Origin of the sequence: Mesorhizobium argentiipisi (SeqCode) (assembly GCF_037179585.1) — a bacterium.
GTDB classification, from domain to species: Bacteria; Pseudomonadota; Alphaproteobacteria; order Rhizobiales; family Rhizobiaceae; genus Mesorhizobium; species Mesorhizobium argentiipisi.
In genome coordinates this window covers 285891-401233 of record NZ_JAPYKO010000003.1, presented here as the reverse complement: position 1 = coordinate 401233, position 115343 = coordinate 285891, and the positions used below count along the sequence as shown (strand labels likewise).

Here is a 115343-nt window from a genome sequence, read left to right as displayed (position 1 = left end):
TTACCAAGAACCGGGATCGGCTGCTGGAAGGTGAGATTGCAGCAAAGTTTCTGCGCGCGGTGCTTGCTCAGCCACGGGTGAAGCGGCTTTTGTCGTCGGATCACTTCTCGGTGGACGGGACGCTGATCGAGGCCTGGGCTTCGATCAAGAGCTTCCGTGGTAAGGACGGAAACGACAACGACCCGGATGGAGCGGGTCGCAACGCCGAGCGCGGCTTTCATAAGGAGAAGCGCTCCAATGACACACATCAGAGCACGAGCGACCCGCAGGCGCGGCTCTATAAGAAGGGCGACGGGCAGCCGGCGAAGCTGTGCTATATGGGGCATGCGCTGATGGAGAACCGTCATGGGCTTGCGGTCGATGGCGGCATTACCCAAGCCACGGGCACAGGCGAGCGTGATGCCGCTCTCGCCATGTTGGATCGCAGACCATCGCGACGGCGCATCACATTTGGCGCCGACAAAGCCTATGACGTGCGCCAGTTCATCAAGGACCTGCGCGAGCGCAAAGTCATGGCGCATTTCGCCGTCGACGGCCATCTGAGCAAAACCGGCAAGCCTCGCGTGACGGCGATCGATGGCCGCACACGCTGCCACGCCAGCTATGCGGTCAGCACGGCATCCCGAAGGGACAGATCGCGCAAGCCATCGAGCTTCCCGGCGGTTCTTCGCGTTACCGCAGTCGGTAAGCAACGCTTCGGTCACGCAGCTCAGGCATGTATCACACTATCACCCGTGGATACAGTCCGCACGGCGAAGTTCTACATCCCGAGGCCGGCCGGGACGAGTGAGACACGTCTGGTGTGTTACCGTAAAGACCGTAGAGGCTATATTGCCGACCGGGGGCGATCCTGGCTCAGCTAAGAGGCTCCCCTGTTCTCGGCGCGAACTTCCTGCACCATGGCCCAAATCGTTTAGGCGGTGCGCTTCTTCTGCCGGACAAGCTCAAGAACTTTCATTTCAAGAACATGCCCCCGGTGCGAACTTAGCTTGTCCCCAAGCTCATAACACCTACCAATACGTGTGGGTGCGTTAGCTGCGGAGAAGGCATTATGCTTCTGACTAGTGCCACTAGGTACGGCGCAGCCTGGCTCATGTTAGTCAGATGACCAGCCCTTCCGTGGAGCTATCGGCTTGGGTTGCTGCTCTGACTAAGAGGAAAAAGAGGGATCGTGCACACGGCGCGGTGTAACGGACGGTTGATTCCGCAGGCACTACAGACTGGCGCGTTTTTTGTGAGGTTTTGAGATGCAAAAACTTCCTTCCCATGTGGAGTACGTGATCATCGGCGGCGGCATCATCGGCCTTTCGATTGCCTATCACCTCACACAGCTGGGACATAGTGACGTCCTCCTGCTCGAACGCGATCAGCTTACTAGCGGCACTACATGGCATGCCGCAGGATTGGTTACGCAGCTTCGAGCAAACGAGAACATGGCTAAGCTCGCCCAGTACTCGGCCGAGTTGTTCCAGGATCTGGAGAAGTTAACTGGGCAGGCGACGGGGTTCAGGCAAAGTGGTTCGGTCACCGTCGCGGCCACACCCACACGGCTGGAGGAGCTAAAGCGCAGCGCTTCGATGGGACGTTCCTTCAGACTGGATGTAGAGATGATCGAGGCGGCCGAGGTCAAGCGACGAATCCCATTGCTGGACGTCAGCGACATTTTAGGGGCTGCATGGATCGCCTCTGACGGTATGACAAATCCCATCGATACTGCGCGCGCCTTCGCCGTCGGCGCCCGACATGGTGGAGCGACGATACTCGAGCAAACCCCGGTCACCCGGATTATCATCGGGAATGGCCAGTTTACCGGGATCGAAACAGCAAGAGGGACCCTGCGGGCCGAAAAGGCAGTGATCTGCACCGGAATTTGGAGTCGAGGGATCGGTGCGGACCTAAACTGGACGATTCCGGTCCACGCGGCAGAGCATTTTTACGTCGTTACGGAGTCGATTCCAAACTTGCCTGAGGCGCTACCTACAGTCCGCGACATGGACGCTCGGTTTTACGTCAAGGCAGACGCGGGCAAATTGCTGGTGGGTTTCTTTGAATCGGACGCCAAGCCGTGGGGAATGGAGGGGATCGCCAGTGACTTCAGCTTTCACTTCCTACCTGAAGATTTCGATCACATCGAACCTTATCTCTCCGCGGCCATCGAGCGCATGCCGGCTCTGGCAGACGTTGGACTGCAACTGAATTTCAACGGTCCGGAGAGTTTTACGCCGGACAATCGCTTTCTGCTCGGGCCGGCGCCGGAAATCACCGGTCTCTACACGGCCACAGGGTTTAACTCCTGCGGTATCGAGTCATCCGGCGGCGCCGGGAGAGTTATCGCCGAGTGGATGTCGACAGGCGAACCCGCGAACGATTTCTGGGGAATGGATGTTCGTCGAGCCATGCCATTCCAGCGAAATCGTAGGTACCTGCACGACCGGACTGTTGAAGCGGTCGGCAGTCTCTGGGAGCTCAAATATCCGCACAAGGCCGCAAAGACGGCGAGAAACGTGCGTTTGTCGCCGCTTCACAATCGGCTGGCTCAAGCTGGCGCGAATTTTGGTGAGGTCGCCGGGTGGGAGCGTGCACAATGGTTTGGTGTGCCAGGGTCGCCAAAAAGTTCGCATGGCACGTTTGGTCGTGACGACTGGTTTAAGTTGAGCGGCGAGGAACACCGAGCTACCCGGTCTGGGGTGACGCTGTTCGACCAGACCTCCTTCGCGCACCTGCTGGTGCAGGGTAAAGATGCCCTTGCATTCCTCCAGCGCCTGTCGACCAATGATGTGGACGCTCCGCTGGGTCGAATCGTCCATACCCCATGGCTGAACAAGCGGGGGGGCATCGAGTCGGACGTCACGATCGCCCGAACAGGCGAAGAGGAGTTTCTGGTTGTCACATCTGCCTCGCAGTGTATCCGCGATCTTGCCTGGCTAAAAATGCATGCGCGGGGCGCTGGGCACGTCTCCATTGCAGATGTCTCGTCAGGTTATGCGACCCTGTCAGTGATGGGACCACGTTCAAGGGACCTCCTAAAACGCTTAAGTCCAGCTGACTTCTCCAACGAAGCATTTCCATTCGCGACATCCCGCGAAATTGAGGTAGGCTATGGCCTGGCCTTAGCGTTCCGCATGACTCTTGTCGGGGAACTTGGTTGGGAGCTACATACTCCTGTCGAGCAAGCTCTCGGGATTTACGATGCCCTCGTCGTGGCTGGGCAGGATTTTGATTTGCGTCACGCTGGCTACGTAGCGTTGGAATCCTTGCGCCTTGAAGGGGGCTATCGTAAGTGGGGCTCGGACCTGGGAGACGAAGACACGCCACCCCAGTCAGGTCTGGGTTTCAGGATTGCCTGGAACAAGGGATCAGACTTCATTGGGCGGGCGGCCCTAGAGACCCAGCGTGGGCGAGCGCCGCGCCGGCGTCTTGTCCAACTGGCTGCTCCCTTAGCTGCACCGCTGATGTTCGGCACAGAGCCTGTCTGGCGAAATGGGACCTTAGTGGGCTATCTGCGCTCTGCTGCCTTCGGGCACACCGTCGGTTGCGGTATCGGCATGGGATTCCTTCACTCGGATACGGGGGTGAGTGCCGAATGGCTGTCGACAGGAGAGTTTGAAATTGAAATTGCCGGCGAACGGTACGCCGCGATGGGGACGCTGGGCAGTCTGTTTGATGCGAATCGGACTCGCGTAAAGGGCGAATATCAAAACATTGACGACCTGATTCATCCGACACTACGCGCTGCGATCGCGAAAACATGACTAAACCGTTAGGAGAGCGGCGATACCAAATTCCAGCCGTCAAAACCCAGATCCGACGCGACACTCTCCCTTGTCGAAAAACCCCCTCAATGGCTGTACTGGCTTGCCGAGGTCTCGACGTGGCGCAGACCTTGTTGGTGGCGATCCGCAGGTAATGGCGGAGGTCGCGAGGCTGCCGTGACCGAGCAAGAGTGAATGGTGCGCACGTCCCGCCGGCCTCCAAGGCGTGTCTGGACAAGCCGGAGCGTTCGCCCGCTTTTGCGTAGGCGTGTCCCACCGCATCCCTGGAAATCGGCTGGTCGGCACGATCGCCGGGGAACAGCCACGCCTTTGGCCGGTGCACCTTCCAATAGTTGCGCAGGATCTCTAGCAGCTTGGGCGACAGGATCACGTAGCGGTCCTTCTGGCCTTTGGCCTGCTCGACGCGGATGACCATTCTCTGGCTGTCATCGCCCGGAGGCTTCAGCCGAACCGCTTCCCAGATGCGCAAGTCGCCGGCATAGCAAGTGGTCAGGATGGCGTGGTGTTTGACGTCGAGGGCGCAACCGAGGACCGAGGAACTTCCTCGGGACTGAGGATGATCGGCAGCCGGGAGGACCTCTTCAAGCGCCCAGTCACTTTCCAGCGTCACCTTGTAGAGAAGGCGCAGCGCAGCAAGTCGCGCTGGGTGCCAGATTCTTCTCGTTGACCAGATAGATCCGATAGGTTCGAATGTCCTCGCGCCCGAGCAAGTCCGGCGACTTGCCAAAATAGCGGGCGAACAGCGACACCTGTTGCAGATAAAGAATCACAGATCAACACGCCAGTCTCCAGACGCTCGCGCACTGGTCTCATCAGATCCAGCTAGGTGCAATACATCACATAGGTCAAAAAATTACCCATCTGTATTGGTAGGTGGCACCGAGATTGTGCACGCCGTATATTCGGCTCGGGTCGAGTTTCATAGAGGTTAAGACCCTTCGCTTCCGGTAGAAAGTGGACGAATTTCAACCCTTTTTCGGCATCTGTGAGGGGCCACACTGTCGGGTAGACCATAATGGAGCAATGCCGGTACCGGTTTTCGATAGCAGTTCCGCGAAGGAGGTTACGATTAGACAGCTGGCGTCGTATGGGGAGATTGATGGGCCGCCGACTCCGCCATTGAATGCTTGAGAGCTATTTCCGGATATGGCTGGGAAGATCAATCGGCGCGCCGCTCCCTAGTGTAAACGGTCAGGCCTGAGAGCTAACAAGGACAAAACATGAGAGACAAGTTATTCGATAGAGATAACTCAGTTTATATTAAGCAGGTGGAAGGAAAAGGTCGGGGTTTATTCGCGGGTGTTCCTTTCAAGGCCGGAGATCTCATTGATCGCGCGCCAACATGGGGGTTCGACTATGAAGCGGTAAATCTGTTAAAACAAACTGGACTATTGGAGTTCTACTTTGTCCGCCATAATCAACGACAAGGGGCGGAGCTTGTAGCGGGGTACGTTGTGTTCGGCTTTATGTCGATAGCCAATCATTCTCTGAACCCAAACGCAAAAACAATTTGGAATGATGGCAACGTCGGGGCCGGGGCCAGCATGATGGCAGTAAAAGACATAAAGGTCGACGAGGAAATTACACAGCGCTATAACAATATAGTGGATTATCCTCGAACTATCAAATTCATCGAATGAATGGCAAATCATGCGTAGAGATGCCAATCTATAGCCATCAGCAGGGAAGCCGCTTGGCAGGAGGAAAAGCTTCTACGCGACGGCCGTCTGACACGCGTCTCTGGCCATTTCGCCGCGACCGCCCGCGCGTTGCGGCAAGCGAAGGGCCAATCCTTATCCTGCTGGACACGACCGAATTTTGTCTACAGGTGCGCGAGTCGACCAGGTTGTTTCGCAGAATCACCGCTGCATAGTGGAACGCTCGCCGGAGCAAAATACGGGGCGAGTTGTAGCTGTTGGGGAAGAAGAAGGTTAAGGCGATGAGTATGCTGAACGATCGGCAGTCGCACGGGCTCTGGGAGAGAACCGCTCCGCCGCCCCCGCAGACAAAGAAGCTTGCAGGCGATGTCGCCGCCGATGTGGCTATCGTGGGCGCCGGTTACACTGGATTGGCGGCCGCTTTGCATCTGGCCGAGCGGGGGCTGGCAACCGTTGTGCTTGAGGCAGCCCAGGTCGGTTCCGGAGCAGCGGGGCGAAGCACCGGTATGGTCAACGCGGGCCTTTGGATGATGCCGGCCGTGCTAAAGGAGACGCTGGGGCCGATTTACGGCGACCGGATGCTTGAATTGTTGCGGGATTCGCCTCGCAGGGTCTTTCACATTATCGACAAGCACAACATCCTCTGTGAGGTGAAGCGTGTAGGCACGATCCATTGTGGGACCGGCAAAAAGGGCATTGCGGAGATCGCGGAGCGGGCTCGGCAATGGCAGGCCCTCGGGGCTCCAGTGCACATTCTCAGCGCGGATGAGACCCATCTCAGGACAGGTACTACGGCTTTCCCCACGAGCCTTCTTGATCTGCGCGCCGGAACGATACAACCGCTTGCCTATGTCCGCGGCCTCGCCAGAGTTGCGATCGCGTCCGGAGCTCGCATCTTCACGGCGAGCCCAGTCGAGCACATCGTTCGCGAGGGTAACGATTGGCGTCTCGCCACGGAAGGTGGCAGCGCGCGGGCCAAATGGGTTTTCCTCTCGACCAATGTTTATACGTCCCAGATTTTTCCCGAATTGCGCGGCGGGCAAGTGGTGCTACCTTTCTTCCATTTCGCGACTATGCCCATGGCGCCAAGTATTCACCGCACGATCTTGCCCGAAGGCCACGGCGCGTGGGATACCCGCACTCCAATGACCGCTTTTCGCAGAGACGATGCCGGCCGCCTCATCATCGGTAGCGTCGGCGCCCTCCGCGGCACCGGAACAAGGATCCACCGCAACTGGGCGCGGCGACGCATACGAGCGCTTTTCCCGCAGCTTGGCGATATTGAATTTGAGCACGAGTGGTACGGTCGAATCGGCATGACAAGCGACCATCTGCCCCGCCTTCACGCGCCGGCCGAAAACATGATTGCGGTGACGGGTTTCAACGGCCGGGGCATCGCACCGGGCACAGTGTTCGCGGGCGAGATTGCCCGCTATATTAGTGGCGAGGTGCCACTCGACGCGATGTTCCTACCCGTCTCATCGGTGCGGAATACCTTTCTTAGGGCTCTCAGGGAGGGATATTACGAACTTGGAGCGCAGATCGCGCATTTGCCTCCAGCGCGCTGAGCCTCAAGGTGCTAGCGGGAACTGACGCGAGGGGGGTCGGATGTGGAGCAAACGTCGAAGTAAGGCAAGAGTTAGTACTTGGGCCGATCCGCGCCATTTCCCCCCGCCAAGGGTGATCCTACGCTGCCGCCGACGGGCTTTGTAATCTATTCGAAGCAAGTCTATCATGGCCCGTTTCGACGAGGCGATGGTATTCTCAAACGGTGGCGTTCTCGCTGGCCAGTTGCAAAACCGGCTACGTTTCGGCTTCATCAGAATTAGTAAAGCCGGGCACTACAGGCCGGGCAGCCCAATGTGTTGACCTTGTGGGGTGCTGATGCATTCGAGCGTGGCCCTCACCCTCACCAGCCCCTCACCGGGAACACCTCGGTCTGACGGGCCGGCGTGGACACGAACGGAGGTCATGAATGGAACGCTCGCGCTCGAGCGGCACCTCAATGCCACGCGCGCGCCGATCAAGACGAAGGAGAGCTATCGCTGGCTGGAGAACCTGCGCCGGCCCATCGCACTCGGGAGAGCCAGATCTACCTTACCCATCGGGTGAAGACCGCAGGCGTGCGTATCCGGCGGCCATCAGCACCTGAGAACCGGTGCTGGGTCAAGCTTTCGACGGTGAGACGCGATGATATTTTTCGAGGAGGAGTTTGACCTCCTCGATGCCTTCATCGGTGAAGGCCAGGATCCCGTCGTCATCGTTGGCGCCGTAGACCCAGATGACGCCGTCCTCGGGCTCGAGACCGAGGGTCAGGTCCTGGATGAGCGCTTCGCCGACGCCGAGGTCGCTGGCGACACGTTCGACGGTGGAGACGTGATGCACCTTATTGCGCTGCATGATCAGGCCGCCGCTGGTTGGGTCCGCAGTTTTGCGGATCGCCAATTCCATGGCAGCAAATCATCGATCCGCTGTGCTGGGTGGGGCGCGATACGCGCCAGGATATCGGCGAGCCAGGCCTGAGGGTCGAGGCCATTCAACTTGGCGCTGGCGATCAGGCTGTAGAGAACGGCAGCGCGCTGTCCGCCGCGATCGGAACCGCAGAGCAGCCAGGACTTTCTGCCGAGAGCCATCACAGGTTCATTCTGCCCATGTCGGGCAGATGGTAGAGTTTCATTATCGTTGGCATCCATATTATGGCGGCCGTTTTCGGCATGAAGGTCGCGAGGACCGAGCTAATGGCTCGATCATCCGGGTAGAGATCAGGCCGGGTGAGATCATTCAGGTTGCAGAGTGGATGCTGGATCGGGCGTTGTGCTCCGGCATGGACATGGGCGAACCGCGGGTTGCGGTGGCTGGCCTGATGGAGCTTCATAGTCTGCTTACCCAGCGCGGTTTCAGGCAGACTTCGACGGATGGACTCACTGCCATCCAGGAGGCGCGCCATGAAGGCCCTACCACCATCCTCAACGCTACCGATGCTGACCCAGCAGCTGAGCATGCCGTTCGATACGCCGCAGATGCGAGGTCTGAGCGATGCGGAACGGAGCGCCGTGGTCGCCAGGCTGACAAGCCTTCTGATTGCTGCGGCCGGCGTCGCTGCGAAGGAGACGAGCGATGACGAGCAATAATCTCCTTCCAGCCACGGTGCTGAAGCGCAAGGCTGTGGTCTATGTTCGACAGTCGACCCCGGGGCAGGTCCAGAACAACCTGGAGAGCCAGCGGCGACAATATGAACTTGTCGATGTTGCGCGCCGCTGGGGTTTCCGTGATGTGATCGACGATGACCTTGGTCGTAGCGCCAGCGGCGCTGTCGACCGCCCTGGTTTCGAACGATTGGTGAGCGGCCTGTGCACGGGCAAAATTGGCGCTGTGCTCTGCCTCGACGCATCGCGCCTTTCCCGTAACGGCCGGGATTGGCACCATCTCTTGGAACTGTGCGGCCTGGTTGAGGCGCGCGTCATTGATCTCGACGGAGTGTACGATCCTTGTCGGCCTAACGATCGATTGTTGTTGGGCATGAAGGGCAGCATCAGCGAGTTTGAGCTCGGCATTTTGCGAACGCGCATGCTTGACGCGGCTCGCGCCAAAGCGCGGCGGGGGGAGCTGCGTCTCAGTGTTCCGATTGGCTATATCTGGCACCGCGACTATGGGCTTGGGCTTGATCCCGATTTGCGGGTGCAGGAGGCGATCCGGCTCATCTTTTCGCGCTTTCGCGAGCTCGGCAGCGCTCGCCAGGTGCTGATTTCGCTCACGGCTGATAGTTTCCATTTTCCCCGCCCTTCTGACGGGCGCAAAACTGTGTCGTTCGACTGGGTACCGGTTCGCTATCGAAGCATCATTTCGATCCTGAAGAACCCGTTCTACGCTGGGGTCTATGTCTATGGTAAAAGCGAGAAGCGAACCGAGATTGTCGATGGCAGGGCTCGCAAAAGCTATGGCCACAGCAAGCCTTTTGGAACGTGGGAAGTGCTGCTCCAGGATCATCATGAAGGTTATATCGGCTGGAGTGAGTTTGAGAGAAACCAGAGCAATATCGCCGTCAATGCCTTTGGACAGAAAGGCGGCATCAAGTCGGGTCGGGGCGGCCGTGCGTTGCTCGCGGGCCTGCTCACCTGCGGCCGATGTGGAAGGCGGTTGGGCGTTGTCTATTCGGGGCGGCCTCCGGGTCATCCCTATTACCGCTGCGAACGCATCAACCAGATGCTGGCCAAGCCACGATGCATGACTTTTGGCGCATCTCGCATAGATCCGGCTGTCGGCAAGGAGATATTGAGGGCAGTGACGCCAATGGCGATCGAGGCCGCCATGGAAGCTGATCGGACGCATCGGGATAGTCTGGAAGAGCGACACCGCATGGTGGAACTGGACTTGCAGCAAGCGCGATACGAGGCATCTCTCGCTGAACGTCGCTATGCTGCTTGCGATCCTGACAACCGGCTGATCGCTGCCCAACTTGAGAAGAGCTGGGAGGCAGCGCTCAGGCGCGTGGAAGCCTACGAAGCGGCATTGGTCCAAGCGCGACAAATCGATCTTGTCACCCCAGTTCCCGATTTTGCCAGCATTGCCACCGACCTGGAGGCCGCTTGGCGCGCCCCTAACGTTGACATGCGTTGCCGTCAGCAGCTCCTCCGCACCCTTGTGTCTGATATCATCGCTGACGTCGATGAAGAGCAACGTGAAGTCATTCTGACGATTCATTGGAAAGGTGGCCAACACTCCCAGCTGCGTATCCGCAAACCCAAAGCTGGTGAACATGGCCAGAGCACGCCGGAGGCCGCCCTTGCGGTCATGCGCTCTATGGCCACTCGGTGGTCCGACGCAGACATTGCCGCCACTCTCAACCGGATGGGAATGCAGACCGGACAGGGAAAAACCTGGACAGGGCGCCGTGTCGGGGCACTGCGCACGGTCCATAAAATCCACGGGTACCGATCCGCCGAAAAAAATGGCGAGTGGCTTACGCTGACCGAAGCCGCCAAAAAGCTTGGAGTTACTGCCCATCGTGTCCGCCGACTGATCAAGGAGGGCGTGCTTCCTACCGAGCAAGTGGTGCCGGATGCGCCGCACCAAATACGAGCTACGGACCTGGAAAAGGATGAAGTGACCCAGTTTCCGCGTCACAGAGGCCCGTGTCGCATCAAAATGGAAACCCAAAAGTCCCTGTTTCCGGACGTTTGAAGAGGAGGTGCAGTATGAATCGGTCACTGCGATGCCACGCAGGGCTCGCTCGGCTGCATTGTTCGATAGGCAAATCCGCCCATCGACCAGGCCTTTTTCCTCAACTCTCGTGGCAATCGGCTCTCGGCGACGGGCCTGCAAAACGGCTTTGCCGACGCCCGCAAGCTTGCTGGTCTCGATTGAAGCCGTGAAGCGCATCGATGCCCTGTTCTATCGAGCGCGAGATCAAACGGCCTGTCGCCGGCCCAACGCACGCCGTGCGCCAGGAGCGGAGCGTGCCGCTGGTCACCGAGCTCGAGCGCTGGATGATCGAGACGCGCGACAAGCTCTCGCGCGGACACGATCTGAGCAAGGCCTTCAACTACATGCTGCGCCGCTGGTCATCCTTCACCCGGTTCCTCGACGTCTGTTTCTGGCACGGACCGGCGCCCGTGTCTCGGAAGCCATCGGCGTCAACGCAAACGACCTTCAGCTAGAACGGCAGCATCCACAAGTGCTGTTGCACGGCAAGGGGCGCAGAGATCGCGTCATCCCCATTGCTCGCGACCTGGCGCGAGCGCTGACCACCTTGCCTAACGCGTTTCGGAGCGACCCATATCGTGCGGCGAGCGGCCGCCAACGCGGCGGCCATTATTCCGGTCCTGCGCGATAAGCCCATATCGCCACACATTTTCCGATACTCCCTCGCCATAAAGCTCCTTCAGTCCGGTGTGGATCTCTTGACGATTCAAACCTGGCTCGGGCACGCGCAAGTCGCCACCACCCATCGCTATGCCGCCGCGGATGTCGAGATGCGGAAGATTCCGGATTGGGCAGGCTAAGGCTGGCGCCAAAACGGCTCCGCCACATAATCTCGGCCGACACATAAGTGCGGATCCAGGCCCAATGTCTCCTGAACCTGCAGGGGCAAGGCGTTTCATCCGCGACGCATATCGGTCCGGCCGACCGCCAACCAGATCCGCACCTGGCTCGGAACCGGGATCATGAAACGCCCAGCGCCTTCACCATCGCCGCCGCCAGTGTCGGTCGCGTGGTCAGCGGAATCCGCAGCCGCACCTTGCCGGCGATCTCCAGCTCGATCACCGCTGATGGCGCCGCCGGCCTCGACGCGGCGACAGGTTCATCGGGAACCACGACAACTTCGGCAAAGCCCGTCCCGCGGGCTCTCATCGTGCGGCGCCACTTATAGATCAGGCTGGTCGCGACATCGTACTGACGCGCTACCGCCGCCACCGTGGACCCGGGCGCGAATGCCGCGGCCAGTATCCGCCACTGATCCTCTTCACTCCAACGACGACGCTCAGGCCCGTTCAATAACGTCACATGGCTCATGATGTACTGCTAACTACGCTCGTAAGGACGACCTTAGGAGCGCAGCCTCCCTACCGTGCCATGCTCGCGCAAGGCGGCCCTCGCCGGAGGCGTACGATCTACGAGCTCTATTGCACCGCGCAAGACACTCGGACCATGTTCCTCGTGCGGGCGCGAACAGGCTCGCCGAGCGGCCCGCCGATGCTGCCCGACTCGATCTTGCTCATCGAGTCGTTGCCCAACTTGCGACGGCGCCCAAGCTCCGGACGGACTGGTATTGCGGTCCATCAGACGAGACGACCTGATTGGAGGTGAAGTCCGCCGCTGGCGAGGGCTCGAGACAGCCGAGAGGCCTGCGAAGTACCTCGCCCTTGGCGCCCGCCAAGCCGGACACTCGCCACCCAAGTCATCCGGCATAATGCGGACTTTCTCAGCCGCCATACTGCTTGCGTCTGACGGGCTGATCGGCACGCCACGACTGGCGGGCCGACCTTGGGTCACATATCTGGCAACAGCAGCGTTCGTTCGGAGATGCAGTTTGAAGAAGATCATTGCCGCGAATGCACACTCTTCACGTTGACGCGTCGGAAGTCACATGCGTCGGGAGGCGCTGTGCGTCGGAGCGTTATGAGGCAAGACGATTTGCCCAATGTCGCCGATTTAGCTCGGGTGAGATCAGCTACCAATGGAGGTAGGTGCGGTTCGCACCCGAAACATGTAGCGCTACCCATCTAGCGACGAGGATGCACCCAACATAATGACGCAAGCCACCAAGGATAAGCACGAGCAATTCTCTGTGGATGAAGGGGTAGAGAAGTCAGTCGTGATTGTCGGTGGCCGGCTCGGAGCAAAGCGGAGACGTTTGTGTACAGCATCGGGAGAGTGTCACTGATCAAGAACTTTGGCTCCGATGTTCGAGCCTCGGAGTGACATTCTGTAAGAGGCTCAAGAGCTACAGGAAAACGATAGCAGAAGTATATGAAGACAACAGGTTACAAATGCCATGACTGTCGCTACACAGTAAAATATCTGTGTATGACGAGAAAAGTGCAACGTAGGAGAATTCAGCGATGAGTATAGAATTGATTGACAATCTCATCCCGCATACGGATATAGTAAAATCCACGCCGCGCATCGGCGCTGAAGTCAGGAACATCAAGCTGTCGGCCGATTTGCCGGACCGGACCATCGCCGCGATAAACGGTTTGGTGCTTGAACACAAGGTCATCTTCTTCCGTGACCAGAGTCATCTCGACGATCCCGAGCAGGAACGCTTTGCTCTTCGTTTCGGGAAGCCTTCTCCATATCCGGAGGGAACGACGTCGATTTTCGACATTGATTCGGCACGGGGAGATCTCCCGTCTGATATGTGGCACATAGATTGGTCCTGCATGGATGCCTATCCCAAAATTTCGGTGCTGCGCGGCGTCGTAATCCCCCCAATCGGCGGCGACACGGTGTGGTCAAACACGGCGACCGCATATCTCGACTTGCCGCAGTCGCTGCAACGGCTCGCCGACGACCTCTGGGCAGTTCACAGCTTCCCCTCAGCTTCCAAGAAGTTTCATACCGAGGGCCTTACCGGACCGAGGATCGAGACGGAGCATCCCGTCGTACGCGTCCACCCCGAAACCGGTGAGCGCACACTGGTGCTAGGCTCCTATGTAGCAGGATTTGCTGGGTTCTCGAAATATGACAGCCAGAGGCTATTCGACCTATTTGAGTCTCATATTGCCGCGCAGGAAAACACCGTCCGTTGGAAGTGGAACCAGGGCGATGTCGCTATCTGGGACAACCGAGCCACGATGCATTGTGCAACCAAGGATTACGGCGACCAGCGCCGCGTCGTTCGCCGCGCAACCGTCGAGGGCGAGGTGCCCGTCGGTGTTGACGGCCGGCAGAGTGTCGCGCGTTTCAAATTCGTCCAGCCGCTGCCGTCCATAAAAGCCGTCTAGCTCACGACCTATTTGATTTGGAAATGTGATGATTACAGGTGGCTCGCACGGCATTGACCGCGCCATGGCACGCGTGTTTTCGGCCAAGGCGTCAAGGTGATGATCGCGACCCGTGGGAAGGATGACGCGCAAGCGGTTGTCGACGAACTGTCGAAGCCGGGTGCTATCCTGGCAACCGTGCTATGAGATCTCGGGACTGGCATTCGGTTTAGATTGCCGCTGCAAAGATCGGCTGAAGTCTTCGGCGGCATCGACATTCTCTGTGCCAATGCCGGCATCTTTCCACAGACTAGCTGGTCGACTTCGATCCCGCCGAATGGGACGGTGTCATGGTGTCCAATCTCAAGAGCGCCTTTCTTTTGGTCACGGCCTGCATCTCTTATTTCGAGAAGGCGGAAAAGGGACGCGTCCTCCACCGGCAACACGCGCCGCCGCCAAAGCGTATTGGCGGCGGCGACGCGGCAGGTGCGGGCGGCTTGATGTGGACTGCACTATCGCAATATCGTCACCGATTTCCGTGCTGTGTCACTAAAGATCGGCCTGCGACCGCGCGGCGCTCGCACAGGACCCCGCCTGCACGACCTGAGGCACGGTTTTGCCGTTGCTACGCTGCTGCGCTGGTATCGGGCCGACAAGGACGTAGATCAACTTCTTCCGGTCCTTTCCACCTACCTGGGGCATGGCCGTGTTCGCGACACATATTGGTACCTGTCGGCCTGCCCCGAACTCATGGGGGAAGCTGCCCGAAGACTCGAAGCGCGATGGGAGACACTGTCATGACGCAGGATCTCCAACTCGCGCCGCTGATCGAACGGTTCTTTACACACCGCCTTGTCCATCAGCGCAACGTCAGTCCCACGTGGCCGCCGCGTTCGCCGGTGAAAAATGGCCGGCCGGCGGACCTCAAGGGTTGGCTATCACGCCGTGCTGCATAATCCTTAAGCACGGTCAGCGTCGACGAATGAATGGGGACGATGCGAGACTTGCCGAATTTGCTGTCGCGAATGACCAGTATCCCTTGGTCGAGATCGACATCACCTCTATGAAGCCGCAGGGCCTCGCCAATCTTCATGCCGGTCACGGCGAGGAGGCCGACGATGCAATAATAGGTCCATCGACGCAGGTTGCCTGCGGGTGGAAGGGCCAGCATCGCAGCAAGAAGCTGTTGAACTTCAGCCTTGGAATAGAGGTAGGGTGCGGGCCGCCGTTGCTCCGGAAACGCGCTCGTCGGAGGGACCTGTGTCCGCGGGTCGGTAATCGCCACGTACCGGGCGAACCCGCGAACTGCGGACAGGCGCCCGGGCCAGGACGCTGGACCGGCATCTTTGCTCACCCATTCGATGGCGAGCTTGCTGGTTATGATCGCGTTTCCATGCTGATCCATGTGCGCGACGAAGCGGCGTAGCATCTGTCCCTGAGACGAAAGCTTGAAGCCAAGCGTGCGGCGCATGCCCATGTAGCGCTCGAGGGCGATGTACAGCGGGCTCATTGCACGGCTCCCGGCCATGGCGTTGCCAGGCGCCGCAGGCTTGCCAGGTCAACCTTGGCATAGATGCGTGTCGTATCGTGGTTTTGGTGACGTAAGACCTGGCCGATCTCGGTCAGCGTGGCCCCCGAACCAAGGAGTCCAGTGGCCAGGCTATGTCGAAACAGGTGGGATCCGCGATTCGCGACGCCAGTTATATTGGCTGCATTGATCGCGGAGCGTGCGATATGGATCACCGCGTATGATGAGGTAAAGCCGATGTGCGGAGCGTGCGAGCGAAGGAAAACCCGGCGACTCCCGGATATCGGACGACCGTCGCGCAGGTAAGCCGCGATGGCCTCGCCGACTTCGGGTGGGAGCGGCATGGTCGCCCGTTTGCGTCCCTTGCCCTGCACGTGGAGTTGCCCGGCTCGCCAGTCAATATCGTCTAGCGTGAGAAGCGCCACTTCGTTAGCGCGCAGACCGAGCCGGGCGAGAAGCAGCAGTACGGCATAGTCCCGCCGCTCCTTGGCCGTGGCTCGTCCGCAACCTTGTAGCACCTGCTGAACCTGGGCTTTTCACAGGTAAGCGGGCAGCCCGACCTGCCCCCGCGCCTTGACCAAAGGAACGTAGGCAGAGAGGTCTTTGGCGACCAGGCCTTCGGCGCTGAGATACCGCAGAAACGAACGGAGCCGCGAACAGAAGGCCACGGCCGTAGCAGGGCTGCCGTCGCCTGCATGGCTCTTCGATATATCGGATGAAATTGAGGGCCGTTATCCGCGCGATGTCGTCGATGCAGTTGAGCGCTAGCGAGCGCAGAAACGGGCGCAAGTAGCTGGAATAGGCTACTGTCGTGGCTGGACTGACACCAAGCTTGCGCTGCAGGTAGCTTACCGCATAGGCGGTCATTAGAGCGACCCGGCAGGCCCTGCCACAGCCCTTCCCCTAGGCATAGGCGGAAGCATCCGTAGCCAGCCATTTGCGGCGATCCATCAAGACGTGGTTCTGGTAACCAAGGGCAGGAATGGCGATATCGACCTGCGGGGCCTTGCCGCCCCAGTGTGCCTCACCACCCTTCTGCACCGTCTCGGGGGTTGTCCTAAATTACAACAAGGCTGATTTGCCAAGGTTAACAGGGCCCAAAGATCATCCATCACGCAGACAAGTTGATGAATGCGATTCAGCGTAATTTCTTCCACAGCCATACGTCGTTGTGCCATTCATTGTGTATACGCACGGCCTCGTGAAGAACGACGACCCGCCGAAAGAAATGTTCAGAACTTCTTAGGCTCATAGCATTGCGTTCCCCAACACGCGAAACAAGTATCCTAAAACCAAGAATTGTTGCAACTTCAATCAATTTGGCGTGCATCAACTTTCCAATTCCCTTCCCGCGATGACTTTCATCAATGTAACGCGATGTCTCGGCGATATCCATATATTCGGCTCGCACAGAAAATCTGCTCAATGAGCACCAGCCGATCATTGTACGATCGATCTCATAGACGAACGCAGGATATGAATCTTGATGTTCCTTCAGCCAGGCGACTCGTTCGTTGTGAGTGTCGGGAGCAATTTGACTTATAGCAAAGATGCCGGGCTTCATCGCCTGATTGTAGATCTTTGCCATGCCGTTGGCATCTGTGTAAGTTGCACGTCGAAACATTGGTGTAACTCGTTTGTTCGTGTTAAGGGCGTGTGCTCGGTGTTTTAGTTGTTTCCGATGAGGAACGGGTCTCGAACAGGTATTCCGTTTCAGTTATGGGCGTCCGAGTCTCGAACGAGCTACGAGGAACGTTTCGCCGAGAAAGGCTTCGAAAGGCTCTTGCGCGGCAAGGTGCCGCCATTCGCGCATTCCCCCGCTCGGCTGGCTCGTCAGCGCCCGCAAGTCGACACGACGCACTGGAAAGCCGACATGATGGCGAAGGCGGCTGATATCGGCACTAACCCGGTGCGGCGCATTTGGAGGGCACGGGCGCAGCCGCACCGTTGGTGCCAGGTTCACGCTCTACAGCCAACCGAAATTGGTCGACAAACTCAAGGACATGTTCGATCTGTATGTCGACCCACCGGCCAAGGGGGGCTCGACCGCACCCGAACCCGCCTGCCAATTAAGAACGGCCGCGTCGGCGCCTTGACGCATGACTTCAATCAGCACGGCATCATTACCCTGTTTACCGCCCTCAACGTGCTCGACGTCACGGTCGGCGGTCTCGTCCATCCAGCGCCACATCCGCCTCACCAATGTCTCAAAAGGCATAGGTGCCGACCGGCAAGTCTGTCCACCTTCTCCTCGACGACTGTCGCCAAAAGCACGCTTACGTCTCCACACATGTCTACCGATGGTGACTGGGCACCCAGCGACATTGCCCGCTAACCTCTAGAAGGCGGATGCCCGCTGTCCGCCTGTTTAGGCGGTTAGCTTTGTCCACCCAACTACCAGCTCTGGTAGGTTGCAGCGCGCTCCGGAGAACGTCACTCTCAGATGGCTGATCGACCCCACCCACTATGCAAAAGAGGTCGGAGGACATCTGATGTTGTACCAAGTGCGGCCGTTGCGAGCAGGCGACCTGCCAAGCGTGACAGAGATCCATAACCTCGCATGTTGCGCCAGGGAATCAACAGAAGGAAAGCGCCCTTGGAGCATCAGGAAAATGAGAGAATTTCTATTCGAAGCGCATCCGTCGCTCGAGTCCTACACGTGCGTGGCCAATGGAGTCGTGGTCGGCTGGACAGCGTTCACGCCGTTCCGCGTCAAAGAAGATGCTGACCACACAGCCGAGATGTCGCTTTATGTTCACCAGTCATTTCGTCGCAAGGGAATTGGAACGGCTCTCGCGCAAACCCTTTTGAATCGCGCAGCTATGCTTGATCTACATTGCATTTTCGCAATCGTGTTTAAGGATATGCCTGGTGTCATATCCTTCGCAGAAAGGAAATGTGGATTTTCAGTCGCCGGTTGCCTTCCAGAGGTCTTTTCTGACGGTAAAAAATATTACGACCTCTTGGTTCTTGAAAGGCCGATAGAAGGGTGAACCCGGTCCATCGCCTGAGGTCGTGATCGAGTGGCTCAGCCATTCGGCATAGTACCGTTCGCTCGCGCGATCACCGACGCTAAAGCGCGCTGGACGGATCGCCAGCCTGTCGGTGTTCGCCACACAAGCTTGTCTAGCCAGTCTTCTGTCTGGCTCAGGCTAAACAGCTGCCAAATCGGCACGAATTTTGAAGCTTTCATGACGAGGCGGCGAGGGCTGCCGACCGGCCTTGATGTTGCGGGCGTTCGATGGATGAAAGGAGGAAGAAAGGCAAATTTCAGGGTCGCCGTCACATTGCCTTAGCGGCAAGGGGCGTCGGCAAGTCCGCCGCCCAAACGGCATCAAATGAACTAAATAGGTACCCCGCAGTCACAGTGCCGTTAGGCAAAAAGGTGGGAACCCTAAGCACCGACCCCGAACATCAAGTATTACGCGTTATCTAGCACTATGGAAGGAATTTGGCCATGCCGACCTCACACATTGACAAACGAACGACAATCTTGACAGACGATGTCCTCTGTGCTCGGCGACTCAATGCCCGTAACGTAAGTGTCCTTGAGACCGGTGACGATAGGGGCCGCGGCGTATTCGCTGCTCGGGATTTCCTGCCGGGCGAGGTCGTCATCATTGGGCTTCTTGACCGCCTGGAAGGGATTCGGACGACAAACTCGATCCAACTGAATTGGGATGTCCATGCTCTCTTTGAGAAGCCGGCTGTAATTGTGAATCATTCTTGTAATCCGAATTTGGCGATCGTGCCCAATCGGTTCGGAGCCTACGATTTTATAGCTATTCGGGAAATTTATTCTGGTGTCGAAGTGACGTGGGACTATGCAACCTCGGAGCTCGAATGCATCGGGATCTCAGTCTGTCTTTGTTCGGCGGCAAATTGCCGAGGTTCAGCCGGAGGCTTTTCTAAGTTACCTCCCGATCATCCGATGGTCGTGGCTCGGTTCTACGCACCATATCTTGAGGTAACCATGAGAAGTCCCGAAAAAGAAATGTCGCCACTTGGAATCATTCCGCCATGAGCACCTCGAAGGCGTGACTTGGCGACGTGATGTCGAAGGCCTACATGAAGTCTTGAAGCTTTGATATTGCCTGTTTCGTGAATCGGATCGGCGGTGTGCCAGGGCTTCAGACGAACACCGAACCATTCGAGAGGCTTCGGCTGATAATGGCGTAGATGATTATTGAAGCTCTCGATAACCCGTTATCCGGCATGTTGTCTAGCTGCCCTCGTTCGTTCTGTCGTAAGATCATGGGACACTGGGAGCGAGTAAATGCGGGCAAGGAGCGTCCTATACAACCGGAAATTCGAGCACGCTAGCCGCCCTTACGACTCGCCCGATGCCCTTGAGCGCGGATCCGTATAGCGCGGGATGACTTGGAGAGTGAATAGAAAAGGATTCCCCATGGCGAGCAAACAAAACCGCTGCCGCGGTAGCTGATGCGGGGTCTGGCGTGGGCAGGTCCCTTCTGACAAGACATGTGTCGAGCCAACGTTCCAGAGCGGAAAACCCTGATGGCCCAGATAAGCCCTCTGCGTCAATGGATGATTGAAGATCTGACGATCCGCAATTTGTCACCGGAGACCCAGCGATCCTACGTGCATCACGTGGCGAAGTTTCAATCGATTTTGGACGATCACCCGATCAACTGGGATACGTAGAAGGGCGCGCCTATCAGGCCCGCTTGGAGGGCAGCCGAAGGTCTCGTGGGGCGCGTTGAACCAGACCGTTTGCGCCTTGCGTTTCTTCTGCAGCGTGAGGCTGGGTCGATCTGAATTGCCCGAGTTGACCTGATGTCATGGACGGCCTCCGCTCCCGGCATCGCAATGTTCCAAAGTGTGGCTGGCGAAAGTCACATAAGGGGGAGCCGTCCCATGGAGAAGGTTAGAACAGTCGGTTTGGATATCACCAAGCACGTCTTTCAGACTCGCGGTGTAAACGCGTTTGGCGCGGTAGGCCTCCGCCGAAAGCTGCGTCGTGACGATGTCGCTGGTTATTTCAAGGGCGTTGCCGCGTGCCTGATCGCAATCGACGGGTGTGCGACCGCACACCACTGGGCTCTGGTGTCCTTAGAGTGCTGGATCACGAGGTTAGGCTCGCCGGCGTAGCACGTCAAGATTCCGTGAGGAGGAGACGCGCGCGCCCAGCTTTGGAAGAGTTGGGTCACTACTTTCTCGATGGAGACCTTTGCCATGCAGACTGCCAGAATGACCTCCGCACATACGATTGCGACCGTTGAGTGCGGCGCGATTTACGTTCTCTGGAGCTCAGCTGCTCAACGTGGCTGGTGATCACACTTGCGGCCCCCGTAGGGCCCAAGCTGTCGAGGCATTAGGTGCGGGGTGAGGATATGCCGGGGCTGCTGGAGTGGTTTTCGGATCTGCAACGCCATGTCCGCCGCCGGACCGGCCGGATTGTCCCAGTGATCGTTGTCCAGGAAGCCGGACTGGCCGGGTTCTGGATTCACCGCGCCTTGATCGCGGAAGGGATCGAGAGCCACGTTGTTCGCACACTCATGGCATGAAAAAGGGGCGAACCGCCGGAGTGCGTATCCGCATGTAAACCGGTTGAACGGTCTGTTCTTCGCGCAACGGATAGGCGGGTACGAGCCTCGGACCGCCGGGAGCACCTGAAGGCTCTGCGCACCGAAGAGGGGCGGTCGCTTCCAAAACATCTCAAGTCGCGGCCCTGCGCGAGCTAGAAGTCATCGAACTGCTGAACCGGCAGATCGAGGCCGTGAAGGCGGAGCGTGATGGGCTCTTGGAGGAGGCTCCGCCGGCCGGTTCCGTACTGGAGTCGGTTCGGATGTTGCTCAAGCTCAAGAGCATTGGCTCCGGTTTGCCGGTGCCTTGTGGTCCGAAGGCCTGGTTCCGGAAATTCGCAAACAGGCGCCAGGTCGCGGCCTATGCCGGTCTTGCGCCCACGCATTGGAAGAGTGGCACGATCGGCCAGCGCTTCTCGGCCATGCGGCGGTTCGGGGCAAACAGGCGACCCTTAAACATCGCAAGTCTGTAAATCATCGAGACGCTTCGAGCCGCACCGCCGGTAGCCAAAACATTGCAACACATCCTTCCATCAAATTCACACAATTTTCGCAACCACGAGGCGCTGACAATGGTATCTTCACGGGAACTCTCAGTGAGGGAACGGCCAAGAAAGCTGATGCCTACATACTTTGAGCCCCACAGCTTGCAACAGAGGATCAACGGCAATGGGAAGAAGAGCGCTCATCTTGGTTGAAGGCTGTGCATGGGGTTGTGGTCTGCTATACGTCCAAGCGGCCCAGCGTCTTGGCCTTCATCCAATAATCCTGTCAGCAGATCCAACTCAGTTCGACTATCTTGCGGCGGAAGGGATTGAGGCAATCCGCGTGGATACAAGCGATCTCGATGCGGTGATCCGCGAATGTTCCCGGGTAGGTGCGGCCTACGATATTGCTGGTATTACGGGCAGACCTTTGGTTTATGCGACAGTTGGCCACCTTTGCCAGCACTTCGATCTATCGGGACCGAACCCAGCAGCTATTGAGCGATGCCGCGACAAATTCACTCAACGCCAGCTCCTTGCGGGAGCCGGCGTTCCAATGCCTGCCTATCGGTTGGCAACGAATGCGAAGGACGTTGAAAGGTCTGCCGCAGAGATCGGTCTGCCGGTGATCCTTAAGCCAACTGTAAGCGGCGGAAGTACTGGAGTTCGACTGTGCCGAAACTTCGAAGAGGTAGCCGAACATACGACCTATCTGTTGGGCGGGAAGTACACATGGCTGTCGTCGCCGAGGATACTTGTCGAAGAATGCGCAGAAGGCCCCTACTATGGCGCTGACATAATGGGAAATGAGGTCGTTGGGATTGGGTCTGGTGAATTTGGCCCTCCGCCGCATTTTGTCTATCGTCAGTTCACCTATCCGGCCCTTCTGACTGATGAGGATTATAACCGTATCGCCGATATTTCGTTGAGCTGTTTGCGAGCTCTCGACCTTGGCTGGGGGCCAACGAACATTGAATTCCGGTGGACGAAAGATGGCCCAGTCGTCATTGAAGTCAATCCGCGTATGGGCGGCACGCCCGATCCCCAACTAGTTCGGCTGGCTTATGGTATCGATCTAATCACAGAACACATTAAGCTAGCAATCGGCGACAAATGCGATTTGCGTAGAAGGCATTCGCACACTGCGGCCGCGCGGTTTCTTGTTGCTGATCGCGATGGCACCCTCGATTGGATCGGCGGCGACAGCCAAGCAGGCGCTGTGTCGGGTGTCTCCGAGGTCAAATTCTATGTTCCGCCCAGAACGCCGATCGTCAGGAAAGGCGATTATCGAGACACAATCGGACATGTTATCGTCGCTTCCACTAGCTACGCTCAGACCGAGGCAACACTGAATCGTGCCGTTGACTTCATCGATTGGGTGATCACAGCGTTTCCGACCTCTGGTGAATAGGACTGGCCAAGCATTGGTGCTTTGTCTGCATCGCCGCCTCTGGGCGACATCCTCGAGAGCAGGAGGTCTGCCGGTGCTTTTCCAATACATCTCAGCTACTCCTGTTTCCGCTATCATTGATGGAGTCGCGAACTTTCTCGTTCCGCGGATCGTAGAAGACCGATAGCTTGGCATCGGCCGGATAACGTTTTCCAGCTACCTCCACCTCAAAACTGGTTTCTTCGAGAAACTCCGTGTCGATACCGCCCTCGCGGGTCAGGTATGCCAGCCCCAGTGAAGCGCCAACACGATGCCCGAACGCGCCGGAGGTTACATGACCGACGACCGATCCGCCAACCCAAAGTGGCTCCTGGTGATAAAGCAAGGGCCCATCGGGATCGTTCATCCTCAGATGAACAAGACGTCTGGAAATGGGCCCTTTGTCCTTCTGACGAAGAAGGGCGTCACGGCCTATGAAATCCGATTTGTCCAGATTGACCGCGAAACCAAGTCCCGCTTGATAGGGCGTATCATCCGGCCCGATGTCGTGACCCCAGTGGCGGTAGCCTTTTTCGACCCGCATCGATCCCATCGCGAAATAGCCGCCATGCCTAAAGCCGTGGCGTACGCCGGTTTCCGCTAAGCGGTCGAAGACATGGCAAGCGAACTCGGCGGGGACGTAGAGTTCCCATCCCAGTTCGCCCACGTAGGTGACCCTGCTTGCCCTCACTTTGGCGTAACCGATCTCTATCTCCCGGCTCGTGCCGAACGGGAATGAGGAGTTGGAAAAATCGCCCCCCGCAATTTCCGAAAGGACCGCACGGGATTTCGGTCCCATAAGTCCGAACATCGGAAGTCCAGAGATCACGTCTGTTATAAAGACGTGTGCTTCGTCGGGGGCATGCCGACGCAACCATGTCATGTCCTTTATCTGTGACGTCGCTGCTGTCACATAGAGGAAGGCGGTTTCGGAAAGCGCGTTATCGTGACGTCAGCTTCGATCCCTCCGCGTTCGTTCAGACACTGGGTGTAAACAAGCCGGCCCACGGGCACATCGATATCGTTCGCGCAGATCCTGTTGAGGAACGAGCACGCATCCCTACCCTCGATGTTGAACTTGACAAAACAGGACTGGTCGAAAAGCGTGACGTGCTCGGCAGTGTTACGGCACTCCTGACCGCCACAACCGCTAAGGCCTGTCTTTGTTCATGACCAGCCACGCCAACACGTGCGGCATGAGTTGGCTGAAGTTATGCCCGACGTGGGGAAATAGCTCTAAGCTCGAATTCGGAATCTGGGTCTGCAGCCAATCGGAGTGGCGCCGCGCCGCGAAGAGATCCTCAAGGCCCCAAAAGAGCCGTGTAGGTACCGTTATCGATCCGAGTTCGAAACCCCATGGCGACACCCACGCTTGGGTGTCATCAACGTACGCATCCTCCTCCGAATAAGGGGAGGCAGATAATGCGAGCTGTCGTGCGATCTTGTCCTTCAACGGCGCTAGCAAGCGCTCTATGCGAAGGTCATTCTCCGGATACAACTGATGCTCAATTTCCGGATCATGCCAGTTGGCGGCCACCCGCCTGTAGAATTCGCGTGACCCCTCTGGGCCCTTCCGTGCCTCTATGATCTCGTCACGCATGAGGGGGGACGGCCCGTCGGCATAGTCGAACCCCCCTGGACCAAAGTTCGGACCATTACCGCCAAGGAACGCTGCCCTTGAAATGCGCTTGGGCAGCAGCGCTGCGGTGGCAAGCGCGAGCATCCCGCCCCCAGAATGGCCGAATACCGATGCGATGTCGACAGACAGATGATCGAGGATGGCCTCCACAACCGGGGCGATGTCGCGCACTTTGCGCCCGGGCTGCGGGGTTGAGCCCCCGTAGCCCTGGCGATCGAACGTAACGAGGCGACAGAAGATTGCGCCGCTGGCCACGTAATTCACAATGTGGCCCAAGCCGATGCTGGGCGTCCCATGGATCCCGATCACGACCGGGACGTCGGGCGGCCCAACCTCATAGGCGCGAATGGTGCTGCCGCCAGGCATTTGGACGTCGAACACGCGTGGGGTTAGGTACTTCTCAATGGGCGAAGATTCCTGCATCTCTATTTCCTTATGTGATAGTGCGATTTTGGAGCCAAGCATCCGCCTTCACTTGCCAGCCGGCAGGCGGATGTGGTGTGGTCTCACTTCGATAGCTCGCGGCTCCTCTTGCGGGCAGCGATCCAAGGCTATTGAGCAACGCGGATGAGAGCGTACCCCCACGAAAAAACCGTTTATGGTCGCCGACGAGGCAAAAGCTCTTGACTTACCCAGCGTGGAGCTGATCCCACTAGCGCCTTCACAACCGCACGGCGACTAATGGCCACTTGTTCATGGTATTCTCCCATTATTATTTGTGGTTCCATTCGAAGCAGGCCGGCGACGCTTGGTATCCCCTAAACCCTCCGGTCCGTTCCCAATTATGGCGTTCATTTGGGTTGCGGATGATCGATCCCACAAGCATATATTTCATATCGCCCCTATCTTGAAGCGAGATAGGTAAAGCGAGATCACGTTTTGATGTGCTTGCGCACTCAGACGAAGGCGAAGCCCTGGTGAACTACAAGTCCTGGACGCCCTTCTGTTTGTCAACGGTGACGCTGTTCTGGTTGATCTCCCGGTGGCACTTGGTGATGATATGGAAGACCTCGCGCACGATGTAACGCTTGTACTTCGGCAAGGCGCTTGGCCGCCACACCCCAACCAGTCTTCGGCTATCTCGCCCGCGGCTGGATCGAGGCACGCTAACTCACGAAGGGAGCCGCCGCGGCAAAGCGAACTCTCAGACGACCAGTCAATAGGCAGGGCGCGGACCGCTCGCACAGGCGATCAAGGAAGAAGGCATCATGAAAACTTCGCTGCAACCGTGCTTCTTGATCTCTTGCTTCACCTCACCATCGTTATCCTGATCGAGGAATCAAGCTACCGCCTTCGACAGCACGCCGATCTCGTCCCGACACGTTCGATCAAATGCGCATATCAACCCGCGCCGCGGAAAAAGCGCCGCCAGGAGTGAAATCCGACGATCAAGAGGCCCGCGACCACCGAGCCCCTTGTGTGTCTAGAATCGTGCATTGTTGTTGAGGGTGCCACGGATCAGGTTCTTGCCTGATCCGTGGAGAGCCCGTCGCCCCTAAGGTGGCCTAAGCCGTAGGTGAGCCGGTGCCTGACCGTCTTCTTTGAACAGTTGCAAGGAGCAAGCCCCCGCACACAAGGAAGGGATCGAGGAGATGGCTGAAGAGACGTCTCAGGACGTCGGTATTGACGTCGCCAAGCGGTGGCTCGACGTGTCAGTGTTTCAGACGCAAGAGCACGCACGTTTCGACAACGACCAAGATGGTTGGACCAAGCTGATCAAGTGGCTGACGGGCCGCACCGTGCGCGCCATCGGCATGGAACCGAGCGGTGGCTATGAACGCGGCGTGGCCAAGGCGCTCCGCAAGGCAGGCCCGCTGGCCAGGAATGTCAATCCGCACAAGCCGCGCCACTATGCCCGCGCCCTTGGCCGCATGGCCAAGAACGATCGCAATGATGCTCTTCTAGAACTCGGCCCTGGCAAGCACAGTTGCTCACCCCTGTCGGGCAGGGAGAATTGGACGCCCACATTCGCCGAGACTTCGCTGCCCGTTGGCAACCGCCAATCCAACACCTTCCCGCCAGTCGGAATCATGCCGACCGAACCGCCCAAATGACCGACGCCACCGAGCTCGATCTCCACCACCGCAGACGCTGTCGGCGTGTCTCGGCAAGCCGAGCCGAGCCGCGTCTCGCTGCGACGTGGGCGCACCGCTCTCGATTGCCTTGCGCCGCCAGCCAGACAGCTGCGAGGCGCCAGCCCAACCTCGCGCGCGATCGCCGACACGTTCGCAATCCGGCTTGAGACTCTTCAATCAGCCGTGCCTTCGCTTGCGCCGACCAGCGCCGTCGCGGACGCTGCGGGGGTGCTCCCAGCTGGTTTGGAACCGCTTCAAGGACTTGGAAACCTCTATCATCAGACATAGGCGCAGACATGGGGATTGACACTGCAAGCTCCTTGGCTCTCTCAGTGTCATCGTCTGTCGTCCACCATCTCATGTAGTTCATGTCGCGCCAGATGGGGTCAGCTTCACGCTTACCACTGATGTGTTCGACATTCTGTTGCTTGTAGACGGCTGCCGCTTTGTTCGAGTCCCAGCCCGAGGACTGTCCGACGGGCATTTGACGCCACATTAGCCTTGAGCTTCGGCCGTTTAGTCCGTAGTCGGTCCTACGGGCGTTCCTCCAAGCACGCCCGCGTTGCCGTCTGTTTCGCGCGTCGGGGTTCTCTCGCTCAAGGGCGAACGAATGCCTTTCGACCATAGGCGCTCGCGCCGTAGGAACTGCCACACAGTGTCAGGCGACACCTTCACGCCACGCGCTGCAAGTTCAGCCTTCAGTTTGTGAACAGTCAAACACGGCGTCTGACGGATCCGTTCCCTGATGAATTCCCCATGAGGTTCCAGGACTCGTTTGCGGTATCCGCCCATCTTGCGGGGGGCAACAGAACCGCTGGAGCGGTAGCGCTGGGACCATTTGATCGTAGATGAGACGGCGATCCCCAACCGAGCCGCGACCGAGCGACAGCTCTCGCCCGCCTCAATAGCGTAGACGATTTGCTCACGCACAGCCTTGGGAAGAGGTGCTGTCATCCGATGGTGGTCTTCCGACTATTCGTATGTGGCACCATTGGTCCTCTGCCTGCGACATGTGTCAAATCCAATTTTAGTATCGTGCTCATCTTACGATTAGATGGTCTTGAAGTGCAGGTTACAATTAGATGGTCTTGAAGTGCAGGCCTTTGAAGTGGTTGGCTGGCGGCCAACTGGCGCCGCTGTTCCAGATTTCTGAGAGTCGCGTCAGCTCTTTTCAGATCAGACTTGCGGCCGGTTGGGCGCCAGACGACCGTGTGAGGGCAGGATCGCTATTTGGGCCTCGTCCTTGAGAAGCCATCTGAATGATTGACGGTACAAATCTACAAGCAACGACTCGCCCACTTTGTTCGGCAAGGTCACGGCCTCGAACTAACCAGGTCCTCCCAATCCCATTCCGCATCCCAACATCGGCAGCATACCTGCCGGCGGCCCGTCCATAAATGGGTTTATCACTCGGAGAGATATCCTTCTAGAATTCCACTCCCCGTTCTTCCGGGCGCAGTGGCCCAAGCACCCGCGCCTGCATGTGGCATGCAGCGGGGGTCGGCCTTGTCGAAAGAGGAACTGAATTTGTGCCTGGGGGACTGCCGATCCGGTAACCTTGTTCCGGATTGAAACAGGACGGGATGAGCTTTGAACGACCTTACCTGGAGCAATGTCTTGACGGCGACATCCAGGCAGAGGCGAGCTAAGGGTACGACTGGGTGTCAGCTTATCTCGAAGCCAGATGATGCTAATATCGACAATGAATTTGACGCGTCTGGCTTTTCTGGCCGACCTTCAACCTAAGAGCTGGGATCTGAGGTAACCAGTCTCCCATTGTCCAGCGTCGAGCATGGACCATGGCTCCATCAGAGTTTGGCAAGCTCAGAGTGGCAAATCGCTTAACAGAATCGGGAGGAAGAATCATGAACGATATCGTAGGCAATGTGAGCCGCCGGGCTTTTCTCAAAACGGGCGCCGCCCTTGGCGGGGGTATCCTCGCTGCAGGCATGCCCTTGTCCCAAGTCATCTGGGCAGCCGAGGGCAAAGTGCTTAAGGCACGCGGCACTGGGGACCCCACTACGCTCGATCCGGGTTTCTACGCGGGTAGCAACGAAATCGACCTTATGTACTGCATCTATTCAAAGCTCACGCGTTATAAGCCAGGCTCCGAATGGGGTTGGGAATTGGAGGCGGCCGAAAAAATGGAGCAGGTCGATCCCACCCATATCCGCTTCCATCTTAAGAAGGGTATCAAATTTACCGGCCATGGCGAGATGACCGCCAGGGACGTCAAATTTTCCTTCGAGCGCGTAATCAAGCACAATTCGCCAGTGAAGCTGGATTGGGGGCCGCTCGATCATGTCGAGATCGAGGATGACTATACTGGCGTGATCGTATTCAAGACGCCGTACGTGGCGGCCTGGAACATTGCATTCCCCTATGGGGTTGGCCATATCGTTTCCGAGGATGCGGTGATGAAGGCGACCGGTGTTGGCGGCAGTTTCGGCATGCAGCCGCCGGCTTTCTCTGGGCCATATGTGCTCGCCGACTTCAAACAAAACCAGCATGTGATTTTGACGCGCAATCCAGAGTGGGCGGGGCCAAAGCCGGGCTTCGACGAAATCCAAATCATTTCGATTAACGACGTCAAGACGGCGGAACGCGCCTATCAGGCCGGCGGCATTGATTTCACCCGTATCAGTCTGGATTCGCTTGCAACGTTTAAGAGCAATCCGCCCGCCGACACCAAGATCGAAGAGCATCCCTCGCTCTACCGCCACTGGATCGGCATGAATATGGACCACCCGAAGCTGAAGGACATCAATGTCCGCAAGGCAATCCAGTGGGCGATCAATGTGCCGCAAATCCTGGATGCGGCGTATGCGGGACAGGCGCAGGTTGCGACGGGCACCGTTCCTCCAGGCATTGTGGGACATCGTGAAAAAGCGCTCGTCCCGCCGGAAGGCGATCTCGCGAAGGCCAAGGAGTTCTTGGAAAAGGCCGGTGTGGGCGATCTGACCTTGACCATCGATTGCCTCAACGAGAGCACTTATACGACCATAGCCCAGACTGTGCAGGCGCAATTGTCGCAGATAGGCATCACGACTGAGATCAAGGTCCAGGATGCCGGCTCGTTCTGGACGCTCGGCATGGAATCGGAGGGCGATCGCTGGAAGGAGATGCAGATCACCGTCATGTACTACACGACTGTTCCTGATCCCCAATACGCAACATGGGAGTTTACGCAAGGGCAAGTGGGTATCTGGAACTGGGAACGGTTCCGCAGTGAGCGTTTTGATGAGCTCTTCGCCAAGGGAGCCACCATCAGCGACCCGAACGATCGGGCGAAGGTATATCAAGAGATGCAGGATCTAATGGAGGAATCCGGCGCCTACCGGTTCCTGACCCATGGCGGGAACCCGGTCATGTATCGCACCACACAAACGCAGGCCGTAACTCGTCCGGACGGCTACCCGCTGTTCCTAGATTTCAAGCCAGTTTAGCTCCAGGTGGCGCAGGAAATATGTGGCTGTATTTCGTCAAGCGTATCATCCTCGCGATCGCAATCATTGCGATCGCGGTGACGCTTCTGTTCCTGGTGATCAGGGTGGTGCCCGGCGATCCTGCCGCGATTTTGCTCGGACCACGCTCCACGCCTGAAATGAGAGCGTTGCTTCATGAGCAGATGGGGCTCGACAAGCCGCTTGTTGTGCAGATCATCACGTTCTTCGGCGGATTGCTTCATGGCAATCTCGGCTTTGATGTGTTCAGCCAGAGGCCTGTTGCCGACATTGTCTTCGAGCAACTGCCCTATACAATCGAACTGATTTCGGTCTCGATCTTATGGGCGGTCGTACTAGCCGTGCCGCTTGGCTGCTACTCCGCGGTGCGGCGAAACTCCTTCGTCGACCAGGTGGCGGGGGTCCTGACGGTCGCCACAATCGCAATTCCTTCCTTCGTCGTGGCGGTCTACGCGCTGCTGATTTTTGCGGTCACCCTGCGCTGGTTGCCGGCGATCGGAGCAGGCGACGGTTTCCGAGATGGACTTATCCATCTCATCCTCCCAGCCTTTGCCATAGGCATTGGCTGGATCGGCTACATTTCCCGACTGGTACGTGCATCCATGCTTGAAATCCTGGGAGAAAACCACGTGCGCATGGCCCGCTCCTTCGGGATCTCGGAATGGCGCATCGTTGCGCGTTACGCGCTGCCGCTCGCGATCCTGCCGACCGTGACCATACTCGGCGTAGGCATAGCGTGGCTGCTTTCGTCCGCTGTCTTTATCGAAGTGGTCTTTGCGAGACCTGGTATCGGTGCGTTGATCGTGAATGCGGTCAATACGCGGAACTATCCGATTGTGATGGGCGTCGTCCTCGTCACCACGTTCCTTATCGTTGCCGCCACGACGCTCTCCGATGTGGTCAACGCATTCCTCGATCCGCGAACCCGGGAAAAACTCTGACATGGTGAGTGTGGAAGTCATCCGTCCCGAACCCAACGATGCAATGGCTAGCGGCGCCTTTCGCAACTTTTTGCAGCAATTTCGCAAAAGCCGCGTGGGCGTGCTCGGAGCTGTGCTTGTAATACTCATAGCAGCAACTGCGATCTTCGCTCCGCTGTTGATCACACACGATCCGATCCGGATCATGGTCGGGCCGCGTCTGGCCGCACCTTCACTGGATTTTCTGCTGGGTACCGACCACCTTGGTCGCGACACGTTTTCTCGCGCTATCGTGGGCGGTCGCATCCCGCTCCTCGTTGCTTTCGCGTCGCTCGGTAGTTCGCTGGCAGTCGGCCTAGTCCTTGGTTTGATCGCGGGCTTTGGTCCTCGCTGGCTCGACAATCTGCTTCTGCTCGTCTTCGATACGATCCGGTCGTTTCCCAGTATCATTTTCGCTCTGGCCATGATTGCGCTTCTGGGACCAAGCCTGGCGAGTGTCATCCTAGTCATCGCAATAACGTCCATGCCCATTTACGCTCGTGTCGTGCGCACCCAGACAGAGGCGCTGCGCAGCAGCGAGTACGTCGCTGCGGAGCGCAGTATGGGGGCTGGAACAACACGTATCCTCGCAGTGCACATACTGCCTAATGTCCTGGGCCCGCTTCTCATTCTGGTGAGCATGGACGTGCCGGCTGTGATTGCGGTTGAGGCGGGTCTCAGCTTCCTCGGCATGGGCGTGCGACCACCGACGCCTGATTGGGGAGCGATCCTCAATGATGGCTATAGCTATATCAATCAGACGCCCTGGCTCGTCATCGCCGGCGGCATTCCCATCGTTCTCGCAACGCTCGGATTCACATTTTTGGGTGAGTCGCTGCGCGACATCTTCGATCCCAAATTGCGGAAAGACCTATGAGACTGACACAGCATATGTCCGTCCGACCGCTTCTTGAGATCCGCGGGCTCAATCTCGATTTCGGTACGCCGCGTGGGCGCATCCATGCCCTGCGGAACATTTCGCTCGATGTGCCAACCGGTCAGGTGGTTGGCATCGTCGGGGAAAGCGGATCTGGAAAATCGACGCTTGCCTATACAGTAATGGGCCTGCTTTCCGAAAACGCAGATGTGACAGCCGGCAGCATCGTGTTCGAAGGTAAAGACCTGCTCAAAATGCCCGCTCAAGGGCGTCGGAACCTGCTCGGCGATCGTCTCTCCATGATCTTTCAGGATCCGATGACCGCACTCAATCCGGTGCGGACCATCGAGAGCCAGATGATCGATATCCAGCACCACAAACAAGGAAGCCGCAGCGAAAAGCGCGCTCGTGCGGTCGAGATGCTTCACCGGGTCGGTATTCCCGATCCCAAAAATCGGCTAGGTGCCTATCCGCATCAGTTCTCCGGCGGCATGCGCCAGCGCGTCTGTATCGCCATGGCGCTTCTTGTGAAACCCGCGCTCCTCGTCGCCGACGAGCCAACCACCGCGCTTGATGCAACCCTGGAAGTTCAGATCATTCATTTGCTCAAGGATCTACAAAAAGAAATTGGTTGCTCGATTCTCTTCGTCTCCCACCATCTCGGCGCGGTGGCTGAGTTGTGCGACCGGGTCGCCGTCATGTACGCGGGGGAAGTTGTGGAGCAGGGCGCCGTTCGAGACATCTTCCACAATCCTGCTCACCCCTACACGCGCGCGTTGCTTGAGTGCGACCCGGGGCGGATCAGGAAAAGCACACGCACTTTGCCAACCATTGCCGGTGAGGTGCCCAGTCTTGTGGGCAATAAGCAGGGATGTATCTTTCGTACGCGGTGCCCTCAGGCATTCGATCGCTGTGTGCAAGAGAACCCGGTCGAGTACCGCATCGGCGTGGACCAAGTCGCCCGATGCCATCTCCTGGACAAAGAACGGCTGGTTTTGGCATGAGCGCGCTGCTTCGGGTTGAGGACCTGCGCGTCCGCTTCCGCACCATGGGTCCGCTGAAGGCGCTGGCAACCGGGACAAAAGCCCCTTTCATCGACGCAGTATGCGGCGTATCCTTTGAAATCCGGAAGGGCGAGACACTCGCCCTTGTCGGCGAAAGCGGCTCAGGTAAATCCACCATTGGACGCACGATCATTGGACTGCAGCGGGCCGTGAGTGGCAGCATCCGCTTCGACGGACGGGAAATCGAGGAGCTCAGCGGGGCTGAACGCAAGCCCTACTTGCGACGCATGGCGATGATGTTCCAGGACCCCGTCGGGTCACTCTCGCCGAGGCTGACTGTTCGGTCGCTGCTGACAGAGCCATTTCGTATCCATGGATTGAAGCGACGCGATACCGGAGGCGAAGCAGAGCGCCTGCTTCGGATGGTCGGCTTGCCGGCGGACTTTGCTCGCCGTTATCCTCATCAGCTTTCCGGAGGTCAGGCCAGGCGCGTTGGCATCGCGCGAGCCCTTGCGCTCAAACCGGATTTGATCATTGCCGATGAGCCGACCGCAGGCCTCGATGTCTCGGTGCAGGGCGAGGTGCTCAATCTTCTCGCGCGGCTTCAGGACGAACTCGGCATGGCGATCCTGATCATCTCGCACAATCTCAATGTCGTGCGCCACATGACCGATCGCATGGCAATCATGTATCTCGGCCGCTTTATTGAGGTCGGCTCCACCGCGCGCATCTTTGAGCACCCGCGTCATCCCTACACCGAGGCGCTGCTTGCGGCCAATCCGGAGCCCGACCCGGATGCAGTGCTCAACAGAATCGAGCTCAAGGGAGAGGTGCCGAGCTTGATGAGGCGGCCATCCGGCTGTGAATTCCACACCCGGTGTCGCTACGCGCAGGATATCTGTAGCCGCGTCTTCCCCGAACCTTCAACAAACCCGGATGACACGGACCACAGCTTCAGATGCCATTTCCCGCTAGAGCGCCAAACAGGGCTGTTGGGGTAGCAAGGGCTGTCTCCAATTGGACCAATTCTGACGAATCACACGGTCATTGTCGCGTCTGGCCTTTCGTACCCAGCCGCTTCCGTCTTACCGACCTTTACCGATCAGCCGATCATTCAGCGGCATCGATACTGTCTATTCCGTAAGACCGTCGTCTAATAGCGAGATTTGCAAGCGCCTTTTTAGGTGTGAGAGGCTGTTTACCGAGAGCATGGTCGTCTACGCGGTCGACATGGGTCGCCGCATTATGGTGCTTCGCGGGACGGTCCTTCCAATGTATGAATGTATGTCTCGCACGCGCCGAGCAAACTCGTGGTGCAACGGTCTTAACGGAATGGACCAGCCTCGGTCCCGGCGGGGACGCCTCTTCACGCCATGGGCGTTACAGAGCTCGAGAGTTAGGTGGCTATCGCTCCGTTGAAGAGCTCACCGGAGCGAAGCATCGCATGCATGATGACGGCGAGTTTGCGGGCGACAGCGACTGCGGAGCGTTTGAAGCCAATCTTCTCGCGTAGTTTTATACCCCATCTACGCAAATCGCTGTCGGCCCGGCTGCGGGTCAGGATCACCACCGCCGCTTCATAGAGAAGCGAACGGACATGGGTGTCTCCACGTCGGGAGATATGGCCGTCATAGTCTACTTCGCCTGACTGATAGCGCCGCGTCGTCAACCCCAGCCATGCGCCCACGGAGCGCGATCGCTTGAAGTTCGCGGGATCCTCGACGGCAGTTAGGTAGGCAGTAGCTGTGATCGCGCCAACGCCGGGGATCGACATCAGCAACTGACATTGCTGGTTTCTACGTGCTTCGGCGAGGAGCTGCTTCCCCAACCTAGCCGCCTGGAGGCGCAGGCTGCGCCACGGTTCGAGTAAGGGCAGGATTATCCTCGAGAGGCCGGCCTTGTCGGCCAGGAGGGAGCGAACATGCACCTCAAACTTGCCACCCATACTGCACGGAACGATAAGGCCGAACGTTTTCATCAATCCCCGAATCTGGTTCGCAACGTCCAGTGTCGTTCGCATGAGTTTCGTGCGAGCCGCGACCAATGTCCGAGAAAGCATGCTGTCGAAGGCCTTTACTCGGACTTCGCGGAAGAAACTGACCTCCGCCAGGTGCGCGAGCCCATCGGCGTTGTTGGCATCGGTTTTGTTGGCGGCCATGTCGAGCGCCGCCTTGGCATGACGGGCATCGACGCAAATGGCCGGCAGTCCCTCGGCGCGCAGTGCATGATAGAACCATACTGACAGAGGGCCTGTCTCGAACACCACGCGTTCTGCATTTGACGCTCGCATGCGGATAAGTTCGGCTATGGCGGCGGGATCAGAGGCGCACTTCCCGCGCCAGATCCGCTTGCCCGCGCGACGGATCGAAATTGCTGTCTCTTTCATTGACACGTCGAGACCGATATACTCTGTCATGGCTGTTCTCCATTGATGCTGGGCCCGGCGTCCAGTCGAGAGCCCGTATCTCATCATATCGGGGAGCAGCCACCTTCCAAGATCATGATCTGATCCGGAGGGGCCTCGTGCCCGCGATTACACCATGTATGTCCTTTCTGGTTGCCGGCTGTGAGGTGGTTCGCCCTACACTGGCAGTGTTGAAGCGAGGGTTGCTGGTCGAGCCTATCCTCATGCCAGGAGGACGAACCACCTCACAGCCGGCAACCAGAAAGGACATACAGTCTTACCTTCAAACGAATGCTGAAATTACTTCGCCGAGGCTGGATAGCTGGATATGACCCAACTTAAAATCATCCCGCTCTAGGTCGCTTGTTGGTCGGCACGCCCGCGCCGATCACTCCGAGTCGTAGTGGAGTTCGTGGAAGGCGGGGATGACGACGGAGATGTCTTTGTTGGCTTCACGTTCCATGAACTGCGCGGTCTCGGGCCCCGGCCTAGATAGGTGTGTTAGAGGTACCCTCTCGACGCGCCTACCCATGGAGGAAGGACACAGGGGCCTCTGCCGGCTGCGAGCCCGCCGGGATCGCAACCGACGTCCTACTGACAGCATCGAGAGCTTGAGAGCTTCCAGAGTCACGAGCGTGCAGCCTCAACTACAACGAGCAAATCCTTCGCATCGATCTGGTCGCCGGCCTTGACCAGCACCTCGGCGATCTCGCCGTCGCGTTCGGCATGCAGCGCGGTTTCCATCTTCATCGCCTCGATCGACAACAGCACGTCGCCCGCCTTGACCGCCTGGCCGGCAGCCACGGCAAGCGCCGAGACGACACCCGGCATCGGCGCGCCGACATGCGCCTCATTGCCGGGCTCGGCCTTGCGGCGCGCCTTGGCGGCGGATGCGCCATGCGCGCGGTCCGGCACCTTGATGCGGCGCGGCTGGCCGTTGAGCTCGAAGAAGACCGTGACCATGCCCTTGTCATCGACATCGCCGAACGCCTGGCAGCGAACCACCAGCGTCTTGCCCTTCTCGATGTCGAGGAAGATCTCGTCTTCCGACTTCATGCCGTAGAAATAAGTCGGCGTCGGCAGAACGCTGACCGGGCCGTAGGTTTCCTGCGCGGCGACGAAGTCGGAAAACACTTTCGGATACATCAGCCACGAGGCGAACTCGTACTCCGACAGCTTGCGCTCGAGCTTGTCCTCGATCTCCTTGCGGCTCTTCTCGAGGTCAGCCGGCTTCAGCAACGAACCAGGCCGCGCCGTGATCGGCTTGTCGCCTTTCAGTGCCTTCTTCTGCAGCACCCGCGGCCAACCGCCCGGGGACTGGCCGAGGTCGCCGCGCAGCATCGAGACGACCGAGTCCGGGAAGGCGATGTCGCGGGCCGGGTTCTCGACATCGGCAACGGTCAGGTCCTGGCTCACCATCATCAGCGCCATGTCGCCGACGACCTTCGAGGACGGCGTCACCTTGACGATGTCGCCGAACATCAGATTGACGTCATGATAGGTCTGCGCCACTTCGTGCCAGCGTGTCTCCAGCCCCAGCGAACGGGCCTGTTCCTTCAAATTGGTGAACTGCCCGCCGGGCATTTCGTGCAGGTAGACTTCCGAGGCCGGCCCTTTCAGGTCGCTCTCGAAGGCGGCGTACTGGTTGCGAACGGCTTCCCAGTAGAACGAGATCTTGCGGATCCATTGCGGGTCGAGGCCCGGATCGCGTTCGGTGCCCTTCAGCGCCTCGACGATCGAACCCAGACATGGCTGCGACGTGTTGCCGGAGAAGGCGTCCATCGCCGCGTCGATGGCGTCGACGCCGCTTTCCACCGCCGCCAGCACGGTTGCCGCCGACAGGCCCGATGTGTCGTGGGTGTGAAAATGGATCGGCAGATCGGTCGCCTCGCGCAGCGCCTTGAACAGCACGCGGGCGGCACTCGGCTTCAACAGGCCGGCCATGTCCTTGACCGCGATGATATGGGCGCCGGCTGCCTGCAATTCGCTGGCGAGCCCAACATAATATTTGAGGTCGTACTTGGCCCGCGCCGGATCGAGGATGTCGCCGGTATAGCACATCGCCGCTTCGATCAGCTTGCCCTCGGCGCCCACGGCGTCCATGGCGACGCGCATGTTCTCGACCCAGTTCAGGCAGTCGAAGACGCGGAACAGGTCGATACCGCCGCTTGCCGCCTGCTTGACGAAATGCTGCACGACATTGTCGGGATAATTGGTGTAGCCGACGCCGTTGGCGCCGCGCAGCAGCATCTGCAGCAACAGGTTGGGGGCTGCTTCCCGCACCAGCGACAGCCGCTCCCACGGATCCTCGGTGAGGAAGCGCATGGCGACGTCGAAAGTGGCGCCGCCCCAGCATTCGAGCGACAGAAGCTGCGGCAGGGCGCGCGCATAGGTGCCGGCGATCCCGGCAATGTCATGCGTGCGCACGCGGGTGGCGAGCAGCGACTGGTGGCCGTCGCGCATCGTCGTGTCGGTGACCAGCACTTCCTTCTGCTCACGCATCCAGGCGGCGAACTTCTCCGGCCCGAGCACGTCGAGCTTCTGCTTGCTGCCGCTCGGCACATTGCCGTTGAGATAGGGCACCACGGGCGGCGCCGCGTCGGCCTTTGGCGTCGGCCGCCCGCGCGTCTCGGGATGACCGTTGACGCTGACGTCGGCCAGATAGTTGAGCAGCTTGGTGGCGCGGTCCTGGCGCTTGACCTGCTGGAACAGCTCCGGCGTCGTGTCGATGAACCTCGTCGTATAGGAATTGTCGGCGAAGCTTGGATGATTGATGATCGCTTCGAGGAAGGTGAGGTTGGTGGCGACGCCGCGGATGCGGAACTCGCGCAAGGCGCGGTTCATGCGGGCGATCGTCTCTGCCGGCGTCGGCGCCCAGGCCGTGACCTTCTCCAGCAGCGGATCGTAGAAGCGGGTGATGACCGCGCCGGAATAGGCCGTGCCGCCGTCGAGGCGGATGCCGAAGCCGGTGGCGCCGCGATAGGCGGTGATGCGGCCGTAGTCCGGAATGAAATTATGTTCGGGGTCTTCGGTGGTGATGCGGCACTGCAAGGCATGGCCGTTCAGCCGGATGTCCCTTTGCGCCGGCACGCCCGATTCCGGCGTGCCTATGGCGAAGCCGTCGAGGATATGGATCTGCGCCTTCACGATGTCGATGCCGGTCACCATCTCGGTGACGGTGTGCTCGACCTGGATGCGCGGATTGACCTCGATGAAGTAGAACTTGCCGGTATCGGCGTCCTGCAGGAATTCGACGGTGCCGGCGCCGATATAGCTGGTCTCGCGCGCGATCTTCAGCGCGTAGCCGCAAAGCTCCTGGCGCAGGTCCTCGCTGAGATAGGGCGCCGGCGCCCGCTCGACGACCTTCTGGTTGCGGCGCTGGATCGAGCAGTCGCGCTCGAACAGGTGCACGGCATTGCCGTGTGTGTCGCCAAGCACCTGCACTTCGACATGGCGAGCGCGCTCGATCAGCTTTTCGAGATAGACCTCGTCCTTGCCGAAGGCGGCTTTCGCCTCGCGCTTGCCTTCCATGACCTCGCGAGCGAGATCGGCCTCGGAACGAATGGCGCGCATGCCACGGCCACCGCCACCCCACGAAGCCTTCAGCATGACTGGATAACCGACCGTCTTGGCGAGCTCCTTGACAGCCTCCAAATCATCCGGCAACGGATCGGTGGCCGGCACCACGGGCACGCCGACCTCGATGGCGAGATTGCGCGCCGCGACCTTGTTGCCCAGCCGGCGCATCGTATCGGGCTTCGGGCCGATGAAGGTGATGCCTGCTTGCGCGCAGGCCTCGGCGAATTCGGGGCTTTCCGACAGCAGTCCGTAGCCGGGGTGGATGGCATCGGCGCCCGAAAGCCTGGCGACGCGAATCACCTCCTCGATCGACAGATAGCTCTCGATCGGCCCCATGTCCTTGCTGAGATGCGGTCCGCGCCCGACCTGGTAACTTTCATCGGCCTTGAAGCGGTGCAGCGAATATTTGTCCTCCTCGGCCCAGATCGCCACGGTTTTGAGGCCGAGCTCATTGGCCGCGCGAAAGACGCGGATGGCGATTTCGGACCGGTTGGCGACGAGGATCTTTGAGATCGGCATTCGACTTCTCCAAAGGATGCGGGTCAAGATGCCGTCTGCGTGGTCAGTGCAGGCATCGAGCATGGATTGAGCTGCTTGTGCATGCGATTCAGAGCGCCAAAAGAACTGACATGCGCTGACTTTGCGACGTCGGTTCCCATTGACCAACGGCAAAAGCACGTTGCGAACGCTGCTGAGGGCGATCATGTGCTCGGGCACCTAGCCGCGCCGGCTCACAGTCGCCTCCGCTTGTCGGGTCGTTTCGCGAGCGGCGTGGAATGTAGTTTCGCAAAGAAGCGTTGGCTTGGACTGCAAGCAGCAGGCTATCGCCTGGACCGACTTTCCCTGCACCAACGACAACCCGCGTATCTTTGTATCTTTGCCATCGCTTCCACGACCAACATCCGAAACACAAATGCCTCCGATCAAACCGGAGGCACTTTGAAGCCCCCCACTTTAAGGGGCCCGTTTGGACGAAAATCCCCTCAAATGGGTGCTCTTTCTGTCAAAACTGGCAAATGATCCCTGGCGCGGAATCGCGCAACGACGTCATCCAGTGGTACTGCCATGGCCCGCTCTAGGTTCGCCCAGTAATACTCGGCACTAGCGAGTAGCTCCTCGCTCTGGTCAGGTGCGCGCTCTGCCTTCCAGTACCTGATCAACGCGAGCATGGTGAGCCGCGCGAGGGCCGCAACTGGCAAAAGTGGAAGTTCTGACTCGTTTATCGGCCGGCTCTGCTCGTACCCGGAGACAAAGGCAAAGGCATCCTGCCACGGGTGTTCCTGAGCCCGGCCGATCAAGTGCGCGACCGTATTGGCAGGGTCAAAAATCACCGCGCTATGGACAGTGTCACCAAAGTCAAGGATGGCCGCCACGAAGTCATCGCTGTCCAGGTCCACTACAACATTGTTGGGAGCGTAGTCACCGTGGATCACTTGCATTTGAAGACTGGACAGCCTAGGCAGCACGATTTCTTCGAAGAGCCTGAAGACCCGCTGAGCCAGCGCCCGGTGCCGGGGGTTTGGCGCGTACTCAACAAGTCCCGACCAATGGGGAAAGTGCCTGATGTCGTAAACTAAGCTGCGCGCGGCAGCTGGATGCTCAAATGATCGCAGCGCAACGTTTGTTCGTCCGAGCATGTCTCCCACTTTGGTCAACTGCTCAACGTTGGCATCCATTTGCTCCCATAACTGCCCTTCGACAAAGCAGAAGACGCTAAGCGTCCGATAGGTGCCATCGCCCAAGTCGATTGGAACGCTATCTCTTTGATCAAGGGTAGGCTTGATCCGCTGGATCGGCAAGGCGTTAGCGGCATCATCAAGATAACGCATCGCCGCAATCTGCAACGCCGTAACTGATTCAGGCTCGTCAGATGGCGACACCTTTACGAGATATTCACTGCCATCAGATTTCAGCCTAAACGTGTGGCCCTTTTCACTGCCCAATCGCTCAAACTGTCCGCTGAGTCCATAGTGACTCGCAAGCGTGTTTTTCAACAGCGAGGGATCGATCGGATGGGTTGATGAGAGCAGGCTGCTCTCCTCCAGGAGTCGTTGCAAGACAGCGTCGAGTGATTTGCTCATGTTATTAAAGCCTTCTAAAGCAGCTGTTTCGCTACCATGGCGAAGGTCTCAAGGAATCGAGACACATCGGCCGCTGTAAAAGCGACTGGGGGACGAACTTTCAACACGTTACCCGCGGGCCCGGTTCGGCTGATCAGAACTCGACGATCACGAAGATCTTTGATGATGCTTTCGCAACGAATGGCATCGGGCTCGAGCGTCTCTCTGTCCTTGACGATCTCGACACCAAGGTAAAGTCCGCTTCCCCGGATCTCCGAAACGTAAGGAGAATTCCGAGTTAGCGTTCCAAGCCCTGCCAGCAAGGTCGCTCCGTTCATTGCGACGCGTTCACGCACATTATCTTGTTCGAATACATCGAGCACTGCAGACGCCGCGGCTACCGAAAGCGATCGGCCGCCCAGTGTGTTGAAGTAGCTGACCTTCTGTCCGAACTCATCAGATACTTCCGGGCGGAAGGCGACGCCGGAGATAGGAAAACCGTTCCCAATTGCCTTGCCCATCGTGACGATATCTGGAACCACGCCGTGTCGGCTGAATCCCCACATCGAATCTCCAAGCTGAGCGAACCCCGATTGAACCTCGTCAGCAATGTGGAGGCCGCCCGCGGCATGGACCTCCTCGACCATTGCCTGCATAAAGCCCACAGGATGGGTAAAAATGCCATCGGAGGTGAAAGCGGAATCGGCGATCAAGGCTGCCAGCCTGTAACCGTGCCGATTGAGGTCATGAATCGCGAAGCGCACCTGGTCCCGCATCAAATTCTCAAGTGATTGTCCAGATGCGCAGAGCCTAGGGTCAGGAGCGGCAATAAGTCGGACGTTTGGTCCGAGTGGGGAACCTGCGCCCAGCATTGGGGAAAAACTTGCAACTTCACGAGTACGACCGTGAAATGCCCATCGAGTAACTATGATACCCTCTCCGCCCGTATGGAATCTAGCGACCCGAACGGCGAGATCATTCGCTTCGGATCCAGTGCAGGGCAAACTTAGCTTCGACAACTCAGCGGGTAATGTTGCAAGTAGTCGCTCAGCATACGCCACCAGTGCCTCTTGGGGATAGCGTGTATCAGTGTTGACTGTGGCGATCTGGCGAGACACGGCGTCTGCAACATGCCTGTGCGAATGGCCGACGCCCTGAACGTTGTTAAATGCGTCGAGATAATCATTGCCTTCGCTGTCTACCAGGTGGGCGCCAAAACCCGAGACAAACTCAACCGGAATGGTTTCTGAAAACTGGTAGCCAGGCCCGAGTACGGTATTCCGGCGTCGGATAATATCCTGGAGTCGCTCTGGCAGGTCGCTGACACCACTCGCGTCGATCAGCTTGGGGTGGCGCCCTATCATCTCAGCCCACCAGTGAATGAGCGAAGAAAACCACCAGAGCTTTCGCTGGGTCAGCTTCCATCCGGCGAATAAGAACAACACTTCGCATAATGGTGGCGGGGTCAACCTCTACGCGAGGTGTTGCAATCGGTACGTTAACTGCTGGCAAAAAACATGCGTTCATTCGGAATGTCCTACCGCCTACAATCAGTGCCCTGTCCTCAATCGGCAGTAGACAGCCCGCGGCCACGGGCGTCCAATTCAGTTTGCAGATTGTTGTCTTCTAGCGACGAGATGACGGCCTGCGGAGCCAGAGCAGCCCCTGAACCGGCAGAGCGAACGGGCCGTGAGGCGTCGATCTCGGCTTGTCAACGCTTCCGACCAGTCGGCGCGCATGGCAGCGCTGCATCCGCTCTATGGGCTGGTCGCAGATCATCTGCTCTCGGCAGACGGTTCTTCACGGCGAAAGAAGATCCGCGATCAATATTACAAAGTCGCCAGATTTTACTAACCCTGGAAAATGCCTGCCTAGTACGATGCCAGATCGACGCGATAAGATTTCAACTGGGTCCAAGCCGGTGCGGCCAATCGGCCAAATGCGGGCGACAGCGTCATCTTTCGCAACGCAGTCCCCAAGGTCAACGCAGAACTCGATGAGACCCGCATCTTCAGCGAAAGTGAAGCAATCTTGGTCCGGCATGTCCACCCACTGCGTGGCCTGCGGTTGCATGGTACCGTTTGAAATTCCCGCTGCTATTAATACATTGCGCAGCCCCCGCTTGGTGCGACCGACACTGGCAGCAGTTGCTGTTCCGCCCCCTCCAAGTTCAGGGCTTACAAACACTTTACCGAGTTCTTCTGCTGCGGTATCGTAGAGACCAACTGTATCAATTTCGAGCATTTTAACCGAGTAGGGTGCCCCGAAAGCTTCAACCAGCCTAAATGCTTCTGCTTGTTGCACCTTATCGGGGACAATGTGAGCCGCCGAAAAAGGCAAGAATTCCATAGTCTTACCTCCTGCATGGCAATCAACAACAACATCGGCGATAGGCAGTAGAACACGCTGGAAATAGTCAGCTATCTTTTCTGTGACCGTTCCATCCGGGCGCCCAGGAAACGTCCGATTAAGATTACGAAGATCAATCGGAGATGTTCGCGTTCCTGATTTAAGTGCGGGATAATTCATGCCAGGAATGATGATTACACGCCCCGAAATTTCGTCCGGCTTTAGGCTGTGCGCCAAGTCAAAGAGCGCAATTGGCCCTTCATACTCATCTCCATGGTTCCCACCTGTAAAAAGTGCTGTTGGTCCAGGTCCGTTGCGTACCACCGTGATCGGGATCATCACAAATCCCCATGCAGAGTCATCCCTGCTATAGGGCAGCCGAAGGAAGCCGTGATGAGAGCCATCGGCGTCGAAATCTACTGTGGAAGTAATAGGCGATGGCGGTAAATTGTTCATACCGTGTTCTTCCTAAATGACAGCAATTTTGGCAACGCCGGCACACAGCCATCCACGGTAGCAAAAGGCACCAGCGCGCAGCTGAAAGGTGGCCCGGTTCGATCGCGAGCGTCAAATGCTGTTTTAAGATACGAACCATCTGCCATTCAGATGGCTTTTGTCGTCGGCACCAGCGAATTTTGGATGGCGGGTACAGGCTTTTCATAACCGGCCAGCCCTTACGCAGCATGCTGACGAAAATCTAGCGCTACTCGAGCAGTTGGCGGGTGGGCCCTTGTGACGAGACCCGCAAAGGCGCGGTACTCCAGCCGTCCTGCCCGGTTCCTCCAATCACGAAATTTCATCCCGGTGCCACGTGCAAACAAGAGCAGAAAGCAATCTGAATGCTAGATGGGTCAGATCTAAAAACGACGTTTGACGCTTCCGTTCGTTCCGGGGAGTTTCTCAGCCTATCTCTTTGGTATCAAGGCAGGGGGAATGGAATCCGAAAGGTAAAGAAGGGCGAAATTCTCAGTTTGACTTGGGAGGAGTGCGATCAGCTTTTGCAGGACGAGCGCTGCTTTGAAAGCCGCCGTATCGAAGTGGCAGGGCCAACGAGCCGCGGATGCTGTTCAAGAAATGAAGTCCGCCCCCCGGACGATAAGATTTTTCATGCTTTCTGCGAGAAGAGTGGGCATCGCATGAAGGTATTTTCCAGGCCCACTCCGCAAATGGGAGCGATGCAATGAATAAATCATTCTTATCCGCCGTGGCTCTAACCGCACTCGTTGGCTTCAGCAATAGTGCGCGCGCTGACATCTTGATCGGTGTCGCCGGCCCAATCACCGGTCCGGGCGCATCCTTCGGGGCGCAGTTGCAGAAGGGTGCGGAACAGGCGGCCGCTGACATCAACGCGGCGGGCGGCATCGACGGCCAGAAGATCAAACTTGAAATCGGCGACGACGTTTCCGACCCCAAGCAAGGGGTCTCAGTTGCGAACAAGTTCGTCGCTGACGGTGTTAGGTACGTTATCGGCCATTTCAATTCGGGTGTGTCCATCCCGGCATCAGAGGTCTACGCAGAGAACGGTATCCTCATGGTCACTCCGTCGTCGACCAACCCTAAGCTAACGGAGCGCGGTCTATGGAACACATTCCGCGTCTGCAGCCGCGATGACCAGCAGGGTAAGTTGGCCGGCGACTATATTGCCAAGAACTTCAAGGACGCCAAGATCGCCATAATTAACGACAAGACACCTTACGGGCAGGGGCTTGCCGACGAGACCAAGAGAAACCTGAACGCCAATGGCGTCAGGGAAGTCATGTTTGAAGGCGTGAACGTCGGCGACAAAGACTTTTCGGCCCTCATCGCCAAGATGAAGGAAAATGGTGCCACCCTGGTCTACTATGGCGGTGTGTATACCGAAGCCGGTTTGATCATGCGCCAGCTGGCCGACCAGGGCCTGAAGGCGATTTTCATGTCGGGCGACGGCATCGTGTCGAGCGAGCTCGCCTCGATCGCGGGCGACGCGGTCAATGGCACACTGATGACGTTCGCTCCCGATCCGCGCAAGAACCCCGCCGCGAAGGAAGTCGTAGCGAAGTTCCGCTCTGCGGGTTTCGAGCCTGAAGCCTACACGCTCTACGCCTATGCCGCTTTGCAGATCGTTGCCGCAGCTGCCAACAAGGCCGGGTCGGCTGACGATGCGAATAAGGTGGCAGAGATGATCAAGGCCGGAGGGCCGTGGAAGACGGTTATTGGCGAGATCGGCTACGACTCCAAGGGCGACATCACCCGTCCAGACTATACCATCTACGAGTGGAGGAAGGGCGATGATGGCAAGTACAGCTACTTCGAGAAATAAGCCGGAAGGCGAATAACTTTGGGATTGCCATGTGCCGGCATCCTGTAAATTGACGCATCGATGCCGGCTAGTTTTGCACAATAGCACTTTCACCCTAAAGGCTGCATTTCTCAGCTTCGGAGTGATCGCCCGTTCGACGCCGGGTCGGCGGCGCGCAGAGGCGATACGATGAAAGTTGGATCGTGGCCAAACAAGAGTGCTCAAATCGGTAGGTGGGCTCCCGTCGGTCGATGCTGATTTGGCATCGGCTAGGTGGAGAAACCGGAAAATACGAAAAGGAATGCGTCCACAAAGGCGACATTCCAGGGGAGCCGCATAAATATGCAGTACTTCGTCCAGCAGCTTATCAACGGGCTGACGCTGGGATCTATCTATGGGCTGATCGCGATCGGCTATACGATGGTCTACGGCATCATCGGCATGATCAATTTCGCCCATGGCGACATCTTCATGGTCGGCGCCTTCACCGCGCTCATCGTCTTCCTGATCCTCGGCGCGATGTTTTACTCGGTGCCGGTCGTGGTGGCGCTTCTGATCATGATGATCGTGGCGATGCTGTTGACCGGCCTCTACAATTGGACGATCGAGAAGGTGGCCTACCGGCCGCTGCGCGGTTCGTTCCGGCTGGCGCCGCTGATCACCGCCATTGGCATGTCGATCGCGCTCTCCAACTTCGTGCAGGTCACGCAAGGTCCGCGCAACAAACCGATCCCGCCGCTGGTCAGCCAGGTCTACACCATCGACGGCATCAGCGTCTCGCTGAAGCAGATCATCATCGTGATCGTCACCATCGCGCTGCTGGCGATCTTCTGGTACCTCGTCAACCGAACCGCGCTCGGGCGGGCGCAGCGCGCCTGCGAGCAGGACCGCAAGATGGCGGCGCTGCTCGGCATCGACGTCGACCGCACCATCTCCATCACCTTCATCATGGGCGCGGCCCTTGCCGCCGTCGCGGGCACGCTGTTCCTGATGTATTACGGCGTCGTGGTGTTCTCGGACGGCTTCGTGCCGGGCGTGAAAGCCTTCACGGCGGCCGTTCTTGGCGGCATCGGCTCGTTGCCCGGCGCCGTGCTCGGCGGATTGCTCATCGGCTTCATCGAGAGCATGTGGTCGGCCTATTTCTCGATCGACTACAAGGACGTCGCCGCGTTCTCGATCTTGGCGATCGTGCTCATCTTCCTGCCCTCCGGCATCCTCGGCCGGCCTGAAGTCGAAAAGGTCTGATCCTCATGGCCGTTACCGTGTCCTCGGAGCGCGACGCCGTCGCCACTCCCATGCAGCGCGCTGTTCGCGAAGCGCTCTATGCAGGCGCCATTTCGCTTGGCCTGTTCGTGCTGTTCATCGGCCTCAGGACAGACCAGAATATCAGCAACGAACTGATCCTGGTGCAGCGCTGGGGCTTGCTGGCTATCGTGGTCATTGCCGTCGCCCTGGGTCGCTTTGTCTACGTGGCGTATGCGATTCCGGCGATGGAGCGGTCGAAGGCCGAGAAGGCGACGGCGCCCGCCGTCGTTGCCGAACCTGGGTTCCTGAAGCGGAACTTCAACAGGATCGGCCTTGTCGTCCTGCTGCTCTATCCAATCGCGATGGTGCTGCTGTTCGGCTTCCAGGGCTCGCTCAAATGGGTCGACAATTTCGGTATTCAGATCCTGATCTATGTGATGCTGGCCTGGGGCCTGAACATCGTCATCGGGCTCGCCGGTCTGCTCGATCTCGGCTACGTCGCCTTCTATGCCGTCGGCGCCTATGCTTACGCCTTGCTCGGCACGCATTTCGGCCTGTCCTTCTGGATCCTTTTGCCTGCCGCGGGCTGCATGGCCGCCTTCTGGGGCGTCATGCTCGGCTTCCCGGTTCTGAGGTTGCGCGGCGATTATCTGGCCATCGTGACCCTTGCCTTCGGGGAGATCATCCGCCTTGTGCTTATCAACTGGCGCGAGGTGACCAACGGCTCCGCCGGTATCTCGGGCATTCCGAAGGTCTCGTTCTTCGGGTTGATGTCGTTCAACGTCTCGGACCCTAACTACATCGCCAAGGTTCTGCACATTGCCCAATCAGGGGCCTACTACAAGATCTTCCTCTACTATCTCGCCCTGGCGCTCTGCCTGCTCACCGCCTTCGTCACCATAAGGCTTCGCCGCCTGCCGGTGGGACGCGCCTGGGAAGCGTTGCGCGAAGACGAGATCGCCTGCCGGTCTCTCGGCATCAACACCACAACCACCAAGCTGACGGCCTTCGCTACGGGCGCCATGTTCGGCGGCTTCGCCGGTTCGTTCTTCGCCGCACGGCAGGGCTTCGTCAGTCCGGAATCCTTCGTCTTCCTCGAATCGGCGATCATCCTTGCCATCGTCGTCCTCGGCGGCATGGGTTCGCTGGGCGGCATTGCCGTGGCGGCGCTGGTCATGATCGGGGGCACCGAGATCCTGCGCGAGCTCGACTTCCTCAAGGCCGTGTTCGGGCCAGACTTCACTCCTGAACTCTACCGCATGCTGCTGTTCGGCATGGCCATGGTCATCGTCATGCTGTGGAAGCCGCGCGGCTTCGTTAGCAGTCGAGAACCGACAGCCTTCCTGAAAGAGCGAAGAGCGGTCTCAGCGTCCTTCACCAAGGAGGGGCACGGCTGATGAACGCGCAAGCTTCCGCAAACGATATCATCCTGCAGGTCGAACATCTTTCCATGAAGTTCGGAGGCCTGGTCGCTATCGGCGACCTGTCCTTCACCGCCAGGCGCGGCGAAATCACCGCGCTGATCGGCCCCAACGGCGCCGGCAAGACGACGGTGTTCAACTGCATCACCGGCTTCTACAAGCCGTCGGAAGGCATGCTGACGATGAACCGGCGCGACGGCTCGACCTACCTGCTCGAGCGCCTGCCCAACCACGAGATCCCGGCGCGCGCCAAGGTGGCGCGCACCTTCCAGAACATCCGGCTGTTCTCGGGCATGACGCTGCTGGAGAACCTGCTCGTCGCCCAGCACAACAAGCTGATGAAGGCGTCGGGCTACACCTTTCTTGGCCTGTTCGGCTTCCCGAGCTATCGCCAGGCGTCCGCCGAGTCGATCGACCTCGCCAGGCACTGGCTGGAAAAGGCCGACCTTATCGAGCGCGCCGACGATCCCGCCGGCGATCTGCCCTATGGCGCGCAGCGGCGCCTGGAAATCGCGCGCGCCATGTGCACGGGGCCGGAGCTTTTGTGCCTGGACGAGCCGGCTGCCGGCCTCAACCCAAAGGAATCGGCCGCTCTCAACGACCTGCTGATGGACATCAAGAACAATACCGGCACGTCGATCCTGCTTATCGAGCACGACATGTCGGTGGTCATGCAGATTTCCGATCACGTCGTGGTGCTCGAATACGGCCGCAAGATTTCCGACGGCAATCCGCAGTCGGTCCGTACGGATCCGCGCGTCATTGCCGCCTATCTTGGCGTCGACGACGAAGAGGTCGAGACGGTGCTTAGCGAAGTCGGCGACGAGGATGTCATCGAGCAGCTCGATACGGGTCCCGACTCCACGCATGGCCCCGGCAACTCCGCTTCGATGATGGCGGGGCCGGTTTCCGACAGTGTCGAACATGCGGACGAGGGCGAGCGGGTCACCGTGTCCAAGGGCGCGTCGAAAGCGGCGCAGGTCGACGCGCGCGCCGCCTCGATCGCCAGCAAGCCGGCAGCCAAGCCGACAGCGAAAGCAGCCCCTAAAAAGCCGGCCGCCACGGCTTCGGCCGCGGAAGCCGGCAGCGCTTCGAAGGGCAAGGAAACCGCGGCCAAGCCCACATCGGCCAAGCCTGGAGGGCGCAAGTGATGGCCGGCACAACGCTGCTCGACATCAAGGGAGTCGAGACCTACTACGGCAACATCCGGGCGCTCAACGGCGTCGATGTCAGCGTCAGCCAGGGTGAGATCGTGGCGCTGATCGGCGCCAACGGCGCCGGCAAGTCGACGCTGATGATGACCATCTTCGGGGCGCCGCGCGCCCGCACCGGCACCATCACCTTCGCCGGCACAGACATCACCCAGATGCCGACGCACGAGATTGCGCGCCTCCGCATCGCCCAGTCGCCGGAAGGACGCCGCATCTTCCCGCGCATGACGGTGATGGAAAACCTGCAGATGGGCGCCAGCCTCGACAACCTCCAGCACTATGCCGAGGACGTCGAGAAGGTGTTCGCGCTGTTCCCGCGGCTCAAGGAGCGCATCGCCCAGCGCGGCGGCACGCTGTCAGGCGGCGAGCAGCAGATGCTGTCGATCGGGCGCGCGTTGATGGCGCGGCCGAAGCTTTTGCTGCTCGACGAGCCCTCGCTGGGCTTGGCGCCCTTGATCGTCAAGCAGATCTTCGACGCCATCCGCGAGCTCAACAAGACGCAGGGGCTGACCGTGTTCCTGGTCGAGCAGAACGCCTTCGGCGCGCTTAAGCTCGCCACGCGCGGCTATGTCATGGTCAACGGCAATGTAACGATGAGCGGCACCGGCAAGGAACTGCTCGCCAATCCGGAAGTGCGCGCAGCCTATCTCGAAGGCGGACATCACTGAGATCGGGGGAGATCAATCATGGGTATTCTCTACGAAGAAGCCTCGATCTGGCAGTTCCTGTTCGTCACCTGCCTGCTCGGCGGCTGGGCGGCGTGGATGACCGGCAAGGCCGCCGCTCAGACCTGGAGCAGCCACTTGCAGCTGTTCTTCTACATGCTCGGCCTCGGCGTCGGCGTCAGGTTCATCCATCACGCGCTGTTCGACGAAACGATGTTCTCGCTGGATTACTATATCGTCGACACCATCGTGCTGATGATATTGGGCTTCCTCGGCTATCAATACACGCGTACCAACCAAATGGTGACACAGTACAACTGGCTCTATGAAAGAGCGTCGCTTTTGAGCTGGAAGCTGAAGGCTTAACGTTCATGATTTAGCCTTCAAGGCAAACTCACGATTTTGGTTGGAATGATAACGTCGCCGGCGGTTCGGATTCCCTTCAAGACCACCAATGGCAGTACGGCTTTCCGCCCTCGGCGGCTCGGGTCGATCGCGTAGGCACCCGTACACCGGCAGTGCCGTCGAAACGCTAGTCTCTCATGTTCCCTGTCAAGCAGAGGGCGAGAGGAGATCGGCTGCTTGGCAGGTTTTGCGAAGCAGTCGGATCGTGAAGCTGCACAGGGCTGGGGGTGGAGCTCAGAGACGACGGTTGATCAGACTCTCATCCGCGGGTTGGGTACCGGCCTTCCGTGTCTTCGTCTCGGGGCTGTCCTCGGTCTAGAGGGCGGGCGTCGGGCGCATCGGCTCGGCCACATAACTAGCGACGGGAGTTCCCCACCGTGGCCCCACCCCCAGCACTGCGCAGCAGGTTGGGTCGAGACCGGCTATGACGGCGCGACCTCACGGCCGATGGCCCACAAGAAGGCGGCCATCTCGCGTGCGATCGCAGCCACGACCACCGGCGGCTTCTTGCCGGCGGCGCTGAGGCGACGATAGCGGGCGCAGAGCCGCACTTGCCCCTTCCAGGCAATATCGCGGACAGCCTTGGGCAGCCCCTCAAGCCGGGCCCTCAGGGCCTCGCTGACCCTGGCAGGATAGCGATAAGTCCATGCTGCTTCGACCAGGGCGCGGCGGGCGCGTCGATTGCCGGCGAGCGTAAGGCTCGACCGGCGAACCGTGTCACCGGTCGAGCGCTCCCCCGGGACGAGGCCGAGAAAGGCCATCAACTGCGGCGGCGTATCGAAGCGACGCACATCCCCAATCTCGGCCGCGAAGATCACTGCGACCAGGAACGAAGCGCCGCGCATGGCCTGATAGGCCTCGACGACCCGCGCCATGGACCAGGTTGGCACGACGGCGCGCAACTGCTCGTCCAGGCGGTGTAGTCGCTGAGCCGCGTCCTCGATCGCGTCGATCTTCTCCTGGAACACGATCTGCTGCGCGGTATGCTCGAAGCTCTGGCGGGCAAGCCAGCGCCGGTGCGCCAACGTCCAATGACCGCCGTTCTCGTAGATCCGCCCGTGGCGCAGGAGGAAGGAAAGTAGCTGCTGGCGTTTGCGGCGCAGGTCGTCGGCTGCGGCTTCGCGGGCTCGCACCAAGTCGCGGACAGCTTCGTGGACCACGTCCGGCACCCATACCCCGATCAGCTCGCCCGCCCGATGCAGCCGCGCCAGCGTGACCGCGTCCCGCCGGTTGGTCTTGACGCGCTCGCCCGGCCGCTTCGGGATCAGGGCCGGCGCAACCACCATGCAGTCGTGACCAAGATCGCGGACCTGCCGGCACAACCCATAACCCGTCGGCCCGGCCTCGAAGCAGACGTGCAGTCGATCATACTTTTTTCCCAGCTTCTTGATCGTCCGCGCTATCGCCGCAGGACTATTCTCGACCTCGCCGACAAACCGGACCTCGCCGTTGCGGCCGCCCTCCGCGATCGCAACCGCGTGCTTCTTCTTGGCTACATCAAACGCAACAAATGCTTCGCTATACTCTCCCATGGCTCGCCCTCCGTGCGTGAGGATCGGCTCGGCCCATCCGAGCAACCCTCGTCTTTTAATCGCACGAAAGGGCGGGCCACCGATCTCAGCCCCGGAACATGACGTCTAGATGTTGGTTGACGTCTGCATCGCATCATGAAGACGGCTCAAGTCGAGGCCATCTATCCGATGGAATTCGAGACGTTCGTGGAGGTCATCGAACACCTTCCACATTCCCTTGAGGAGGTCTTAGATTAGCAGGCCGTTGAAGAAGTCAGGATCTTTCGCAAACGAAGCCTGAATCGTCGGCATTGTGGATATAGAAGTGGCCGACGAGGCGGCCTGCAGTGCCAAAGACAACCCAGCCGCGGCCACAGGCTGAGTCGTTCTCATCATGCCCCTCCCAGGAGAATTCCGCGCAGGCTGAGCCATCGCGGGTGCCATATCGCTTCCTGATGCGCTGGCTCACACATAGCCGCCGTGCCGGGTGGTGCGCCCGTCGATCGCGGAACTGCGGCCGCTCATATTCTGCGCCACGTGCGGCGTCACCCTCATCGAGCGCAGCTCATTGACGAAGTCTGCCGCGTCGTAGGCCTTGTCGGCGCCAAGCGTGATCGCCTGTGGCCGCTCGGCGCGAGGTTCGATCATGTGCAGTGCCGCTACCCGTTCGGCATGCCCGTCAGCCAGCGTCAGGCAGGCGTCGACCAGCAGGCCATGGCGGTTCTCCATCAAGCCATGACCCATGAAGCACAACTTGGTCTCCTTGCCTTTGCCCTTGCGATAGAGCCGGGCATCCGGATCGCTAGTCGAGGCACGTTTGGTGTCTAGGCAGGGCTGGTTTTGTTCCCTTGGGTGCGTGAGCACATAAAGAGGTGATCACGCGAGGGCACCCTTCTGGATTCCAGATAGGTTCATATGAAATATATATTTGTGGGATCAAGCAACCGCGACTCAAATGGAGCCATAATCGGGAGGTCTGGTTGGGTTTAGGGTGAACCAAGCGTCGCCGACCTGTTTCGAAGGCACCCACAAATAAATAATGGGAGAACACTATGAACGAGTGGCCACTTAGTCGCCGTGCCCTCATGAAAACAATGCTTTTGGGATCGGCTGCACCTTGGGTGATGTCCTCGGCGGGGATCGCCGCCTCCTCTTGTGACGATCACATCGTCCGCCTCGGTGCAATCGTCGCCCCCGACTCGATGAACCCCTTCGCGACCTGGAGTTCGTACTGGCCGACATTCTTCACCTACGACACTCTGGTCGGAGTGGACGCCCAGCGTCACTCTGACCGCAAAGGATTTGCCAAGGAATGGTCGGTTTCCGATGACAAGCTCACCTGGACATTCAAGATTTGGCCGGGCATGAAATGGTCTGACGGCCAGCCTGCCACAGCCAAAGATGCCGCGTTCACCTATAACTATCTGCGCGGCTCTATAGGCAAGCCAGAGGAGCTGAACGTTGGCTGGAACAACACTGACGGCTTGCAAAACGTCGAGTCCATCAAGGCGCTGGATGACGAGACTTTGCAGATCGTGACCAAGGCTCCAACCCGTTGGCCAATCGACAACTTCATGATGATGGTCCCGGAGCACATCTGGAAGGACATCAGCTACGTCGATGCGCGTAGTACCTTTCGCAACGACCCGCCTCTTGTTGGAACCGGGCCGATGATCGTTACGGAATTTCAGCAGGGCCAATTTGTCCGGCTCATCCCGAACGAATATTTCCGGACAGGGAAGCCGGCAACAGCCGGTATGGTCATCAATTTCTTCACTACAGCAGACCCGATGGCCCAAGGCCTTAAGAGCGGAAATCTCGAGTACGGTTTCAATCTAACCACTGCGCAGTGGGATGAGCTTTCGAAGGACCCCAACATAGTGGTCGGCCAACAGCGTATCGAGCAGCGGAATTATTTAGCGTTCAACACGGCCGCCGGAAAAGGGGCGGGCAGCACCAAGGCCCTGCAGGATCCGACATTTCGCGATGCGGTTGGCTACGCGATCGACCAGCGGGTCATCGTCGATCGCGCCTTCCGCGGGCACGCTGAGCCCGGCGTGGGACTGGGCATGCCGTCGGCCGTTCAATACTACTCGGACTTGAACGACACCAGGCGCCACTTCGATCTCGCCGAGGCCGGCCGCCGGCTCGATGCCGCAGGGTATCGGGACGCGAACGGCGACGGCGTCCGAGAGGACAAGGAGGGGAAAAACTTCCAGCTGGAGCTGATCACAGGGACCCGTTCCGGCACCCTCGAAATGCCCATCGCAGTCGTGCAGCTTATCGCTGGCTGGTTGGGACAAATTGGCGTCCCCGTCTCAGTCACCCAGCTCGAATCCGGCGCGCTCATCGACCGCACTGCAGCCCCGACGAATGGCGGGGGAGGTTGGGATCTCCTTGTTGATGCGAGTTGGTTGTCGCCCTCGGCGCACGATGTGCTCATCATTGGCAAAAGTGGCGCTCGCGACAACACCTCGTACTGGCAAAATGACAAATTCGATGAGTTCTTATCTGAGGTCGACAAAACCGCCGACCTTAAGAAGAGCAAGGAACTGGTCGACGAGGCCGTGCGCCTCATTTACATTGACGCGCCCTACATCATGCTGTGTTACCCAACCCTGCTCGATGCTCGTCGGAAGGACTGTTTCGAGGGGTGGGGTCGGGACGATCAGGTGTCGCAGTGGGGCTACTTCCCGTTTGATCGCCTGAAGCCGGTGCCAGCCTCGTGAACGGAGGCAGGACGAGCCGGCACATCGGGCGCATTGTCGGGAGGGCCTTTGTAACCCTGATGATGGTAGCGAGTTTGAACTTCATCCTGTTTAGAGTCATTCCCGGCGACCCTGCAGCGCTTCTGCTGGGCGGCGCGCGCAGTACCGTGACAGCCGAGCAGATCGAGGCCCAGCGCCAGAATTGGGGTCTTGACCGGCCGCTGTTCCCGGACCAAGCGGTCGACTACCTGTTGGCAACTCTTCGGGGCGATTTGGGTTACAGCTTCAAGTTCAGGGGTAGGCATGTCGCTGACCTGATTTTGGAGCGCTTGCCGGCTACCATCGCCCTAGTCGGTCTAGCCCAATTCGTCGCCATCCTATGCGGGGTCATGCTTGGCCTATATGCGGGTTGGCGCCGTGGAGGAGCCGTCGACCATATGGCTACGGGAACCTCGCTGGCGCTCTATTCTACGCCCTCTTTCTGGCTGGGCATGCTCCTGGTTGTGATCTTCAGCACTGCCTTGGGGTGGTTTCCGGGCTACGGTGCATACTCGCACGGCGCGATCATGGGCTCCCTTGATTCGTTGCTCGACTATCTGCAGCATCTCGCGCTCCCGGTTACCGCGGTGGCCCTTGGACTTATCGGCCAATATGTCGTAGTCGCTCGTGCCGCAATGAGTGACGTAGTCACCGAGGACTACATGGTGACTGCACGGGCCAAGGGACTGACCGGCGGTCAGATGCTGATGCGTCATGCATTTCGCAATGCAACGCTACCGGTCGTAACGCTGATTACCCTTAATCTCGGCTACGTGGTCGCCGGTGCCATCACCGTCGAAGACGTATTCGCCTGGCCGGGGATCGGCGGCCTGACGGTGGAAGCGCTCAACGCACGGGACTACCCTGTCCTACAAGGCATATTCCTGTTGCTTGGTGCCTCAATTGTTCTCGCAAACCTCGTAGCCGATCTTGCCTACGGGCTGCTTGATCCGAGGGTTCGACAATGAGTGAAAGTACAGTTCGTTATTCCCCCCGAGGCCGGGCGCGCGCGATAAAAGGCTTTCTGCGTCAATTTCTCAGCTACGGTGGTGCTCGGGTCGGCCTCGTATGTCTAATGTTTTTTCTGACAGTGGCAGCGGTGCCCGATATTCTGGTGGGACCGCTTCAGACCGCGATCAATGCAACTGGCGATTTCCTCGCGCCACCATCGGTTGAACATCTGCTGGGTACCGATGAGGTGGGTCGGGACGTGCTCAATCTGGTCGTCCATGGTGCCCGGATCTCGCTTACGATCGCGCTACTGGCGACTCTGATCAGTCTTGTTGTCGGGACTGCCGTTGGGATGACGGCTGGCTACTACGGTGGCAGGATAGACGTCTGGCTGATGCGCCTGACGGACTTTTTTTTCGTCATGCCGTCCTTCGTGCTGGCGCTGGTCATCACACCTGTGGTTCTCGAGGTGATGGGGCACGGTGGAGAAATCCTAGGCTTTCGTCCTTCCCTTTTCGTGATACTTGTCGTTATCGGCATGACAAGCTGGGCGTTCGTCGCGCGTATCGTTCGCAGTCAGACGCTGTCGCTCAAAGAGCGAACATTCATTGATCGCGCGCGCGTTGTGGGCAGCAGCAATTTCAGCATCATGGTGCGGCATATCCTCCCCAATCTCGTGCCGCAAATCGCGGCCAATGGTGCTCTGGTCGTCGCCGGCGCAATTTATGTCGAGACGTCGCTTTCATTCCTCGGGCTTGGCGACCCCTTGCAGCCCTCATGGGGGACTTTGCTTTCACAGGCCCAGCGCGCCGGCGCCGCGAGTGCTGGAGCCTGGTGGTACCTCGGTGCACCCGGACTGTGCGTCCTCACGGTTTCGCTTAGCTTCGTTCTGATTGGCAATGCCCTCGACGACACATTCAATCCACGGCGGAGGGTGATCCCATGACAAACTCCTCCCATGACATGGCACCGCTTCTGGAAATCGACCGGCTCTCTGTCGACTATGGGCTCAAGGGCGTTTCATCGCGTGCGATCGACTGCGTAAGCTTCGCGCTCCGGGCCGGGGAGGCCGTTGGCCTCGTCGGTGAATCGGGCAGTGGGAAGACCACGACTGCTATGGCGATTGCGGGTCTGCTATCACCCAACGCGCGGATCAGCGGCGGCCAAGTGCGCTATCGAAGTAACCGACTGCCGATCGATGATGATGCGGCGATGCGGCCACATCGCTGGAGCGAAACGTCAGTTGTCTTTCAGGGCGCGATGAATGCGCTCAATCCCGTTCACCGCATCATCAAGCAAATCGCCGAGCCATGTATACTGAAGCTCGGCATGTCGCGAGGCGAGGCGACCACGCGGGCCAGGGAGCTGCTCGAGCTCGTCGGCATTCCGGCGGATCGCGGCACTGCCTATCCCCACGAGTTGTCGGGCGGTATGCGCCAAAGGGTGATGATTGCGATGGCACTCGCATGTCGCCCCTCAATCATCATCGGCGACGAGGCGACTACGGCGCTCGACGTCATGACACAGGCGCAAATTCTGAAGCTGCTGGGTGAGTTGCGATCGAGGCTTAGCCTTGCCCTCATTTTGATCACCCACGACCTTTCTGTCGTGGCTGAGTGTTGTGATCGCGTCATGATCATGTACGCGGGCCGGATCGTCGAGGACAGCACTGTCGATGAGATCTTCGCCCAGCCCAAACATCCCTATACACGCCTGCTGATCGAATCGATCCCGAACCTAGCGAGCGGCAAACGGGTTATTCGGCCCATCCCCGGTGATCCCCCCAACTTGATGAACCGGCCGTCAGGCTGCGCCTTTCATCCGCGTTGCCCGTCGGCCATGGGAGTTTGCGCGACCGAAGTCCCCAGCCTCGACAAGGTCGGGCCGGGACGCGTCGCCTGTCACCTTCACCGGTCCTCGCAAGAAGACAAGGTTGCAGCTCATGCCTGACACCGCCGATATCCTGAGTCTTGAGAGCGTGCAGGTCCATTTTCCTATCCAGGGCGGGTTGTTCGACCGTGTCCTGGGCCGACCTGCCGGCGCCGTGCGCGCAGTGGACGGGATCGACCTCAACGTCCGACGGGGTGAGATCGTCGCGCTGGTCGGCGAATCGGGAAGCGGCAAGACCACTGTGGGCCGCGTCATCACCAAGCTTGCCCAGCCGACAGCCGGCAGAATGCTGTTCGAAGGCCGCGACATGACCTCCGTTCAAGGCTTGTCGGCTTTGCGCCCTTACCGGCATCGCGTACAGATGATCTTTCAGGACGCCTATCAGGCGCTGAATCCGCGACACACCGTCTTCGACATTGTGGCAGAGCCGCTGCGCTCCCTGCGGCTAGTCGAGAACCATGCCCAACTCACGGAGCGGGTCAGCGAAGCTCTAGCGTCGGCCGGCCTCAATCCTCCCAATGATTTCTTCTCCCGCTTTCCACATGAGCTGTCCGGCGGGCAGCGCCAGCGGGTCGTGATTGCCGGAGCGCTTGCCGTCAGGCCGGAACTCATCGTCGCCGACGAGCCTGTCTCGATGCTCGATGTCTCGATTCGCGCACAAATTCTTCAGGTCCTGGTTGACCTGCGCGACAAGCACGACATGGCGCTGCTGTTCATCACCCACGATCTGCCGCTCGCCTGGTTGATCGCCGACAGGATTGCCGTCTTGTATCTTGGAAAATTGGTCGAGATCGGCAGCGCCGACGAGATCACATTCCGCCCCTGCCATCCCTATACTGTCGCCTTGCGCAACGCCACCCCGCAGATTGGCACGAATGCAGGTCGCGCCGAGCTGCCGACTCTGCAAGGTGAGGTTCCAAGTGCCGCGCGCGTGCCGAAGGGCTGTCGATTCCATCCGCGTTGCCCACTGGCCGTCGATCGCTGCCGGCAAGAAGAACCCCCGGCGATCGAAGTGGGGCCGCAGCACCTGTCAGCTTGCTGGCTGTCGTGAGGTTAGCAGCGCCCTTTCGGCACATCTGCCGACACGCGTCAGAATACGCGCCCGGCCTTTATGATTCGGAACTAGAATTTCACGGAGTTTAGAATGCCGCTTGATGCAGAGTTTACTGAAGCTGGTGTGGTTCGCAAAATCAGTTACGTGCCCATGAAGGACGGAACACGCATTGCGTATATTTCATACCACCTGAAGTCTGGGCCTGCTCCGGCCGTGTTTTTGTATTCACCGTATACAGCAAGTGCCGCAGCTTTCGAGATTGCGAAGCCGTTTCTTGAAGCCGGGTACGCCTTCGTTGGTGCCAACTTTCCCGCGACGGGTTGCTCGGAAGGTATCATCGACTATTGGATGGACCGCAAGGAGGGGATCTATGGTGCCGAAGTGGTCGAATGGATTGCCCAACAGCCTTGGAGCGATGGCAATGTTGGAATGATTGGCAATTCATCTGCCGGTACGGTTCTATTCTGGGTCGCAGCAGAGCAGCCCTCTCATTTGAGGGCAATCGTGGGAACTGGCGTCGAGGACGGCTATGAGGATTGTTGGCACCTGGGCGGAATGCACCAACACGACATAACTGCAGGATGGTCGCTCAACGCTGAGTTCGTCAGTCAGGTTAGCGGAGCGGAGGACCGCATCCGCGCAGGCGATACTGAGTGTGCTGCAATTCGTGGGAGCGACAGGCAAGTGGTCAAGCGTCAATTCTTTGACGAAGCTCGCAAGCACCCACTGAAGAATGAATGGTGGGAGTCAATCTATCTGGCCCGGGATGAGGTCGCCGGTAAAGTCAATATACCCACCATGCTTATTGCCTCGTGGCAGGATGATTATGGCAGCGGTGCGGTTAGGGAAAGTGCTCGGGTATTTACACAATTGATGCCGAACGTGGAGCACAAGAAGCTGGTCCTGATGAACGGCGATCATTTTATTGGCGGACCTGGGCCGACCAGCTACAGCCTGGTAGACGATGAGCGGATGAGATTCCTGGACCGATGGGTGAAGGGCGTTGAGAATGGAATAGAGCATGAATTACCAGTGGCTGTTTATTGGGATGTCACCCAGCCCGATGGCGATCCTAAGAAGTCGGTTGCGGGCTGGGTTACAAGGCACGAGACTTGGCCAGAACCAAAAGTCGAGCGCTGTCCTTATTATCTCACGGCCGATGCCAGGATCTGGCCTGCCAAGCTGGGTGCTAGCCCGAATGATGGCTCTCGCCCCTACCTCTACCCGGCGGGATCAGAACTCTACGGAAGCAATCAGCAATTCGCGATCCAGCCGTATGAAGAAGGTGTGTTAAACTATCGGACGGCCGCCGCCGTCTCGGATATGACGCTGCTAGGAAACCCAGAAATAACGCTCTATCTCAGCATCGACCATGGAGATGACGCTGACCTGGAATTAACTTTGAAAGACGTCGATCCTGAGGGCAACATACTCTTCCTCCAATCGGGCTTGCTGCGTGCTTCGCTTCGTTCCATCGACGAGAAGCGAACATACTCGGACGAAGTAGTCCAGTCATTCCGCAAATCTGAAAAACTCGTACCGGGTGAAATCTACGAGGTGCGGATGTCATTGCTGGCGCCAGTTGCTCACGTTGTTAGGCAAGGGCACAGCCTCGAATTGACCATCGGCGCTCCCAATCCCATTCCGCATCCCCACATCGGCAGCATACCTGCCGGCGGCCCGTCCATAAACAGAGTTTATCATTCGGAAAGATATCCCTCTAAAATTGTCCTTCCCGTTCTTCCGGGCGCAGTGGCCCACGCACCGGCGCCCGAATGTGGCATGCAGCGGGGTCAGCCTTGCCGAAAGGGAACTCAATTTGTCGCCGGCGGACTGCCGATCCGATAATACGCTGCTATTGCTCGAATGTTTGAAGCACTGCGGGCGGGAGAGGCGCTGTACTTAGCAGCTCCTTGCATTGGGATTGGGATTTCGGTCTGATTACCGAGCAAATTGGTTACCTTGCGGACTGACGGGGCGCCTAGGTGCGGACTTGCGCGAACGTGTGAGACAGATTGCGATATGGGTCTTCGCTGCGGAGAAGCCCATCTGAATGCCAGATGACTTAAATCTACAAACAACATTTGACGGTCATGAGGCTCCCGGAAATGGTGTTTAGGATCTCTGAGATCAGAACGAGAAACGGAATTTGTAAGGGGAACCACGGTCATGAAGGCTCTTAATTTCAGCCTTGACGAATACGCAGCGCGGCTTCGCAAAACGCGGTCGGCGATGGAAGCGCGGGGCATTGACACTCTCATCGTGAGCGATCCTGCCAATATGAATTGGCTGACCGGCTATGATGGCTGGTCCTTCTACGTCCATCAGGCCGTCATCGTGCCCCCTTCCGGCGACCCGATCTGGTTCGGGCGCGGGCTCGATACGCCCGGCGCAACGCGGACTTGCTATTTCGGGACGGAAAACATTGCTTCCTATCCTGACCACTACGTTCACGCTCCCGAGCGCCATCCGATGGAGCTGCTCGCCAAGCTTCTTATCGACCGCAAGCTGGATAAGGGCGTTATAGGCCTTGAAAAGGATGCCTACTGGTTCTCGGCTGCGGCCTATGAGTCGCTTGTTGCCGGCCTGCCGAATGCAAAATTCGTTGATGCTACGGTCCTGGTCAACTGGCAGCGGCTTGTAAAAAGCCCGGCCGAGATCGGCTACATGCGCAAAGCTGCTCGCATCATCGAATTGATGCATGAGCGTATCTACGAGGTAATCGAGCCCGGAATGCGCAAATGTGATCTGGCGGCCGAGATCTATGATGCAGGTATTCGTGGCACGCCTGAGTTCGGTGGCGATTATCCGGCGTTCCCACCGCTGTTGCCTTCAGGTGTGGACGCGGCCGCCTGCCATCTGACTTGGGACGACAAGCCGATGCGCAACAACGAGGGCACCTTTTTCGAGATCGCCGGCGTGTACCGGCATTACACCTGCCCGATATCGCGGACCGTCTACCTTGGGAAGCCAAGCGAGACGTTCGTGACCGCTGAGAAGATGACGTTAGAGGGAATGGAGGCTGGGCTTGCCGTCTGCAAGCCGGGGGCGAAGGCGGAGGATATCGCAATCGCGTTCTGCGACGTCCTCGAACGCTACGGCATCAAAAAGGAGAACCGGGTCGGCTATTCGGTCGGTTGCGCCTATCCGCCGGACTGGGGTGAACACACCATGAGTCTGCGCCGTGGTGACAAGACAGAACTCCAGCCGGGCATGACATTCCACTTCATGACCGGTCTGTGGATGGAAGACTGGGGCTTTGAAATGACCGAGACCGTCCTTATCACCGAGACCGGGATGGAGTGCTTGGCCAACGTGCCGCGGAAACTATTCGTCAAAAACTGAAGTCCGCATATGGGCGCCGCTCGATCGGTGTCTCGCTACAGCGGCAGGGCGGTCAGCGCATGCTCAGTCTTGGGAGACCTAGCGGGTCTCATGAACTGGTGGAGCACGAAATGTCGGGCGCAACGATTGAAGATACGAAACAGATACTTGGTCAGCTGGTCGCGTTTTCGACCATTTCTCACGACTCCAACCTTGCGATGGTTGACTATCTGGCCAGTTTCTTTGGCCAGCTTGGGGCAAGAGTGTTCCTGCAGCACAACGAAGACGGGGAGAAGGCCAATCTATTCGCAACGCTTGGCCCGGAAAAGGATGGAGGCATCGTCCTCTCCGGCCATTCCGATGTCGTGCCGGTCGAAGGGCAGAACTGGTCGAGCGACCCTTTCAAGATGGTGGAGAGGGATGGGCGGCTCTATGGCCGGGGCACATGCGACATGAAAGGCTTTCTCGCCTGCTGTCTTGCTACTGCGCGAGGTGCTGCGGAACTCAATCTCATTCGGCCACTGCATTTTGCCTTTACCTACGATGAGGAGGTGGGCTGCTTTGGCGCTCAGGCGCTCATGAACGAATTGGCCCGACGTGGCATCAAGCCCTCCGCCGCCCTCATTGGTGAGCCGACGATGATGCGGGTGATCGAAGGCCACAAGGGATGCTACGAATATACCACCAATTTCGTAGGCCTTGAGGGCCACGGGTCCCAGCCAGACCTCGGGGTTAACGCAATTCAGTATGCGGCGCGATTCATTGCACATCTGATGGAGCTCGGCCAAAGGCTGAAGGATCGCGCAATGGCGGGGAGCCGCTTCGATCCGCCTTGGGCTACCATTCAGATCGGGCGCATTTTCGGTGGCGCGGGCCGCAACATCATTGCCGGGAACTGCTCTGTTGAATGGGAGTTGCGCCCAGTTCAGCCATCGGACGCCGCCCTGGTCAAAAAGAGCCTCGATACCTTTATCAATCAACAACTCCTGCCGGAAATGAAAGCCGTGTCACCCTCTGCCAACATAGAAACGATCGTCGTCGGCGAGGTGGAAGGACTTCAGGTCGTGGCGCAGTCGGAGGCGCGAGATATCGTCTATGAAATAACCGGCGCCAATGGTGCTGACGTCGTCGCGTTCGGCACCGAGGCGGGTCTTTTCCAGGAAGCGGGCATATCCGCTATCATTTGCGGGCCCGGCTCGATCGAGCAGGCCCATAAGCCAAATGAGTTCGTCGAGATCGACCAGCTCAAGAGCTGCCTGAAAATGCTTGCGCGCCTGCAAGCGAAACTCGTCTGAATGAAGCGCGTTGGCGCATTTGGCCGACCAAACGGCGCCCGGTCATCTGAAAACATGATGGCAGGGTCCGGAACATTATATTGGCGAAGTCTAGGTTAAGTGGCGCATGCTTGGGCGATAGCCGAACTACATTCGCCGTCAACGCAATCCGATAGAAATCGAGCGAGCTGAAGTGCAGATCAAAGATGTCCTCCTCGCGCCCGGCAACGGCGCATTTTTCTATGACGATCAGGCCGCCATTAGATCCGGCGCGACCCAGGACGGCTTCCGCTATGTCGGCGAACCGATAACGCCTGGCTTCACGTCGATTCGCATTCCAGCATCTTCGCTCAGCATCGGTCTCGTCCTTACCGACGAGACCGTTGTTTGGGGCGACATGATGAACGTCCAATACTCTGGTGCTGGTGGACGGGATCCTCTGTTCGACGCCAACCAGATCTCAGTTTTTACGTCACGCGTCGTCGCGCCCCGGCTTTTTGATGTCGATGCAGGTCGGTTTCGTACTTCTTGCGCAAAGGTTTTTGAGCCTATCGAACATCTGCGCTTACCTCTGGCTGTCGAGTATGGCGTGAGCCAAGCCCTGCTTCGCGCAACCGCCCATCTACAGCGCAAGACAATGGCGGAGATCCTATGCGCGGAGTTCGATCTGCCGCTACCGACGTGCCGCGTCCCGATTTACTGTCAGAGCGGTGACGCGCGCGAAATCAATGTAGATAAAATGATCCTGAAGGGCGTGGACGTGCTCCCCCACGGACTGATCAACTCGCGGCAGAAATTCGGCGTCGACGGACAGAGCTTCGCGGACTTCGTAAGGTGGGTTGCAGCGCGCACGCGCCAAATCGGCCGCCAGGGGTATCATCCGGTGCTGCATTTCGATGTTTACGGCTGGATCGGCCAGGAAATCGGCCTAGAGCCGCAAAGCATCGCCGACTTTATCTGCAAGGTTGCAGATACGGTCTCGGATTTCACGCTTAACATTGAGTCCCCGGCAGATTTTGGTTCGACGCAAGCCCAAATTGAAAACTACGCCAAGATCGTATCGATCCTCGACACCCGGGGGTCCAGCGCGCGTATCGTCGTGGATGAGAGATGCAATACGCTTGAGGAAATACGGCTCTTTGCCGAGGCCAAGGCAACGCATCTCGTCCAGATAAAGACGCCGGACGTCGGCTCAATCGTCGATACGGTGCGCGCTGTTCTCATCTGCAAGGAAAACAACGTCGGGGCTTATGTCGGTGGGAGCTGTACCGAAACGGATCTGTCCGCACAGGCTTCCGTGCATGTCTCTGTAGCCACCCAGGCCGACATGATGCTCGCCAAGCCTGGAATGGGGGTGGACGAGGGATTCTCCATTGCTGGGAACGAGCAGAACCGGTTGCTAGCGATGCTGAATCGTCGCCGGATTCAAAGCGAAGACGTTGGATGAAAGCACGGTGTCGCATGCAGAACTCTCTTGAGGGGATCACTGTCGTAGCCGTCGAGCAGGCCGTGGCCGCGCCTTACGCCTCGTCCAGGCTCGCGGATGCCGGTGCCCGGGTGATCAAGATCGAACGGCCCGAAGGGGACTTTGCCCGAAGCTACGACAAGTTGGTCCGAGGGCAGAGTGCTTACTTCGTCTGGCTTAATCGGGGTAAGGAATCGGTGTGTCTGGACCTGAGGTTGGAGGCGGACCGCGAGGTCCTCGACACGCTCATTGCCGCTGCTGACGTCTTTATCCAGAATCTAAAGCCGGGCAGCATCGAAAAATTGGGTTTTGGGTCTGCTGACCTGCGCCGCCGATTTCCGCGCCTGATAACCTGTGACATCTCGGGTTTCGGTGACAAAGGGCCTTATTCACACTTGAAGGCCTATGATCTCATCGTCCAGGCCGAAACAGGCCTATGTGCGATCACAGGCAACCAACAAGGGCCCGCGCGTGTCGGAGTCTCGGTCTGTGACATCTCAGCGGGCATGACAGCGCACAGCGCCATTCTTCAGGCGATGTATCACCGCGAGGTCACAGGCGAAGGGACCAGCATTCAGGTGTCACTGTTCGATGCTGTCGCTGACTGGATGAATGTTCCGGTTCTGCAAAACGACTATAGCGACTACTACACGGAACGCGCCGGTGTGAAACACCCGTCTCTGGCGCCATATGGCGCTTATCGTTGTGCCGATGGTAAGGACGTCATCTTTTCGGTTCAGAATGACCGCGAATGGGTGAGTTTTTGCGAGAAGTTCCTCAAGCAGCCGGAACTTACACGCGCACTTGGTTTTGCCGACAATATGGAGCGCCTCAGTCACCGTGCGCAACTTGAGAAGATCATTGAACGGCGGTTCTCTGAACTATCCTGCCAGGTAGCAATGCAGGAGCTTGAGGCGGCCGGACTGGCATATGGCCGACTGAACGAAGTGGCGGATGTTTCAAAACATCCACATGTCCGCAGAGTCGAGATTGGCACGCCTGAAGGAAGCGTCGAGACGATCGCGCCGGCGGCAATTTTCAATTACGAGGAGCCATCGCTACGCCCAGTTCCGGCTCTTGGCGCTCATACTGAGGCTGTCCGCCAGCAGGTTCTGGCGTTTTTGCGCGACAGAGCCGCGTCAGCGTGAGCGCGCGTCCGAGTATGGGGAGTGCGCTCGCGGTTTGCGAAAAGCCTGTGTACCTTAGATCATTTCAGCGCTTCGGCCATCCAGCAAGCCCACTGCCGTCACGCTCGCGTAATTTGATTGCAGAGGTGACTCCATGATCGCGGACACCTTTCCGTCAGTTGAAACCGCGATGTCTGTACCACGTTGGAGATCCCTGCTCTTCGTACCCACTCACGTACCGGGCTTTGTGGAAAGGGCCCATGAGCGGGGTGCGGATGGCGTCATACTCGACCTCGAGGATTCCGTTCCCCAGAATCAGAAGGGAGAAGCACGGCGGCAGCTTCCTGAATGCGTGGCCAAGGTGGGCCGGAAAGGCGCATCTGTCCTGGTCCGCGTTAATCATGGTTTGCGCGCTTTGGCGCCCGATCTTGATGCAGCAGTTATATCGGGTGTTGACGCGCTTGTTCTTCCGAAGACGGATTCGGCAGAGTGGGTAGTAGAGATCGCCAATGCAGTTTCAGAACTTGAACGGGAAAGAAGTCTTCCGCTGGGACGCATCCGGTTCGTTGCCCAAATCGAGACTCCGGGCGCCTTGCAAAGGCTCGAGGCCATTGCGTGGGCACATCCCAGGATGGTCGCAATGGCGCTCGGCCCCGAAGACTTCAGTGCCGCTGTTGGCGGCACCCCGGAGTTCGACCTTCTGTTGACGCCGAACCTTTCTGTTCTGTTTGCCGCACGGGCGGCCGGCTTGCTCCCGCTTGGTTTCGTAGGGAGCATCGGCGAGTTCTCGGAGGCCCGTAAGCTTCATGAAGCCGCGGTGCATGCGCGGCGGCTTGGCTTTGCCGGAGCCTTGGCGGTCCATCCCACACAGGTTTCCATATTCAATGAGGCCTTTTCGCCAAGCGCACAGGAACTAGAGTGGGCCCATCGTGTCGTCGCGGCAGAAAACGATGCCGCCGCGCAGGGCAGAGGTGCTTTCGCCTTGGACGGAAAGATGATCGATGCACCGGTCGTTCGAAGGGCCCTTGAAATCCTCGCCATAAGCCAGAAAGCCTAGCTGGGGCGTTCGTGTCCTTAGCAACTCAGGAGCGCGGACGGGATGACACGAGACCACGCGGTCCAATTGCCTCGCCCGAGGGTCTATGCAGTGGCACAATTATTGCTGTCGCGCCATCGCATTTCGAGATAGATTACATAAATTGGAGTTGTCCCTCGGAAGAGTACCCGTGGAAATCAGGCAGTTAAGATATTTCGTCGGCGTGGTTGAAGCAGGCAGTTTTACGAAGGCCGCCGGCTTCCTCAATGTCGCCCAGAGTGCGCTGAGCCTACATGTGCGCCAACTGGAGGAAGGTTTCGGCACCCAGTTGCTGATACGCGATAGGACCGGCGTGAGTGTCACGGCGTCGGGAGCCAAACTCCTCGATCGGGCGCGGGCGATTCTCCGGGAAATTCGACTTACCGAGGTGGAATTGACCAACTCAGCTGCTTCCCCGGCGGGAGAGGTGACTATTGGCATTCCGTCTGGAGCTGCTCGAGTCCTAAGCGGCCCGCTGCTTGAATCGGTAAGAAACGAACTGCCCAAAGTTTCCCTGAAGATGGTCGAGGGCATGACTGGACCGCTAGAGGAGTGGATGGCTGCTGGGCGCTTCAACCTGGCAGTTCTCTACCGCACCGCGGACAGTGTGGGGCGAATGACTGTCTTGGCGCGCGAAGACCTCTGTCTGGTGGTGCCGTCAGGTGAGCCGCCTTTCGAGGAGTCGATATGTCTGACGGACCTGCATGCGTTCCCCTTGGCGGTTCCCATGCGCAATAACAACGTCAGGCGCTCGGTGGCTGACGTCGTCGCACAACACGGTTGCGCCTTGGATGTCAAGTTTGAAGTGGACTCTCTCTCAACAATCATCAACATGGTCGTAGAGGGAAAAGCCCATTCTATTCTGGCCCCGTCCGCGGTCCAGAAAGAAGCCTCTCAAGGGCTGGTGCGGACTGTCAAGATCGTCGATCCGGTGATTACACGCTCGGTTGTGCTTGCTGTAAATCCTAAAGATGAGCGTTCCGGGGCCGTCTCCGCGGTCCGCAAGCTCATCCCCAAGGTCGCCAGAGAATTAATTGAGAGCCGGGGCTGGGCAGCCGCGGCTCCTGACGCGGCCTGACAGCCGTCGATCTATAAAACACGACCTTTTTTACCATTGAATTAGATCGATCTGGATTCCAGATGGATTTCGGCACTAATCGATATTTGACCCGCCGCGACCGTCGCGATGAAACTGACTCAAGCGAGTTGCCGGTTTCACGTCGAGCGGCACTCGCATGGCTGGAATTCACACAAGTGGAGCACGCGATGTCCGACGCCAGGAGCCACGAGCTCTTCATCACCGGCAAATGGCGGGCCAGTGGTAGCAAAGCCAGATTGCCGGTGATTAATCCGGCAACGGAGAAGGTATTTGCCTCGGTGGCCTCGGCGACGGTGTCGGATCTGGATGAGGCCCTGGCTTCGGCAGAACGCGCCCGCAAGGCTTGGTCTTCATGGCCTGCAAAAGAACGTGGCGAGATCCTGGTAGCAGCCGCAAGCATCTTGGCAACGAAGATTGAATCAGCAGCCAGGCACCTGACGGCCGAACAAGGAAAGACGATTGCCGAAGCGACAGGTGAGTACACGCGTGCCGTCGAAACGCTGGAATGGAACGGCAGGCATGCCGAAGAGCTGTCGGCCCCTATTCCGATGGGGCCGAACCGCATGATCGTCCCGGAGCCGCTCGGCGTCGTCGCTGCCTTTACGCCCTGGAATTATCCGGCCGTCCTCATCGCCCGCAAGCTCGCTCCGGCGCTGGCGGCAGGCTGCCCGGTGATCCTCAAAGGGGCTGAAGAGACACCGAGCGTGGCTGTCCATATCGTTGAATCATTGCGCCAAGCAGGCATTCCCGACGGCGTGGTGAATCTTGTCTTCGGTGTTCCGGTGCACATATCGCGGCATCTGCTCGGTTCGCCAATCGTGAAGGTGTTGACTTTCACGGGCTCCACGGCGGTTGGAAAACAGCTGGCCGCAATAGCGGCGAATAACTTGCAGCGTTGCGTTCTTGAACTCGGCGGGCACTCTCCGGTTATAGTGTGCGAGGATGCGGACCTCCCAAAGGCCATACAGGCGATCTCGGAATACAAGTTCGAGTGCGCGGGCCAGAGCTGCAATGCGCCCAGCAGGATCCTAGTCGCGCGGCCACTCTACGAGGAATTTCTGACCCGGATGACCGAGGCGGTCCGCAAAATCAGGATCGGCCCACCAGACGACGCTGCAACGGACATGGGTCCGATGGCGAACGCGAGGCGAATCGAGGCCATGCAGCGCCTGACCAAGGATGCAGTCGAACGCGGCGCCCGCATCGAGACCGGTGGCGCCCGCCTCGACCGACCGGGCTTTTACTGGCCGCCAACCATCCTGACGGGCGTGCCAAAGGATGCCAGAGTGCTTCATGAAGAGCCCTTCGGACCGATCCTCACGGTGGCGCCGTTCGAAGGTATCGAAGAGGCAATCGAGGAAGCCAACGCGACCGATTACGGCCTGGCCGCGTATTTGTTCACTGGCGCTGCCGACGCGCAACAGATGATGATCAGAGGCCTTTCGGCAGGCGCTGTCAGTGTGAATTACCTGAAAGGGGTTTCCGCGGACGCGCCTTATGGCGGCGTCAAGCAAAGCGGCTATGGATACGAGGGCGGCGAGCAGGGAGTGCGGAGCTTTCAAATCCTCAAGATGGTAAATGGCCTCGGATCATTTGGATAAGTTTTCGTGGATCGAAGAACACGGACCATCGCCGGCAAGGATATAACAAGGAGCGTTGCCGACGCCCTTCAGTACATCTCGTACTACCATCCTCCAGATTACATCCGGTCTCTTTCGCAGGCCTATGCGGGCGAACAGAGCCCTGCGGCGAAGAATGCCATCGGGCAGATTCTGCTGAACTCCCGCATGGCAGCCTTCGGGCGGCGGCCGATCTGCCAGGACACCGGCCTTGTAGTGGTCTTCGCGAAGGTCGGCATGGACGCCCGCATCAAATCAACGGTCGGTTTCGCCGACCTCGTGAATAGGGGCGTTCGCCAAGCATATCTCGACCCCGACAATCCCCTCCGACCATCGATCGTCTCGGATCCGCTTGGCCGACGGGTGAACACGCGCGACAACACGCCGGCAGTCGTCCACGTCGACCTCGTGCCTGGCAACCAGATTGAAATCACCATCGCAGCAAAAGGGGGCGGGTCCGAAAACAAGGCGCGCTTCACCACCCTTAACCCCAGCGCGTCCGTTGCCGACTGGGTGGTCGACACCGTTTCGACCCTTGGCAGCGGATGGTGCCCCCCCGGCTTGATCTCGGTCGGCATCGGTGGCAGCGCTGAAAAGGCTATGCTGCTGGCCAAGGAGGCCATGAACGAGCCCATCGACATCTCGGAACTGACCGCCAGAGGGCCGTCGAACGCTGAGGAGGCACTGCGGATCGAGCTTTATGAGCGAATTAATGGGCTAGGCATTGGCGCTCAGGGCCTAGGTGGCCTGACAACAGTTGTGGACGTCAAGGTTGCAAGCTATCCTACACACGCCGCGTCCAAGCCAGTCGCGCTCATTCCGCAATGCGCCGCCAACCGGCACCTGAGCTTTACTTTGGATGGCACAGGGCCGGTCCAGCTCCAACCGCCCGACCTTTCTGAATGGCCACAGGTCGGAAATAAGGACTTGCTCACGGCCAACGTCCGGCGGGTCAACCTTGATGCGCTCACAAAGGAAGAGACGGCATCATGGCGCTGCGGGGAGACCCTCCTTTTGTCCGGAAAAATGCTGACAGGCCGTGACGCCGCCCACATGCGGATGATCGATTTGATCAATGCCGGCGAGCCGCTTCCCGTCGATCTGCGGGGACGCCTGATCTACTACGTCGGACCCGTCCGCCCCGTGAGGGGTGAAGTCGTCGGGCCGGCTGGCCCAACAACCTCCAGCCGGATGGACAGTTTTACTGAAAAGATGCTCGCTGAGACGGGGCTATATGCGATGGTCGGCAAAGCGGAGAGGGGGCCAACCGCTATTGCATCGATTGTCAGATACAAGACGCCCTATCTCATCGCAGTGGGTGGTGCTGCGTACCTGATTGCAAAATCGATCAAGACAGCACGGATCGTGGCCTTTGAAGACCTGGGTATGGAAGCCATCTATGAATTCGAGGTGCAGGACATGCCGGTCATCATGGCTGTCGACGTTGAAGGAAACTCCATTCACAGTTCCGGGCCACTCGAGTGGCGTAAGCGCATGGCTGCCGATATGATCGCGCGCAACATCGGCGTTTGATTGTTCCCGTAACCCAATCCATCCTGCCTCGCTCACGCATAGACTTTGAACAGAGCAGTGAAAAGCTTTGTTTTTGTTTGCAAGCTGTGCGCATGGGCTTATGTCCACGCCAGCACCGCCTGCGAGGAACGCAACGGTAGGCTGGCACGTCCGGCAATGACGCAGTCTCAAAGCAGATTAAACGTAAACCAATATTCAGCCAGGCAAGGCCATGAGGTCGAAACTCAACACAGTTCGCCTGGACGCTTGCGACCTTCGCATCCTCGCGGAGCTTCAGGCAGACGGTCGGATATCAAAAAGCGAACTTGCGAAGCGCGTTTATCTGTCGGCGTCGGCTTGCTCGGAGCGGCTCCGCGCACTCGAAGCTTCAGGGGCTATTGAAGGCTATTATGCGCGGCTGAGTCCATCACTCACCGGGAGCGTGATTTCCGTGATGGTGGAGGTGGTGCTGGATCGTCACCGCCTCGAAGACCAACGTCACTTTGAGACCGCGATTCAGGGCATCTCTGAAATTTTAGACTGTTGGGCGATCGGGGGCCGGGTCGACTACCTGATGCGCGTTGCAGCTCCCTCCATGGCTGCCTATCAGGCATTGATGGAAGGATTGCTGCAGGCAAGCCTCGGGATCGACCAATATTACAGCCTCGTCGTAACAAAATCCGTAAAATCCAATTCGCCGATCCCCTTGTCCGCGTCGAGAGGGCGGTGAGATTCCGGAATCCGTGTTTTCCACGGAGATTGCCGCGAATTCCGTGAATTCGTCGGTCGCGCAGGTGCAATGCCGTGGAACGTGAAGTGTCTAACTCGTTATAGTCAGCCCTGACGAGCGGCTGACCGAGTTCTCCGCCGGGCGATCAACGGGAGAGTGGCAATGAGCTTCACGAATCTGGGGACCAAACAAATCCAGGAAAAGGATCGGAGCTACGTCTTTCATCCGTCCACGCATTTGGCAAAACACAGCCGCGGCGAGACGCCAAACCGCATTATGGCCGGAGCGGAAGGCGTCTACATCTGGGATACTGAAGGCCGCAAGAGTCTCGATGGATTCGGCGGACTCTACTGCGTCAACATGGGATATGGTTGTACGGAGATTGCTGACGCCATTGCGAAGCAAGCGCATGAACTGCCCTTTGCCCATGTCTATGCTAGCCAAGGCACGCAGCCCGTTGCCCGATTGGCGGAGGCGGTGGTCGAATATTTCGGACAGAACATGCAAAGGGTGTATTTCGGCCTGTCCGGTTCCGACGCCAATGAGACCAACATCAAGCTGGTCTGGTACTATAACAACATCCTTGGTCGCCCCGAAAAGAAGAAGATCATCTCGCGACATCGCGGCTATCATGGATCCGGGCTGGTCACCGGTAGCCTTACAGGTCTTCCATTCTTCCACAAGTTCTTCGACTTGCCTTTGAACCTGGTGCGCCACACCACGACGCCCCACTACTATCGTCAGGCGCACGAGGGCGAAACGGAAGAGGCCTTCTCCAAACGCTGCGCCGACGAACTTGAAGCCCTCATCCTTGCTGAGGGCCCGGAGACGGTTGCTGCCTTTATCGGAGAACCAGCACTTGGAACCGGCGGCATCGTTCCACCCCCAAAGGGGTACTGGATTGCCATTCAAGAAGTCCTGGACAGGTACGATATCCTTCTGATCGCCGATGAAGTGGTTTGCGGATTCGCGCGGACCGGCGAGAAATTCGGCTCTCACCTCTATGGCATGCGTCCGGATTTCGTCACCATCGCCAAGGGCGTGAGTTCCGCTTACCTCCCCATCTCCGGTTCGATCATCGGCGACCGCGTCTGGTCCGTGCTGGAAGAAGGAACCGAAAAACATGGAGCTCTTGGCCACGGCTGGACGTATTCCGGGCATACGCTTTGCGCGGCGGCCGCACTTGCGAACATCCAGGTCCTCAAGGAAAGAAACATCTTGGAGCATGTCCAGGATGTCGGTCCCTATTGGCTTTCCCGCATGAAGGCCGAACTGGAGGGACATCCCATCGTCGGCGAAGTTCGCGGCGTTGGCATCCTGTCCGGCGTCGAGCTGATGCGCGATCCCAAAGCGCGCATTCCGTTCGAGCCCGGGCTGCAGGTCGGCGTGCGGGCCGCCGCTGTTCTGCTTGACAACGGTGTCATCGGCCGGGCAATGCCCCACAGCGATACGCTCGGCTTTGCCCCGCCGCTGATCATTACCCGGAACGAAGTCGACATCATCGCCGATGCGACGGCTAAGTCCGTTGACACGACGTACCGCGCTTTGAAGGCCGAAGGCGCCGTTTAACCTTTGCGAGCGAAACGACCTATGTCGCGGCTGTTGTCCGGTCCTCCCATTTGACTGCGGACGTTGCGCCGCGAGCCCTGCCGGCGCACCTCCCCGCCGGCAGGGCAGATGACGTAGATATCTGTATATCGCTGGCCTATCGTGCATCATTCAACGAAATTGATGCTCTTTGGGTAATCTGAGATATTATTATATTTTTGCGTTATTTCGTCGTTCGCCTGTATGTATTTGATCGCTATAATGTTGACCCACGTGCCCGATTCTTCGTCAGCCCAAACCGTTTCTGCATTAGGACTTGAAGAATGATTCACCAATGAAGCAAGTCCAAAAACAACGTAACGCGCTGCAGGATTGCCATTCTGTTTCTTTGGTCCGCGTACGAAATAATATTCAAGTAGTCCTGTCATGTCGATAAGGTTTGCTTGTTTGTCATCAAATGCCCATGTCGGCGCGCGCTCGATTAAATCTCCTACCTTGAACGGAACATTGGCGAATAACCCACGGCCTTTTCCAGGAACGTTCTTCACATACAGTTCGTTGCCACGATCAAAAACCTTATCGACCATCGTGTGTACCTTCTTAATGCTGAGCTTGGGGCGTTCCGCTAGGGGCAGTCGTTGAGCTTACGGATGAGACTCCCCAGCAATGCTGACTTCAAAGAGTCCCCGGGCTTGTTGATGAGCGTCCGCTTATGGTTCACCCCCGCCCCAACTTCCAGCTGCCATTGTGGCCTCGGCCAAACCCAAGCATACATTCGCCACTTGCCACCCCTGACAACGGCGCATCCCTTCCAGTAAGGAACACATCCGTGGAACTAGCAACGCGCTCCCAAGGGACGAGATCCAAACGGTTCATTCCAATGCTTGTTCTCCTTGAGCGAACATAGCTTCTTCTCAACCTCGCCATACCTACCAATATGCGTGGGTGAACTTTGGCATGCTGCCGGTTTCGTGGACACCGTTTAAGGGAACTGGAGAGTGGGAATGCAAAGAAGGAAGTTCAGCAGAGTTCAGGCTTGAGGCGGTGAGATATCGCAGCGTCGCTCCGCGTCATCAATGCCTCCCGGCAGCTCTCCTTGCCTCACGTCCATGAGATTCAAACTTCGTGCCAACGCGAATGGAGCCTCAGGGAGGAGTTTTGCGGCATTGATTTCAGCGGTTTAACGGGAATGCAGCAGAAGATGAGGCTGGACACTTAGTGTCGCGGAGTCGACAAAGCGCAACATTGCTATCACCCGCCTAGCTTGCTTCGGTCTTCGTGCCAATGACAACGTCGGTGGGGCCGAGTCTTCGAGATGCCTACAACAACCCCGCCTGCTCGGCCTCTTTGCGCAGGTTTTGCCGTGGCCTTGGGCCGATCTGCTGGATCACCAATCCGGCCGCCAGTGAGCCAAGATCGCCGCAGGTCTGGAGGTCGCGGCCCTGTGTATAACCATGCAGGAAACCGGCGGCGTAGAGGTCGCCGGCGCCCGTCGTGTCGACCAGTTCCTTGATGGCGGTTGCCTTTATGACCACCGTCTCGTCGCCGCGCACGATGACTGAGCCCTTTTCGGAACGGGTCACCGCCGCGATCTTGCAATCCTTGCGGATCTGCGCCACCGCCTCGTCGAATGACGAGGTCTGGTAAAGCGACTTGATTTCGTGGCTGTTGGCAAAAACGATGTCGACCGTGCCCGAACGCATCAGGTCGAGGAACTCGTCGCGGTAGCGGTCGACGCAGAACGAATCGGAGAGTGTCATGGACACTTCGCGGCCGGCCGCGTGCGCCAGCCTGGCCGCCTGCCGGATGGCTTCCTTGGCGCGCGGCGGATCCCACAGATAGCCCTCGAAATAGGTCACCTTGGCTCCCGCCGCCTTGTCGGCCTCGACATCTTCCGGCCCGAGTTCGACGCAGGCGCCGAGATAGGTGTTCATTGAGCGCTCACCGTCGGGGGTGACGAAGATCATCGAGCGCGCCGTAGGCGGCTCGCCCTCGAGCGGCTTGGTGTCGAAGGCGACGCCCTGCGCGTGGATGTCGTGCGCGTAGATCTCGCCCAGCGCATCGTTGGAGACCTTGCCGAAGAAGGCGGCACGTCCGCCGAAGGAGGCGACACCAGCCGCCGTGTTGCCGGCGCTGCCGCCGGAGGCCTCGATCGCTGGGCCCATGCGGCTGTAGAGCAATTCGGCGCGGTGTGTGTCTATGAGGTTCATCGCGCCCTTGATGATGCCGTTGGTCTGGAGGAAGTCCTCCTCGCACTGGGCGATGATGTCGACAATCGCATTGCCGATGCAAAGCACGTCATAATCCGGCATCAATGTCTCCGCCAAAAACCCGAGCCGGCTTCTTGTCTTGCGCGGGCGGGCGCGCCCCTTAAGTTCTACAATGGTCAAGCGCAGATAGATCCGCGAGCGGCCTCACGCTGCAGCCAGCCCTGCCTCCCGCCTCAAGAGGTCAGCTTTGTCAGTGCTCTCCCAGGTGAACTCTGGCTCCTCACGACCGAAGTGCCCGTAGGTCGCGGTTTTGCGGTATATCGGGCGCAACAGATCAAGCATCTTGATAATGCCTTTGGGTCTGAGATCGAACACCTCAACAATGAGGCGCTCGATCCTTTCTTCCTCGATCGTCGCCGTCCCGAAGGTGTTGACGAAAACTGAAACCGGCGTGGCGACGCCGATTGCGTAAGCAATCTGCACCTCACAGACCTCAGCAAGTCCGCCAGCCACGACATTCTTTGCGACGTACCGTGCCGCATAGGCAGCCGAACGATCGACCTTCGAGGGATCCTTGCCCGAAAAGGCGCCACCGCCATGTCGTCCCATCCCACCGTAGGAATCGACAATGATCTTGCGTCCAGTGAGTCCGCAGTCGCCGCGCGGTCCACCGACCACGAACCGTCCCGTCGGGTTGACCAGGAGTCTGATCCCTGTCGTGTCCAGATCGGTTGGCAAGACCGGCTTTATGATCTCCTCGATGACGCCTTCCCGGACTGCTTCTTGTGAAACCTCCTCGTCATGTTGGGTCGACAGGACGATGGTATCCAGCGCAACCGGGCGCAAACCTTCATAACGTACCGAGACTTGCGATTTCACGTCGGGGCGCAACCAGCTAAGCTGTCCTGCTTTGCGCACCTCTGCCTGCCTTTTTGTCAAGTGGTGAGCGAGCTGGATCGGCAGGGGCATTAGTGTATCCGTCTCGCTGCAAGCGTACCCGAACATGAGGCCCTGATCCCCCGCTCCCTGATCGAGATCAACTCCTCGTCCCCGGTCGACGCCCCGGCTAATATCAGACGACTGTTCATTGATAGCCAGAACGACCGCGCAACGCCGACCATCAAACCCCATGGCGTCGTCATCATATCCAATGTCAAGAATGGTATCGCGGGCAACTTGGCTATAGTCGATCTGCGCATCACTGGTGATCTCGCCAGCCAGCACGACCATTCCGGTCTCCGCCAGAGCTTCGCAGTTTTTCACCAGCGCTTCACAAGCGACGCGCCCCTTGGGATCCTTTTGGAGGATCGCATCGAGAATGGCATCCGAGATGTTGTCGGCCATCTTGTCCGGGTGTCCGGCGCCGACGGACTCTGAGGAGAACACGAATTGTCTAGCCATGGAGGAGCCTCGCTTCGGGTATTTAAGTTGCATGGGATTGAGTGAGCGGTGTTAGCTGCAGGTGATGCCAGGTACCTCGAACGCAGCGCACAGTCCGCAACATCGTTCCGCACGCTGGCCGACTATCTGCACCACTGCTCTCTTCGGCATGCCCATAGAGTAACTGTCCGTGGTTCTACGCCGGATCCCGCTTGTGATACCAGGCGAGCGCAAAAGTCCAGGATGCGAAGATGATCAGGATCGGCTGCCGTGATGACGCGCTTTCAATATCTTCATCGATCAGCATCACGCCGCATGTTCGGCAAGGCCGCCTTCGTTGCTTCAATTGGGATGAACGCTCTTCTTTCCACGTTAGTAAGTCGGATTGCATTCGGCCGTGGGAAGCAGCACCGGCATGCCGCCATTCGGCCTCTTCCTTTGCGCGGAGCGTACCACCACCACCATCCATTTCGAACGTGAAGAATTATGAATTTCGTTGAAGGCTCTTTTGCATGCCCGAACAGGACGCAATGAGGCATTTCCCTGCAAGGAAGCATCGCTGGAAGATTCGGGGTGTTGCGGACGCGCAGGAAGACGGTCGATGGCTGCCGAGATCACCTCGGTCCTGAGAGGTGACATCACCGGTCTCCACATCAGCAAGCCTTTAGCACCGAAGTGGCCGAGGAGATCACCGCGAACTTTATTCGCAATCCCGATCTCAGCGAGCGCAAAGACGGCGTGCCCGGACAGTATGTCGGCGCATCTCATTATAGGAAGGATGCAGCCACCTATTTCGCACAGTCGCGAGATGCCCGATCCTCCGTAGACGCTCTTTTCGGTAGCTTGGTTGATCCTGTCTGCGGAGTGTTCGACGCGGCGGTTTCGTTCACGGGGTCACCCGACAACCAGGCAACGGAAAAGCGTCGCCTTCTGGTGAACTGCTTCTTCGGATTTGCTCGGCCGGATCTTGTTCTTTGGTGGACCTGAGTAGAACACGGCAGAGGGCTGACCGTTGCGGCAGTGATCAGGCGAGCAGGCCATGATGTGCTCAGCCTGGTCGCCGAGGTTGGGCGGCCAGGTGCTCTGTCCTGCAATGACGCGCCTGTCGAACCGGCCAAGCTTCGTGATGTAGATGGAGATCACCCGCTGCGATATGCGCGTTCGTAGCGTTATACCAACGGTCATGCATCCAGAGCTCTGTTCGGCCCAAGACAATTGAGAACACGGCTGACTGTTGCCAGGCAGACGCCAACTTTCTCGGCGATATGCTTGCCGGCCTTGCGCTCCCCCGCCCAGGGACTCTGTGCCAGCCACCGCTGCAGCGGCGGACGGTTCTGGCGCTGTCGTCGCGACCGCGATCCTGGAGACCAGCCACCTCCCTCCACTCGGCCGCGCGATCCACTTGCGCCATGTGCGGGCAAACGCCTGCGGCTCGTGAGGCGGCCTTCGGCGTTTGCACGCGCGGCACCTCGATCACGATTCGTAAAGCGCATCAAGGCATGAGTCGTCGGCGTAGCAGAACCGACGACAGGAAGAACGGCACCACTGTGTAGATGCACAACGCCCCGATGTGCAGGCCGATGCTGGCGGCCGGGCGGCCAAGGATGGCCGGACGAATGAGCTCGATCGAATGCGCAAGCGGCAGGAAGTTGCCTACCTGCTGAAAAGCGCCAGGCATCCGGCTCACCGGGAAGACAGCCCCTGTTAGGAACAGCATGGGTGTGATGACGAGCGTCTGGTAAAAAACGACGTAGTCGTAGCTGGGCGCAAGCGCCGTCACGACCATTGCCAAGCTCGCGAAAGCGAGGCCAGTAAGAGCAAGGACAGGTAGCGCATAGAGAGCGGATGGCCATGCCACATAGCCCAGCACAGTGGCTACAATCATGATTCCGGTGCCGGCCATAAAAGCCTTCGTGGCAGCCCATGCCAATTCACCCAGCACGATATCGCCGAGCGTGAGCTGTGTGTACAGGATTCCTTCCCAGGTCCGCTGCATGCGGCCGAAAGTTGCGTAGATCGTTTCAAAGGTGGAGGAGGTCATCGCGCTGGCGGCGACCATGCCCGCTGTTAGAAACGCTATGTAGGACGTGCCCTCAATGCGCCCCACCATTATTCCAAGGCCAAAGCCGAGCCCAAACAGGGAGATCATGGGGTCGGCCAGGTTGCCGATAAGGGACGCAAGCGCCACTTTTTTCCATGCGAGGTAGTTGCGGCGCCACACCGCGACCCAATTCCACGCATTGGCTGGTAGAGCCGCGGCGTAACGTTCGCCTATCATCATTTCTCCATCTCGCGCCCGGTCAGCCGCAAAAAAACGTCCTCCAGATTCGGTGGTCGCTGCAGGAGACGCAAACCCGCGCGCCCGTGCAGTTGCACGCGAACCTGCTCCGGATCGGGCGCATAGCAAAAGAGCGTCTCGCCGCTCACCTCGCTGCGCTGTACGTGCGGCTTGATCATCTCACTCAATTCATGCGGATTACCGCCGTATATCTCGAGTACCTGGCAGCCGATCTGCTCTTCGATGAGCGCGTGTGGGCGGCCCTCTGCGATAATGCGCCCGCCCTCAAGGACGCAAAGGCGGTTGCACAGCCGCTCTGCCTCTTCCATGAAGTGGGTGGTCAAAATGATCGTCTTGCCCTGCGCCAGGAGGTTGCGCAGCCGCTCCCAGATCAGGTGGCGCGCGTGTGGATCAAGGCCTGTGGTGGGCTCGTCCATCACAAGCAGCTGCGGGTCGTTGATCAACGCTCGCGCGAGCGTCAGGCGCCGCTTCATACCACCGGACAGTGCGCTGACGCGTGCGTCGGCCTTGCTCTCGAGGCGAGCGAACTCGAGCAGCGACGGTATGACCGCTTTGACCGCGCGGGTGGTCATGCCGAAGTAGCGCCCGAAAACCAACAGGTTCTCACGAACCGTGAACTCGAGATCAAGGTTATCGAACTGCGGGACGACTCCAATGCGCCCGCGTGCCAGGCGCGCGCGTGCTGGTACTGGCATGCCGAGCACCGTGATCTTGCCGGAATCAGGCGGGGTCATGCCGAGGAGCATACGCGTGATCGTGCTTTTGCCGGCCCCGTTCGGGCCTAGCAGGCCGAAGCATTCTCCCGCCGCAACGGTGAACGACAGCCCGTCCACGACCAATTTGTTGCCGTACGACTTGCTCACGCCATCAAGATCGATGGCTAGCGTGGCCATGTGCTTGTCTCCCCCTGCAGAAGGCAGTCGACCAGGCTCAGGTGGCTTGCATAAACTCGCGATCACGCGAGGGGGAGAGAGGGGGAGGGGCGCCCCGCTGACGGCCTCGGCTGGCGAATTGGCGTAACCCTGCCAGAACGCGCTCACTCGCTTGGCCCCACACCTGGCATGCGAACCGTGTCCCGCGACGGCGGTCGACTCGTGTTAAGATGTCTGTGGATCTGATGGGGCGGACGCTCGCCTTGCTTCTCCTCTTCAAAGTGACAGAAGAGACGTCCGTTCTCGACATGGGCAAACACCCCGTTCCGCATCACTTTCATGCCGTCCATGCGCATAGTGCCTCCATTTTTTGGCGCCCGCAGGCTATCCAGCCTTCCCAGAGTGATCGTCGCTGACTTCACTCAACCGCTCCGTCTCTGTTGTGTGTGGTCGTGAACGACTCGTGGAGCTCTGCTCGGTTCTCCACAGCAGACAGAGCATCGCCAAGAAATACCCGACCTGAGCAAGCACGGCGCAGAGAGCCGTCTGAACGAGCGAACTGGTCACGCAATGGTCAACAAGGCGAAGCCGCCGATGCGCCGATCTCGTGAGCAAGAAATGTGATGCCTCCATTCAGCTCTGTCCGTCTGCCGGAATCCGATGCACCTGAAGCCGAACGGGACTTCCAAAGCGAGCAAGCAATGTTTGTTGATGGCTCACTTGGCCTTTGCTAGTGATCGACTTGGTTTTGCGTGACATGGCCGTCGTGGCGCCGGCGCAAGCGGGGTGTCCCAGCGCCGACAAGTGGGACTGCGCGCTGATCGGAAATCAGATTCCCACCCGACGCGAACACACTCGCCAGCTTCCCGATGGGGGCGCGCGTATCGGGCATGGCACCGTGTAATATTTCCGTCACGATGATCAGACCAAACGGTTCCTGGCTCGAGAACAATTCGACGTCACTGGCCGCGCATCCGATTTGCAGCGCGTTTGTGACAAACCCCTGGGAAAGCGACAGCCCGAGGGCTTCCGAGTGACGCTTGGATCCAGCGGATTGCCGTCGAACCGCCAGGCATCGTCTGTGGCCAATTTTAAATGCGGCCAATGGCGACTGTCATGCTCTGCCAAGACTGTCTCCCAGCTTCGATCCGCAATCATTCTTGGGCGCCCATGCCGGATGATGTCACTGTCGAAAAATCCCTCAAAAGAGTGGGCCTGTGCGATGGCGCCGCATCTTCCGACGCGTCGGCGGTTCTCGAACCAACGCTGGCGGTTCTGATCGGAACATCTTTGCCACCGCTGCTTGGCACAGTGGCAGCAGAGTTGCGCGACAACCAATCGCTATTGCTCAAGGTGCAAAGCGCATACGCCTTCAAAGGAAGCAAAAGAAAGAGATTGATGGGTGTATGGAGACAAAATCCCAGAAATCGCAGTTCGCGAGCACGAAACGCTGCCACGCTGCAGCGGATCAGCGTCAAGGCCGCAATCACGATGCCAGTCCACCAAGGCACTTCGTCAGTGAGCGCAAGGTGCGCGATCCCTGTTACCACCGACACTGCGAGGAGGAGCGGCCCGACATTTTGCCCGACCACGTCCAAGGTGAGATAGCGATCGAGGCTGGGTAGCAGGCGCAGCGAAAGCAGCGTGTCTCTGAAGGTGCTTCGCGCCCAGCGCAGTTGCTGGCGTAGATATGGCCGCAGCCGATCCGGCACGACCGTTGCCGCGATCGCGTCCGGAATGTACTCGGTTCGAAGTCCCGCTTTCAGCATGAGGATCGTGAGATGGCGATCCTCGCCGAAGTCGCTCAGCTTCCCACGGAACAGCTGCGTTTCGTATTGATCAAGAACCATAAGCAGCGCCGACCGGCGATACATCGCACATGGGCCACAGCAGCACATAACCGCACCGAAACGAGCTTGGGCCGCGCGCTCCTCGTTGCAAGCAAGCCAGTATTCCATGTCGATCAACCGGGTCAGCCAATTCTCGTCCCTGTTGCTGGCTATCAACTGACCCATGGCCGCGCCGATCTGGGGATCTCGCATCTTCAGCGCGAGCTTCGTCACCACATCGGAAGCGAGCGTTGTGTCGGAGTCGACGTTGAGCACCAAATCTCCGGATGAGCGGCGTATCGCGGCGATCTGCGCCTTGCGCTTTCCAACATTCTGCGGGAGCAGAATGAAGTTGAACCTCGGGTCATGCGCGTGAACATTATGAACGGGTCTCACGGCAACCTGATTTGCAGACCCGTCATCAACTACATAGACCCGGAGTTTTCCGCCATAGTTTTGGTCCGCAATAGAAGCTAGGCAGGCAGAGAGCGTGTCCGGATCCTCGTTATAGCATGGGACGATGACATCCACGCTCGGCAGAAGTTGGGAGCCGGCCGGGCCATCCGAGGTCGACGACAGGTCTGCCGGTGAAGCATAAACCGTCTGCATGCCTTTGTAGGCAGTCGAGAGCAATGCGTAGATCGAGACAGCACCAATGCTGGTTGTGTCGAGCAGGTTCATGGGATGTCGCTTTGTTCAGTGGGTTGGGGGGAGGGAGCGGATTGCAAATCCCCGCTCGTGCAACTCTGGGATCAGATGAGACAGGGCCTTCAGCGTCTGGTCCCGCAGACCGGCCTCAGCATCCGGTCTGAACTCGTTGGGAGGACAGCCATCGTGCAAGAGCACGATTGCGCCCGGGCGGACGGAGGCCATTACCGTACCGACAATCGCCTCGACGCCGGGCCGAGACCAGTCTTGAGGGTCGATCGACCAATGGACCGGCGTCAGACCAGCGCGCCCGCAGGTCGTGAGCACTTGTTCGGTCCAGCTGCCATACGGCGCGCGCATATGAGTCAGCTGGGCCTCGGGACATGCCCTGCGAATGATCCTATTTGCCTCAAGTATCTCAAACTGTATCTGGCCAAGGTGGCATTCGGCCAAATCCCTATGCGTCATCGTGTGATTGCCGACCCGGTGCCCTTCTGCAATCATCCGTTGGATCAGTTTGGGCTGGTCTGACGCGTACGTCCCGATGACGAAGAAAGTTGCCGACGCCTGCTTTTCCCCCAACAGATCAAGGATGTCCGGTGTGCAATCGGGGTTAGGACCGTCGTCAAAGGTCAAATAAACCGTGCACCGGTCAGTGCCATCGGCACATTCACCACGGACTTCGGATATGCAGTTGGGGGAATTCACAGCTCCGGTCCGTTCCGATCGATGATCGTGCCGGACGGCCAGTCGGAGATAGGCTGCGCAATCGGGAGGACAATGAGGACTACGTCCTCCGTGCGGGTGGGTGGTTTGTCGAGAAGGGCACGGGGAAGGGTCGATCGCACACGGATCCCGGGCATGATCGTCGCCAGACCGTTTCGGCTGAACCTTGCGATATGATGCCGCAGCGCAGGTCGAACCGCGCCGAATGCGAATGGGACTTTGAGCTCCTGCAGTACCGGATGCATGACCCGGACGGAATGCGCAATCCAGAGCCCCTCAAGATCCGGACGTACACCATACAGACCAAGTTCACCCACCAGCAGATCGACGGCGCCGATCCTGATGAAGCGACGCAGCAGCCCGATGTGAGCTGCTACCCCATTCGAGTCATAGCCGATTGCACGGAGCTCAGGCCTCGCGCCGGCCCAACTTTTACTGCCATCGAATGGTTTTGCGTGGAATATCCCAGTCGGACCATAGGTATTTCGGAAGAACTCTGCCAGTTCTATATGGTCGTCAAGGCTAAGTTCATTTTCCCAACACAGTCTCCAGCGCAATTTAGATCGCGATGAACAAGGTATTGTTCTTTGCTGTTTTATTGAGTCAAGCACAACGTTATCCTACTTCGAAGGCAATTGGTGAAGATATGCCTACAAGTTCAGATTAGAGGGATAGTTTCTGACAAGACATAGAGATCTATGTCGCGCTGCCGCTGAAGTAGAACCTTGAAGCAATCGATAAGCGCCTCGATTAAGAGCTCGTTCTGCAGCCAAAGGTGTTTCTCTGGAGCCGAGATCTGGACAACCTTCCTTTTGCTGTCAAATTCTAAGCTTCGAGCTTCTCTAATGCAGCATTCGCTAAAACTGGTAAAATCGATTGTTTTGATGACGGTCATCCAACTCTTGGATAGGAGGAGTTGCCGTGGGTAGCATCAGGCGTCGCGAGCATCCTTTCGCCCATTCCGGCACACGTGTCCGCCAACGAAGGCGGCAACAGACGGGGCTAATTGCAGCGAAACCCGTTGAAATGCCCATGGGGCCGGGCAGGGGCGCAAGCACCCCACCGCAAGGACCCGCCGCAGCCGAGCCGGGAAGCGGGCAAGAGTATAACAGCGCCATAGCTGGCCAGGGTCAACGAGCCCCCGCGAAGACCGTCAGCAGGGAAAGTCGCTTCGTCAAACATAGATCCTGAAATGTCGATGCAGCCATCACGCGTAGAGAAGGTGGCGCCATGCGGAGTCAGCATCTCACTGACCGGCGGATAGACATCCCCAGATGTGATCCGAGGATAATGCGGCCAAGCACCTGCACTTAAAGTTGGGCACTGAAGTGCCTTTGGGGCGCTGGTTTCTCGCTTGGGATTGGTGCAGCTAACATTATTGCTCTCCTTTGGCCCGTTTGGGCCGGTCTTCGCGCGTCGCGGTCTCCGGTCGAGCGCGGCGGCAGTGTCGGTTGCAAAATGAGTGCCAGCCTGAGAAATATTGCGACAGCGCCGTCTTTCCTACGGTTTCGGCACTGTCAATCAGCCGATTTGTGCGGCTTTTCGCACGCGCAGGCGGAACTCCGCACTAACGTCGGTCGTCGGCGGCCAGGCGGTGATTGCGAAAAGCGCCCTGCCGCACCTCAGGTGCCCGTTTTAGTCGGGATGGGCTTAACTACCAAACCTCCGAAGACTGATTTTCAATGCAATTGGCTCTGCGATGGCCGCCTCGACGTGCGTGCATGGGCTGACCATTCTCGGTGCCGCTGAGTTGGGCTCGCTGTCGCCTAACGCAGAATGCGCGGGATTCTCCGCCCTGGCTCGCGCGATGACGGCGCTTCCCGGCAGGAGAACCGGCCGCAATGGAAGCGCCAGGAGTCGGAGATTCCGTTGCGGGCAGTTTTGCTGTTCCGACGCAACGACATGATCGAACGAAAAGCCAACGCTGAAGCGCCAGAACTCTTGCCCCCCAGTCTCGGTTAAGGCCTCGATAGTCGTCGCATCAGGAGAAGAAGGACAAAATCGCACGGCGGTGTCCAGGTTTGCCCTATGTTCATCTTCATAAGCTCGCGCCGGTGATGGAGCCTAAGAATGGGCAAGCCGTCCCTTGCCACTGCGACGAGGAGTCAGACGGCGACCGATCTCAAAAAATCTCGCGTAAGGTCCGCCTGCGAAGTGGCGCCGCAACTCTTCGAAATTCTCTATCGTTTGGTCCAGGGGGCGTGCTTCCTGGCGCTTTAGGTTAGCTGTACCAGAGGGCCCAAACGCTGCGACCCCTAGGAACTCCCAAATTTTAGCCAAGCACGCCGAGGGCTCGCGAAGAAGGGTCTCATACTCGGCCACATGCAAGTCCGTGGACGCGAAGGAGCGCGCGACACGATTGTGGAAATCATCGGCGGCCTTGAAATAAGCCTCGCAGCAGGCGACTGTCAGCTTGATGGACGGAGCCGCATCGTTGTCCGAACTGAACTTCAACCACTGGCGGGTTTGCCTCGCCTGTGTCAGCGATCGCAGCGACTCCAATGTGTTCCTGCGGACCAGAAGGATGACCTTGAGATCTGGCCAACGGGCGAGCTCAGCAAAAAAGCCTGGACGGTCGTGGAACTGAGGTTCATTGATCTTGCAACCAACGCGCGTCAGCTTCTTGTGGGTTTGGTTCGGGTAGCGCAAGTAGGCAAGCTCAAGGAGCGCGCGATCGCCACCGGTCAAACGGTCCTTATCGAGCCAATTCGTGTCGTAAGTGTTGAGCAATTCCCCGTTGCTCAGGACCTGCGGATGCTCGTTCAGCATTTCTTCCAGATAATGCGTGCCCGTCCTGGGCATCGCAAGGATAACGAATGGGCCGGGCGACGGCACGGTTTGGGTCATTGCTTGTATCTCCAATCAGCATTGCAGATGATAACTCGGCCGAGACCTACGAGACGCGGCGAGATAAAACCACGCAGTAGCCAGATGTGAGTTGCTAGAACGTGGCAGACCCAAAAAGAAAGATGGGTACCCACGATTTTTCGCGGGAGGTTCGATGCTTCAGACAGAACCATATGCCACACGAGATTCATGCGCCGAGATATTTCAAATTCTTGTCATGTTTATTCACTAATCCACATCGCTAAGCCATCTTAGAACAGTTTGATAGGGTCAGCCTCCAAGCAGCTCAGGAGAAGCTTTGTTGCGGGCACGCCCGACAAGATGGCGGCGCTGGACATGCGCATTGGCTGATGCTCGACGTGCACTTCAGGGAGCAGGGCAACTGAAGAGCCATGGTTTGTGCATCTGAAGAGACCCTCGCGGTTGACATTTTTCTATGCAGCATTCCATAAGCCGCGTAAAATCTAACGTTTCGATGCCTCCCATCCACGCTATGGATAAAATGCTAAGTGCGCTTCAAAGGCCTTGATCTAAACCTCCTCGTTGCGCTCGACGCTCTCATGAACGAGCGCAACCTCACCGCTGCCGCTCGCAGCATCAATCTGAGCCAGCCGGCCATGAGCGCGGCTGTCGCACGGTTGCGGGATTTTTTCCATGATGAGCTATTTACGATGAAAGGCCGCGAACTTGTCCCAACACCCCGTGCCGAAGGGCTGGCCCCCGCCGTCCGTGAGGCTCTGCTGCACGTGCAGCTCTCCATCATTTCCTGGGATATGTTCAACCCAGCTCAATCGAAGCGCCGCTTCCGGATCGGCATTTCCGATTTCATGACCTCCGTATATTTCCAATCGGTGGTGGAGCGTGTCGCACGGGAGGCGCCCGACGTCAGCTTTGAACTGCTGTCTCTATACGAGCACCCCGATGAGCTTCTGAGGCGCGGGGAGATCGATTTTTTAATTCTTCCAGACGTGTTCATGTCGAGCGCGCATCCCAGAGCAACACTATTCGACGAGACCCTCGTTTGCGTCGGCTGCCCCACGAACAAGGCGCTATCAAAACCGCTTACATTCGAGCAATACATTTCGATGGGGCACGTTGCCCCCAAGTTCGGACGCACGCGGCAGCCTTCCATCGAAGAATGGTACTTCCTCGAGCACGGGATCAAGAGACGTATCGAGGTGGTCGTACAGGGCTTCTGCATGGTCCCGCCCATGTTGACGCGGACGGAGCGGATAGCCACCTTGCCGTCGCGGCTGGTTGACCACATTGCAGGAGCGATACCGCTGCGGATCGCTGAAATTCCGCTGCCGCTTCCCGCATTTACCGAAGCCATACAATGGCCTGCTCTTCATAACAGTGATTCCGCAAGCATATGGATGCGCAAAATATTGTTGCAGGAGGCATCCCGGATGGGTCCTCCGCGCAAGGCTGCTGCAGGCGGGACCATAACGCGAGGAGGTCTCCATCCGGAATCTTGCCCCGAGCCAATGTGAGATGTTGTGCCTTGCAAGACGCAAGCCAACGGTTCGGCGGTGGTAAACTGATTCATCGCCGACGTGTCTCCCATGTCTCTCGTGTAGTCCCGCGATTCCCTCAGGTTGGCGTCTGATTCCGATGCATCTGACTGCATCGTTGACTTCGCCTGGCCATGTTGACGGTCAAACCGGTATTCAGACCCCATCGCCATGCTGACGCCGGCGTCGCGCAACAATCCCCGCGTGCCGCAGACCCCGGCTACGCGACATTGTCGTCTACCTGCACAGATGAAAGGAACCGCGCGTCCGTGAACTCTGGCATCTTCTGGAAATTCTTTGGCTTATGACGGCGATCCGGCAAGCCGAGCCGCAGCTTCGTCTATCGGCATGTCAATGACCGTGACTGCGCACTCTGCCAGGAAACGGCGTTCGTTTCTGGTCAGCACCGACCCATCAATGAGCGCGAAATGTGGACCGTCGGAGCGCTTCATGATCTGCAAGGCGTAGGTGCGTAGCATCTGATCGTCGAAGCGGCAGCCGACGAAGAAAAAGCCCCGATTGTTGCGCCGCTGCTTCACCTGATCAGGGATCGGGGTCTGGATGTCGATGTCTGTCAGCACTTCGACATAGTCGGAATCTGAAACCAGGAAGTTTGCCGCAGGCCTGATGCTGCCATGGGGCACATAGAGAACGGTCTCAACCGGTGGTACCGGGTCGAGCTCAATTCCGGACAAATCATAGGCTTTGGTCCAAATGTCTTTGGTTTCGTTCGCCCGCGTCACGCCCTGTATCTCGACGACATCCGTTCGGCCGGTCGCGACCAGGGCCGCGCGCATCGCGCCATCATACCAACTGTCGACGAGAAGCGAGAGCGGCAGCGTGGCGAGCCAGGCGTGCAGGACCGTCGGCGCGGCAGGTGCCGCGAAGATCTCGGCCATCCAACCTTGAAGCGTGCGGCGATGCCGGCGCTGTTCAATAAACTGCGCCACAGACCACATATTGGTGCGGATCTTGGAGGGGGCTGGGGCGCGCGCGTTGAGAGCCGAGGCGATGGCTTCCGGCGTATGCGGTACCGGCGGCTTCGCGCAGCCGAGCTGAAGAAGACCCGGCCCGAGATAGGGAACCATCAGGTCGGCCGCGAGCGCCTCCTTGATCAGGTCAAGCCGCGTTTCGGCATGGCTGTCCCGAGTGATCAAAAGATGGCGCGGGACGGTGTTTTTGCTCATAGCTTTAGCCTTCATGCTATCCACCCGCCTTCCTACTCGGCGTCAGAAATTTTCCGAGCCTCAACGGTGATCGGCAATCGCGTGTCCCGCGGAAGGTCGGGCAGGACGAAACGCCAGCCGTTCCTAAGCGTTACGGCCCCGCCCCAGAGACTTTCATTCTCAGTCTGGATGATCGGCTCTTCGAGATCTTTCTTGGGAACATAAGCCGACAGGCCGGCGCCGGTCCTGCGGATCATCAGCTTCATGTGGCTGCCTGTTTGTCAGCAGCCGCATTCATTTCGGAATCAGATGGAGTACAGGACCTGTCGAGGCTCACCATTTCACGCGCCCGCATTCCCACAACTGTACCACGACCGATCCACTCGACCGCATAAATGTAGAACTGCTGGAGAAAGGTGCCGATGTCGCGCACATAACCTTCATCACCTGTCCGCACCAGGTTTTCGCCAATCTCCTTACCGGGATAGGTGCCATCATTTTTGACGTGGCGTGTGGCGCGGACCCGTTCGCCGGGCATAAACCCTGGAGGCTTGTGGATTTCGACCTCCTGTTCGCGCCAGAGCGTCATGGCCGTTCTCCTTCTGGCAACTGCACACTGCCGATAAAGCACTTCAAATTATGGTTTGCGATGACCCGCCGTAGTCGGCCGATTGGGACGTCAGGCCGGAACGCACGTCATCTCCACCGGGCAAACCGAGGCGCATTGCTGTGCATCAAAGGCGTCCTTGCATTCGGTGCACTTCTGCGGGTCGATGACGTAGGCCTCGCCTTTGAATTTGATCGCACCCGAAGGACATTCGAACTCGCAGGCACCGCACTGGGTGCATTGGGATGCGATGATCTTGAACGCCATTTTTGTTCAACTCCTGGTCGGTTTGGATTGAGAGATCTCAGGCCGTCGCGGCCAGTGGTTTGGCGCCAAACTCGGCAGCGTAAACCGTGCTGATCGCGGTCTCGATATGCTCATAGCCGTAATCATCCGTCGCTCGGATTCCGGCCCCGCTGAGCTGAGCCTTCGGGCAATCTCCGATCTTGGCGCACAGCACGATATCGATGCCTTCGAGGGCAGCAAGGACGCCAGCGAGGGTGGCATCCTCGCCCCCGCCGCCCAGGCAGTACTGCTCGACTTTCCGATGCCCGACCAGGCTGATTCCTCTAGGCGAGGCCTCATAGATCTGGAACTCTCTCGCGTGGCCGAAATGTACGTTGATGCGGCCACCGCCCTTGCTGGCCACGGCGACAAGAAGCGACTTACCCGAGCCCGCCGCCTTCACCAGTTCGGTCGCCTCGCTTTTAGCCACCGCTCGATCGCTGCGCTCGCGCGCAACCACCTCGCGATACGCGTCGCGCTTGCTCGCGTCGTAGGTGACGTCCTCGGAGATCTGGTCGAGTGTGAACTCCTGCCCACGATCCTCTCCGAGCAGGCCAACGGCATCGGCTCGGCATTGCCTGCAATGGCGCATCAATCTGGCGCCGCCTTCGAGACGATCCTGAAGAGCCTTCAACTCCATCGCCTTAGGGCCGCGTTGCCCGGTCAGGCCGTAATGGGTCCCGTGCTCCGGGTTCGAAATCAGCGGCATGATGTTGTGCAGGAAGGCGCCGCGCGCCTTGACCCATTTATTCACCTCCATCAGGTGCTCGTCGTTGACGCCGGGGATCATCACCGAATTGATTTTGGCAAGGATGCCGCGCGCCGTCAGCATCTCCAGGCCAAGCATTTGCCGCTCGTGCAGGATCCGGGCGGCTTCAATGCCGGTATAGCGGCGGTGCTTATAGAATATCCAAGGATGGATCTTTGCGCCGACTTGCGGGTCGACCATGTTGATGGTGATTGTAACGTGATCGACATTCATGTCGCAAAGCTCGGCGACATGGTCGGGCAGCGCTAGGCCGTTTGTCGAGAGACAAAGCTTGAGGTCGGGGATCACCTCCGCGACGCGTCCGAACGTGGCCTTTGTCTTGTTCCAGTCGTAACAGGCATCGCCCGGTCCGGCGATGCCGAGCACGGAAAGCTGCGGGACTTGATTGGCGACCGCGATCACCTTGCGGACCGCTTGATCAGGCGTCACGTTTTCGGAGACGACACCAGGTCGGCTCTCGTTGGCGCAATCATATTTGCGGTTGCAGTAGTTGCACTGAATGTTGCAAGCCGGGGCGACCGCCACATGCATGCGGGCGAAATAGTGGTGCGCTTCTTCTGAATAGCACGGATGGTCCCTGACCTTCTCCCAGACAGCCGACTCCATGGCATCAGCGCTTGCGGGCGAGGCGCAGGTCGACGAGGTGCATCCAGCCGATTTCGCGGGCGAGATCAGTTTGGTCTCGCTTTCAAGCGAAGTCATCGGTGGGGACATTGAATGGCTCTGTTAGGCTGACGTTGCACTTCCAGGCGCAAAAGCCGTGCCAAGCCCGCAGTGCTGGCATTCAGCCACAATCTCGGCTTGTTGTGGCTGGTTTGTCAGCTTGCTTACGACTTCGGTCTGTCAGACTTCCGACATTGACGAAGCGAATGGATCCGAGAGGATCGGTCTCGTTTCTGCAAAAACGGGCGGTCACTATGACCGGACACATGCAGACTCTCTAGAATTTCTTCACCTCGATGCCGTGCCGGCGTAGTGCATAGCCGACTTGGCGGGGCGTGAGGCCGAGGAGACGAGCCGCTTTGGCCTGTACGGAACCGGCCTTTTCCATCGCGGCGATCAGCCGGTCGCGTTCCGTCAGCCGGGCCCCTGGTGCAGGGCGATTGGGATCGTTCGCATCACCGGCGCTGTCGGGCCATCCATCGGCCGCCGAGCCGGCGATGCGCCTGGCCGGCATCGGCGATCCACCTCCGTTCATGGTGCCACGGGCGATCTCCGCGACGGCATTGGTTCCCTGCGAACAGCCGCCTCCTTTCCAAATGAGCGAAGAAAGACATTGGCCGTTTATGCAGGCAAAATCTGACGGAGCGATCGTCCTGGACCCGGCAAGTGTAGCCGTCCTTCGCACGCAATTTTCCAGCTCGCGAACATTACCAGGGAAGTAGCATTGCGACACGACGTCAAGCGCCGAGGGGGCAAAGGCGAGCTCACGATGGTTCTCCTTGTTGAACCGGTCGAGGAAGACTTCAGCCAGACGTGGAATATCGCCGGGTCGGGCTCGCAGCGGAGGCAGGATGATTGGTATCACGCTGATGCGGTAATAGAGGTCAGCCCTGAACTCCCCATTCACCACGGCCGTTTCAAGGTCCTTGTTAGTGGCACATATAAGCCGAACGTCGACCTTAAGTGTCCTGTTTCCGCCGACCCGCTCCAGTTCACCTTCCTGCAACACGCGCAACAGTTTGGCTTGAAAGGCTGGCGAAATCTCACCGATCTCATCGAGTAACAAGGTTCCACCATTCGCCAATTCGAAACGGCCCGCCCGCTGCGCGATAGCCCCGGTGAAGGCGCCCTTTTCATGCCCAAACAGCTCCGATTCTAGAACGCTTTCAGGCAAGGCAGCGCAGTTCAATTTGATGAAAGCCTTTGTCCTTCGAGTTGAAAGCTTATGGATTGCTTGCGCGAAGAATTCCTTGCCGGTGCCGCTCTCACCGCGCAGAAGAACGGTGGAATTGGTCCTTGCGACGATTGGAACCATTTCAAGCACCCGCTTAATTGCCGGGCTTTCCCCAATGATTCCGTCGATTTTGACCGACGGATACCGGCTGGCGGTCCTTTCCTGGTCGCGCGGTTTGTCCGGTCCAGTTTGCTGTTCGACGAGTTGCTGACCATCAATGTTCGGAAGGCGGTGGAGATGGACAACTTGACCGACCAGGTCGGCGACCATGTTCAGGAAGCACAGATCCTCATTGTGGTGGACGTAGCTGGGTTGTTCGTTGGCGCGCTCGACCGACAATATTCCAAGAGTTTCATGCTGAGCTTTTACAGGGATACCGAGAAAGGTCAGTGTAACAGCGTTGTCGTTCGACACGTTTCCTACTTCACGCTGAAACAGTTCGGACTTACTGACATCCTGTATAATCACCGGCCTCGCCGTTGCGATGATTTGGTCGATTATGGCCTGCGGTGTGGCGCGGCCCGCGTCTGACTGGGATGGATAGACGTTGCCGGTTGTTGCGGAGATGTCCGGCTCTCCATCAACGCCAAAGACGGTGATTGCTCCACGACGCATGCGCACGAATGAAGATAGCGCCTTGACGACATTGGCCAGCGTGGTCTCCAGCCGGGCAGGGGCGGTCAGGACCTTCGATATCTCGTACAGGCCCCTGAGCGAAATATCCGCTTTGTGCGTGTTTGCTATGGCTGGTTCTGGTGGGGTGCTGCCAAGTCCGACTCCGTTGACCCTGACGCGCATTGTGTCGTCCATACAAACAGCTCCGTGTGTCCCCCACCGGCAGATTCCTATATTTTTTCGGATGTCGAGAAGAAGTATCGACCATGCGGTCTTCAATTGCGAGCCAGTTCTTTGCACCTGCCGATGCGATCACCCGAACTTGAACAGAACACCGAAGCCACCGCGCGGATAATCCCACGTGATCTCGCCGCTGGCCTCGCACAGCACTCGGCAGGTGCCGCACTCCATGCACCCGTCGGCTGCGATCTCAACTTGGCCCGTGGCGTTCAGCTCATAGCATTTGGCTGGGCAGATGCGTGTCAACGCCAGCAGGTTCGGGCTCGGGCTTTGGTGGGGTCGCACCTTGATATGAGGGCGCCCGGCATCGACGAGATATCGGTTTTGATAGAGCTTGTCCTCGACACGTACGGCCGGCACTGCGATCGTCATCTTGCTCTCCCTCAGCGCCAGGCGAATGCCAGGCGCAATGCGTCGCTGACCAGCCCCCATCGCGAACGCGCGGCGATGTATGCAGCAGTGGTCGCCTTTTCCTTCTCAAGTTTCGGGGTGCCGTCCACCCGCACGAGGTTTTGCGCAGCCAAAGAAATCAGCTGCGGGTAAGTCATGAAAAAATTGTGCGAGTTGGTGTGCAGCAGTGCCGGCATGTCCTTATGTTTTCGGAGATCCTTGAGGACAAACGAGCTCTCCAGCATGGTTTTGTAGAGGGCGAGGTTCTTTTTGGTGGTCGCGAGATTGCGGCTCTTGATGTGAACGATCGCCTCGCCCGCGATGCGGCCGGACGTCATGGCGTGGTTCGACCCCTCACGGTGAACGGCGTTGTTCAATTGCGCCGCATCTCCGACCGCGACCCAACCGTCGCCGAAGAGCTGCGGGATCGCCTTGTAACCACCTTCGGGAATAAGATGGGCGGCATATTCCTTCACCTCCGAGCCCGCGATCAGCGCCCGGACCGAGGGGTGGTTCTTGAATGCATCAAGGAGAACGTAAGGGCTCTCCATCGTGGCGGCGAAATCGGAAACGAGGCAACCAATGCCAAGTGAGATCGACTCCTTGTTGGTGTAGAGAAACGCTAACCCTGTCATGCTGCGGGAGATGGTCCCCGCCGCCTCGATCACGCAGCCTTCATTGCCCTTGAGGCCGAAGCGCTGCTCGATCAGCTCTTCGGGTAGGAAATGCATTTCCTTGACGGCGAGCGCCACAGTTTCTGGCTTCGGCATTTCGCGCAGGCCCGACCGTGTGCCAAGCAGTCCGTTGACGCCTTCAGCGAGAACGACCACGTCGGCCAAGATCCTTTCGCCGGCTCTGTCGGTGCGAACGCCAACGACCTTGCCCGCATTGTCATATGCGAGCTCCGTCGCCGTCGTCTCGCATAGGACCGTCGCGCCGGCCTCGCGCACCTTGCGCGAAAACCACTTGTCGAACTGGGCGCGGATGATTGTGTAACGGTTTGGCTTAGCCTCGTTGAAGTCGTCGGACCGATAGTGGATTCCAGCATGGGATGTTTTGTCCATCATCCAGAAGCGTTGCTCGACCAGATGCCGCTCAAGAGGCGCGTCATCGCGAAAGTCCGGGATGATCTCCTCAAGCATGTGCGCATACATGATGGCGCCCTGAACATTCTTGGAGCCCGGATACTCGCCGCGCTCCAACTGCAACACCTTCAGACCGCAGCTTGCCATCGTAAAAGCAGCCGCGTTTCCGGCCATGCCGGCCCCAACGACGATGGCGTCGAATTTTTCCTCGAGCATGGCCGTCTCCCTTAGCTCGCAAGCTTGTCGCGACTGTGCGGCGACAGCCGTCGAGTGAAGGCTTCCGTCAACGCCGGCAGGAAGCGGATCGCATCGGTGGCAATCCCGATATGGGCGAAATCGAAAATCGGCGCGTTCGGGTCGGTATTGACGGCCACGATCAGATCGGCGCTTTCAACGCCCACCCGGTGCTGGATGGCGCCCGAAATTCCGGCCGCGATGTAGAGCTTCGGCCGGATGGTCTTGCCGGTCTGGCCAATCTGCCGTTCAGCCGGCATCCAGCCTTTCTGGACCAGTGGGCGCGAACAGCCATATTCGGCGCCGAGCGCGCGTGCGAGCTTCGTCACGACCTGCAGGTTCTCCGCCCCGCCAAGGCCGAGGCCTCCCGCAACCACGACATCGGCAAAGGCTAGATTTGCCTTTACCGACTGCGCATCGGGCAGGAAGCCAAGAACCTTGGTGACGATCTCGTCCTCAAGCATCGACAGCTTGTGCTGGATGACACGTCCGACAGGCTTTTCCTCCCGCTGCGGCAAAGGCATGACTCTCGGCCGCACTGTCGCCATCTGCGGCCGGCAGTTGAGGGTATAGATCGTGCACAACAAGGAGCCGCCGAACGTCGGCCGCGTCGCGGCCAGCGAACCGTCAGGATCCACGTCAAGTTGGGTGCAGTCGGCCGTGAGCCCTGTCAGCAAGGTGGTCGCCACGGAGCCGGCAAGGTCCCTGCCGCGCATCGTGGCACCCAGAAGCAGGATTTCGGGTTTGTATGTATTGACCAGGTCAGTCATTGCCTTGGTGAATGGCTCATTGCGATAGTCGGCGAGCAGCGGCGCCTCCACGATGTAGGCAAGATCGGCACCATAGGCGAACGCCTGGGCGACGGCATGCCAAGAGGCCTCTCCAGTGGGTCCGAGCACCACCCCCGCAAGCTCCACGCCAAGCTTGTCGGCCAGCTTGCGACCTTCGCCAAGCAGTTCGAAAGAAACCGGATGGACTTCGCCGCGCTCCAGCTCGATGAAAACCCAGACGTGCCGATAATCCCTGAAACGCTCGGGCAGATCCTTTTTCATGCCGGCACGACCACCGGCGGGAGGAGGGGTTTCTCGGTTCACGCTCGACATCCTCAGCTCCTTGCCCTCAGGCACCTTCGAAGGCCAGTTCATGTTCCAGCGCCGGCTGGCGGGCGAAGATCGCGGCAATCAGCTCGTCAGCGAGATCACGCAGCAGCTTATCTGCGGTGTCGATCTGAACCACCTTCTCCGCCCGGCTGGCAGGGGCGAATACACGCTTCACGACAGTCGGCGATCCGCGAAGGCCGCATTTGCTGAGGTCCTCGATACCAGCATCGGCCGCACTCCATTTCACGATCTGGCTGCGGGCGGCTCGCAAGGCATCCTTCAGCGAGCCGCGACGGATCTCGTTGGTGCCTTCCAGCATCGTAACGAGGCAAGGAAGCTTGCTCTTCAGCATCTGCATGCCGCCTTCGGCGCGTCGCTCGACCGTGATCTCGCGCGCATCGAGATCCAGGGAAGCGATTTTGGCGACATAGGTGAGTTGCAGGAGCTCAAGGCGCTTGGCGATGCCAGGCCCGACCTGGGCAGTGTCGCCATCGATTGTCTGCTTGCCCGTGAAAACCATATCTGGCGGGCCGAATGCCTCTGCGATTTTGCATATTGCCTGAGAAAGCGCGAAGGAGGTCGCCAACGTGTCGGAGCCGGCAAAAAAACGGTCGGTCAGGAGCACCGCGCGGTCGGCGCCGTAGGTGAGCGCCTTGCGCAGCGCGTCCTCTGCCATAGGAGGACCCATGGTGAGTACGGTGACTTCGCCGCCGTCGATGTCGCGTAAGCTGAGTGCTGCTTCAAGGGCAAACAGATCGTATGGGTTGATGATGGTCGGCACCCCCTGACGCATGATCGTATTCGTCACCGGGTGGACGCGTATCTGCGCGGAGTCCGGGACCTGTTTGATACAGACAACGATATGCATGCGGTCTCTCTGGCCCCTATGCGGGTTAGCGCTTGATCTGTCTGCAAGCACCAATCATGCCAACGGTTAGTATCGGCGCGATCCCCTTTGGGACGCGGTGCTCTGCTTCTGAGCGGTGTTCGCGGAAGGGCGATTTGTCGGCTTCACGACATTGTCGTGTGGCAACCGGTGTCGCGTTCACTCCTCAAACGGCTTCAGGATGGAATCGAAAGGGACGAAGGCGCGGCCCGGCGTGACGGGACGATCTGGATCGTGATCTTTGAGCACCTTGAAGACCCGGTGCCTGAGCGGCGAGGAAGTCGCGAAGTCCTCATAGGCACGTTCCAGTGTGGCGCGTGCCCGAGCGGCGATCACCTGGTCGGTGAGATCGCTGAAATCCTCTTTGGCAAGATATTGGCCCATGCGCTTCATGATGTGGAGACGCGAGACATTGAGCACCTTTGGATCATAGCAGACCCCAAGGGTCACGAAGAACTCCTCCGCGGAAGACAAGCCTTTCAGCCGCGTGAGAATGTCGGTGACGTCGATGATTGGCCTTTCGGCGGAACAATGGCTCATGGCAATCTCCTTGGTCGGTGATGATGATGTCAGGCCCGGCTTTCTGATCTCAACCAAGATCCGGATCTAAATCCCTTCGCCGTATCCGCTGCAGGTCGGGAAGGAATTACGCAGCTTCTCCACGAGTGCGGGCATCACCTCGAGCACTCGGTCGATATCCTTCCCGCTGTTGTCGCGTGACAGTGAAAAGCGGATTGTCCCTTGTGCCGCGGTGCTGGCAATGTTCATTGCTCTCAGGACGTGGCTCGGTTCCAGCGAGCCGCAGCTGCAGGCGGACCCAGAAGAACAGGCGATCCCCTCGCGATCGAGAAGAAGCAGCAGGCCATCGGCTTCGACATTTTCGAAGGCGATGTTGGTGGTGTTCGAGAGCCGCTCTATCGGATCGCCGATCACGAAAGCCTCTGGAATGCGTTGGAGAAGTCCGCACTCCAGCCGATCGCGGAGAGACTTTATCCGCTTGCTATCCTCGTCCATGAATTTCATGGCAAGCTCGGCTGCCTTGCCAAGCCCGACTATGCCAGGCGTATTCTCTGTGCCAGCGCGCCGGTTGCGCTCCTGGTGTCCCCCCTTGATCAGCGACCGGAAGAGTACGCCGCGCTTGATATAAAGCGCACCGATCCCCTTGGGACCGTGCAGCTTGTGACCGGAGAGCGACAGCATGTCGATTGCTGTCGATTTCAGGTCCACCGGAAACTTACCGATCGCCTGCACAGCGTCCGTATGGAAAAGCGCACCGACTCCCTTGGCCAACTCAGCAAGCTCTACCGTGGGAAAGATGGTACCGGTCTCGTTGTTTGCCCACATCACCGAGACGATTGCCACGTGCGGGGTCAGCGCCGCCTTGTACGCGTCGACATCAATCCGGCCGTGGCGATCCACCGGGATCTTATGGACCTTGACGTCGCGCGTCTCCTCAAGATGCTCGCACAGCGTCAGCACGGCCGGGTGTTCGACCGCCGAGATCACGACCTCTGTGCGGCAAGGCATAACCTCCAGCGCCGAAAGGATTGCCGTGTTGTTGCTTTCCGTTCCGCCCGATGTGAAGGCGATCTCATCTTCGAATTGCGCGCCGATCAGCGCTTGCAGCTGCTGGCGCGCCTTCTTCACAACCGCGCCGACCGAAGCGCCAAAACCGTGCTTTGACGAAGGATTGCCGAACTGATCCACAAAGAGCGGCCGCATCGCTTCAAAGACTTCAGGATCCACGCGTGTCGTTGCATTGCTGTCTAAATAGATAGGCCTCATGAATCTCTCCTTAGCTGACCGGGAACACGCCTAGGGCAAGATGGTCCACGATGTCCTGCCCTAGGCGATGGTGACGGAAGTGGATCGGCAATTCGTCCAGGCGCCGATATGCGACAGCATTCGCCAGAACGCCCGGAAAGAAGAGGTATTACGCCGTTCATAGTCCGACATGATTTCTCTACTCCTAGGCAAATCAGCCGAAGGACTTCCCACAGGCGCATTTCTTCAGCGCGTTGGGGTTGTCGAAGACAAAGCCAGAGGCTTCAAAGCCCGTGAGGAAATCGACTGTCATACCGACAACATGGGGTTGGGAGCTTACGTCCACGAACACCTTGACGCCGTCCTTTTCGATGACCGCATCGCCCTCGCGCGCGAGGCTTTCCAGGCCCATGAGGTACTTCAGTCCCGCGCAGCCGCCCCCCTCGACCTTGATGCGTAGCCCTTCCGCCGGCTCGCTGGCTTGGGAAAGCGCGGTCCTTACGGCGGCGACAGCATTTTCGGTGAGCGTGATCATGGGACGCTTTCTCCTCAGTCCGCGATGCGTTCGCCTATGTCGACGCACGTATCGTGCCAGAGGAGAAACTTGTTCCAACCGACGCAATATTTTTCGGCAGGTCATGTCAGGTGTTGGATATCGCGCAACACGCAGTCTGGATGGCCGGGCAGGAGGCCTCCTCCGCTCCGCCCTTCGGAAATGCTGGGTAACAACACCGATTTGTCGGCTTTGTCGAGGCTACAACATAGGGGTGTTCGGCCTGGCATTCTCTCGGGCTCTTTCAACGCGCTGAATAGCTTGGCGGAACTGTTCTCTGAGGCTCTTTGGGCGCAATTGGCATGGCTTTTGAAGCGCTCGTCGCGGGCCGTCACTCAAATGACCCGTGACATCGCAACGAAGGAAGGACAGCAACATGTCAGATCTGCCCCACAATCCTATTCGAGGGGCAACCTGGCATCTACATTGGCCACCTCCCAAGACACGTTCGCCGCCATTGTCGAGCGGCTGAAGATCTTGAGCCATCGCCGGCTCATTGGCTCGCCGCTTCTGCTTCCACGTTCGGAAACGTGGCCAAGAGCGAATTGGTCGACGATGAGATCGCTGCCACTACGCGAGATCGATGGCCGGTGAGGCGACTACGATGATGAGCTGGTTACGGGATGTCTTGCCCCGCAGTCTCCTTCAGCAATTACCAGCGCCTTCGCCTTCGAAAGGCGTGATCGACTCCGAAACCGACTTGGATGCTGGTGCCTGCCCCCGGGACCCATGCGGCGCGGCTGGTACTGATCATCCCACGAAGCGCCGCGGCAATGACGATTTGTCCAAGGACTCCTTTCAGCCAGGCCGAGCTCACCGGTTTTCTTGCTCCACCCCAATTCAACGGCCCGGAACATAACAAAATGAAAAGCCAACCTTGGCTGACAGTCCTTCAGCAACTGCTTGTCCCGGTGAGCCGTCCAACTGCCTCGACAAAGCTAAAACAAACAGCTCTGGGAATTACGCCCGTTAACAGTCATGCCGATGGCGGCCCAACCAATCCAAGAAATTCGTTCGCCCATGTGGAGGCGGCGGGTTGGGGTCAGGGCCTGAGCACGCTGACGCGTATTACACGCATGAATCTGCGGCACCCGTGGCAGGTTGCTTTCGCAATTGGATCGACCTTCATTGCAGCAACCCTCCAGTTGCTCATTCCTGTACTGCTCGGTCGCGCTGTTGACCAGGTCCGGAGCGGTGGGAGCATCTCCGGCGATGTGGTCGAGCACCGGCTTTGGATAACCGCTCTCCTGCTGCTCACCATCAGTGTGCTGCGCGGCCTTTTCACTTTGGCGCAGAACTACTTTGCGGAATCGATCCGGCATCACTTCGCCTATGAGCTGCGGCTCGCCTGTTATGAGAAGATCCAGCGCCTCAGCTTCTCTTTTCATGACCAAGGGCATTCGGCCGATCTGATCACCATCTGCATGCTCGATCTCGAAGGCGTGTGCTGGTATTTCTCCTCAGCGTTGATCCGTGCCGTCCTGTTGGCGATGTTGATCGGAATTGGCGCCTACATTCTGCTCTCCGCCGATCTGGCGCTTGGTGCCCTGGCGCTAAGTTTTGTGCCGTTCGTCGCATGGCGCTCATCGCGCACCCAGCTCAAGCTGCGCGCCACCTGGTTCGAACTGCAAGGGCGGCTCTCGGTTCTGAGCCGCGTCATGGAGGAAAATCTCTGCGGTATTCGCGTTGTCCGCGCCTTTGCCGCGCAAGCCTACGAAATGCTGAAATTCGAGCGCGCCTCCAAGAGCGCGCTCGCACTTGCCTGGGAGCGCGTTGACATCTACGCGCGCGACACTTCGGCGATGACCTTCTCCTTCTTATTTGCCATGGGGTTGGTCCTCTGGATTGGCGGCAACAAGGTTATCGCCGGTGAGATCAGCGTCGGAAACCTCGCGACCTTCCTGACATTCATGACTGTTCTGCAAATGCCGGTCCGACAGATCGGGTTGATGGTCAATGCCTTCGCTCGCGCTTCGACCTGCGGCTCGCGTCTGTTCGGCTTCCTAGACCTGGATGTCGCAATTAAGGAAGCACCCCACGCTCGCCCCCTCGAGATCAGCGAGGGCACTATGCGTTTTGAAAATGTCTCGTTCTCTTATCCTGGCGCTGAAAACCGCCAAACACTCAGGAATATCAGTTTCCAGGCCCGCAGGGGCGAGACCATCGCCATTGTCGGCCCGCCCGGTTCGGGCAAGTCGACGATGGCTCACCTGATCCCCCGTTTTTACGATGTCACGAGCGGCAGCATCACGCTTGACGGGCAAGATATCCGCCACGTCACCCTTTCCTCGCTTCGCAGGGCCGTGGCGGTCGTGCAGCAAGATGCGTTCCTGTTCACCACAACGGTCGAGAACAATATCGCTTATGGAGATCCATGGGCCAACGAATCGCGGATCGAGCGCGCAAGCGAATCCGCCCAGCTGCACAACTACATCCTGGGCCTGCCGGCTGGCTACAAAACCGTCGTTGGCGAACGTGGCGTTTCCCTATCGGGCGGCCAGCGCCAGCGTCTCACAATTGCCCGCGCGATGATGCTGCGCCCATCGGTCATTATTTTCGACGACGCGACCGCAGCCGTCGACGCCGCTACCGAACAACGCATTCGCTCGGCCATGCGGCGTTTCGCGACAGATCGCGTGACGATCATCATTGCCCACCGGCTGAGTTCAGTCATGCATGCCGATCAAATCCTTTTCGTGGAAAATGGCGAGATCGTCGAACGGGGCACTCACGACGAGCTTCTGGCCAAGGCAGCGCGCTACAAGGCCCTCCACGACCTTCAGACCCACGCAGGCAATGACATGCTGAACGATGATGATGGCGCGAGCTGATGGTCCAGTTCATCGAAGTTGAAAGCGAACGCAACAATGGCTGCGACGAGGGTACTCGTCCGCCGTGGGCTGTCGTCGGCTCGCCGCGGATCGAAGAGGAGTTGTTCGCACAGGCTTTTGACAAGAATATTGTCCGGCGGATCTGGACGTTCCTCGAGCCTTACAGGATCAAGGTTGCTATCGCGGTTGCCGCGGTCCTGATCTGCGCCGGCGTGCAGCTTCTCATTCCTCTGATCATCCGCCATGCGATCCAGCACGCCATCTCTCCACGAGGCCTAGATGGCAGTGAGCTGCTTGCGGCTGCCGGCGTGTTCCTTGTCGCGATTCTGGTCAATTGCGCTGCCAGCCACACGCAAGAAAGCATGATCGGCAAAATGGTCGAGCTTGTACTTTTTGATATCCGCCGCGCCATGTTCGGCCATCTGCAGAAGGTTTCGCTCTCCTTCATGGACAAAACCGAGGTCGGGCGTCTGATGTCGCGATTGCAGGGCGATGTCAGTTCAATCCAGGAATTTCTCGAGACCTCAGCGCTTTCAGTGGGTGATATCGCCCTCCTTTTCGGCATCGTCGTCGTCATGCTGTGGCTGGACTTTTCCTTGGGGCTCCTTACGCTCACCGTCTTGCCGGTCCTTTTTGTCGTGCGCATTTTATGGCTGCCGAGCGCCCGCAATGCCTTCACGGCCGCGAACGAAACCAATTCGGCCGCTAATGGCGCGCTGGCCGAGGCCATTCATGGCGTGCGAGCAGTACAGTCCATGGACCGTCAGGAGGTCAATTTTCTCCTCTATGACGACAAGGCCCATGCCAATCTCAAGACGCACTTGACTGCCGCCAAATATGCCCAGGTCATGGTGCCGATTGTTGATACCCTCACAGGATTCGCCATGGCCTTCGTCGTCATCGCCGGTTCAAAGATCATGCATGGCCGCATCGATGTAGGCGTGACGATTGCCTTCTTGTTCTATATCCAGCGTTTTTTCGACCCGATCCGCTCACTCACGCTACAGTATTCCATCATGCAACGCGCAATGGCGTCGGGCAAACGACTGACAGAGGTGCTGGACGTAGAAATTAAGATTGTTGACAAGCCGGACGCCAAGGCGCTTTCCCCGCAAATGGACGGTTCCGTCGAATTCAGGAATGTCACCTTCGGCTACGATCCCGGACATCCGGTGCTGAAGAATTTTTCCTTGAAGGTCAATCCCGGCGATACGGTCGCGCTGGTTGGCCCAACCGGTTCGGGAAAATCGAGCGCCATGGCGCTCGTTCAGCGTTTCTATGATGTCCAGCAAGGCCACGTGCTTGTCGGCGGACATGATGTGCGCGATCTAACGCAGGAGTCGCTCGGACGTCAGGTCGCCATGGTGCTTCAGGAGCCGTTCCTCTTCACGGGGACGGTCTTGGACAACATCCGCTACAATAAGACGGACGCCACGCGCGAAGAGGTGATCCAAGCGGCCAAAACCGTCGGCGCCCACGACTTTATTATGAAACTTGCCAGCGGCTATGACGCTCCGCTTGGCGAGCGCGGTGGCAATCTCTCGCTCGGCCAGCGCCAGCTCATCAGTTTCGCCCGCGCTCTCGTTGCCGATGCCAAGATTCTCGTCCTCGACGAGGCAACCGCCAACATCGACAGCCACACGGAAATGCTGATCCAGAAGGCTCTGACAAAGCTTCTCCATAACCGCACTGGCTTGGTGATTGCCCACCGTCTTGCCACCATCCGCCGCGCCGACCACATCGTCGTGCTGCAGAATGGAGAAGTGATCGAGACCGGTAGCCACGCTCAGCTGATGGCGATGGGCGGACTGTATTTCAAGCTCTACAACCTCAACTATGCGTCGTTCGACGACCTTGCCGAGGAGCAAACTGAGACCACCGTGCAAGGCGGGCGCCAGACCTGATGCCTGCATACCAACGTTCACGGATTCGGTAAGTGGCTCAGCGCCCGGCGCGGCGAGCGCCGCACGTCAGGACCGACACGATCCGGGCGCGACAAAGGCCAAACCCACTCGCCGGAACGCCATCGATTTGGAAGCTTTTGTCAGCAGGAAGAGCGGCTAAGGCTTGGCCCTCCCGGCATCAAAGCCAGCCGCGCTTTTGCCGGCGCCGTTGCACGGAGGACGGGATGTTCATTGCCTCCCGGTATTTCATGACAGTCCGGCGAGCAAGGTCGATACCGTTTTGCCTGAGCCGGGCGGCAATGTCCTCATCGGAAAGCGCGGCATCTTCCGCAGCGATGATCGCCTTGATCTGATGACGAACGGCTTCAGCGGAGTGGGCGTCGCCGTGCTGGCAGGAGCCGATCGCAACGGTGAAGAAATACTTGAGTTCGAACACGCCACGCGGCGTGAGCATGTACTTGTTCGAAGTCACGCGGCTGACAGTCGACTCATGCATATCGATCGCGTCGGCGACGGCTCTGAGATTGAGAGGCCGCAGATGGGCCACTCCAAGTCTCAAAAAGGCATCCTGCTGGCGCACGATTTCCGCGGACACCTTGAGGATCGTCTTGGCGCGCTGATCGAGGCTGCGCACGAGCCAATTCGCATTGTCCAGGCATTCGTTTAGAAATGCCTGATCCTTCGGATTTTGGGCGGTGAGGCGCAACACTTCGACGAAATAGTCTTGGTTGATGAGCAGCCTGGGCAGCGTGTCTGGATCAAGTTCGACATTCCATCCACCTGCGGGCGACGGCAAGACCCACACGTCAGGTACGATCGATTCCGGCCCCCCTGATTGGAATCGGTTACCAGGCTTGGGATCGAGCGCACGCAGTTCGTGCAACATATCGACAAAATCGTCTTCATCGACCTCGCAACGGCGCCTCAATCCTTTGAAGTCGCCGTCAGCAATCATCTCAAGATTGGCGATCAAAGCTGCCATTGCCGGGTCGAACCGGTCCTGCTGACGCAACTGGATTTCAAGGCACTCGGCAAGGGTTCGCGCAAATACCCCCGGCGGGTCAAAAAGCTGCAAGGTTGCCAGAACCCGTTCCACCACATTCATCGGGGCATTCAGGATGGCCGCTAGCCCCAAAAGGTCTACCTGAAGATACCCGGTGTCGTTCAGATGACTGGCCAGTGCGCCGGCAATCACGCGCTCCTGTGGGTTGAACGCTGTGAGGGCGATCTGACCGGCGATATGTTCGTGCAGTGTTTCAGGATTGGGGACAAACTTCTCCGGCGAAAGGTCTTCCCCAGGCGTGCCAGTGGGTGTGTCGCGCGTCGATTTCTGTTGCCGGAGCCGATCCGAACCTTCGGCCCTGATCGGCCCATCAGCTTGGCTGGGATTTTCCCGCGCACTCGGTGAGGTATTACCATCAGACTCACTGGTGTTTGATGTCAGCTCCAAAAGCGGATTTTTCTCGACTTCCTGCTCCACGAATTGACGCAGTTCCGTGTGCGCCAGTTGCAGCAAGCGGATGGACTCAATGAGTTGAGGTGTCAGAACCAGGGATTGTCTTTGGCTCTGAACCAGGCCTGCTGAGGACTTCATGATTACCGCCAACTCCCGTCGAGCGACGCGCCTAGGCTGTGCGCAATGGACCCTGTGAGACATTCATTCCACAAGACGTGCTTTGCGCGCCTCTCAGCGATGCAAGAATATTTTGCGGCGACGACACCCCATAGGGGTCCGTCTCACAGTTGTCGCAGAAACCCTCTTCTTCGAACCACCGCTCAACCACACCGTCGTTGATCACGGCGGCGTAACGCCAGGAGCGCATACCGAAGCCGACATTGTCCTTGGCCACCAGCATACCCATGTTGCGCGTGAATTCGCCCGAGCCGTCCGGGATGAGCTGAACCTTCCGCAGCCCCAAGGCTTTGCCCCAGGCATTCATGACGTAGGCGTCGTTGACCGAAACGCAGTAGATCGCCTCAACTCCCTCTTTCTCGAACTCGTCATAGAGTTCTTCAAAATCCGGCACTTGGTAAGTCGAGCAAGTCGGCGTGAAGGCGCCCGGCAACGAAAACAGGATGACGCGCTTGCCTTTGAAATAATCGTCGGAAGTGGTGTCTTCCCAGCGGAACGGATTCGGCCCACCAATGGATTCATCGCGAATACGCGTGCGAAAGGTCGCGAAGGGAACGGTCATCAATGTTGCTCCTGTACAAGGGAATTGACGCAGTGCGTCTCTGTGGGCCGCCGTAACATTGACACTGGCCGGTATGGGTGAGGCGTTTTTCCGGGCTGATCCTTGCAGCGGCTACGGTCAGGCTCCCGCTCTTCGGCGCCCGACGAGGTCGCTCTGGGGGACTTGGGTTCTCTGGTCCGCCTTCTGCGGCCGTGCCGCAGGAACGGGTACCGACGACGAATTGCTTGTCTCCGAGCGAAGTGGGCCGGGGCGCCCACGTCGGGATGGCAGTCGGGGGCAATACGCGGATATCCATCGATGTCGACGATGTCCCGACCAGCATCCTCGCCAAGCTTGACACGGATAGTCCGCCCGTCTCCCGAGCGGCCGCAAACGTCCGCCACCACCTGAACACACCGGAAACGCGTTGCCGCAGCGTCACCATTGTGCCCCGCATTCATGCTACATCCACATTGCCATTCGCCCCGCAACAAGCCTCATCTCCCGGTCCGTGAAGTGTTCACGGATCTCCAAGCATGGATCGTGCCAAGGAGAAATCGTTCTAAAACAAGGTGGCGGGTTTCAATTTGCTATGTCGCATGTCCGACATCGGACATTGCGAGGGGGGGTCGCTTGCTTCGCAATTCCCCACCGGCTGTGAGCATCCTGCCCACGATTTCTGCGGTGGCTGAAACGGACAACCCCGGTGTCGGGTTGCCGGTGACGCTTGGGTCGTCCGCGTTTCTTGGATGCGCTCCCAACCAAACCAAGAATGCGTTCCAGGTCTCATTTTGTCGTGGGCGGCGCAGTTGGCACGGCGGTTGCTCTCCTCACCACGAGCGGCAGACGATGCCGGTAGGCTTTCGGTCGCGGGTGACATGGCGGTCGAGACAACGAAGCAAGGAAGCGAAATGTCAGGTCAGCCTCAGGAAGGCATTATTTGGAGGATGGGGGTCAGCCGGCGAGTTCGAAGGGCCTATTGGCCGGATCGGCTTCAACACGCACACGCGCCCAGCACCGGGCAATGGCCATCGATCGATCCGGCGGTCAGGTTCGACGAGCATGTGCTTGCCTGCGTCCTCTCGAGGGCGCTCGAGGAGATCGATGTCGGCGAGGCGACTGCCACGCAGGCAACCGGCCTTTCGGTTGCCGATCTGCGCGATGTTCTGACGGGCCGTTTTCCGGATGTCCCCATCAGCGCCTTCGCCTTGGAAGAGGCGACGGACGTCGAACCGGAGATGGAAGAACAACTGCTGCGCGACATGCTGCTAACCCAGGCCCGGCCGGGAGACCCGGCGAGCGCCCGGTTCGCCAAAATTATCGCCCGGCGCGCCATGCGCGATGACCATCTCTGGCAGGATCTTGGCCTTTTCAATCGGGCCGAACTCAGCCGCTTGCTCGCCACGCATTTCCCAACACTGGCGGCCGGCAATACCAAGAACATGAAATGGAAGAAGTACCTCTACCGCATGCTCTGCGAGGCTGAAGGTTTTTCAATATGCACAGCGCCCAGTTGCCGCCAATGCAGTGATTTCGAAAGCTGCTTTGGCGCGGAGGAGGACGAAAGCCACCTTGCACGGATCAGGAACGACTTTGATCTGAATCAAGAGCAGCCTTCGGGAGTTACGAGACCGCCAGCGCTTGATCCCGCGGTATTGCAGCGAGGCGGATGATCATCGCTTCGCGACATTTTGTGCCAGTGCGCTTGACACAGAGGCTACCCCATGCCGCCCCAAGGAGGCGTCAGATGGCGAAAAACCAGCTTGCGAGCAATCCGCTTCCAGATCATGTCCCGCCTGAAATGGTAAGGAACTTCAGCCTGTTCACGTCGCCTGGGATGCCACCCACGGCCAACGGGGATCCCCACGCAGCCGTGACCTGCGTCCATGCCGGGCCGCCGATCTTTTATGCTCCAAACAACACGCGCGATGGCCGAGGTACCTGGGTCATGACGCGCGCCAGAGACCAACGCACAGTGCTCCAGGACACTGAAACCTTTTCCAGCCACCGCAGCATCTTCGCCTCCGCGCTTGGCGAAAACTGGCCGATGATTCCACTCGAACTGGACCCACCGGCCCATGGCATCTTTCGTTCGCTCCTCAACCCCCTATTTTCACCCCAGCGTGTAAGGGTGCTGGAACCGGCTGTTCGGGAACGGGCGATCGCCCTGATCGATGGGATCGTCGCCTCGGGCACAAGCTGCGATGTGATGAAGGATTTTGCCTTCCCTTTCGCGGTCAACATCTTCCTTCGCTTTCTTGGGCTACCGGACGACCGGCTCGCCATCTTTGTCGGCTGGGGGCAGGATCTGCTCCATGGCGACGCTGTCAAAAGAAAGGCCGCGGCCCAGCGGATCGTCGCTTTTATCGACGACCTTGCAACCCTGCGCCGCAAGGCACCCGTTGATGACTTCATGACCTTCCTGGTGCAGGCACAAGTCGAGGGCCGCCCGCTGACCGACGAGGAAGTCCGTAGCATCGGCGTGCTTCTGTTCGTCGCGGGTCTCGACACGGTTGCAGCAGCCATAGGCTTTGATTTGGCCTATCTCGCGCGCAATCCGAAAGACCAGCAGTGGCTGCGAAGCAAACCAACCCGCATCGTGGTCGCAGCCGAAGAATTACTGCGCGCTTACCCGACCGTGCAGATGATCCGTGTGGCAACAAGAGACATCGACTTCGACGGCGTGCCGATCCGTAAAGGGGACTATATCTCCTGTGCGACCATGATTGCCAATCGTGACCCGGCGGAATTCGAATGCCCCAACACGATCGATCTGGCGCGTGAGGAGAATTGCCACACCGCCTTTGCCCATGGCCCCCACCGCTGCCTTGGGTCCCATCTTGCCCGGCGCGAGATCGTCATCGGCCTGGAGGAGTGGCTGGCGCGCATCCCGGCGTTCCGGATCAAGGGAGGTACGGCGCCCATCACTCATGGCGGCCATGTGTTCGGGATCGACAACCTGATCCTGGACTGGTCCTGAACAATGCGTCGCAGGTTGGAGAAGATATGGAGCTAGCGCTATGCGCATCATCGTCAACAAGGCCAAATGTCAGGGTCATGCGCGATGCTGGGCGCAGGCGCCGGACATCTTCACGCTTGATGACGAGGGCTACATCCTGCCCGGTGACATCAACGTGGCCAAGAAAGACGAACTGAAGGCGGCACGAGGGGCACGATCCTGCCCTGAACGTGCTCTCGCCCTGGATCGCGGTCCTGCCTAAATCGGTGACCGTCTTTCATCGAGAGTCTCACGACGCTGGCGCATCGAGCCGCTCCCGGACGCGATGGTGCGGCTCCCACCTCCGCGCCGGACACGACGAAACGTTACTGCGGAATTGAAACCGCGAAACGCCTCTTCCTCAAAAGTTGGGACAAAGCGATGCGCCATGCAAAAATTACTGAACTGCTCGACCGGGAGGCCATCCGCGACTGCCTCTATCGGTACTGCCGCGGAATAGACCGCGCTGATGAGGCGGCACTGCGCAGCGCGTACTGGCCCGATGCGCATGACCATCATGGTGCACATTCCGGCTCGGCCGAGGGCTTCATCCGGTTTGCGCTGGATGTGTTCAAGACCCAGCCGCGCTACGTTCACCAGGTCACCAACATCCTGATCGATTTCATCAGCCCGACCAGGGCCGCAGTCGAGAGCTATTTCACCGCGCTGCAACGCGGACCAGACAGGTCCGGCGAGATACGCCAAGAACTCCTCTGCGGCCGCTACTGCGATTTCTTTCAGAAGCGAGAAGGGGAATGGCGGATTGCCGAACGGACGGTGGTCTACGATTGGCTGCAGGAGCAGATCCCGCCGACGGGCTTCGAGCCAGAGCGGTTCGGGCTCCGGCAGCCGATCGGAGCACCGCATCCAGACGATCCGGTCTATGCGTTGGGAGCGGCTGCAGCGGAGGCGAAGGGCCCTGACTGTCCTGCAATGCCCCAGCCCTGGTTCGGCGAAGGCCTGTCCGCTTGGCATGCTTCGAATAAGTCCAGAGCGGAACAGGCCCAGGTCGGACGGAAATGGATCGTCCCCAAGGCGAGCACCTGTGGCGAGACGGATATTTCCGCCGGCTGGCGCCGGCCCGAGATCGGTGTCCCAGGTGGCAGAGAAATTCTGATGGAGCGGCTGGCCCGACGCACCGTGATCATCACAGGTGCTGCCGGCGGAATCGGCCGTGTCTTGGCCAATACGCTTGCCGCGGATGGAGACGTGGTCGTTGCGGTGGACCTTCCCGACAGTGGGGTGCTTGAACTGGCCCGCGATCTCGGCCGCCCGCATCTCGGCCTCGAGTACGATATCTCCAACGAGGAGGACATCCTCGCCCTTTTCCGTCGTGTCGAAGGACAGTTCGCGCCGATCAGCGTTCTCGTCAACAACGCAGGTATTGGGCCCGCCATGGACGCGACTGTCGGGACCAGTATCGAATCCTTCCGACGCACCCTGGCAGTAAACCTGATCGGGCCCATCGTCATGGCCCGCGAAGCGGCGACGCGGATGCAGCCGGGGGCCGTTATCGTCAATGTCGCCTCGATATCGGGCTTGGTCAGCAATCCCAAGCGCAATGCCTACGCTGCGTCGAAAGCTGGCCTGATCGCCTTCACCAAATCCTTGGCGGGCGAGTGGGCTTCGCGCGGCATTCGCGTCACGGCGGTAGCGCCGGGCTATGTGCGCACGTCCATGACCGCGGCCCTTGAACGCGCGGGCAAAACGGACCTGGAGGCGGTGCGCCGCCGCGTGCCTATGGGCCGCATGGGACGGCCCGACGAGATCGCCCAGGCCGTTCGGTTCCTGGCCAGCCCACAAGCAAGTTACATCACCGGATCGGTCCTGACCGTTGACGGTGGTTGGACATCCTTCAACCAGCCGGGCGATGCGCATCCGCCAGTGGATGGGGCGCCAGGAGCCGAACTCTCCCGTCCGGCCGAGCACGCCCGTGCGCGGATCGTACTTGTCACAGGCGGCGCGAACGGCATTGGCGCGGCTGTCGTTCGCCGCTTTGCCGCGAACGGCGACACCGTCGTGATTGCGGACAAGGATCGCAATGCCGTGACAGAACTGGCTCGATCGCTCGGCGGCAAGCATGTGGCCAAGACCGTGAACATGGTCGTCGAGAGCGAAGTCGTGGCGCTGTTCGAAGAATTGCGAGAGCGGTTCGGTCGCATCGATGTCCTCGTCAACAGTGCTGTCGCCCCAGACCTGCCGGGGATCAAACAAATACCGGCACGAACCGAACAGATTCTTGATCTCACTCTTTCCGGCGCCTTCACTTGCGTGCGTGAGGCGATCAAGATGATGAGCCTCGAAGGCATGATCCTTCATATCGGATCGATCAATCCCTATCGGCCCTTCGCACCGCGCCATGCCTATGGCGCGTTCATGGCCGGGTTGGAAATCCTGACCCGGTGCATGGCGGCCGAACTCGGGCCGTGCGGCATTCGGACGGCCGCCATCGCTCCTGGCTACATCCGCACGCCAGGGATCATTCAGTTAATGAAGCTCGGCAGCATCGACCACCCGCAGGCGATCAGCCAGCGCATCCCGATGCACAGGCTGGGTCGGCCGGAAGAGGTCGCGGACGCAGCGTTCTTCCTGGCTTCGCCGGACGCTTCGTACGTCAACGGCTCAATCCTGTACGTGGACGGCGGCTGCAGCTTGTCCGGCGATGCAGGATTGGCCAGCGAACCCGGCCAGGAATGAACCGAGTACCAAGAATGATTGTCGACCCAGCCGGCGGCTGGTGCACCCGAGGCCGGCGGGCGTGCCGCCTCGGCTACTTCCGGGCGCGGCCGCAATCCGAACGGAAGCAACCTACGACGATGTAGTCGACTGACCCACGCCAAGACAGGACCGAGACCGAGGCAAATGCGCTCGACACACATCTCAAGGATCCCCGATCAACCAACCTGCGTGAAACAAGGAACCACTATGGAATTCGCGACATTCATCCTGGCCGCCCAACGCGGCTATCATCAATCGTCCAGCAGTGTGATCCGCAACTCGATCGAGCAGGCTGTGCTTTCCGAACAGGCTCGATTCAACACCGCCTGGTTCGCCGAGCACCACTTCAACAATTACAGCCTGGTTCCGTCGCCCTTGATGATGGTGGCGCACTGCGCAGGCGTCACGGAAACCATTCGGCTCGGCACCGGTGTGTGTGTTCTACCACTCTACCAGCCGCAGCGCTTGCTCTCCGAAATAGGCTTTGCCGACGTGGTTTCGAACGGCCGCCTCGAGCTGGGAGTCGGCTCGGGGTACCAGCAGTTCGAGTTCGAACGTTTCGGCGTTGACGTTGATGAGGCGCCGGATGTGTTTTCTGAATATTTGGGGGTTCTGCTCAAGGGCCTGAAGCAGAAGATTTTCGAGCACGACGGCCAATACGAGAAGATACCGCCGACGGCGATCTCGGTGCGCACGGTTCAGAAGCCGACGCCGCCGATCTGGATCGCCGCCGGGTCCGCGCGCAGCATGGGTCGGGCATACTGTGAGGGACACAATCTTTTTGTCACAGCGTTCCACGACGGCTTGGAGACCCTGCGCATGCTGCGCGAAAGCATGGAGAAGGCGGCGGCTTCCGAGGGTAAGAATGCCGCGCAAGCCAAGATTTCGCTCCTGCGCTGCTGCTATGCCAGCGACAACGCCGCGGAGATCAACAGCTATCTCGACAACGCCCGCTTCCAGCGCCGGCTATCTGAAGCACTGCACCAGCGGCGCCAACAAAGCCAGGACGGCTACCTGCTGCAGGAAACACCGACGCAGCAGGATCTGTCCTTCGACGCTATGCGCGAGAACTTGCCGATCGGCAGCGTGAATCGTGTGATCGATCGCCTTCTGGAAGAGATGGATATCCTAAAACCGGACCAGATCGCGATTCAGACCCAATTGGGGGATTTCGACCACAAGACGATGCTGCGCCAAATCGAGCTCTGGGGCGACAAGATCATCCCGGCGCTCAACAAGGCACTCGGTCACAGGGTTGCCAGGTCGCAAAGGCCTGAATTGAATTGAGCGGCATTTGGCGTGGCGCTGTTCGAACATCCGTCAGCAGACATGGTCGATGCTGTCCTCCGGCAGGGAATCGGGAACCTTCTCCAAGATGGAAAGTCTCGCGGCTTGGCCGCATGCTGGAAGATCAGCGCCGCGCACCTTCTCTCTCGCCATCAGTCTGGTGTGACTGGGCAGCAGGTGTGCTTTTCGGAAGCCAGTGGCTCGCCGTCCACATGCAATCGCGACAGCGACGCCCAGGCACGTCTGCACGCGGCTTCGTCAGGATGTCGTCAGCAACGGCCTCTATCTGCTCGTAGAAATCCGCCTGCGAGTCAAAGCCGGTAGGGTGACTGTCATCCCAAATTGATCACGGAGCCAGAAATGAAAAAGTCCTCGCTGCTGGCTCCGGCCATGATTGGCTCGCTGGGCTTGTTTGTGACAGCGAACTCGGTTGCGTCCGAAGCCAACGACCATCCAGCTACGGCATCCACATCATCCACATCATCCACGTCATCCACGGCACCCACGTCATCCACGACACCCAGCGACGACCGCAAAGATGCCACACCCGCTGCGACCATTGATGATCTTGGGGCCGGCGAAAGACTCCGCTGTTTCCTGCGGCTCGGGAAGTGCACGGATCCTCGCTTTTGAGCAATGAATCAGGCCTTGGCGTCGGCCATGATGATCAGGCGAGTCCTGGCGATAGGGACGCCGAGCGTGTAGTGGCCAGGATCAGTCAGCATCTGCTCCGGTCGCCTGATCCGTTATGGCAGTTCCGTCAGCATATCGTCAGCAGCGGTCCCTATCTTCGTCAAATCCGTCCACCGGCACCTGCGGCTCGACAACCGGCAGGGGGTTTGACGCAATTTGCCGCTGCTAAATCGATCAATGGAGAGAGAGAAATGACGAAGGCCATTCTTCTGGCAGTGATCGTGATTGGCCTGCTCAGTTTGCTTGTGACAGCGAGATCGTTTGTGTCCGTCGTTCAATCGGCTCCGGCTGCCTCCAGCTCCGCACCGACCGACCAACACCCATGATTCCGCCACAGGTCGAACCGATGAGCTGGGGTCGGCCAAACACTCCGCTCGGTATGGTTCGAGACGTGCACTGATCCTCGCTTTGAGCGTGTCGGCAACCTCTCTCCACAGGAATGAGCTTGCCGTCGGCCATGCCGATCGGGCCGATATGCACGGTTTTTGCAGCGGCCAAGATCATGAGGATCTCCTCCGGTCCTCCTAGCCCGTGGTGGCCGCTCAGTCAGGATGTCGTCAGCAGCAGTTCCTAACGTTCTCAGATCGATCTGCCCACCACCCTGCAAGTCAAACCCAGCAATTATGGCCTGCCCAATTTGCCGTTCCCAATCAACGGAGACAGAAATGAATAGGACCCTTCTACTCGCAACGACCGTGATTGGCTTGCTTGCCTTGTCGGCAGCAGCGATATCGTTTGGGTCTTCAGTCGCCCGGACTCCGGTAACGCCCACGGCAGCAAGCGCTGGGAGGCAGGATGCCGCCAGGAAATCAATCCATTTACCAGACTACACGTTCATCTGGCGGTTCTTGCCACGATGGATATGGCGGTAATAAATCTGAGGGCGAAACCTTCTGCGTCCGAAGTCCATTCGGCCCGGTGACGGCCGCGGCAACGGGATGGGATAGGAAGCTACCGCATATGCGGCCAGTGTTCATGCTGAGTGGCCGACGCCGGCACTGGTCGGATATGGGCCTCTCGCGCCGGCCACCGATCGTTTGATACATGCGGTCCATGCTCACGGCGAAACGCCGTCATGCCCAAGGCCAGGCTCAAGGAGTTGCTGATCCGGATCAGCCGCTGTGGTTCTGGGTCTTTATCCGACATTTACCGATCGACACCTGAGTAGGCTTTGTCGGATTCCCGACATAGGTGTTCGGCCAATCAGCCTCTTGCATGAGGCTAAACAGCCGAAAACAAACAAAAACTTTTCTTCATCCCGATCAAGGCAGGTTGGCACGAGTTTTGATGCTTGTGTTGCGAGCGGCATCATCCGCCGACCGGTATCGCGTGTATTAGCCCCAATTGCTGGAACGAAGGAAGGAAAGACACATGTCGGCTTTGCGTCAGATCGCATTCTACGGAAAGGGGGGCATT

The 115343-nt window shown here is 58.8% G+C and carries 93 protein-coding genes and 10 pseudogenes (2 of these 103 cut by a window edge); 55 read left to right on the top strand and 48 right to left on the bottom strand.

What is annotated here, in order from left to right:
• Positions 1 to 863, top strand: partial view of an IS5 family transposase gene (locus O7A05_RS07310; RefSeq protein ID WP_415926967.1) — the 3' portion only. It extends 313 nt beyond the left edge of the window; the window shows 863 of its 1176 coding nt (coding positions 314–1176); its start codon lies off the left edge, out of view; its stop codon occupies positions 861 to 863.
• A gap of 384 nt (positions 864 to 1247) precedes the next feature.
• Positions 1248 to 3752 (top strand): GcvT family protein, encoded by a 2505-nt coding sequence (locus tag O7A05_RS07305; RefSeq protein ID WP_337092298.1) that lies wholly within the window; start codon positions 1248 to 1250, stop codon positions 3750 to 3752.
• Between the two features lie 109 nt (positions 3753 to 3861).
• Here the strand turns inward: O7A05_RS07305 and O7A05_RS34360 are convergent.
• Positions 3862 to 4534, bottom strand: a pseudogene (locus O7A05_RS34360) (tyrosine-type recombinase/integrase); the annotation flags it as partial.
• 459 nt (positions 4535 to 4993) lie between these two features.
• Between O7A05_RS34360 and O7A05_RS07290 the strand changes: the two are divergent.
• The 3 genes from O7A05_RS07290 (at position 4994) to O7A05_RS07280 (ending at position 7543) form a co-directional block, all read left to right on the top strand.
• Complete coding sequence (locus O7A05_RS07290; RefSeq protein ID WP_337092296.1) at positions 4994 to 5413, top strand: SET domain-containing protein-lysine N-methyltransferase; 420 nt, start codon at positions 4994 to 4996, stop codon at positions 5411 to 5413.
• A 305-nt stretch (positions 5414 to 5718) separates the two neighbouring features.
• A complete protein-coding gene (locus O7A05_RS07285) occupies positions 5719 to 6999 on the top strand; it encodes an NAD(P)/FAD-dependent oxidoreductase (RefSeq protein WP_337092449.1) in 1281 nt (426 codons plus the stop codon).
• A gap of 403 nt (positions 7000 to 7402) precedes the next feature.
• Positions 7403 to 7543 carry a hypothetical protein gene (locus tag O7A05_RS07280; RefSeq protein ID WP_337092295.1) on the top strand — a complete coding sequence of 47 codons (141 nt, stop codon included), beginning with the start codon at positions 7403 to 7405 and terminating at the stop codon, positions 7541 to 7543.
• Between the two features lie 54 nt (positions 7544 to 7597).
• Here O7A05_RS07280 and O7A05_RS07275 read toward each other — a convergent pair whose 3' ends face one another.
• The 3 genes and pseudogenes from O7A05_RS07275 to O7A05_RS07265 all read right to left on the bottom strand — a co-directional run bounded on the left by O7A05_RS07275 (position 7598) and on the right by O7A05_RS07265 (position 8378).
• The gene (locus tag O7A05_RS07275) at positions 7598 to 7831 is read right to left on the bottom strand and encodes a hypothetical protein (protein ID WP_337092294.1); all 234 of its coding nucleotides are present in this window, start codon (positions 7829 to 7831) and stop codon (positions 7598 to 7600) included.
• A 2-nt stretch (positions 7832 to 7833) separates the two neighbouring features.
• A pseudogene (locus tag O7A05_RS07270) lies at positions 7834 to 8064 on the bottom strand (transposase domain-containing protein); the annotation flags it as partial.
• Positions 8064 to 8378 carry a hypothetical protein gene (locus O7A05_RS07265; protein ID WP_337092293.1) on the bottom strand — a complete coding sequence of 105 codons (315 nt, stop codon included), beginning with the start codon at positions 8376 to 8378 and terminating at the stop codon, positions 8064 to 8066. The gene O7A05_RS07265 and the pseudogene O7A05_RS07270, both read right to left, overlap by 1 nt.
• Between O7A05_RS07265 and O7A05_RS07260 the strand changes: the two genes are divergently transcribed.
• From O7A05_RS07260 to O7A05_RS07240, 4 genes and pseudogenes are all read left to right on the top strand, one after another.
• On the top strand, positions 8377 to 8562 hold the full coding sequence (locus tag O7A05_RS07260) for a hypothetical protein (RefSeq protein WP_337092292.1): 186 nt from the start codon (positions 8377 to 8379) through the stop codon (positions 8560 to 8562). The two genes, O7A05_RS07265 and O7A05_RS07260, sit on opposite strands and share 2 nt — an antisense overlap.
• Entirely contained in the window at positions 8549 to 10612 is a 2064-nt protein-coding gene (locus tag O7A05_RS07255) for a recombinase family protein (RefSeq protein WP_337092291.1), read from the top strand. Before O7A05_RS07260 ends, O7A05_RS07255 begins: the two co-directional genes overlap by 14 nt.
• 172 nt (positions 10613 to 10784) lie before the next feature.
• Positions 10785 to 11016 (top strand): annotated as a pseudogene (locus O7A05_RS07250) (IS66 family transposase); the annotation flags it as partial.
• A 195-nt stretch (positions 11017 to 11211) separates the two neighbouring features.
• Positions 11212 to 11433, top strand: a complete 222-nt coding sequence (locus O7A05_RS07240; RefSeq protein WP_337092290.1) for a tyrosine-type recombinase/integrase — start codon at positions 11212 to 11214, stop codon at positions 11431 to 11433.
• A gap of 160 nt (positions 11434 to 11593) precedes the next feature.
• Here O7A05_RS07240 and tnpA read toward each other — a convergent pair whose 3' ends face one another.
• Positions 11594 to 11944, bottom strand: a complete 351-nt coding sequence (gene tnpA / locus O7A05_RS07235) for an IS66-like element accessory protein TnpA (protein WP_337092289.1) — start codon at positions 11942 to 11944, stop codon at positions 11594 to 11596.
• A gap of 1049 nt (positions 11945 to 12993) precedes the next feature.
• On the opposite strand from tnpA, the gene O7A05_RS07230 reads away from it, so the two are divergent.
• On the top strand, positions 12994 to 13878 hold the full coding sequence (locus tag O7A05_RS07230) for a TauD/TfdA dioxygenase family protein (protein ID WP_337092288.1): 885 nt from the start codon (positions 12994 to 12996) through the stop codon (positions 13876 to 13878).
• Between the two features lie 838 nt (positions 13879 to 14716).
• Here O7A05_RS07230 and O7A05_RS07225 read toward each other — a convergent pair.
• The 5 genes and pseudogenes from O7A05_RS07225 to O7A05_RS07205 all read right to left on the bottom strand — a co-directional run bounded on the left by O7A05_RS07225 (position 14717) and on the right by O7A05_RS07205 (position 17564).
• Complete coding sequence (locus O7A05_RS07225; RefSeq protein WP_337092287.1) at positions 14717 to 15367, bottom strand: tyrosine-type recombinase/integrase; 651 nt, start codon at positions 15365 to 15367, stop codon at positions 14717 to 14719.
• Positions 15364 to 15906, bottom strand: a pseudogene (locus O7A05_RS07220) (tyrosine-type recombinase/integrase); the annotation flags it as partial. The gene O7A05_RS07225 and the pseudogene O7A05_RS07220, both read right to left, overlap by 4 nt.
• Before the next feature lie 382 nt (positions 15907 to 16288).
• A complete protein-coding gene (locus tag O7A05_RS07215) occupies positions 16289 to 16426 on the bottom strand; it encodes a hypothetical protein (RefSeq protein ID WP_337092286.1) in 138 nt (45 codons plus the stop codon).
• A 97-nt stretch (positions 16427 to 16523) separates the two neighbouring features.
• Positions 16524 to 17009, bottom strand: coding sequence for a GNAT family N-acetyltransferase (locus tag O7A05_RS07210; protein ID WP_337092285.1), 486 nt, complete (start codon positions 17007 to 17009; stop codon positions 16524 to 16526).
• A gap of 342 nt (positions 17010 to 17351) precedes the next feature.
• Complete coding sequence (locus O7A05_RS07205; RefSeq protein WP_337092284.1) at positions 17352 to 17564, bottom strand: hypothetical protein; 213 nt, start codon at positions 17562 to 17564, stop codon at positions 17352 to 17354.
• Positions 17565 to 17877: 313 nt separating this feature from the next.
• Here O7A05_RS07205 and O7A05_RS07200 point away from each other — a divergent pair, with 313 nt between their 5' ends.
• Positions 17878 to 18378: a GNAT family N-acetyltransferase gene (locus tag O7A05_RS07200; RefSeq protein WP_337092283.1), complete on the top strand. Its 501-nt coding sequence runs from the start codon at positions 17878 to 17880 to the stop codon at positions 18376 to 18378.
• 473 nt (positions 18379 to 18851) lie between these two features.
• Here O7A05_RS07200 and O7A05_RS07195 read toward each other — a convergent pair whose 3' ends face one another.
• Positions 18852 to 19109, bottom strand: a complete 258-nt coding sequence (locus O7A05_RS07195) for a hypothetical protein (protein WP_337092282.1) — start codon at positions 19107 to 19109, stop codon at positions 18852 to 18854.
• Here O7A05_RS07195 and O7A05_RS34355 point away from each other — a divergent pair.
• The 5 genes and pseudogenes from O7A05_RS34355 (at position 19002) to O7A05_RS07175 (ending at position 22827) form a co-directional block, all read left to right on the top strand.
• On the top strand, positions 19002 to 19409 hold the full coding sequence (locus O7A05_RS34355; protein WP_415926976.1) for an SET domain-containing protein-lysine N-methyltransferase: 408 nt from the start codon (positions 19002 to 19004) through the stop codon (positions 19407 to 19409). The two genes, O7A05_RS07195 and O7A05_RS34355, sit on opposite strands and share 108 nt — an antisense overlap.
• A 494-nt stretch (positions 19410 to 19903) precedes the next feature.
• Positions 19904 to 20050 carry a hypothetical protein gene (locus O7A05_RS07190; RefSeq protein WP_337092281.1) on the top strand — a complete coding sequence of 49 codons (147 nt, stop codon included), beginning with the start codon at positions 19904 to 19906 and terminating at the stop codon, positions 20048 to 20050.
• Between the two features lie 213 nt (positions 20051 to 20263).
• Positions 20264 to 20487, top strand: a pseudogene (locus O7A05_RS07185) (IS110 family transposase); the annotation flags it as partial.
• Positions 20488 to 20646: 159 nt separating this feature from the next.
• Positions 20647 to 21335: pseudogene (locus O7A05_RS07180) on the top strand (transposase); the annotation flags it as partial.
• Between the two features lie 265 nt (positions 21336 to 21600).
• Entirely contained in the window at positions 21601 to 22827 is a 1227-nt protein-coding gene (locus O7A05_RS07175; RefSeq protein ID WP_337092280.1) for an ATP-grasp domain-containing protein, read from the top strand.
• A 91-nt stretch (positions 22828 to 22918) separates the two neighbouring features.
• On the opposite strand, the gene O7A05_RS07170 is transcribed toward O7A05_RS07175, so the two are convergent.
• The 3 genes and pseudogenes from O7A05_RS07170 to O7A05_RS07160 form a co-directional block, all read right to left on the bottom strand.
• The gene (locus tag O7A05_RS07170) at positions 22919 to 23212 is read right to left on the bottom strand and encodes a glycine cleavage T C-terminal barrel domain-containing protein (RefSeq protein WP_337092447.1); all 294 of its coding nucleotides are present in this window, start codon (positions 23210 to 23212) and stop codon (positions 22919 to 22921) included.
• A gap of 153 nt (positions 23213 to 23365) precedes the next feature.
• Positions 23366 to 23922 (bottom strand): annotated as a pseudogene (locus O7A05_RS07165) (FAD-dependent oxidoreductase); the annotation flags it as partial.
• 73 nt (positions 23923 to 23995) lie between these two features.
• Complete coding sequence (locus O7A05_RS07160; RefSeq protein WP_337092279.1) at positions 23996 to 24907, bottom strand: alpha/beta fold hydrolase; 912 nt, start codon at positions 24905 to 24907, stop codon at positions 23996 to 23998.
• 1169 nt (positions 24908 to 26076) lie between these two features.
• Between O7A05_RS07160 and O7A05_RS07155 the strand changes: the two genes are divergently transcribed.
• Positions 26077 to 26538, top strand: coding sequence for an IS110 family transposase (locus tag O7A05_RS07155; RefSeq protein WP_337092278.1), 462 nt, complete (start codon positions 26077 to 26079; stop codon positions 26536 to 26538).
• Positions 26539 to 27100: 562 nt separating this feature from the next.
• Here O7A05_RS07155 and O7A05_RS07150 read toward each other — a convergent pair.
• A pseudogene (locus tag O7A05_RS07150) lies at positions 27101 to 27513 on the bottom strand (helix-turn-helix domain-containing protein); the annotation flags it as partial.
• Between the two features lie 911 nt (positions 27514 to 28424).
• Here O7A05_RS07150 and O7A05_RS07145 point away from each other — a divergent pair.
• The 5 genes from O7A05_RS07145 to O7A05_RS07125 are packed head-to-tail and all read left to right on the top strand — an operon-like array spanning position 28425 to position 33864.
• Positions 28425 to 30005 (top strand): ABC transporter substrate-binding protein, encoded by a 1581-nt coding sequence (locus O7A05_RS07145; protein ID WP_337092277.1) that lies wholly within the window; start codon positions 28425 to 28427, stop codon positions 30003 to 30005.
• A 20-nt stretch (positions 30006 to 30025) separates the two neighbouring features.
• On the top strand, positions 30026 to 30964 hold the full coding sequence (locus O7A05_RS07140; RefSeq protein ID WP_337092275.1) for an ABC transporter permease: 939 nt from the start codon (positions 30026 to 30028) through the stop codon (positions 30962 to 30964).
• Position 30965: 1 nt separating this feature from the next.
• A complete protein-coding gene (locus O7A05_RS07135) occupies positions 30966 to 31859 on the top strand; it encodes an ABC transporter permease (protein WP_337092274.1) in 894 nt (297 codons plus the stop codon).
• Positions 31856 to 32863, top strand: a complete 1008-nt coding sequence (locus tag O7A05_RS07130; protein ID WP_337092273.1) for an ABC transporter ATP-binding protein — start codon at positions 31856 to 31858, stop codon at positions 32861 to 32863. Before O7A05_RS07135 ends, O7A05_RS07130 begins: the two co-directional genes overlap by 4 nt.
• On the top strand, positions 32860 to 33864 hold the full coding sequence (locus O7A05_RS07125; protein WP_337092272.1) for an ABC transporter ATP-binding protein: 1005 nt from the start codon (positions 32860 to 32862) through the stop codon (positions 33862 to 33864). The genes O7A05_RS07130 and O7A05_RS07125 overlap by 4 nt, the downstream gene beginning before the upstream one ends.
• Positions 33865 to 34259: 395 nt before the next feature.
• Here O7A05_RS07125 and O7A05_RS07120 read toward each other — a convergent pair whose 3' ends face one another.
• The 5 genes from O7A05_RS07120 to doeB form a co-directional block, all read right to left on the bottom strand.
• Positions 34260 to 35279: an IS110 family RNA-guided transposase gene (locus tag O7A05_RS07120; protein ID WP_337092271.1), complete on the bottom strand. Its 1020-nt coding sequence runs from the start codon at positions 35277 to 35279 to the stop codon at positions 34260 to 34262.
• Between the two features lie 615 nt (positions 35280 to 35894).
• Entirely contained in the window at positions 35895 to 39365 is a 3471-nt protein-coding gene (gene pyc, locus O7A05_RS07115) for a pyruvate carboxylase (protein ID WP_337092270.1), read from the bottom strand.
• Positions 39366 to 39829: 464 nt separating this feature from the next.
• Positions 39830 to 40927 (bottom strand): phosphotransferase enzyme family protein, encoded by a 1098-nt coding sequence (locus O7A05_RS07110; RefSeq protein WP_337092269.1) that lies wholly within the window; start codon positions 40925 to 40927, stop codon positions 39830 to 39832.
• A gap of 14 nt (positions 40928 to 40941) precedes the next feature.
• A complete protein-coding gene (locus O7A05_RS07105; RefSeq protein ID WP_337092268.1) occupies positions 40942 to 42348 on the bottom strand; it encodes an aspartate aminotransferase family protein in 1407 nt (468 codons plus the stop codon).
• Positions 42349 to 42706: 358 nt separating this feature from the next.
• A complete protein-coding gene (gene doeB, locus O7A05_RS07100) occupies positions 42707 to 43711 on the bottom strand; it encodes a N(2)-acetyl-L-2,4-diaminobutanoate deacetylase DoeB (protein WP_337092267.1) in 1005 nt (334 codons plus the stop codon).
• Between the two features lie 724 nt (positions 43712 to 44435).
• Here doeB and O7A05_RS07095 point away from each other — a divergent pair.
• The 6 genes and pseudogenes from O7A05_RS07095 (at position 44436) to O7A05_RS07070 (ending at position 50441) form a co-directional block, all read left to right on the top strand.
• Positions 44436 to 45554 (top strand): branched-chain amino acid ABC transporter substrate-binding protein, encoded by a 1119-nt coding sequence (locus O7A05_RS07095; protein ID WP_337092266.1) that lies wholly within the window; start codon positions 44436 to 44438, stop codon positions 45552 to 45554.
• 321 nt (positions 45555 to 45875) lie between these two features.
• Positions 45876 to 46778 carry a branched-chain amino acid ABC transporter permease gene (locus O7A05_RS07090; protein WP_337092265.1) on the top strand — a complete coding sequence of 301 codons (903 nt, stop codon included), beginning with the start codon at positions 45876 to 45878 and terminating at the stop codon, positions 46776 to 46778.
• A gap of 5 nt (positions 46779 to 46783) precedes the next feature.
• A complete protein-coding gene (gene livM / locus O7A05_RS07085) occupies positions 46784 to 48175 on the top strand; it encodes a high-affinity branched-chain amino acid ABC transporter permease LivM (protein ID WP_337092263.1) in 1392 nt (463 codons plus the stop codon).
• Positions 48175 to 49326, top strand: a pseudogene (locus O7A05_RS07080) (ABC transporter ATP-binding protein); the annotation flags it as partial. The gene livM and the pseudogene O7A05_RS07080, both read left to right, overlap by 1 nt.
• Before the next feature lie 23 nt (positions 49327 to 49349).
• Positions 49350 to 50078 carry an ABC transporter ATP-binding protein gene (locus O7A05_RS07075; protein WP_337092446.1) on the top strand — a complete coding sequence of 243 codons (729 nt, stop codon included), beginning with the start codon at positions 49350 to 49352 and terminating at the stop codon, positions 50076 to 50078.
• 15 nt (positions 50079 to 50093) lie between these two features.
• A complete protein-coding gene (locus O7A05_RS07070) occupies positions 50094 to 50441 on the top strand; it encodes a DUF6867 family protein (protein ID WP_337092445.1) in 348 nt (115 codons plus the stop codon).
• A 461-nt stretch (positions 50442 to 50902) separates the two neighbouring features.
• Here the strand turns inward: O7A05_RS07070 and O7A05_RS07065 are convergent, their stop codons facing one another.
• Positions 50903 to 52012, bottom strand: a complete 1110-nt coding sequence (locus O7A05_RS07065) for an IS110 family RNA-guided transposase (protein ID WP_320305371.1) — start codon at positions 52010 to 52012, stop codon at positions 50903 to 50905.
• Positions 52013 to 52436: 424 nt separating this feature from the next.
• Positions 52437 to 52804: pseudogene (locus O7A05_RS07060) on the bottom strand (transposase); the annotation flags it as partial.
• A 239-nt stretch (positions 52805 to 53043) separates the two neighbouring features.
• Between O7A05_RS07060 and O7A05_RS07055 the strand changes: the two are divergent.
• From O7A05_RS07055 to O7A05_RS06980, 16 genes are all read left to right on the top strand, one after another.
• Positions 53044 to 54720, top strand: coding sequence for an ABC transporter substrate-binding protein (locus tag O7A05_RS07055; protein WP_337092262.1), 1677 nt, complete (start codon positions 53044 to 53046; stop codon positions 54718 to 54720).
• The gene (locus O7A05_RS07050) at positions 54717 to 55706 is read left to right on the top strand and encodes an ABC transporter permease (RefSeq protein WP_337092261.1); all 990 of its coding nucleotides are present in this window, start codon (positions 54717 to 54719) and stop codon (positions 55704 to 55706) included. The genes O7A05_RS07055 and O7A05_RS07050 overlap by 4 nt, the downstream gene beginning before the upstream one ends.
• Positions 55703 to 56635, top strand: coding sequence for an ABC transporter permease (locus O7A05_RS07045; protein ID WP_337092260.1), 933 nt, complete (start codon positions 55703 to 55705; stop codon positions 56633 to 56635). Before O7A05_RS07050 ends, O7A05_RS07045 begins: the two co-directional genes overlap by 4 nt.
• Entirely contained in the window at positions 56632 to 57639 is a 1008-nt protein-coding gene (locus O7A05_RS07040; RefSeq protein ID WP_337092259.1) for an ABC transporter ATP-binding protein, read from the top strand. The genes O7A05_RS07045 and O7A05_RS07040 overlap by 4 nt, the downstream gene beginning before the upstream one ends.
• Positions 57632 to 58630 (top strand): ABC transporter ATP-binding protein, encoded by a 999-nt coding sequence (locus O7A05_RS07035; protein WP_337092258.1) that lies wholly within the window; start codon positions 57632 to 57634, stop codon positions 58628 to 58630. The genes O7A05_RS07040 and O7A05_RS07035 overlap by 8 nt, the downstream gene beginning before the upstream one ends.
• A gap of 93 nt (positions 58631 to 58723) precedes the next feature.
• Positions 58724 to 60481, top strand: a complete 1758-nt coding sequence (locus tag O7A05_RS07030; RefSeq protein ID WP_337092257.1) for a CocE/NonD family hydrolase — start codon at positions 58724 to 58726, stop codon at positions 60479 to 60481.
• Positions 60482 to 60802: 321 nt separating this feature from the next.
• The gene (doeA, locus tag O7A05_RS07025; RefSeq protein ID WP_337092256.1) at positions 60803 to 61978 is read left to right on the top strand and encodes an ectoine hydrolase DoeA; all 1176 of its coding nucleotides are present in this window, start codon (positions 60803 to 60805) and stop codon (positions 61976 to 61978) included.
• A 110-nt stretch (positions 61979 to 62088) separates the two neighbouring features.
• The gene (gene argE / locus O7A05_RS07020) at positions 62089 to 63252 is read left to right on the top strand and encodes an acetylornithine deacetylase (protein WP_337092255.1); all 1164 of its coding nucleotides are present in this window, start codon (positions 62089 to 62091) and stop codon (positions 63250 to 63252) included.
• Between the two features lie 172 nt (positions 63253 to 63424).
• A complete protein-coding gene (locus tag O7A05_RS07015; RefSeq protein ID WP_337092254.1) occupies positions 63425 to 64678 on the top strand; it encodes a methylaspartate ammonia-lyase in 1254 nt (417 codons plus the stop codon).
• Positions 64679 to 64692: 14 nt separating this feature from the next.
• Positions 64693 to 65844: a CaiB/BaiF CoA transferase family protein gene (locus tag O7A05_RS07010; protein ID WP_337092253.1), complete on the top strand. Its 1152-nt coding sequence runs from the start codon at positions 64693 to 64695 to the stop codon at positions 65842 to 65844.
• Between the two features lie 133 nt (positions 65845 to 65977).
• Complete coding sequence (locus O7A05_RS07005; RefSeq protein ID WP_337092252.1) at positions 65978 to 66880, top strand: HpcH/HpaI aldolase/citrate lyase family protein; 903 nt, start codon at positions 65978 to 65980, stop codon at positions 66878 to 66880.
• Between the two features lie 169 nt (positions 66881 to 67049).
• On the top strand, positions 67050 to 67976 hold the full coding sequence (locus tag O7A05_RS07000) for a LysR family transcriptional regulator (protein WP_337092251.1): 927 nt from the start codon (positions 67050 to 67052) through the stop codon (positions 67974 to 67976).
• 188 nt (positions 67977 to 68164) lie between these two features.
• Positions 68165 to 69598, top strand: coding sequence for an NAD-dependent succinate-semialdehyde dehydrogenase (locus O7A05_RS06995; protein ID WP_337092443.1), 1434 nt, complete (start codon positions 68165 to 68167; stop codon positions 69596 to 69598).
• Between the two features lie 6 nt (positions 69599 to 69604).
• A complete protein-coding gene (locus O7A05_RS06990; protein ID WP_337092250.1) occupies positions 69605 to 71149 on the top strand; it encodes a fumarate hydratase in 1545 nt (514 codons plus the stop codon).
• A gap of 211 nt (positions 71150 to 71360) precedes the next feature.
• Positions 71361 to 71858: an Lrp/AsnC family transcriptional regulator gene (locus tag O7A05_RS06985; protein WP_337092249.1), complete on the top strand. Its 498-nt coding sequence runs from the start codon at positions 71361 to 71363 to the stop codon at positions 71856 to 71858.
• 162 nt (positions 71859 to 72020) lie between these two features.
• Positions 72021 to 73427: an aminotransferase gene (locus O7A05_RS06980; RefSeq protein ID WP_337092248.1), complete on the top strand. Its 1407-nt coding sequence runs from the start codon at positions 72021 to 72023 to the stop codon at positions 73425 to 73427.
• Between the two features lie 146 nt (positions 73428 to 73573).
• Here the strand turns inward: O7A05_RS06980 and O7A05_RS06975 are convergent, their stop codons facing one another.
• From O7A05_RS06975 to metK, 3 genes are all read right to left on the bottom strand, one after another.
• Entirely contained in the window at positions 73574 to 73993 is a 420-nt protein-coding gene (locus O7A05_RS06975) for an SET domain-containing protein-lysine N-methyltransferase (RefSeq protein WP_337092247.1), read from the bottom strand.
• 732 nt (positions 73994 to 74725) lie between these two features.
• On the bottom strand, positions 74726 to 75718 hold the full coding sequence (locus tag O7A05_RS06970) for an adenosine kinase (RefSeq protein WP_337092246.1): 993 nt from the start codon (positions 75716 to 75718) through the stop codon (positions 74726 to 74728).
• 102 nt (positions 75719 to 75820) lie between these two features.
• Positions 75821 to 77017, bottom strand: a complete 1197-nt coding sequence (metK, locus tag O7A05_RS06965) for a methionine adenosyltransferase (RefSeq protein ID WP_337092245.1) — start codon at positions 77015 to 77017, stop codon at positions 75821 to 75823.
• Between the two features lie 654 nt (positions 77018 to 77671).
• Between metK and O7A05_RS06960 the strand changes: the two genes are divergently transcribed.
• Positions 77672 to 77983 carry a hypothetical protein gene (locus O7A05_RS06960; RefSeq protein ID WP_337092244.1) on the top strand — a complete coding sequence of 104 codons (312 nt, stop codon included), beginning with the start codon at positions 77672 to 77674 and terminating at the stop codon, positions 77981 to 77983.
• A gap of 505 nt (positions 77984 to 78488) precedes the next feature.
• Here O7A05_RS06960 and O7A05_RS06955 read toward each other — a convergent pair.
• The 7 genes from O7A05_RS06955 to O7A05_RS06930 form a co-directional block, all read right to left on the bottom strand.
• Positions 78489 to 79274 (bottom strand): ABC transporter permease, encoded by a 786-nt coding sequence (locus tag O7A05_RS06955; RefSeq protein ID WP_415926966.1) that lies wholly within the window; start codon positions 79272 to 79274, stop codon positions 78489 to 78491.
• Complete coding sequence (gene nodI / locus O7A05_RS06950) at positions 79274 to 80188, bottom strand: nodulation factor ABC transporter ATP-binding protein NodI (RefSeq protein WP_337092243.1); 915 nt, start codon at positions 80186 to 80188, stop codon at positions 79274 to 79276. Before nodI ends, O7A05_RS06955 begins: the two co-directional genes overlap by 1 nt.
• Before the next feature lie 363 nt (positions 80189 to 80551).
• Complete coding sequence (locus O7A05_RS34350; protein WP_415926965.1) at positions 80552 to 80800, bottom strand: exopolysaccharide production repressor protein; 249 nt, start codon at positions 80798 to 80800, stop codon at positions 80552 to 80554.
• A 521-nt stretch (positions 80801 to 81321) separates the two neighbouring features.
• The gene (gene nodC, locus O7A05_RS06945) at positions 81322 to 82677 is read right to left on the bottom strand and encodes a chitooligosaccharide synthase NodC (protein WP_337092242.1); all 1356 of its coding nucleotides are present in this window, start codon (positions 82675 to 82677) and stop codon (positions 81322 to 81324) included.
• A gap of 15 nt (positions 82678 to 82692) precedes the next feature.
• Complete coding sequence (nodB, locus tag O7A05_RS06940; protein WP_337092241.1) at positions 82693 to 83352, bottom strand: chitooligosaccharide deacetylase NodB; 660 nt, start codon at positions 83350 to 83352, stop codon at positions 82693 to 82695.
• The gene (locus tag O7A05_RS06935) at positions 83349 to 83927 is read right to left on the bottom strand and encodes a NodA family N-acyltransferase (protein ID WP_337092240.1); all 579 of its coding nucleotides are present in this window, start codon (positions 83925 to 83927) and stop codon (positions 83349 to 83351) included. The genes nodB and O7A05_RS06935 overlap by 4 nt, the downstream gene beginning before the upstream one ends.
• 1507 nt (positions 83928 to 85434) lie before the next feature.
• A complete protein-coding gene (locus O7A05_RS06930) occupies positions 85435 to 86217 on the bottom strand; it encodes a sulfotransferase (protein ID WP_337092239.1) in 783 nt (260 codons plus the stop codon).
• 509 nt (positions 86218 to 86726) lie between these two features.
• Here O7A05_RS06930 and O7A05_RS06925 point away from each other — a divergent pair.
• Entirely contained in the window at positions 86727 to 87710 is a 984-nt protein-coding gene (locus O7A05_RS06925; protein ID WP_337092238.1) for a LysR family transcriptional regulator, read from the top strand.
• A 323-nt stretch (positions 87711 to 88033) separates the two neighbouring features.
• Here O7A05_RS06925 and O7A05_RS06920 read toward each other — a convergent pair whose 3' ends face one another.
• The 13 genes from O7A05_RS06920 to O7A05_RS06860 form a co-directional block, all read right to left on the bottom strand.
• A complete protein-coding gene (locus O7A05_RS06920; RefSeq protein WP_337092441.1) occupies positions 88034 to 88933 on the bottom strand; it encodes an SIR2 family NAD-dependent protein deacylase in 900 nt (299 codons plus the stop codon).
• A 17-nt stretch (positions 88934 to 88950) separates the two neighbouring features.
• Positions 88951 to 89163, bottom strand: a complete 213-nt coding sequence (gene nifT, locus O7A05_RS06915) for a putative nitrogen fixation protein NifT (protein ID WP_337092237.1) — start codon at positions 89161 to 89163, stop codon at positions 88951 to 88953.
• On the bottom strand, positions 89160 to 89486 hold the full coding sequence (locus O7A05_RS06910; protein ID WP_337092236.1) for a nitrogen fixation protein NifZ: 327 nt from the start codon (positions 89484 to 89486) through the stop codon (positions 89160 to 89162). Before O7A05_RS06910 ends, nifT begins: the two co-directional genes overlap by 4 nt.
• Positions 89487 to 89576: 90 nt before the next feature.
• Positions 89577 to 89771, bottom strand: a complete 195-nt coding sequence (locus O7A05_RS06905; protein ID WP_149906178.1) for a 4Fe-4S binding protein — start codon at positions 89769 to 89771, stop codon at positions 89577 to 89579.
• A gap of 37 nt (positions 89772 to 89808) precedes the next feature.
• Positions 89809 to 91272: a nitrogenase cofactor biosynthesis protein NifB gene (gene nifB, locus O7A05_RS06900; RefSeq protein ID WP_337092235.1), complete on the bottom strand. Its 1464-nt coding sequence runs from the start codon at positions 91270 to 91272 to the stop codon at positions 89809 to 89811.
• Between the two features lie 226 nt (positions 91273 to 91498).
• Positions 91499 to 93265 carry a nif-specific transcriptional activator NifA gene (gene nifA, locus O7A05_RS06895; RefSeq protein ID WP_337092234.1) on the bottom strand — a complete coding sequence of 589 codons (1767 nt, stop codon included), beginning with the start codon at positions 93263 to 93265 and terminating at the stop codon, positions 91499 to 91501.
• A 117-nt stretch (positions 93266 to 93382) separates the two neighbouring features.
• A complete protein-coding gene (locus O7A05_RS06890) occupies positions 93383 to 93682 on the bottom strand; it encodes a ferredoxin family protein (protein WP_337092233.1) in 300 nt (99 codons plus the stop codon).
• Between the two features lie 11 nt (positions 93683 to 93693).
• A complete protein-coding gene (locus O7A05_RS06885) occupies positions 93694 to 95001 on the bottom strand; it encodes an FAD-dependent oxidoreductase (RefSeq protein WP_337092232.1) in 1308 nt (435 codons plus the stop codon).
• A gap of 11 nt (positions 95002 to 95012) precedes the next feature.
• Positions 95013 to 96122: an electron transfer flavoprotein subunit alpha/FixB family protein gene (locus tag O7A05_RS06880; protein WP_337092440.1), complete on the bottom strand. Its 1110-nt coding sequence runs from the start codon at positions 96120 to 96122 to the stop codon at positions 95013 to 95015.
• Positions 96123 to 96138: 16 nt separating this feature from the next.
• Positions 96139 to 96987: an electron transfer flavoprotein subunit beta/FixA family protein gene (locus O7A05_RS06875; RefSeq protein ID WP_337092231.1), complete on the bottom strand. Its 849-nt coding sequence runs from the start codon at positions 96985 to 96987 to the stop codon at positions 96139 to 96141.
• A 177-nt stretch (positions 96988 to 97164) separates the two neighbouring features.
• Positions 97165 to 97545, bottom strand: coding sequence for a nitrogenase stabilizing/protective protein NifW (nifW, locus tag O7A05_RS06870; protein WP_337092230.1), 381 nt, complete (start codon positions 97543 to 97545; stop codon positions 97165 to 97167).
• A 66-nt stretch (positions 97546 to 97611) separates the two neighbouring features.
• Positions 97612 to 98790 carry a cysteine desulfurase NifS gene (gene nifS, locus O7A05_RS06865; RefSeq protein ID WP_337092229.1) on the bottom strand — a complete coding sequence of 393 codons (1179 nt, stop codon included), beginning with the start codon at positions 98788 to 98790 and terminating at the stop codon, positions 97612 to 97614.
• A 193-nt stretch (positions 98791 to 98983) separates the two neighbouring features.
• The gene (locus O7A05_RS06860) at positions 98984 to 99304 is read right to left on the bottom strand and encodes an iron-sulfur cluster assembly accessory protein (RefSeq protein WP_337092228.1); all 321 of its coding nucleotides are present in this window, start codon (positions 99302 to 99304) and stop codon (positions 98984 to 98986) included.
• Between the two features lie 722 nt (positions 99305 to 100026).
• Here O7A05_RS06860 and O7A05_RS06855 point away from each other — a divergent pair.
• On the top strand, positions 100027 to 102153 hold the full coding sequence (locus O7A05_RS06855) for an ABC transporter ATP-binding protein (RefSeq protein WP_415926964.1): 2127 nt from the start codon (positions 100027 to 100029) through the stop codon (positions 102151 to 102153).
• Complete coding sequence (locus O7A05_RS06850; protein ID WP_337092227.1) at positions 102153 to 104057, top strand: ABC transporter ATP-binding protein; 1905 nt, start codon at positions 102153 to 102155, stop codon at positions 104055 to 104057. The genes O7A05_RS06855 and O7A05_RS06850 overlap by 1 nt, the downstream gene beginning before the upstream one ends.
• 178 nt (positions 104058 to 104235) lie before the next feature.
• Here O7A05_RS06850 and rpoN read toward each other — a convergent pair whose 3' ends face one another.
• Both rpoN and O7A05_RS06840 read right to left on the bottom strand, forming a co-directional pair.
• Positions 104236 to 105651, bottom strand: a complete 1416-nt coding sequence (gene rpoN / locus O7A05_RS06845) for an RNA polymerase factor sigma-54 (protein ID WP_337092226.1) — start codon at positions 105649 to 105651, stop codon at positions 104236 to 104238.
• Between the two features lie 31 nt (positions 105652 to 105682).
• Positions 105683 to 106252, bottom strand: coding sequence for a peroxiredoxin (locus O7A05_RS06840; RefSeq protein ID WP_337092225.1), 570 nt, complete (start codon positions 106250 to 106252; stop codon positions 105683 to 105685).
• An 857-nt stretch (positions 106253 to 107109) separates the two neighbouring features.
• Here O7A05_RS06840 and O7A05_RS06835 point away from each other — a divergent pair.
• The 5 genes from O7A05_RS06835 to O7A05_RS06815 all read left to right on the top strand — a co-directional run bounded on the left by O7A05_RS06835 (position 107110) and on the right by O7A05_RS06815 (position 113234).
• Entirely contained in the window at positions 107110 to 107904 is a 795-nt protein-coding gene (locus O7A05_RS06835; RefSeq protein ID WP_337092224.1) for a nitrogen fixation protein NifQ, read from the top strand.
• 128 nt (positions 107905 to 108032) lie between these two features.
• On the top strand, positions 108033 to 109211 hold the full coding sequence (locus O7A05_RS06830) for a cytochrome P450 (protein WP_337092438.1): 1179 nt from the start codon (positions 108033 to 108035) through the stop codon (positions 109209 to 109211).
• A 40-nt stretch (positions 109212 to 109251) separates the two neighbouring features.
• Positions 109252 to 109452 (top strand): ferredoxin, encoded by a 201-nt coding sequence (locus O7A05_RS06825; RefSeq protein WP_337092223.1) that lies wholly within the window; start codon positions 109252 to 109254, stop codon positions 109450 to 109452.
• 158 nt (positions 109453 to 109610) lie between these two features.
• A complete protein-coding gene (locus O7A05_RS06820; RefSeq protein WP_337092222.1) occupies positions 109611 to 111926 on the top strand; it encodes an SDR family oxidoreductase in 2316 nt (771 codons plus the stop codon).
• A gap of 228 nt (positions 111927 to 112154) precedes the next feature.
• Positions 112155 to 113234, top strand: coding sequence for an LLM class flavin-dependent oxidoreductase (locus O7A05_RS06815; protein ID WP_337092221.1), 1080 nt, complete (start codon positions 112155 to 112157; stop codon positions 113232 to 113234).
• A 332-nt stretch (positions 113235 to 113566) separates the two neighbouring features.
• Here O7A05_RS06815 and O7A05_RS06810 read toward each other — a convergent pair whose 3' ends face one another.
• Positions 113567 to 113794, bottom strand: coding sequence for a hypothetical protein (locus O7A05_RS06810; RefSeq protein ID WP_337092220.1), 228 nt, complete (start codon positions 113792 to 113794; stop codon positions 113567 to 113569).
• 69 nt (positions 113795 to 113863) lie between these two features.
• Between O7A05_RS06810 and O7A05_RS06805 the strand changes: the two genes are divergently transcribed.
• Together O7A05_RS06805 and nifH are read left to right on the top strand one after the other, a co-directional pair.
• Positions 113864 to 114253: a hypothetical protein gene (locus O7A05_RS06805; RefSeq protein WP_337092219.1), complete on the top strand. Its 390-nt coding sequence runs from the start codon at positions 113864 to 113866 to the stop codon at positions 114251 to 114253.
• A 1045-nt stretch (positions 114254 to 115298) separates the two neighbouring features.
• Positions 115299 to 115343, top strand: partial view of a nitrogenase iron protein gene (gene nifH / locus O7A05_RS06800; protein WP_337092218.1) — the start only. The gene runs 849 nt beyond the window's last position; the window shows 45 of its 894 coding nt (coding positions 1–45); it begins with the start codon at positions 115299 to 115301; the stop codon falls past the right edge of the window.

Coding starts and splice junctions, on each gene's coding strand:
- O7A05_RS07305 (WP_337092298.1), top strand. CDS start 1,248: ATGCAAAAACTTCCTTCCCATGTGGAGTACGTGATCATCGGCGGCGGC.
- O7A05_RS07290 (WP_337092296.1), top strand. CDS start 4,994: ATGAGAGACAAGTTATTCGATAGAGATAACTCAGTTTATATTAAGCAG.
- O7A05_RS07285 (WP_337092449.1), top strand. CDS start 5,719: ATGCTGAACGATCGGCAGTCGCACGGGCTCTGGGAGAGAACCGCTCCG.
- O7A05_RS07280 (WP_337092295.1), top strand. CDS start 7,403: ATGAATGGAACGCTCGCGCTCGAGCGGCACCTCAATGCCACGCGCGCG.
- O7A05_RS07275 (WP_337092294.1), bottom strand. CDS start 7,831: ATGCAGCGCAATAAGGTGCATCACGTCTCCACCGTCGAACGTGTCGCC.
- O7A05_RS07260 (WP_337092292.1), top strand. CDS start 8,377: ATGAAGGCCCTACCACCATCCTCAACGCTACCGATGCTGACCCAGCAG.
- O7A05_RS07265 (WP_337092293.1), bottom strand. CDS start 8,378: ATGGCGCGCCTCCTGGATGGCAGTGAGTCCATCCGTCGAAGTCTGCCT.
- O7A05_RS07255 (WP_337092291.1), top strand. CDS start 8,549: ATGACGAGCAATAATCTCCTTCCAGCCACGGTGCTGAAGCGCAAGGCT.
- tnpA (WP_337092289.1), bottom strand. CDS start 11,944: ATGAGCCATGTGACGTTATTGAACGGGCCTGAGCGTCGTCGTTGGAGT.
- O7A05_RS07230 (WP_337092288.1), top strand. CDS start 12,994: ATGAGTATAGAATTGATTGACAATCTCATCCCGCATACGGATATAGTA.
- O7A05_RS07225 (WP_337092287.1), bottom strand. CDS start 15,367: ATGAGCCCGCTGTACATCGCCCTCGAGCGCTACATGGGCATGCGCCGC.
- O7A05_RS07210 (WP_337092285.1), bottom strand. CDS start 17,009: ATGTTTCGACGTGCAACTTACACAGATGCCAACGGCATGGCAAAGATC.
- O7A05_RS07205 (WP_337092284.1), bottom strand. CDS start 17,564: ATGGACGAGACCGCCGACCGTGACGTCGAGCACGTTGAGGGCGGTAAA.
- O7A05_RS07200 (WP_337092283.1), top strand. CDS start 17,878: ATGTTGTACCAAGTGCGGCCGTTGCGAGCAGGCGACCTGCCAAGCGTG.
- O7A05_RS07195 (WP_337092282.1), bottom strand. CDS start 19,109: ATGATTCACAATTACAGCCGGCTTCTCAAAGAGAGCATGGACATCCCA.
- O7A05_RS07190 (WP_337092281.1), top strand. CDS start 19,904: ATGGCCCAGATAAGCCCTCTGCGTCAATGGATGATTGAAGATCTGACG.
- O7A05_RS07175 (WP_337092280.1), top strand. CDS start 21,601: ATGGGAAGAAGAGCGCTCATCTTGGTTGAAGGCTGTGCATGGGGTTGT.
- O7A05_RS07170 (WP_337092447.1), bottom strand. CDS start 23,212: ATGAACGATCCCGATGGGCCCTTGCTTTATCACCAGGAGCCACTTTGG.
- O7A05_RS07160 (WP_337092279.1), bottom strand. CDS start 24,907: ATGCAGGAATCTTCGCCCATTGAGAAGTACCTAACCCCACGCGTGTTC.
- O7A05_RS07155 (WP_337092278.1), top strand. CDS start 26,077: ATGGCTGAAGAGACGTCTCAGGACGTCGGTATTGACGTCGCCAAGCGG.
- O7A05_RS07145 (WP_337092277.1), top strand. CDS start 28,425: ATGAACGATATCGTAGGCAATGTGAGCCGCCGGGCTTTTCTCAAAACG.
- O7A05_RS07140 (WP_337092275.1), top strand. CDS start 30,026: ATGTGGCTGTATTTCGTCAAGCGTATCATCCTCGCGATCGCAATCATT.
- O7A05_RS07135 (WP_337092274.1), top strand. CDS start 30,966: ATGGTGAGTGTGGAAGTCATCCGTCCCGAACCCAACGATGCAATGGCT.
- O7A05_RS07130 (WP_337092273.1), top strand. CDS start 31,856: ATGAGACTGACACAGCATATGTCCGTCCGACCGCTTCTTGAGATCCGC.
- O7A05_RS07125 (WP_337092272.1), top strand. CDS start 32,860: ATGAGCGCGCTGCTTCGGGTTGAGGACCTGCGCGTCCGCTTCCGCACC.
- O7A05_RS07120 (WP_337092271.1), bottom strand. CDS start 35,279: ATGACAGAGTATATCGGTCTCGACGTGTCAATGAAAGAGACAGCAATT.
- pyc (WP_337092270.1), bottom strand. CDS start 39,365: ATGCCGATCTCAAAGATCCTCGTCGCCAACCGGTCCGAAATCGCCATC.
- O7A05_RS07110 (WP_337092269.1), bottom strand. CDS start 40,927: ATGAGCAAATCACTCGACGCTGTCTTGCAACGACTCCTGGAGGAGAGC.
- doeB (WP_337092267.1), bottom strand. CDS start 43,711: ATGAACAATTTACCGCCATCGCCTATTACTTCCACAGTAGATTTCGAC.
- O7A05_RS07095 (WP_337092266.1), top strand. CDS start 44,436: ATGAATAAATCATTCTTATCCGCCGTGGCTCTAACCGCACTCGTTGGC.
- O7A05_RS07090 (WP_337092265.1), top strand. CDS start 45,876: ATGCAGTACTTCGTCCAGCAGCTTATCAACGGGCTGACGCTGGGATCT.
- livM (WP_337092263.1), top strand. CDS start 46,784: ATGGCCGTTACCGTGTCCTCGGAGCGCGACGCCGTCGCCACTCCCATG.
- O7A05_RS07075 (WP_337092446.1), top strand. CDS start 49,350: ATGGCCGGCACAACGCTGCTCGACATCAAGGGAGTCGAGACCTACTAC.
- O7A05_RS07065 (WP_320305371.1), bottom strand. CDS start 52,012: ATGGGAGAGTATAGCGAAGCATTTGTTGCGTTTGATGTAGCCAAGAAG.
- O7A05_RS07055 (WP_337092262.1), top strand. CDS start 53,044: ATGAACGAGTGGCCACTTAGTCGCCGTGCCCTCATGAAAACAATGCTT.
- O7A05_RS07045 (WP_337092260.1), top strand. CDS start 55,703: ATGAGTGAAAGTACAGTTCGTTATTCCCCCCGAGGCCGGGCGCGCGCG.
- O7A05_RS07040 (WP_337092259.1), top strand. CDS start 56,632: ATGACAAACTCCTCCCATGACATGGCACCGCTTCTGGAAATCGACCGG.
- O7A05_RS07035 (WP_337092258.1), top strand. CDS start 57,632: ATGCCTGACACCGCCGATATCCTGAGTCTTGAGAGCGTGCAGGTCCAT.
- O7A05_RS07030 (WP_337092257.1), top strand. CDS start 58,724: ATGCCGCTTGATGCAGAGTTTACTGAAGCTGGTGTGGTTCGCAAAATC.
- doeA (WP_337092256.1), top strand. CDS start 60,803: ATGAAGGCTCTTAATTTCAGCCTTGACGAATACGCAGCGCGGCTTCGC.
- argE (WP_337092255.1), top strand. CDS start 62,089: ATGTCGGGCGCAACGATTGAAGATACGAAACAGATACTTGGTCAGCTG.
- O7A05_RS07010 (WP_337092253.1), top strand. CDS start 64,693: ATGCAGAACTCTCTTGAGGGGATCACTGTCGTAGCCGTCGAGCAGGCC.
- O7A05_RS07005 (WP_337092252.1), top strand. CDS start 65,978: ATGATCGCGGACACCTTTCCGTCAGTTGAAACCGCGATGTCTGTACCA.
- O7A05_RS06995 (WP_337092443.1), top strand. CDS start 68,165: ATGTCCGACGCCAGGAGCCACGAGCTCTTCATCACCGGCAAATGGCGG.
- O7A05_RS06985 (WP_337092249.1), top strand. CDS start 71,361: ATGAGGTCGAAACTCAACACAGTTCGCCTGGACGCTTGCGACCTTCGC.
- O7A05_RS06980 (WP_337092248.1), top strand. CDS start 72,021: ATGAGCTTCACGAATCTGGGGACCAAACAAATCCAGGAAAAGGATCGG.
- O7A05_RS06975 (WP_337092247.1), bottom strand. CDS start 73,993: ATGGTCGATAAGGTTTTTGATCGTGGCAACGAACTGTATGTGAAGAAC.
- O7A05_RS06970 (WP_337092246.1), bottom strand. CDS start 75,718: ATGCCGGATTATGACGTGCTTTGCATCGGCAATGCGATTGTCGACATC.
- metK (WP_337092245.1), bottom strand. CDS start 77,017: ATGGCTAGACAATTCGTGTTCTCCTCAGAGTCCGTCGGCGCCGGACAC.
- O7A05_RS06955 (WP_415926966.1), bottom strand. CDS start 79,274: ATGATAGGCGAACGTTACGCCGCGGCTCTACCAGCCAATGCGTGGAAT.
- nodI (WP_337092243.1), bottom strand. CDS start 80,188: ATGGCCACGCTAGCCATCGATCTTGATGGCGTGAGCAAGTCGTACGGC.
- O7A05_RS34350 (WP_415926965.1), bottom strand. CDS start 80,800: ATGGAGGCATCACATTTCTTGCTCACGAGATCGGCGCATCGGCGGCTT.
- nodC (WP_337092242.1), bottom strand. CDS start 82,677: ATGAACCTGCTCGACACAACCAGCATTGGTGCTGTCTCGATCTACGCA.
- O7A05_RS06930 (WP_337092239.1), bottom strand. CDS start 86,217: ATGACCCAAACCGTGCCGTCGCCCGGCCCATTCGTTATCCTTGCGATG.
- O7A05_RS06920 (WP_337092441.1), bottom strand. CDS start 88,933: ATGAAGGCTAAAGCTATGAGCAAAAACACCGTCCCGCGCCATCTTTTG.
- nifT (WP_337092237.1), bottom strand. CDS start 89,163: ATGAAGCTGATGATCCGCAGGACCGGCGCCGGCCTGTCGGCTTATGTT.
- O7A05_RS06910 (WP_337092236.1), bottom strand. CDS start 89,486: ATGACGCTCTGGCGCGAACAGGAGGTCGAAATCCACAAGCCTCCAGGG.
- O7A05_RS06905 (WP_149906178.1), bottom strand. CDS start 89,771: ATGGCGTTCAAGATCATCGCATCCCAATGCACCCAGTGCGGTGCCTGC.
- nifB (WP_337092235.1), bottom strand. CDS start 91,272: ATGTCCCCACCGATGACTTCGCTTGAAAGCGAGACCAAACTGATCTCG.
- nifA (WP_337092234.1), bottom strand. CDS start 93,265: ATGGACGACACAATGCGCGTCAGGGTCAACGGAGTCGGACTTGGCAGC.
- O7A05_RS06890 (WP_337092233.1), bottom strand. CDS start 93,682: ATGACGATCGCAGTGCCGGCCGTACGTGTCGAGGACAAGCTCTATCAA.
- O7A05_RS06885 (WP_337092232.1), bottom strand. CDS start 95,001: ATGCTCGAGGAAAAATTCGACGCCATCGTCGTTGGGGCCGGCATGGCC.
- O7A05_RS06880 (WP_337092440.1), bottom strand. CDS start 96,122: ATGTCGAGCGTGAACCGAGAAACCCCTCCTCCCGCCGGTGGTCGTGCC.
- O7A05_RS06875 (WP_337092231.1), bottom strand. CDS start 96,987: ATGCATATCGTTGTCTGTATCAAACAGGTCCCGGACTCCGCGCAGATA.
- nifW (WP_337092230.1), bottom strand. CDS start 97,545: ATGAGCCATTGTTCCGCCGAAAGGCCAATCATCGACGTCACCGACATT.
- nifS (WP_337092229.1), bottom strand. CDS start 98,790: ATGAGGCCTATCTATTTAGACAGCAATGCAACGACACGCGTGGATCCT.
- O7A05_RS06860 (WP_337092228.1), bottom strand. CDS start 99,304: ATGATCACGCTCACCGAAAATGCTGTCGCCGCCGTAAGGACCGCGCTT.
- O7A05_RS06855 (WP_415926964.1), top strand. CDS start 100,027: ATGCTGGTGCCTGCCCCCGGGACCCATGCGGCGCGGCTGGTACTGATC.
- O7A05_RS06850 (WP_337092227.1), top strand. CDS start 102,153: ATGGTCCAGTTCATCGAAGTTGAAAGCGAACGCAACAATGGCTGCGAC.
- rpoN (WP_337092226.1), bottom strand. CDS start 105,651: ATGAAGTCCTCAGCAGGCCTGGTTCAGAGCCAAAGACAATCCCTGGTT.
- O7A05_RS06840 (WP_337092225.1), bottom strand. CDS start 106,252: ATGACCGTTCCCTTCGCGACCTTTCGCACGCGTATTCGCGATGAATCC.
- O7A05_RS06835 (WP_337092224.1), top strand. CDS start 107,110: ATGGCGGTCGAGACAACGAAGCAAGGAAGCGAAATGTCAGGTCAGCCT.
- O7A05_RS06830 (WP_337092438.1), top strand. CDS start 108,033: ATGGTAAGGAACTTCAGCCTGTTCACGTCGCCTGGGATGCCACCCACG.
- O7A05_RS06825 (WP_337092223.1), top strand. CDS start 109,252: ATGCGCATCATCGTCAACAAGGCCAAATGTCAGGGTCATGCGCGATGC.
- O7A05_RS06820 (WP_337092222.1), top strand. CDS start 109,611: ATGCGCCATGCAAAAATTACTGAACTGCTCGACCGGGAGGCCATCCGC.
- O7A05_RS06815 (WP_337092221.1), top strand. CDS start 112,155: ATGGAATTCGCGACATTCATCCTGGCCGCCCAACGCGGCTATCATCAA.
- O7A05_RS06810 (WP_337092220.1), bottom strand. CDS start 113,794: ATGGTCGCAGCGGGTGTGGCATCTTTGCGGTCGTCGCTGGGTGTCGTG.